Below are 115,343 nucleotides of genomic sequence, written 5' to 3' on the forward strand. Positions count from 1 at the left end.
TGCGACCTCCGGGTTATGAGCCCGACGAGCTACCTACTGCTCTACCTCGCGGTGCAAAGATACAGCTTTTTCATTACGAGGCAAGTGAATTGGGAATTTTTATTTTTTCTGTGAAAAGTGAATAAAAAAATAGTGAGACGAATCTTTGTAAAAAAGTAAATTTCGTCTACCAAAATTTCAAACGGTAGACAAATATGTCAATAAAGTATAACAAAAAAAGAGAATCACACTGTGATTCTCTTAGTTTGGTTGCGAGGACACGACTCGAACGTGCGACCTCCGGGTTATGAGCCCGACGAGCTACCTACTGCTCTACCTCGCGGTGCAAAGATACAGCTTTTTCATTACAAGGCAAAGATTATCTATCTAATTTATTTAAAAATCAAATTTTTTAGTTTTTGTAATTGAAAATCAATTGATTAAACTTTTTAACGTCTTTTAACTATAAAAATAGTTGTAGAATTGAATATTAATTCTAAATTTGTATTACTAAGTTTTTAGTGATATAAGATTGATTGTTTTTAAAAGTAAAGATTATGAATAAGTTAACGAAGGCAGAAGAGCAGGTGATGCAGTATCTTTGGCAGATAGAGAAAGGGTTTCTAAAAGACGTTTTAGAATTGTTTCCAGAGCCAAAACCGCACACCAATACCATTTCTACAATTCTTAAGATTCTGATGGAAAAAGGCTTTGTAAGTCACAAGACCTTTGGCAGACAACACGAATATTTTCCTTTGATAAGTAAAGAAAACTACAGCGGAAAATCAATTAAAAGTCTGGTGAAAAACTATTTCGAAGGTTCTTATACGAATGCTGTTTCGTTTTTGGTAGAAAAAAATGAGATCAGTGTCAAAGATCTGGAACTTTTGTTGGATGAACTTAAAAATAAGGACTAATGGAAGCTTTTATGTTTTATTTGGGCAAAATGTTCCTGTGTTCAGGAGTGATGTTTGCTTACTATTTATTATTCTTAAAGGATAAAACATTTCATCATTACAATCGTTTTTACCTTTTACTGACGGTCATTATCAGCTTGGTTCTGCCACTGATAAAGGTATCTTATTTTACGATAGAGACCAATCAGAACTTGTATCTGTTGCTAAGTCAACTCAATCAAAACCAATTACAAAACTCAACCAATGATCTCACTATTTATTCAGTTTTTTATGCAATTATTGGAGTGGTTTCAATCATTCTTTTAATTAGATTAATATTAGGAATTGCAAGAATCCAGTCTATTAAAAATCAGTTTCCAAACGAAACTATTGAAGGCATAAAATTTTATCAGACTAACTTAAACAATGCGCCTTTTTCATTTTTCAGAAACCTGTTCTGGAAGCAGTCGATTCAGTTGGATTCGGCAGTCGGACAGCAGATTTTGAAGCACGAGATGGTTCATATCCAGCAAAAACACAGTTGGGACAAACTCCTGATGCAGACTGTAAAATCTGTTTTCTGGTTCAATCCCGTGTTTTATTTTATCAACAAAGAAATCAATCTTATTCACGAATACTTGGCGGACAACAAAGCAGTGAAGAAATCCGATACGAGAGCGTTTGCGCAGATGCTTTTGGAAAGTCATTTCTCCGGATCGGTCATTCCTGTTACGAGTCCTTTTTTATCATCTAACCTCAAAAAAAGACTTAAAATGCTTACAAAAAACCAAACCAAGTACAGCTATGCACGCAAACTTTTTGCGCTACCAATTTTATTCTTTATGGTGTTTGCCTATATGGTAAATGCGAAAAATAAAGAGATCAAAGAAACTAATAAAGCTATAGAAATAGCGGTAAATGAACTGAAGCAAGATACTATTAAACCTAAAAAATCTGAGTTTGACAGTTTAGCAACGGAACACCAAAGACAGACAAAGGTTTATTCCGAAGCTCTGCAGGAAGATCATTTGAAAATGTCGGCAATCAGTAAAAAAATGGCAGATAAAAGCAAAGAATTATCTGCGCTTAAAAAAGCTAAAAAAGAGGAAACACCCGAATACAAAGCTTTAGAAAGTGATATGGAAATGCTTGCCAGCCAAATGGAAAGAATCGTAAGTTCCGATAACTATCAGAAAAATCTGAAAGGTTTGGAAGAAAGTTCAGAAGCCATTGCAAAACTTTACGATTCTCCGGCATTCAAAAAGAGAATTGCCGATGCAGAGAAAAAAGCTGCTGAAGCTGACAAATTTGTGAATTCAGCAGCCTTCAAAAAGAAAATAGCTGATGCAGAAAAACGTGCTGCTACGGCTGATAAATTAGTCAATTCTCCTGCCTTCAAAAAAAGAATTGCTGATGCAGAAAAAAGAGCTGCAGAAGCTGATAAAATGGTCAATTCTCCTGAGTTCAAAAAGAGAATTGCTGATGCAGAGAAAAGTGCTAATGAAGCTGTAGCAAAAGTTTATGATTCTCCTGAATTCAAAAAAAGACTCGAGTTTGCTCAAAAATTAGCCAAAGAAACTTCTGATAATTTTGGAAAAATCTACAGCGATGCAGATTTTCAGAAAATGATTAAAGATAGTTTTGGGAAAGACGCTTTTACGGATGGAACTGTAGCATTTGGAATCGATGGTGACAGTTTTCCTAAACTCGAAAAATTCTCTGAAAACTTTAGCTTCAATTTTTCAGATGGTGATTTTAATTCAGTCAAGTCAAATTTATCTCCAAAAGAGTTGAAAAAGCTGGAGAAAAAAAGAAAAGAACTTCAAAAGAAACAGAATGAATTGTTGGAGGAACAAAAGAAGCTTCGTAAGAAACAACAAGAGCTTAATAAAGAACTTAAAATCAGTTTTAATACAACATCTGATAATCCTAAATTCATCTATCTTAATAGTAATAAGCTAGCATCAAACGAATTCGATGCAACGATTTATATCAATGGTAAAAAAGTAGATCGATCAGAAATTCAGAAGATTAACCCTAATGATATTTCATCAATGAATGTTACCAAGACGAATGATATAAACTCCATTAGAATCATCACAAAATAACACTATTATTCATAACAATTTAGCCGGTTCGCCGGCTTTTTTATTACATTATACTATGAAAAAAACATTTTTACTATTTATTCTTTTCGGAGTTTTGGGAATGGCTCAAAACAAACGTTTCATCTACGAATATAAATTTATTCCGGATTCCACCAATGTCTCAGATGTAAAAACCGAAATGATGTTTCTGGACACTTCAAAAGATGGCTCCAAATATTACAGTTACACCGTTTTCAACTCCGATTCTACAATGAAAGTAGATTTGCAGAAACAATTAGCAGCTACTGGCTCTATTAATGTCAGATCTGATATGAGAAAAGGAGATGTAAGATATTCAGTTACCAAAACCTATCCCGATTATAAAACCAATATTCACAGAAGGCTTTCTATGGATGCTTACAGCATTTCGGAAGACCGAAAAATCAATTGGAAAATCTCATCAGAAAAAGAAAAAATAGGCGAGTGGAGTGCCCAGAAAGCTGAAGCTGATTTTGCCGGAAGACATTGGACGGCTTGGTTTTCTACAGAAATTCCAATTCAGGATGGACCTTACAAATTCCAGGGTTTGCCGGGATTGATCGTAAAAATCGAAGATAAAACAGGGTCGCATAAAATGGAACTGAGAGGCATCAAGAATATCACAGGTAATATTGATATCAATGTTTTTGAGGCAAAAGAAATTGCTGTCAATTCGAAACAATTTCAAAAAGTGATGAAGGAATACGAAAACGATCCTACAAAAGGAATCAAGCAAATGCAAATGGGCGGCGCAGTGATTGTAATGACGGGAAAAGATGGAAATACATCAAAAATTGCAAAGGAACAGGAAGAGTTGCTGAAAAATCAGATTAAAAAAGATAATAACAGGATAGAATTGGACCTTGTAAAATAAAAAAACGCCACTGAAAAGTGGCATTTTACATTTATAGAAAATTATTGTTTTTTCTTCAGTTCATCGCGGATTTCCGTTAGCAAAATATCTGTGGAAGAAGGTCCGGCTGGTGCAGCTTCTGGTTTTTTATTCACTTTGTTAGCAACTTTGATCAGCCAAAACAAAACAAATGCAATAACCAAGAAACTGATAACAGAGGAAAGAAAATTTCCATAAGTTACGCCATTCCAAGCCAAATCTTTAATGTTTTCTGCGCCAGCAGCTTTCAAAGCTGGTGTCAGCAAAAGCGGGGTGATCACATCATCAACCAATGATTTTACAATTCCGCCAAATGCACCGCCGATAATCACACCGACCGCAAGATCCACAACATTGCCTTTAAAAGCAAATTCTCTAAATTCTTTTACAAATCCCATAGTTGTATTTTTTATAGTTAGTTATAAACAAAAATATAATTTTTTTATCAAAAAACACTTCGGTTTTCATATTGTGTGGTCTATTATTGGTTAAATTTGGTCATATCTTATAATGATTAATATGAAAATCCTCACATCAAAACAAATCAAAGACTGCGACCTTACAACCATAGAGAAAGGGATTTCTTCCATCAATCTTATGGAAAAAGCAGCTAAATCATGTGTGGATTGGATCGAAATTAATTTTAAATCAACTCAGAAATTTCTGATTTTTTGCGGAACAGGAAATAATGGGGGCGATGGTTTTGCAATAGCAAGGATGCTTTATGAAAAAGGTTTTGATGTCGAAGTTTTTATTGATGATGCAAATGAGAAATATGCTTCAGATGCGAAAATTAATTTTGAAAAAATAAAAAATATTTCGGGAATTGATGTCAAGGATTTTTCTGATTTTTCAGCCATTAAAAATGAAAAAACAATTATCATAGATGCAATTTTCGGTTATGGTTTGAACATGCAGTTATCCGGAAAAGTCAAAGATATTATTGAAGAATTAAATCAACAAAGCATTCCAAAGATCTCAATTGATATTCCGACAGGATTATTTGCCGATAAATTGATTGATGAAAATTCAACAGTTTTGAAAGCAGATTTCACATTGACTTTTCAGTTTTACAAAAGAAGTTTTCTCCATCCGGAAACTGGGAAGTTTTGTGGGAAAATAACAATTTTGAATATCGGTCTAGATGAAGATTTTATAAATGAAATCGAGACGGATTATTTCATTATTGATGAAGAGTTAATCAAGGGAATTTATAATCCCAGAGAAGAATTCAGCAATAAAGGGACTTTTGGGAAAAGTATTTTGGTTGGCGGTAGCTATGGAAAAATTGGCGCCATCATGATGTCAACTTTGTCCGCTTTAAAAACCGGAAGCGGATTGACTTTTACCATCGCTCCCGAATGTGGAAATTTAATTCTTCAATCACAAGTTCCCGAAGCCATGTTCATCAATTCTGGCAAAAAATATATTGATAAAATTGAGATTCATGAAAAAGCCGTTTATGGAATTGGACCAGGTTTAGGGAAAGAAAAACAAACAATAAAAGCATTATTTGATTTCCTCGAGGTTTATAAAAATCCCATTGTTCTGGATGCTGACGCGCTTAATATTTTATCAGAAAATCATAAGGTGAATCTGATTCCGAAAAACTCTGTGATCACGCCGCATCCTTTGGAATTCGAAAGGTTATTTGGTAAAACAGATAATTCCTTTGAAAGACTGGAATTAGCAAAACAAAAAGCAGAAGAACTGCAGATATTTATCATTTTAAAGGATCATCACACTGCCATTATCACGCCTGATAAAAAAGTTTTCTACAACATCACAGGGAATTCTGGAATGGCAAAAGGCGGCAGCGGCGACGTTCTGACCGGGATTTTAACATCGTTGATTTCTCAAAAATATGACATAAAAAAAGCCTGCATTTTCGGTGTTTGGCTTCACGGAAAAGCAGGCGATTTTGCGGCTGAAGAATTCTCTAAAGAAGCAATGCTCCCAACTGATTTGATCGGGAAAATATCAGAAGTCTTTAAATATCTATCAAGCTGAAACCTTTCTACTTCGCTTCGGTGCGGTACTTTTAGCTTTCTCGGCATTCGGCTGCGAAGTTTTCATTTTCGATTTCAGCATATACAACACGCCAACTTCGGTTTCAGAAAGATTTTCGTTTTTCTTCAGAAGTTTTTTGATCTCTTTCTGAAAGTAGTTTACCGTGTGGCCATTTTTATAATGCTCAAAAATCCTGGGATCGATGTAAGAATCTCGTGCGACAGAAGGCGTGTTTCCCAATTTTTCTGATACACCAACGATGGCATTTCGGATTCGTTTTTTAAGTTCCTTTTGCTGTTTTTCTTCGCAGATTCCCAATTCGTCTAGGATTCCGGCAGCAATCATTGTTCCAGCCCAGGTGCGGAAATCTTTGGCGGAAAATTCAGCACCCATTATTTCCCGGATGTAATCGTTCAGATCCTGACTTTCTACCGTGATCAGATTATTATCTTTGTCGTAATATTTGAAAAGTCTGTAACCCGGTAATTCTTCCAGATCAGAAATTACTTTTGTCAATTTTGAATTGATAATGTGTTTTTCCTGAAATTTTCCTGATTTTCCTTTGTATGAAAAAACCATTTCGTCACCATCTATTGTCAGGTGTTTTTTTCGGATCGTCGTCAATCCGTAACTTTGATTCTGCTGTGTATATTTTGGACTTCCAGGACGGAAATATGCTGAATCCAAAAGTCTTACCATTGCTGCCAGAACTTTTTCACGTGTCATTTTTTTCTTTCTGAGATGTTGTCCGGTCACACGTCTCATGTGTTCCAGATTTTCAGCAAAGTGTAGAATTCTGTCAAACTTATCAGCATCTTTTTTTGCCCGGAATTTCGGGTTGTAGATGTACTGTTTTCTGCCTTTCTGATCCCGGCCTACTGCCAGTATTTTAGCGCTTTTATTAGTTGTGATTTCCACATCTGTCCAGGCCGGTGGAATAACCAGCGAGTTGATATAATTAATTTTTTCTTTGTCTCTCAGTTTTTCTTTTTTGCTGTCAACATAGGTAAAATTCTTTCCGGAAACTTGTCGTGTTAATTTCATGATTAAGATTTGGTAATTTGCCTAAACAATAAAAATGCCGATTTGAAATTCATAATTGATAAAAACTGAATCAAAATAACTTCTGAAATGTGGTTTTATGATTTTATTAACAATGGTTTGAACTGCTTTCTAAGTGAAAATTTCTATTTTAGCAAAAATTTTATTGATGCCAAAGACAGTTGACGATTTTAATAAAAGCAGACTCAGATCCAGTAATATTACTGTGGTCATCAGTATTTCACTGGTTTTATTCCTTGTAGGATTATTTGGATTAATATTAATCAATGCTCAGAAATATTCAGATTATATCAAGGAGCAATTGGTTGTAGAAGCTTACTTTGATGAATATCTTGATCCTCGTGATTCTGCAAAGACACTTAAGTTCCAGGAAGAAACTTTTGCAAAAATCAAAGAACAGAATTATGTGAAACAGGCACGGTATATTTCCAAAAAGCACGCAACTGTGATTGCAAAAAAGCAATTGGGTATAGACGCGGACGCACTGTTTGAAGAAGATATTTTTCCAGCTTCTGTAGAGGTTACTTTGAAGCCGGAATTTGTTGATCCTGCAAAAATTGATGGTGTGGTAACACAGCTGAAAGCTATCAATGGCGTGAAAGATGTCGCCAATGACAATCAATTAACGATTGATGTTTACAATAATCTGAATAGAATTCTAACCTGGATTCTGGCATTTTCCATCTTATTCCTAATTGTTGCAATTGTCTTAATTAATAATTCAATCAGGTTGAAAATATTCTCCAAAAGATTTATTATCAAAACCATGCAGCTCGTGGGGGCAAAAAGGAGATTCATATTAATGCCTTTTATAAAAGAAGCACTTGTTCTCGGACTGATAGGTTCACTAATTGGAATTCTGGCGCTGGGTGGACTCTGGTATTACTTTACCAGCCAGATCGGGACACCATTTGTCCAGGACACCAACCAATACGTTTTTTTGATTATCATCATTTTACTAACAGGTATTTTCATTACCGTTGCAAGTACTATCTTTGCAACCTGGAGATTCCTGCGAAGCAACGTGGATGACCTATATTATTCATAACAATGGCAAAAAAAATAAACAAATATTCTGCAGATCAGTACGGTAAAACAACTGAAACTGTTGAGAAGAAAGCTTTCTATTTCGGGAACAAAAACTTTAAATTGATGCTGATAGGGCTGGCACTTATTGTATTGGGATTTGTCCTGATGATGGGAGCAGATGCCAATACTACGCCGGATGGAAAATTCGATCCTAATTACTGGAACGAAGATATTTTCTCATTCCGAAGAATCAGATTAGCACCTATATTGGTTATTGCAGGATTTGTGATTCAGGTTTTTGCAATACTGAAAAGAAATAAATAATTTTTACACTCAAAGATTAAATGATTAAAAGATTTGAATATTAATTTGAATCTTTTAATTTTTTAGTCTTTTAATTTTTTTATCAATAAAATGGATTTAATTAAAGCGATTATTATCGCAATCATAGAAGGACTTACCGAATATTTGCCAATTTCATCCACAGCTCATATGGGATTTGCTGCAAGTCTGATGGGACTAGAAGAAACCGAATTTCTTAAAATGTTTCAGGTTTCTATTCAATTCGGGGCAATACTTTCTGTGGTGGTCGCTTATGGTAAAAAATTCTTTGATTTCAGCAATCTTCAGTTTTATTACAAACTAGCTTTTGCGGTTTTACCAGCTTTGATCATTGGTTTTTTTCTTGATGATGCTATCGAATCCGTTCTCGGAAACCAGATTGCTATTTCAGCAGTTTTGGTTTTAGGCGGAGTTGTTTTGTTGTTTGCAGACAATTGGTTCAAGAATCCTGTGATCCACGATGAGAAAGAAATCACCATCAAAAAAGCATTGACAATCGGTTTCTGGCAGTGTCTGGCAATGATGCCGGGAACGAGTAGAAGTGCGGCTTCCATCATTGGCGGAATGACGCAGGGATTATCCAGAAGGGCAGCAGCAGAATTCTCATTTTTCCTTGCAGTTCCTACAATGCTTGCGGTGACGCTTTATTCTGTTTTTGTAAAAACCTGGGGCAAAGAAACTCCAAATCCTCAGAAAGGTTATGAGATGATCTTGGAATCTCAGGATCATATTTTGATTTTCATAGTTGGGAACATTGTAGCATTTGTAGTAGCTTGGATTGCAATCAAATCGTTTATCAGCCTATTAAATAAATACGGTTTCAAACCTTGGGGGTGGTATAGAATCGTTGTTGGAATTGGATTGTTAATTTATTTTTATTATTTCAAATAAAATAATTTGGGCAGCTGTTTCCGTCTTCCGTTCCCAAACCTAGCGAAGTGGTTCGACGAAGTCAATCTTTTTTGCCTTTGCTTTCCAACTGCAAAAAAGGATTTCCACTCAAGCCGGGCTGCATAAGATTCTCTGTTTTAAAAATGAGAATCGATTTCTGAAAACTAACAATTAAAATAAAAATGACAGCAGAAGAATTACAATCCGGAAAAATATTTCTACTAGACAAACCTTTGGATTGGACATCGTTTCAGGCTGTCAATAAGTTGAAATACAAACTCAAAAGAGAATTCAAAGAATTACCGAAGAAATTTAAAATTGGCCACGCAGGAACTTTGGATCCGAGAGCAACAGGATTGTTAATCGTTTGTACCGGAAAATTCACAAAGAGAATTCCTGAGATTCAGGATGCTCCAAAGGAATATTGGACAGAAATAAAAATCGGTGTCCAGACAGAATCTTACGATACAGAAAAACCTGAAATCCTTCAAACGGACTATTCGCACATTACAGAAGAATTAATTCAAGAGACTTTAGCAAAATTCATTGGAGAGATTGACCAGAAACCACCCGTTTTTTCAGCCTTGAAAGTAGATGGAAAACGCGCTTACGATCTCGCAAGAGCAGGAACCGAAGTGGAAATGAAATCCAGAAAAACAACCATTCATTATCTGAATAATATAGAAATTAATTTGCCTTTCGTTTCTTTTACGGTTGGCTGCAGCAAAGGAACTTATATTAGAAGTCTGGCGCACGACATTGGTCAAGATCTTAGTGTTGGCGCCTATCTTACGCAATTGCGCAGGACAAAAATTGGTGATTATTCTGTGCTGGATGCAAAGCCGGAATATCTGGAAAATGAATTTAGTTTCGAAGACTATAAAAGTATTTAAAATTGGAAAAAATTAGAATCAATAAATATTTATCAGAAGTCGGGTTTTGCTCCAGAAGAGCAGCAGATAAGCTGTTGGAAGAAGGCAGAATTACCATCAATGGCGTGGTTCCGGAAATGGGGACCAAAGTTTCTGATGATGATGAAATTTTCGTGGATGGTAAAACAATCAGAAAACCAAAAGATGAAGACTTTGTTTACATTGCTTTCAACAAACCTGTCGGAATCGTGTGCACAACGGATATAAAACGCGAAAAGAATAATATTATAGAATACATTAACCATCCAAAACGTATTTTTCCAATCGGAAGATTGGACAAGCCTAGTGAAGGATTGATTCTGCTGACATCTGATGGTGACATTGTTAACAAAATACTTAGAGCGAGAAATAACCACGAGAAAGAATATTTCGTGAGAGTCAACAAACCGATTACCGAAAAATTTCTTGATAAAATGAGAAATGGTGTTCCGATACTTGACACTATCACAAAAAAATGTGAAGTTGAAAAAATAGATACAATGAATTTCCGGATCGTATTGACACAGGGTCTCAACCGCCAAATCCGAAGAATGTGCGAGCATCTGGATTACGAAGTAAAGAAACTGAAAAGGGTGCGTATCATGAACATCAAACTCGATCTGCCTGTCGGGAAATGGCGAGATTTAACCATCGAAGAAATGACTGAACTTAACGGTTTGTTGGAAGACTCCAGCAAAACTTTTGATTAATAAATAAAAAGACCTGCTAATAAATCAACAGGTCTTTCTTATTATCAATTATTAAATTTAGGGTAATAAAACTTGGTCTATGAAATGAACGACACCATTTGTTGCCATAATATCTGTGGCAATGATATTGGAAGCAGTTGTGTTGCTGTTACCTTTTACTTTAGCACCTCCGGAAAGTGTTACAGTTACTTTTCCGCCATTTAAAGTTGTTGGCATTGCACCTTCAGTAAGATCGGATGAAAATACTCTTGCTGCAATCACGTGATATGTCAGGATACCTGCCAAAGTATTTGGATTAGCAGCCTGAATAGATGCTATTGAAGTAAAGCCTGCATTGATGAAAGCCTGATTGGTTGGAGCAAATACAGTCAAACCGGTGGTAGTAGACAATACAGATGCCACATTGGTGCTTCCTTCGCTCGCTCTCACTACGGCAGCAACCAGAAAAGTAAGATTAGCATTACCTTGTGCAACCTGTACAATATTGCCTGCAGGCGGCATAAGAACTTTGTTGATCACATGTACCACACCATTGGAAGCGTTTACATCCGCAGTAGTTACCATTGCACCGTTGACATAAACACCTTTCGTGTTTTTTGTAACATAAGCTTTTGAATTGCTGGCTGTGCTAAGTTCGGTGGTTCCGGTCGGGATGTTGGCCGCCGGATATCTTTGAGAAAACAGGTGATAAAGAAGAATGTTTTTCAAGGTTTCCACCGGTACTGCATTGATTGCAGCCTCTGTTCCCAATCCTGCGGAAGCAAAAGCCTCATTTGTAGGAGCGAAAACAGTAAAAGTCCCATTAGCGGAAAGTGTTTCGGCAAGTCCAGCCCTTATTACAGCTGTTTTTAATAAGGAAAGATTTGCATTTTCGCTCACAAGTGTTGTGATGGTTTTGCTGCTTTCCACTGGCATGTCATCATTATTGTCGTCGCACGAGAATACAATGAACGAAAGGACAAAAAGTCCAAGAAGTAATTTTAAATAATTTTTCATAAGTATAAATTTTGAATAGGTTAAATTAGTACTTAAATGTATTAAATAATTTAAATTGGTACACAAATATACTAATTCAAAAATTTTGCCAATTTTGATAACTTATACTAATTTTAGTTATTTATAAAATTTTTGTAGAGCTTGATTTAATTTAAATACATTTTTAATTAATGTATAGTCTCATTTTTTCTTTATACTCAGGTTTTAGTTTCAGGAACTTCCAAATCTTTTTATCTTCCGGGTTTGTGATTCTATAATATATAATTTTGTCTGCAGAAAATCGGAAATATGGATGTTTTTTCAGCCAATCTTCGGGTGCATTTGCAAGCGAGTATTTTGCAACACTAGAATTGTCCAATTTGGCAATATAAATTAGTTTTTCTCCCAGACTTCTGTCTATCTCGTAAGTTTCCAACAGTTGATTTTTATTAATAAAACCACCGAGCTTTTTCCTGAAAGCTAATATTCCTGCTGCATCTTTTTCCGTAAATCCAAATTCTCTCAGTTGTTTGAAATTAATTTCATTAAGATTGATTTTTGCATAATCTGTTTTCTCTACAGCATCATATTTGTCTTCTGTCGATTTTGATTTTTCCGGAGCTTTCAATCTGATCCAAGGTTTCATTTCCTGGAATTTTTCTTCAGAAATCACAAAACATTTTTCAATATCCTGTAAAGATTTGAAACTGCCTCGAAGATTTTTGTCCCGATAATTGACGATCACGTTCGCCTGTTTTTCAGAAAACCCCAAAGCTTGCCATTGCTCAGGATTCAATTCATTCGGATCAAAATATTGGCTGATTTTTACGACTTCTTTTTCTTTCTTTTTCTCAAATTTATTAGCCAGATTTTCCGGTGTTTTGGCTGGTAATATTAAGAAAGGTGACATCTGATCAAATTGCTCATCGTTGATCATAAAACATTCTTTCAGTTTTTCTTTGCTAATGAAACTTCCGCCGAGATAATTTTTGTATTTCAATATAGCAGCAGCTTGTTTTTCAGAAAAACCAAGATTTTCCCAATCTTTTTGAGAATACAAATCAGGATTGAATTTTCCTTTGATATTCAGCTTTTTCTTTTCAAAACTGCTATAGGTAAAGTTCTGCTTTTTGGCTTGTGCCTTGGTTTCGGGAAGCAGAATGTACTTCTCCAAAGATTGGAATTTCTCATCGGAAATTGCGTAGCATTTTTTGATTTGCTCTTTGGAAGAGAAATTCCCGCCAACTATTTTTTTATATTTTAAAATTGTTTTGACCTGCTTTTCCGAGAAACCAAGATTTTTCCATTGGCTTGCGTCAAGGTCATTAGGATTAAATTCAGTAAGAATAATGTCTGGTTTTGATTCCGAAACAAAAGTGATGACAGGTCTTTCGTAATGCTGATTTTTCTTGTAGAGCGAAAATGCAAATTGTGAAAAAATAATAAGAATTCCGAAAATAACGAGGCTGAAAATCTGCCTTTTCCGCATCTGGAAAGGTAATTTATGATTCATCTTTGTGTTTTAACCAAAGTTAAATAAAATGAATCAAATAACTAATAATAGGATAAAAAAAATTTTTACTAGTCGTTAAGCGAATTTTTCAGCTTCAGAAGTTCTGCTTTTATGAATTCTAATCTGTCAATAATGGTTATGGTTTCGGAGATTTTTGAGTTGGTTGTCAATGCAACTCTAGCGCCGTCCAGCGTGTAACCTTTTTCTTTTACAAGGTGATAGATGATTTTCAGATTCTCAATATCAGAAGGTGTGAAGTATCGGTTTCCCTTCTTGTTTTTCTTCGGTTTGATGATAGGGAATTCCTGCTCCCAATACCGGATAAGTGAAGTGTTCACGTCGAATGCTTTCGCAACTTCGCCAATAGAATAATAGAGTTTGTCCGGAAGATTGAGTTTCATTTATCAATTAATTAGTAAAAAACAAAGTTATGTAAATTAAATAAAAACAAATAATGAACATTACATTTTGCGGTATTACAAATCATAATTGGTAAATGCTATAAAATCATTTAACAATATTTGTTTATTGGTATTTATTTTATGTTTAAAATTTATTATAATTCAGTTTATTAAGAAAAAAATATTTTAATAATGCGTTTTTATTTTATATTTGTCAATTATTTTTGAATATTGATTAATTTTTATGGAAACGTATGAATATCTCTGAAGCAAAAGAAATGATTCTGTCAGCTGTAGAAAATAATTTGGAAATCTGGGCAGATTTAGGATGCGGAGTTGGGCTTTTTACTCTTGCCTTGGCGGAGATTCTTAAGGAAGGAAGTTCGGTTTATGCGGTAGACAAGTCTGTGCAGAGCTTTCCTGCAAAAAATTCGGAAGTTCGCTTGTTTTTTAAGGAAGGAGATTTTTCTGAATCTTTGGAATTGCCATTATTAGATGGGATTTTGATGGCCAATTCTTTTCATTTTATTAAAAATAAAAAACAACTTATCCGGCACTTGGAAGCCTATTTCAAAAATACTAAGAAATGGATAATTGTGGAGTATGATAATTCTGTAGCCAATCAATGGGAACCATATCCAATTCCTTTTGAAGAATTGAAACTCTTATTTATCGAAATGGGATATTCAAATATCGAAAAAATTGGTGAAAGAAAATCAAAGTTTGGCGGAATGATGTATGCTGCAAAAATATCATAGCACAATTGGATAGAAGATACATTGATTTGATTAAAATATTATTGGTTTTTGAGTACAACAGATCATATGAAAAGCAACTACAATAAAATTGCCGGACACGATACAGGGAGGATTATAGCCATAAGCGATGCTGTTTTTGGAGTCGCAATGACGCTTTTGGTTCTGGAAATAAAAGTTCCTGAACTGGAAGGAAATGAGAAGGAACTCGCTTTAGCTTTTTTAGGGCTGCTACCGAAATTTCTGGTTTACTTCCTAAGCTTTATGACGGCCGGGATCTTTTGGATGGGGCAAGCCGCTCAATTTGAATACATTAAAAAAAGTGACCGAAACCTGAACTGGATCAATCTGATTTTTCTACTGTTTGTTTCTGTTTTGCCTTTTACGACTGCCTTTTTAGGAGATTACATCAACTATAATTTTGCAATTGGAATTTATTGGCTGAATCTTTTTTTACTGGGTATTATGCTTTACATCAATTGGAATTATGTTACCAAGCACAATTTTGTTTCGGATGAAGACAAAGAAGAAGTATCAGATGGCATCAAAAGAAGAATTATTAATTCTCAAACTCTCTATTTCATAGGAGCATTGCTTTGCTTCATCAATTCCTATTTGGCAATATCTGTAATAATTGCCATCCAGCTCAATTATGCTTTTGCATTTTTCAGAGGTAGGCAAAAATAAAGTTGATTTCATCAAAGAAATTCATGAGACACTGAACGAGTTATTTCAAAAATTTTAAAAAAAACATTGATTATGAATAAATATCAAAACCTACTGGATACCCAGAAAGAATTTTTCTACACAGACAACACCAAGACTTTTGAGTGGCGGATGGACCAGCTGGACCGAATGGAAAAAATGCTGAAAGAAAATCAGGACGATTTTTGTCAAGCTTTAAAAATTGATTTTAACAAGCCTCCTTTTGAACAATTATTTGAAATAACGGTTCCGCTAGGGAATGTAAAATATTACAAGGAAAACCTGAAAAAATTGATGACACCTGAACCGGTAGAAATACCGAAAGGATTGGAAGCTACCGGAAACTCAGGTATGATTTACAAAGAACCATTTGGTCCAACTTTAGTAATCGGACCTTTCAATGCACCTATTTTGTTGTTGCTAGATCCTGCAATTGCAGCTTTGGCTGCAGGAAATCCGGTTATCTTGAAGCCTGCAAACACAACTACGTCTGTCGCTGCTCTTTTCCAAAAACTGATTCCTCAATACTTTGAGCCGGAAGCGGTTAACATCGTTACGGGTGGAAGAGAAGAAATTTCAGCCTTGCTTGAGTTGCCTTTTGATTTCATATTTTTTACAGGAAGTTCAAATGTTGGAAAGGTTGTGATGCGTGCTGCAGCAGAAAATCTAACGCCTGTAATTTTAGAATTGGGAGGACAAAATCCTACTGTAGTAGATGAAACGGCAAACTTGGATATAGCGGTTGACAGAATCGCCTGGGGGCATAATGCCATTTCAGGTCAATGGTGTATCGCTCCGGGATATGTTTATGTCCACGAAAGTATTGCCGATGAATTTATTGAAAAACTAAAAACTTCCATCAAAAAGATGTATGGCGAAGATCCACAGCAAAGTACGGACTTGGCAAGGATGATTAGCGAGCACGATGCTGAACGCGTGGCTTCCTACATCATTCCTGAAAAAGTAGTTATCGGAGGAAGATATGATATTAAGGCCCGATATGTAGAGCCAACTGTTTTATATCCAAGTACTTGGGAAGATCCAGCTTTGCAACAGGAAATTTTTGGTCCTGTACTACCTGTAATGGTTTATTCAGATTTAAAAGAAATCGCAAATACCATTAAAAGGAAACCCAAATCCCTTGCAGCCTACATCTTCAGTAAAAATCAAGAAAACATTGATTATTTCCTGAATTCAGTTTCATTTGGTGGAGGTTGTGTCAATCAAACCAATCTTCATTGCTGGATAGACAGCCTTCCTTTTGGCGGTGTTGGCTATGCTGGAATGGGAAAATATTATGGCAAGGCCGGCTTCGATGCATTAAGCAATACGAAAGCAATGCTTATCGGGAATCCCGATTTGGAATTGGATGTTTTTCCGCCTTATGAAGGAAAAGATATTGGTAAAGCACTAAGTCTATTTAATTAAAACAAAAAATATCAATTATGCTTATAACAAACGTAATCAGAATTAAACCTTTTAAAAACAAAGAAGAGGAAACCCTGGATTGGATGCAAAAGATGGCTGTAAAAGCATCCGAAATGAACGGCTATATTAAAACCGAGATTGTAGAAACCAACAGACGAGTGGCTGAAAAAGAGTTTTTAACAATCTTACAGTTCGACAAAAAGGAAAACCTTGAAGCTTGGGAAAATAATCCCAACAGAAAAGAACAGATGGAATGGGTAATCAATAACCTTGCGGAAATCAATAATGTTGACTTTTTTGAAGATATGGGCTTCTGGGAAGAAAACAAAGCTGAACAGCATCCTAATAGATTTAAAGTATATCTTCTTGCTGTGACTGTAATATTTACATTGATAAGTACGCTTGCGCAACACGTTCTAATGCCGTTGGGGAAATTCCTGGGAACACCACCTACGTTGATCGTACTTTTGAATGTCGCAACATTGGTAGCGCTAGTCAGCTTTGTAATTATGCCCTTTTTGGTTAAGAAATTATTCAAATATTTAGTGTAAAAAAACTTCACGAAAAAAAAGATGAAAAAAATACTATTTTTTGCATTGATGATTTTTGGGGGAATCATTTCTATAAATGCACAAGAACAAGATGCAACACCTGCTCCGCCACCACCGCCACCAGCCATTCCTATAGAATTTTTGCCGGGATCTGACAGGTTTTATTTCCAGGCTATAATTTCGAGGGATATTCCTCAAACGAATGGCAAGCTTCGATTTATATCTGTAACCAATTATGCAACAGAATATAAAAATGAAAATGCAAAAGACAATGATTTTACTTCAGTAAATATCATCAGCTATAAGATTGGAAAACACATTGGAGTCGGACCTTCAGCTGCAAATGTAGCTGGATTAGGCTGGATACCGAGTGTAGGATTTCAGTTTGGATGGAGGAAACCTTCGTGGTCTTTGATTTTCAACCCGGCAATCAGTATTAATAAAAATACCAATACGAATAATGTATTGGTTGCCGAATACTTCCCGGCAATTTCAAAGAATCACAACTGGCGACTGTATACACGTTTTCAGGCACTTTATATCCACGATATGAAAAATGATGCACATTCACGCAGTCAGTACTTTGGAAGGTTAGGCATTTCTTATAAGCAATTTACAATTGGTGGCGCCGTGAACTATGATTACTATGGAGCGACCAAGAGGGAGAAGCGCAACTTTGGACCTTTTGTAAGAGTGACCTTGTAATAATAGACGAGGCAAATTTCAATTGAAAAAATATTTAGAAAACAAAAATGGTCAGAATTTATTTTAAGAAAACAAAAATTTACACTTTTATGGTAGTCATTATTTTATTAATGACTTCTTGTTCACACAGAATGGTTGGAACCTGGACTGTACAACGTTACGAAACCACAACACCGGGTCAGCAGACTGTATCTTTATATAATATCGGAACAATACAGTTCGAAGAAAAAGGAAAAGGAGAGAAAAATCTTAACTACACCGTTTTAGGAGTTACTCGTGATGATAAATTACCATTCCAATGGAGCTGGAGCGAAGGAAAGTTCATCTCCATAGAAAGTCAAAATTCTGATATTTCTAAAACCTGGATCCTTATGGAAAATAAAAAACGTTTTCAAAAATGGAAATCTACAGATGGAACAAATAACGTTCAGATTTTAGAGCTCAAAAAAATAATTCATTTGTAAAAGTATTCAAAGTCAGCCAAATCATTGATATTTTGCTGCTAGTATTTTAGAAAGTATGCATTATCATCATAATTTCAGAACCACATTAATAAACAGAAAGGATAGACTATTGATATTGATTATCAAAACTGTTCTATTTCTTTATGTTTTTTTGAATACCGGAAAAGCTTATTCTCAGGAAATTGCTGATAAACAACTGAAAATAAGTGGTTTTGCAGAGATATACTATCAATGTGATTTCAATAACCCGGAGAATAATTCCCGACCCGGATTCATTTACAGTCATAACCGAAACAACGAAGTCGATGTCAATCTAGCTTTTATCAAAGCGAGTTATGAAACTGATGTAATCAGAGCAAATATTGCACTTGCTACAGGAACTTATATGAATGCGAACTACGCAGCAGAGTCGGGTGTTCTGAAGAATATTTATGAAGCCAATGTTGGTTTTAAAATTTCAAAGAGTAAAAATCTGTGGATTGATGCAGGTATTTTCCCATCTCATATCGGATTTGAAAGTGCTGTAGGAAAGGATAATTGGACACTTACCAGGAGCATTGCTGCTGAAAATTCACCCTATTTTGAAACAGGGGCTAAGATAACATACACCAGTAAAAACAAAAAATGGTTTATGAGTGGCTTATTTTTAAATGGCTGGCAAAGAATCCAACGTCCTGACGGAAATAGCACGCCAGCTTTTGGGCATCAAATCATTTTTACTCCGAATGAAAAGCTGACAATTAACAGCAGTTCGTTTATTGGAAATGACAAAGCCGACAGCATTCGTCAAATGCGTTATTTCCATAATTTATATGCTATATATCAAATAAGTAATAAGATTGGAGTTCGGGTAGGCTTTGATATTGGAGCAGAACAAAAACAAAAAGAAAGCAGCAACTATAACACCTGGTTTACTCCAGTTGTGATTGCAAAATATTCTATTTCTGAAAAGTTCAGTATGGCGGTTCGTGGAGAATATTATCAGGACAAAAAAGGAGTAATAATTGCTACGGAAACCGAAAATGGCTTCAGAACTTTCGGATATTCTTTAAACGCAGATTATCATATACTTCCCAATTTGGTCTGGAGAACTGAAGTGCGGAATTTAAATAGTAAAGACCCTATTTTTATAAATCGAAATAGTGATTTAAGGCAAAATAGTTTTACGGCAACTACGTCTCTTGCGGTAGATTTTTGATGGTAAATATTTTAGAATACAAAATTTAAAAGAATGAAAAAATTATATGAATTAGCGAAACGAAATAAATATGAAATATTATTGATTGCGCTGCTGCAGCATCTTTTTATAGGTGTTTTCGTGGTTGATATTGGTTTTTACACAGAGGTTTTATGGCCCATCAATATGGTAATCTTGGGCTTGGCAAGTGTGGGTATTTTTATCGAAAAAGGAAAAATGAAGAATATTGTTAAAAATTTTTTGACGCTTTTAGTGATTACGCTTCCGATAATGCTTCCTTTTTTTAAAGGAAATCCTGAATTTATGGCTTTCTTAAATATCAGCTATGTTATCTTTTTTAGTTTCATATTTATAGAATTATTCAAATTTTTGATAAAACCAAGTTACATCAATACAGATATTATTTCCGCTTCTATGTGCGGTCTGTTTTTATTGATTGAGGTTTTTGTGTTTCTATTTCAAGCCTGGGTGTATTCGGAACCTAATTGTTTCAAAGGTCTGGATTATACCAGTCCTGCACATACCTTTATGGATTTGGTTTATTTTTGTTCAATTACCTTAACTACGATAGGTTATGGCGACATCACACCAAATGCTTATTATACAAAGCTCGTCACGTCTCTTATAGGAATTGCAGGACAGTTTTATTCGGTGGTTATTGTGGGTATACTTATAAGTAAATTCACCAGTTTTGAATCAGCGCCGAAGGATTAAAGTTAATCTTAATAAGCGATTTCTATTTTTACTTTCTTGCCTTTCAACTTTTCGTTGGTTAGTTTTTTAAGAAGTTCGATGGTTTTTTTGCGGTTGACAGCAACATAAGAGGTTGTGTCTTTCACTTCGATCAAACCAATGTCATCTTTTTCGAGTTCTCCCTTTTTGATAAGATAACCTACGATGTCAACCTTATTAACTTTATCTTTTTTTCCTGCGCTGATGTAGATTGTCTGATTTGGTGTTCTATCAGGAACACGGTTGCTTTCCGATACGTTTTCTTCCGGTGTATTGCTTTTGATGAATGGGAAATTATCGTCCTCGGTCATAATTAAGAAAGCAAAGCCTTTGGCATTCATTCTCGCCGTACGTCCGTTTCTGTGGATGAAAGCGTCTTCTTTTGGAGGCAATTGATAATGAACGATGGATTCTACTTCAGGTACGTCTAAACCTCTTGAGGCCAAATCTGTTGTGATTAATATTCTCGCAGAATCATTTCTGAATTTCAGAAGCGCGCGTTCTCTCTCGTCCTGTTCCATTCCGCCGTGGAAGGTTTCTCTTTGGATTCCTTTTTCTCGTAATAATTCAGAGATCCTATCGACTGCATCCCGGTGATTGCAGAAGATCAAGGTTCTTTTGTTTCCGATTTTGCAGATCAATTGGAACAGGGTGTTCAGTTTATCTTCTGAAGTTGTCATCACTTTGCGAAGCTGGATGTTTGGTTTTGACTCGTTTTCTTTGAGGAAATTGATTTTCTTTTCGTTGTCCAGTTCAACAAATTTCGGGATGTTGTCCATCACCGTTGCAGAAGTCAGGATTCTTTGAGAAAGACCAGTGAGAGAACCGATGATATATTCCATATCTTCCTGGAAGCCGAGTTCCAAAGCTTTGTCGAACTCGTCCAAAACCAAAGTCCTGATCGTTTCAGGATCGAAGTTTTCGTTTTTCAAATGATAAGCAATTCTTCCAGGCGTTCCAATGAGAACTGCCGGTGCCTCTATCAGATTATTCACCTCGATTTTTTTATCGTGACCACCGTAAGCAATAGAAACTTTGAAATCTGTTCCCATTGATTTGAAAACCTGCTCGATCTGCAAAGCCAATTCTCTTGCAGGAACCAATATTAAAGCCTGAATTCCTTTTACATCTGTTTTCAAATTTCTAAGAACCGGAAACAGGAAAGCCAAAGTTTTTCCGGAACCTGTTGGCGACAACAGGATGATGTCGGTTTCGTTTTCGGAAGCAGTGTATGTAGATTTCTGCATTTGATTCATATCCTGAATCTGCAGTTTTTCAAAAATCGGTTGTAATTCCATTTTGCAAAGATAATTTTTTTGGAATTCAATTATTGCAAAGAAATATTTGATTTAAACTAATTCCTGCAATTCTTTTTTTGAAATTTGAGTATTTTCCAAAATCAAAATCTCATCAGCAATTTTCCTGACATCTTCGGAATGATGGCTGATTATGAAAATGATTTTTTCTGATTTTAATTTCTGAATCAAATTATAAATAAAAACTCTACTAATTTCATCAAGTGAAGAAGTTGGTTCATCTAGGATAAGGAATTTTGGATCATGATATAAGGCGCGCATCCATCCTAATAATTGCTTCTGACCTCCGGAAAGATTTATTCCTTCTTCTCCAACCAAAGTCATAAAACCTTGTGGTAAAGAATTGATAAACTTATCAAAACCTAAAGAAATAAGTTGCTGTAATTTTTCTTCATTCACTTTCTCATCCAGAATTATATTTTCAAGAATATTACCATTGAAAAGCTGAATTTTTTGCGGAACGATACTAACTGCATTTCTCCAACTATCAATCGCAATGTTTTTCAAATCCAAATTTTTATTAATAGTAATTTTGCCGTTTTCCGGAGCATAATTTTTTTGTAAAATTTCTGTCAATGTAGTTTTTCCGCTACCACTTTCTCCTAAAAGACAGGTGATTTTACCTTTTTTTAGTTCGACAGAAACGTCGTTTAGTAATCTGCTTCTTCCGTTGAACCTAAAATTAATATTCTGTATGTCAATGGAATTCAATTCTGTAATTTCTTCTCCTTCGGATTTTTCTTTTTCTAAAGATGAATACTCAAACATTCTATCAAAAGCGACTCGTGCTTCTTGTATAGGAATGCTTGCCAATGCTAGATTTGTAATTGCCGAAAGCAACGAGCTGGAGATCCCTATTATGGCCATTAATTCTCCAATTTTGATTTCATTAATCAAAACATTATAGGAAGAGAAGCTCAAAATTCCTAACATAACAAATACCAAAGCAATTCCTGAATAGATAGAAATCTGGAGATTAAGCTTGCCCAATTCAAAAATTGATTTTTGAAAATTTCCGAAAATAAATTGGTTCTTCTTTAAAAATAAATTCTGTTTGGAAAAACCTTTTACAACATCAATTCCTCTGATGCTGTCAATATAATTGGCTTCGTTGCTGCTGTAAGCCTGCATTACATTTTTCTGAGACTCGATTATTTTCTTGTTAAATCTGAATATCATAAAGAAAATAACCGGCGAAACGACTAAGCAAAATGCAGCTAGTTTCCACGAGTAATAGAACAGAAAACCAATGCTGATGATAACAGACATGACTTCGGTTGCTGTATTTGTAATCAAAAGTTTGATGACGTTTTGGATTCTTTGCGTGTCATTCAGTCTGGCAACAAAATCTCCAATTTTTCGGGTATCAAAAAATAATTTCGGAAGATGAATCAAAGACGAGTAAAATTTCCCATTAATTCTTTCATTGAATGCTTTGCTCTGTTTAATAATGTAAAGTTCTCTCAATGCCTGAATAATAACTCTTCCAAAAAGTAAAAAACCAAGAAAACTAATACTTAAAAAAAGTATATTAATTTTTCTTTTAGGGAGAATATCATCTATCAGTTTTTGTGAAAAGATAGACATAGACATCCCAAGCAAAGTGAAAATAACGCCAAGAAAAATGATTGTAAAAACAGCTTCTTTATCCTCAGAAATAAGGTTTGTCAGCCAGTTGATTTTTTCTTTGTTGGTTTGAGAAACTTTCCGAAAATTTTCGTTTGGTTTAAGCGTAAGGCAGGTTTTTGAAACCCAGACTTTTTCCAGTTCGTCTTTTGTCCAATATTCTATGCCTTTGGCAGGATCTCCAATACAAAATTTAGAATCTCCAAGAGAATCATAAGAATAGCAGATAACATAATGTTCGTATTTTTGGTCTATGACAACGTGTAATATGGTGGGTTCGCCATGCTCTATCAAAGAATTGGTGTCAGCTTCGCAGCCTTCAGCTTCAAAACCGATTTCTTTTGCACATTGGTACAATCCGAGTAGAGTAGTGCCGGTTTTGGAAGTTCCGCTTTTTTCTCTTAGTTTTTCTAATGAAATTTCGCCTCCATAATATCTTACTAACGATTGCAGGCATCCAACGCCGCAATCCGTCTCGTCTTTTTGCAGGGAAAAGGTTTTTTGAATAAGTTTATTATTTTTCATTAAAATCCGATAAAACTTTTTCGATCTTTATAGCTCCTGTACTTCTGTGTACTAATTTGTTTTCAGTATTATAACCAAGAAAGTAAGGGATTCCTGTCATTGCGAATTTCAGATACACTTCGGATTTTGGATCATTGCACCACTTGAGGTTTTCGGCTTTGTCAAGTTTATATTTTTCCGCGAACTTTTTGATTTCAATTAATGGTTTATCGGTGAACATAATCCAATTGATGTTCTTATGATTTTCATTGATTTTTGAAAGCTCATCCATTTCTGCCTGACAGTAATCACAATCTGGATTGAAGTAAACAAAGATTTTGTTGCCTTGCGGTAAAGTATTATTGGTTACGGAATTTCCGTTGATATCTTTTACTGAAAAAGCGGGAATGTTTTTTAAAGCTTCTACTTTGGACTTTTTCTTTTGGAAATTAGAAAACAGATAGAAAAGAATTCCTATTGCAAGGACGGGAATCAGAACTGCAAAAATTTTAAGCGGTTTTTTGGTTTTCATCAATACTGAGAATTAAGAATTAAGAAACAAACAATCCCTGTCCAAAATATTAATCCAATCCCATAAGTCATCGATACCAATCCGAAAGATTTGACAGGTTTTACTTTTTGGTCGGATAGTTCATAAATGCCCCAAGCCAGAATTCCCCAATAAAACAATTCAAAAAGATTTACAAGTTGTAGCGGATAAGCCAGCCATTTTTCTGTAGAGATATGCTCCCGAAGATTGATAAGCGAAATAGGATAATAGGTTTGCAGATCTTCCAGCGTGTAATCTGTATCGATCCAATGAAAATTGACAAACTTATAAAATCCGGCAATCACAAAAACAAATTCTGCGATGAGAGCCAGAAAAACAAAATCCGAAAACTTTACTTTTTCTAATCCTAACAAATCAAAAAGCTTAATGAAATTAAGACAAAAAGCAACCAGTAAAAATTTGATGCCGATCAATAACGGCGTAACTGCGTAAGAAACCCACCACCATTTTTTCTGGCTTTCCATGTAGTTTTGTACAACATCACTTGGGTAATCTTTAGAAAGAAAATCTAGAATTTTTGAGTTTGTGGAGATGTAGGTTTTGTCTAAAAAAGTGAGCAAAAGATAGCAAAAGATTATGCCAATGAAAATTAGAAAATTCTTCATTTATGAATTAAAATAGTAAAAGAATGGATTTTTATTACGAATTAAAAACAAGAGAGGCTTTCTACCTCTCTTGTTTAATTGTGAATTATATCTTATATAGAAATATACCGAAAGAATATAATACAATTATGCAAAAAATACAAAATGCAATATTTTTAAATTATTATTTATATTCAAGTGGTTAACCACCATACAAATTGAACTTAAAACACCAATTAATGAATAAAAAGAATTGGAAAAAAATCCATACAAATAAACAGTAAGTGAGAAAAGCATAAAAAATACAATTATTATATTTCTTTTATCAATTGCAAGTATTTTGGTCAACATAATTTCTATAATTATTAGGAAATGTTATAAAGATGATATAAAACAAGTTGCCCCTATAGATACCTAGGACTTCCACCTTGCAAATTTTCCATTTGCGAAATTTCTAACTTTTTCATTTTTATAATCTTAATTTTTCGGTATAATATAAGAAATGGAGTTTAAAATTTAAAAATTTTTATTAAATTTATTTCTCGCTAATACAATAAATATAAATATTCCTATAGAAAATACTGCAGCTATTTTTTTTGCAAATAAGGGGAATATTTTAAAATAAATATCCGTTAACAACAAAATTGTTGCTACTAAAACATACGATATTAAAATTTTTCTATACAAAAATTTCTCTTTAAAAGTTTAAGAATTCCAACAGTTATAAGCCGCTAAAGCCCAGCCAGGTAAACCTTGCCAAGGATTTGGATTGTATCCTAACCCAACAAAAAAACAATTAGGTTTTTGAGAGCCTCCATTTATATCTGCAAGTTGGTTTACTTCAATTTTTTTCATAATTTTTATTTATCAAAACATCCATTTGAGTTACCGGCAAAAAAACCACCAATTCCCGCAGCTATTCCCCCTAGTGGTCCTCCTGCTGCTGACCCAATAATAACAGCGCCAACTGTTAATAACCCATCAATAAGACACTGTCTGCCTGTGCCACCTTGCAAATTTTCCATTTGCGAAATTTCTAATTTTTTCATTTGTAATAAAATTTTAGTTTGTTTTTAAGTTTTCCTCGTGAAAACCTTTAGCAAATTTGTGAGGAAAATGTTTTATTTCCTATTCCATTTTGGAATAATCGTATTATTTAAGGTTTTTTAAGTTTTTAGTGAAAAATAATTTTTAATTTTGTTATTCACAAATGAAAAACTAATGACCGAAAAAGATCTTGGCTTTATGATAAAAAAGCTGCGTGAAGAAAAAAATATGTCTCAGGAAGAGTTAGCGATTCAGCTTAATATCTCTCAAAGCAAACTTTCCAAAATAGAAAACGGTAGATTAAAGGCAAGTATGATTCTATTGCTAAAGATTTGTAATTGCTTTCACATTGAAGTCATAGAAATTCTTGGCCAAACTAGTTAATATTATTTTAAATAGCCCCGATAGAAACGGTTACCCCACAGCAAGGGATGGGGAAAGCTTTGGCGCGAGGAGTAATAGTGGATAGCGGGAATTGCTCCAAAGCAATCGACGGAGTCAAATAGCTCCTTAAAATTTCCGTTTTATTAGTTTGATTATCAATCGTTTATAATTAGATTCAACTTCTTTGAAAATATTGTTCATTTCAAATATTTTTCTTAATTTTGCACCACTTTTGTGAACGCACTTTCGGGCGAAGTAAAACATTAACAATTAACATCTTCCATATTTTTCAGGATTCACAGCAAAGCCAAAGTCTGAAGTAATTAGGAATACAAATTTTTTTAGAAAATGTCAAAAGAGACAAATTCAGCAGAGGTTCTATTGAACCAAAACGTAACACCAGAACAATTTGATTGGGATTCTTTCGAGTCAGGTCTTAACGCAGAAGACAGAAGCGAGAAGAAAGAATTGGAAGAAATCTACAACGGTTCTCTTAACAATCTTGCAGATAACGATGTGATCATCGGGAAAGTTGTAAGATTGACTGATAAAGAAGCCATCGTAGATATCAACTTCAAATCTGAAGGTGTAATCTCTCTAAACGAATTCCGTTACAACCAAGGCCTCAAAGTAGGCGATGAAGTTGAAGTAATGGTTGACAGAAGAGAGGACAAAACAGGACAATTACAATTATCTCACAGAAAAGCTAGAACGCTTAAAGCTTGGGATAGAGTAAACGAGCTTCACGAAACTGGAGAGATCGTAAACGGTTTTGTAAAATCCAGAACTAAAGGAGGTATGATCGTTGATGTTCACGGAATCGAGGCGTTCTTGCCAGGTTCTCAGATCGACGTGAAACCAATCAAAGATTACGATCAGTTTGTAGGTAAAACTATGGAGTTCAAAGTTGTGAAAATCAACCCTGAGTTCAAAAACGTAGTTGTATCTCACAAAGCGCTTATCGAAGCGGATCTTGAAGGACAGAAGAGAGAGATCATCGGTCAATTAGAAAAAGGACAGGTTCTTGAAGGAACTGTTAAAAATATTACTTCTTACGGTGTATTCGTAGATCTAGGAGGTGTTGACGGATTGATCCACATTACAGACCTTTCTTGGTCTAGAGTGAACCACCCATCTGAAATCCTGGAAGACGGGCAAACTGTAAAAGTTGTTATCCTTGATTTTGATGATGAGAAAACCAGAATCCAATTGGGTATGAAGCAATTAGAAGCTCATCCTTGGGATGCTCTTTCTGCTGACCTGAAAGTTGGTGACAAAGTAAAAGGAAAAGTAGTAGTTCTTGCTGACTATGGTGCATTCGTAGAGATCGCTCCAGGTGTAGAAGGATTGATCCACGTTTCTGAAATGTCTTGGTCTACTCACTTGAGAAGCGCAGGAGATTTCGTAAAAGTAGGTGATGAGGTAGAAGCAGAAGTATTGACTTTGGATAGAGAAGACAGAAAAATCTCTCTAGGTATCAAGCAATTGAACAAAGATCCTTGGGAAAATATCGAAGCTAAATATCCAGTAGGTTCTCAACACGTTGGAACTGTAAGAAACTTCACAAACTTTGGAGTATTCGTAGAATTGGAAGAAGGAATCGATGGATTGATCTATATCTCAGACCTTTCTTGGACTAAGAAAATCAAGCACCCATCTGAGTTCTGTGCAGTTGGAGATAAGTTAGACGTGATCGTATTAGAATTGGATACGCAAGCAAGAAGATTGTCTCTAGGTCACAAACAATTGACTGAAAACCCTTGGGATAAATTCGAAACTAAATACGCTGAAGGAACTGTACACGCTGGAAAAGCGACTGAAGTACACGACAAAGGTGCATCTATCCAGTTCGAAGACGTAGAGGTTGAAGCTTTCTGCCCATCAAGATTATTAGAGAAGGAAGACGGATCTAAAATCAAAAAAGGTGACGAAGCTCAATTCAAAGTGATCGAATTCAACAAAGAATTCAAAAGAGTAGTGGTTTCTCACACAGGAATCTTCAGAGACGAAGAGAAAAAGAATGTAAGAGATAACTCTAACAGATCTAACAACAATAATAACAATACATCATCTTCTTCTAATAACGAAGAAAAATCAACTCTTGGTGATATCGATGTATTGGCAGAATTGAAAAGAAAAATGGAAGAAGGAAACTAATATTCCTGATTCTTAATTTTTTAATAAATTAGCCACCCGAAAAATATTTTGGGTGGCTTTTTAATTTAACATATATATGAAAAAAAAATTATTATTTGTAGGCTTAATGGCTTCAATCTTTTCCTCAGCTCAGATCAGCGTAAACCAGGGTTTTGAGAATACAACTTATCCTGGTTTTACCAATGTTTCGTTTTTCAGAAGCGCTGTGATTTCGCCTTGCGTAGGATCTTACGGATTAACAAGAAATTTCTGGAACGGCGGAATAGTTGGGTCCACAACTTATGCGTCAACTTCTTCAACAGGTGGAAAATTGGATATTTCTTTCCGGTACAAAACACATATCTATAGCGGTGGTTCGGTAAATGGAACTTTAAAAGTGGAATATTCAATTGATGGCGGAACAAACTATCAGACGATTCAAACAATCAATTTGACTTCTGTTGTTTCTTGTACGACTTTCACAACTTCACTTCCTCCAGGTGCGGTTCCTTCGGGATCAGATTTCAGATTCAGAGTTTCGGGACAATGGATGTCTGGAGACTACAATGTGATTTTGGATGAGTTTGTAATGTCGCAAGCTACTTTGGCAACTTCGGACGTAACTAAGAAAGAAACAAAGATTTATCCAAATCCTTTCAAAGATGTGATTCATTTTGATAATGCTGAAGCGATAAAGTCTGTATCAATTTCAGATTTCTCCGGTAGAAAAATCAAAACAATCAATGAAGTTTCAAAAGAGTTAAGATTGTCAGAACTCAAAAAAGGAAATTACATTCTTACTATCGATTATAAAGATGGCAGCAAAAATAGCAGTAAGCTGATCAAAGAGTAAAATTTAAAACCGTTTCGCAATTTCGAGACGGTTTTTTTTTGATTTAAATATCATTACAGACAATTTCTTATCTATTCCAAAATTTATCAGTAAAAATTTAAATTGTAAATTCGCCGGCTGAAAAATAGTTATGGAGAAAAAAAATATATTAAAAGGCGTCCTGTTTGTCGGAATCGGAGCGAGCATTTACGGAATGCTGGCAACGTTTGTGAAATTATCTTACAAAGATGGATTTACAACTTCTGAAGTAACGACGGCACAGTTTGTATTAGGATTTATAGGATTATCGATTTTAAATTTAATTCAAACTAAAACTTCCCAAAAACCTTTATCAAAACCAAATTCCAAAGAGATCAGAATGCTGATGTTGGCAGGAACTTCTATGGGATTTACAAGTTTGTTCTATTACATTGCGGTTCAATATATCAATGTTTCAATAGCTATAGTTTTGTTGATGCAGTCCGTTTGGTTCAGTGTGGTTGTAGAAAGTTTCATCGCCAAAAAATTCCCAAATATTAGAAAAGTAATAGCTGTAATTATCGTTTTGACAGGAACAGTTTTAGCAACAAACCTGATCAATATGGAAGTTGAAATCGACTGGCACGGCATCTTCTGGGGCGTTCTGGCAGCAGCATCTTTTACGATGACAATGTTCACATCCAACACTTTGGCAACGCATTTGCCGGTTTTGAGAAAAAGTATGACAATGTTGACTGGTGGTTTGGTAGTCGTACTTTTGTTCTTGTTCTTCGCTCAAATTGGACCCTTGCATTTCGAAGGATTGAGATCTTTCTATCTTAATTTTACAGAAAACACCCAACACATTCGCCCATTTGATTATTCCATCTTTTGGACTTACGGATTTGTTCTGGCGTTGTTTGGGACAATCATTCCACCGATTTTATTTAATATTGGATTCCCGAAAGCAGGTTTGGGATTGGGAAGCATCATTTCGTCTTTGGAACTTCCGGTTTCTGTGACAATGGCTTTTGTACTGTTGAAAGAAGAAGTGATTATGATTCAATGGCTTGGGATTGCATTAATATTATTCGCCATAGTTCTAATGAATTTACCTTCCAAGAATGATGAGCAGTTGGTAAAAGCTTATCATTAAAATAAAAAAAACTGCTTTCTAAAAAGCAGTTTATAATTTACGTAAAAAACGTCTCATTTTACTGAGACGTTTTTATTTTTTATTGTGCAGCGTTCTGAACGTCTGTTTTCACTTCTTCAGCTTTATTTTTGAACTGATCCGCTGTTTCGTTAGCTTTTTCTTTCAATTGTTCAGCTGTTTGATTGGCTTTATCTTTCAAATCGTTTCCGAATTTTGTCAGATTTTCCTTCGCACTATTGATGGTGTCTTTTACTTTTTGCTGATCTTCCGGAGAAGATTTTTTGTATTTCCACCAAGCCAAAGCTCCTACTCCTAACAATGCCAAAAGGCCATTTGTTTTATTTCCCATGATATAATTTTTTATAGTTAATATTAATTACCAAGTCAGTAGAAAATTTTGTGCCAACATTTTAATATTCAGAATATTTTGGGCGTGCCCCTCTCCAAAGCTTTCCCAAGGCTCGGGCCACGTTGCCCGTTCCTATCTTTTTATTTTTTCAGAACGTTGGGTTTTCGAATTTTGGTTTCAGACAAAAAAAATAAAAAGGATATCCACTACCATCTCTCACGCGCTGCGCAGAGTTGAACCTTTTGACAAAATTACATTATTTCAGATCCGAAAGAAGTTCAGCCAATTTCTTCGTCAATTCTCTTCGGCTGAATTCATTAATATTCGCCGAATTCTGAATCGATTTTCCACTTTTCCAATCTTCGTAAAGTGAAAAAATAAATTCCTGAATTTCTAGATTCTCCGAATAATCAAAATGTTTTCCGGCTTTGGTTTTATTAAGGATTGTTTCAACATCTGCATCTTTTGGTCCGAATGAGATGATCTGTCTTCCGGTCGCCAGATATTCAAACAATTTTCCAGGAATAATGCCTTTAGAACTTTCACTAGGAAAATTAGTAATCAACAGCAGATTCGAATTTTCCATTTCTTTTACAGATTCGTTGTGCGCCAAATAACCAATATTTCGAATGTTATTTTTCAAAACAGAATTCTCAATCTCATTCAGAATTTTATCATCAACTCGTCCAACAAATTTCAATTCAAAATCCTTAGCAAAATCCTGATCTTTTCCGCAAAGTTCTTGCAAAGCTTTCCAAAGATTCTCCGGATTTCTCAATTGTTCCAAAACGCCAACATAACTCAAAGTAAATTTCACTTCTTCATTTTCATTTGTCACACTGAGCGGAGTCGAAGTGTTTTTATTGTCAAAACCATTAGTCACGCAAAAAGCATTCGCTCCATTTTTTTTGAAATTTTCAGCGTCCGTATAACTTGTTGCAAGCGTCAAATCTGCATTTTCAAAAACCGATTTCTCAAGTTGTCTGTGTTTTCTGTCGGAACCTGAAGTCAGTTTCAAATGTTTGTAATAGGATATCTCTGTCCAGGGATCGCGGAAATCTGCTATCCATTTTAGATTTGGTATTTCCTTTTCTAATCCAAGCCCAATCAAATGTAAACTGTGTGGCGGACCAGTTGTGACAATTGTATCAATATGATGTTCTTCCAAATATTTTTTCAAAAATTGAATTGAAGGTTTTACCCAAAATTTCCTCGCATCCGGAATAAAAAAATTTCCTCGGATGAAAATCGAAAGCTTCGAAACAAAAGACTGATTCTTCCCGACATCAAACTGCCCGCCTTTGAATTTCTTATTACTCTTACTGAATTTCTCCGCAATCTGATAAGGTTCCCAAATATTGGTCTTTACAATTTTCAGATCTTTCGGAACTTCTTTCGTTAAAGTCTCATCCATTAAAGGATAACTCGGATTTTCCGGTGTGTAGATGATTGGTTCCCAGCCAAATTCCGGAAGATATTTTGCAAACTTCAACCAACGCTGAACTCCCGGTCCACCAGCTGGCGGCCAATAATATGTGATAATTAAAACTTTTTTAGAATTTTCCATTTAAGAATTTCGGCTTCATCAAACTATTCAGTAAATTTATATGTTTTTTGAAAGGTCTAAAATAGGGCTTTTTATAATTTATTTTACAATGATCATTAGAGAAAGAACCAATTGGTTGAAAATGCTGTTTATCTGGAAAGGTTCTGTTCTGCTCAAGATCATTCCACAATTATTGATCATCACACTTTTCTCAGTGGTTGTTCTTTATTTCAAAGGTACTATTTACGATTACAAAGTTCATCTCAATCCGGCAATCTTCACTTTGCTTGGTTTGTCTCTGGCCATTTTTATGGGATTTTGTAACTCTGCCAGCTACGATCGTTTCTGGGAAGGCCGCAAAATTTGGGGATCTTTGGTTATAGAAACCAGATCTTTGACGCGTCAGGTTTTGACTTTAATTAATGATACTTCTGAAAATTCCAAAATCAAAAAACAGGAATTTATAAAAATCATTGCAGCGTTTTGCTGGGCACTTAATTTTCAACTCAGAAACAAAGACGCGAATGGTAAAATCCAAGAATTATTATCTCCTGAAAATTTTAATAAAGTAAAAGATAAAAAATTCAAACCCGTTATTCTGCTGGATATAATGGGAGAGTGGATCAATGTTCAGAATAGTGAAAAGAATATCGACACAATCGTTTTGACTTCATTAGATCATCAGCTGAATCAATTATCAAGTATTGTCGGTGGTTGTGAAAGAATTGCGAACACACCTTTGCCTTTTGCTTACAGCGTTTTGCTCCACAGAACCGTTTATCTATATTGCTTCTGGCTTCCGTTTGGTTTGGTGGATGTTGTAGGGTGGATGATGCCGGTTATTGTTCTATTTATCAGCTACACATTTATCGCCTTGGATGCTATTATTCAGGAAATTGGCGAACCTTTTGGTGAAGAAGAGAATGATCTTGCACTCAATACGCTTTGCAAAACGATTGAATTCTCAATATTTGAACAGGTGCAGATTCCGCAACCAGAACTAGAAATTCCCACTTCATATTTTATAGATTAGATGAATTATTTCTCCGAACAAAAATTTACAAAAACCGATTTTACAGAACTTGAAAAAGCAGATTACGACAATTGTGTTTTCACAGATGTGAATTTTTCGGGTCAGTACCTTTCGGATTTCAAATTCTCAGATTGCGACTTCAGAGATTGTGATCTCAGCAATGCGAAGATTCATCAGACTGCTTTTCGGGATATCGTTTTCAAGAATTGTAAGATGATCGGACTTAATTTCGAGGATGCGCATTCATTCAATATCTCTTTCAAATTTGAGGATTGTATATTGGATCATTCCTCATTTTATCAATTAGATATTAGAAAAACAAGCTTCAAAAACTGCAGCTTAAAAGAAGCAGATTTCACAGAAGCTAACCTTTCGAATTCATTTTTCGATCATTCAAATTTGACAGACGCTGTTTTCGATCGAACAATCTTAGACAACGCCAATCTTAAAAATGCCATTAATTTTTCCATCGATCCAATTAAAAATCAACTCAAAAAAACCAAATTTGCAAAAGATAATCTCGCAGGATTACTAGACAGATTACAAATTATTATCGAATGATATTCAGACGCTTATCTTTTATAAGTTTTACGCCTTTGTGAAACTTAAAACAGATTAATAATTAAAATCTTTGTGGACTTTGTGTTCAAATAAATAAATATCCAAATGAAAAAAATACTCTACGCAGCTTTCCTTTTATCCATAACAGTTTCTGCACAATATACTGATATTAATATCATAAAAGAAGTCAAGGTGAAGAACAAAGGTGTCGTAGTTTCTGCGCATCCATTGGCAAGTGAAGCAGGAGCAAAAATCCTTAAACAAGGCGGAAATGCTTTCGATGCAGTTGTTGCAACTCAGTTAGCTTTGGCCGTTGTTTATCCTCAAGCCGGAAATATTGGTGGTGGTGGATTTTTGGTCGCTACAACTTCAGAGGGAAAAAAAATCGCTTTAGATTATCGCGAAACTGCACCTTCCAAGGCTTCTTTCGATATGTATTGGGACAAGCAGGGAAATGCGAATACGGATCTTTCTCAATACGGAAGATTGGCGGTCGGAGTTCCGGGAAGTATTTCCGGAATGTTTGAAACTTTGAAATATGCGAAACTTCCATTTGCTAAATTAATTGAACCAGCAATCGATCTTGCAGAAAAAGGTTTTGCTATTACAGAACAAGAAGCGGGATTACTGAATTCCCACAAAGCAGATTTCCTTAAAAACAACAAGAACAAAACTGTTTTCGTAAAAGATCAGGACTGGAAAATCGGAGACTTGCTTATCCAGAAAGAATTGGCGGAAACTCTAAAAAGAATCCAGAAATCGGGCGAGAAAGAATTCTACCAGGGCAAAACCGCAGATTTAATTCTTGCCGAAATGAAATTAGGAAATGGAATAGTACAATCTCAGGATCTTAAAGATTATAAAACAAAAGAAAGAAAACCGTTGGTCTTCGATTATAAAGGTCATCAGATCGTCTCAATGCCTTTGCCTTCAAGTGGTGGAACTTTGCTTGCTCAAATGCTGAAAATGGCATCTTTCGAAGATCTTTCCAAGTACCAGCAGAATTCTACGGAAGCGGTTCAGATTATGGTGGAAGCAGAAAGAAGAGCTTATGCCGACAGAGCAGAATATATGGGTGATCCGGATTTCATCCAGGACAAAACGCAGATGCTGATCTCCGATGAATATCTGAAAAACCGTTGGAAATCTTATAATCCAAAATTAGCGACACCAAGTAAAGATGTAGGAAATATCATCAATCCAAATCAAAAAGAAAGTACTGAAACAACTCAGGTTTCCATCCTGGACAAATTCGGTAATGCAGTTTCTGTAACCACAACACTGAACGGACTTTACGGAAGCAAAACTGTAGTTTCCGGTGCAGGATTCTTCCTGAATAATGAAATGGACGATTTCTCAATCAAACCAGGTGTCCCGAATATGTTTGGTGCTGTTGGTGGAGAAGCTAATAAAATAGAACCCGGAAAAAGAATGCTCTCATCTATGACGCCAACTTTGGTTTTGAAAGACAACAAAGTAAAGATTGTGGTTGGAACTCCAGGCGGAACTACAATTCCAACCTCAGTTTTCCAGGCAATTGTGGGTGTGATTGATTTTAAACAAAATGCGAACTTTTCAGTAAATGCACCGAAATTCCATCATCAATGGTTGCCGGAATTGGTGATGACAGAAAAGAATTTTCCGGAAACTACGATCAAATCTCTGGAACAAATGAATTACAAAATCCAAAGAATCCCACAAATCGGAAGAACAGAAATGATTCTGGTAGATGATAATAAAACGATTCATGCCGTTGCAGACGGTCGAGGCGATGATTCGGTAGGAGTGGAATAGGAAATTTATCCAAGGCATAATGTAATACAATACGGTCTGAAGTTGTCTTTTTATGATAAGAAGCTTATGAAAAAAACTATTATTCTATTGTGCTTTATTTTGGTCAAATTTATTATTCAATATTCTTTAATTGGATCAGAATACGACTTGCAGAGAGATGAATATCTCCATCTCGATCAGGCAAACCATCTTGCTTGGGGTTATTTATCCGTTCCGCCAGTCACTTCTTGGATATCTTATATGATTAATCTGTTAGGAAATTCTATGTTTTGGATCCGGTTTTTCCCTGCTCTTTTCTGCGCATTGACAATCTATGTTGTCTGGAAAACCATAGAAGAACTGAAGGGAAATCTATTCGCATTGATCTTTGGTGCAACTTGCATCACATTTTCGGTTTTGTTCAGACTGAATATGCTTTATCAGCCAAATTCGCTGGATGTCCTTTGCTGGATCATGGTGTTTTATCTGATCATAAAATACTTGAACACCAGCAAAACCAAGTGGCTTTACTGGCTGGCAATCACATTCGCAATCGGTTTCCTGAACAAGTACAATATCATTTTCCTTATTTTTGGTCTTCTTCCCGCAATATTGCTGACGCCCGAAAGAAAAATCCTCCTCAACAAGCACCTTTACTTTGCAGTTTTATTAGTGTTAATACTCATTTCTCCCAATATAATCTGGCAGTATGACAATGACTTCCCAGTCATTCATCACATGGAACTACTATCTAAAACCCAGCTTGCAAACGTCAACCGCTGGAGTTTTATCAGGTCACAATTGTTATTTTTCCCCGGCACATTTATAGTTTTTATCTTCGGGTTGTATGCCTTGATTAGATTTCAGGAATTCAAAAAATACAGACTGTTTTTCTGGATGTTCTTCTTCACAATCGGGATTTTCCTTTTCTTCAAAGCCAAAGATTATTACGCCATTGGTTTGTATCCCATTTACTTTGCATTCGGATCGGTCTATATTTCGTCGTTGTTAGAAAACAAGGTTGGAAAATTTTTAAAGCCTTTGATTGTATTATCAGCCATCGCCTTATTTCTTCCGGTTTTTAATATCGCTTTTCCGAACAAAACGCCGGACTATTTCGCTAGCCATCCCGAAAAATATAAAAAGTACGGTATGGTGACCTGGGAAGATGGGAAAGACCATGGGTTGCCTCAGGATTTCGCAGATATGCTGGGCTGGAAAGAGTTGGCAAGAAAGGTAGACAGCACTTACGCAAAGATGCCTTCACCAAAAAACACCTTGGTTCTAGGTGACAATTACGGACAGGCAGGTGCCATCAATTACTATTCGAAACTGGGAATTCATGCCGTATCATTCAATGCCGACTATATCAATTGGTTTGATTTGAAGACAAAATACCAACATCTGATAAGGGTTAAAGAATTCGACAGCAACAACAGTGAATTGAAAGAAACAGCACCTTATTTCCAAAAATCATCCACAGGTTCCGTGACAAACCAATACGCCAGAGAATTTGGTACCACGATATTTTCCTTCATCAATATCAAAATTGATATCAATGAAAGGATAAAGAAGGAGATAGAGGAAAATAGTTTTTGATAACTTTTGAAAAATTATTGTAGGTTCTGACAACCTATATTAGAATTTTTTTAAAGAATTATAATTGAGAGTATTTAGAGATAGTTGAAATCATATTACTAACAATAATTGAAATAAAAAAGGCTTCCAAAATCTGAAAGCCTTTCATTTTATATTGAACTGTTAATTATCTCGCGATATTCACAGATCTTGTTTCTCTAATTACGGTAACTCTTACTTGTCCCGGATAAGTCAACTCATTCTGGATTTTTTCTGAGATGTCATAAGATAATTGATGAGCATTCTCATCATTCACTTTTCCACTTTCTACCATTACTCTAAGTTCTCTACCAGCCTGGATTGCATAAGCGCTGGAAACACCGTCAAAACTCAAAGCTGCAGCTTCAAGATCTTTCAGCCTTTGGATGTAAGATTCCAAAACCTGTCTTCTTGCGCCTGGTCTTGCTCCGGAGATTGCATCGGCAACCTGGATGATTGGCGATAGGAGAGAAGTCATTTCGATCTCGTCATGGTGAGCACCGATAGCGTTGATTACTTCTGCATTTTCGCCGTATTTCTCTGCCCACTGCATTCCAAGAAGTGCATGTGGCAATTCAGATTCTTGCTCAGGAACTTTCCCGATATCGTGTAGTAAACCTGCTCTTTTAGCTAGTTTTACGTTTAATCCTAATTCTGCTGCCATAGTTGCTGCAATGTTTGCAACTTCTCTGGAGTGCTGTAGTAAGTTTTGACCATAAGAAGAACGGAATTTCATTCTACCAACCACTTTTACCAATTCGGGGTGCAGACCGTGGATTCCAAGATCGATGATGGTTCTTTTACCAACTTCAATAATTTCTTCCTCGATTTGTTTTCTGGTCTTCTCAACCACTTCCTCGATTCTCGCAGGGTGGATTCTACCGTCTGTAACCAATCTGTGTAATGATAATCTCGCGATCTCTCTTCTCACAGGATCGAAACAGGAAAGAAGGATAGCTTCCGGCGTATCATCTACAATGATTTCTACACCTGTTGCAGCTTCCAAAGCACGGATGTTTCTACCTTCACGTCCGATGATTCTACCTTTGATTTCGTCAGATTCGATGTTAAAAACAGAAACCGAATTTTCAACCGCTTGTTCTGTTCCAATTCTTTGAATCGTTTGGATAACGATTTTTCTCGCTTCACTTTTTGCATTCAGCTGAGCTTCCTCCATAATGCTTTGAACGTGTGCTGATGCTTTTGTTTTCGCTTCAGCTTTCAAAGATTCTATCAATTCAGATTTCGCTTCTTCTGCAGAATAATTGGATATTTTTTCCAGCATTTCTACTTTTTGAGCTGTCGCAACTTCCAGATCCTGTTGCTTTTTCTTAAGAGTTTCCAGTTTTTTGTTGTAATCGCCAACCTGTCTTTCAAGGTCTTTTTCTAGTTTTCCTGCTTTGCTAAGCTCGTCATTCAGTTTGTTTTCCTTGTCTTTGGTACGCTTTTCAGCCTCCTGCATTTTTCTCTCGCGGGATTGAATGTCCGCATCGTGCTGGGATTTCAGCTCCAGGAATTTTTCTTTGGCCTGCAGGTGTTTTTCCTTTCTTACAGCTTCTGCTTGTACATTGGCTTTTTCTATAATGTTTTCGGCTGTCTTTTTAGCATCTTCTACTACGTACTGTGCTTTTGTATTTAAAGAACTCTTTCCGAAGAAAAGTCCTGCAACCGCTCCTACGATAAGTGCAACGACACCGATAATAATGGTAATTGTGTCCATAAAATTTATATATATGTTGAGTTTATTTACTTTAAAGTACAAAGTAAAAAGTACATTGTACAAAGACTTCTCAGATCTTTTTTAATTTTTCTAATTTTTTAATCTTAATACTTTGTACTAAGTTCATAAAAAAAACCTACAACAGTTCAGATATAGAGTAAACTCCATAAAAACACGATTTGAACTGATTTTCATCCTCTGTAATCTGCGCAAGGCAGCACGCCATCGAATGAACTTTCGTCCGGTAATTTTTAATTGTTGAGTTTACTTCTTTGTGTTAGAACTATTGTAGGCAGCTTGTAATTTGAAAAATTTTACTTTTCCAATTGCTCAAGGAGTGCATTGATTTTGGTCACGCGCTCGTTTGTATTTTTAATATTTTTCTCATTATTTAAAGAATAAACTTCTGCATTGGTACCGAGTTTCAAAACGCACATAGCGAGTGCATCCTGCTTATCTCTCACATCGAAACTGGCTTCGAAGTCCTTTATCATACTTTCTATCTGCTTACCAACTTTTCTGAGGGTTTCTTCCTCGGCGGCTGGTACATTCAGCGGATAGTTCCGTCCGGCAATGGTTATAGTAATTCTTCTGAAATCCATAGTTATAAGCCGGTGTTTTGTAATTCAGAAACGCACATATCTATTTCTTTTACCAGTCTGTTGATGTGATTTTTCATCAGTCGGTTGTGTTCTGCGTTTCCTGATATTGCTGAATAAAGTTTTAATTCTTTGTTTTCTTCTGCTAAGATCTGGTTTCTGCGTTTCTCCTCCATGTATTCTTCCCTCAATTTTTGAAGCTCCTCAGACGTTTCTGCGTGTTTATCCGAAAGATTCTTAAACTTTTTATAAAGATTGAGAATCTTTTTTTCCAATACAGAAAAGTTGTTTTCTAATTCGCTTAACATTACCAGAATTAAATTCTAACTTTTACAAAAATAGGAAAAATTAATGATGATTTAATACGATATTTCTCTTTTGTTAATTCGGCTTTGTTTCTGTTTGATTTATAGCAATTTATCTTTAAGTAGATCATCAAAATAATTAAGAATGAAAGCTTTGTTTAGAAAATTGATCCAAAAAAAAGAGCTTTGAAAAAGCTCGATTTATATGATTTATTCAAATTTTAGAACCAGCATAAAAGCTCTGGTCTGCATAGTGGAAATTGCTGGTGTCCAGTATGGTGGCGTCTCAGGTTTGTCGGAAACCAATTCATTATTTGTAAAGAAGGTTCCGCGAATCGCCGGTGTTAGTTTAAATCTACTGAAGTATAATTGAATCCCTATCTCAGCACTCCAGCCAAAGTTGTGTGTGGTGGTGCGAAACGTATTCAATAAATTGTCATCTGTGGAAGTTTGATTAGATTGCAGATTCATCATATAATTGATACCTGCTGCTGCGTAGGGACGGGAATTGTACCAACGGTCGCCGTGTATTTCCAGCAAAATAGGAATGTCGACATACGTAGATTTTACGATTCTCTTTGTATATGTCTCATTCAAATCCGTTATAACCTGAGTATTAGTTCCGTCGGGTAGCAGTATGCCACTCGGAAACAATTCGTTGATGTGATCAAATGTATTAAAAGTTAAATCTCTCTGGACAAAGTGCAAACCTGGTTCTATTCTCAGATCAAGAAATTCATTAAGCCTCATTTTGCCAATCAATCCGGCTCCGAAACTATACGTAGCTTTTGATTCTACAAGATTCTGATTGCCATCCATTCCATAAATAGGACTCAAAACCATTTTGTAATCAAAGTTATTGGCAGCAAGATAAAATCCGTAGCTGAATTTCTTTAAATCAAACTCTTCAAGATTGTCTGGTCTGTCTTTGGTTCTGAAAAAATTGTTAAAAGTCTGAGCATTAAAATTAGTGCTCATAAGTACTGCAAATGATAAAATCTTGATAAGTCGCTGCTTCATTCTATTTCGTAGCTTTATAAATGGTGGCTATTCCTAAACTCAATTTGGTGTATTCTACTTTTTTGAAACCTGTGTTCAACAAGATGGTTTTCATCTTTTCTCCGAAAGGAAATGCATTTACAGAATCCGGAAGATAGGTGTAAGCACGATTGTCTTTGGAAACCAGACGCCCGATTGCCGGCAGTATATTTTTGAAATAAAACATATAAAATGGTCCAAGAAATCCTTCCACTTTTGAAAACTCTAATATATAAATACTTTTGTTTTCTTTTACAACTCTTCTTAATTCTGATAATCCTTTTTCCAGATTTTCAAAATTTCTTACTCCAAATGCAACGGTGACGCCATCAAATTTATTGTCCTGAAACGGAAGTTGTTCCGCATCACCTTTCTGCATAGAGATTTTTCCGTCCAGATTTTGCTTTCTGATTTTCTCGATTCCAACATTCAACATTTGCTGAGAAAGATCAAGTCCAACAACTTCTGCATTGGTTCCTTTTTGAACACTAATTGCCAGATCTCCTGTTCCTGTTGCCACATCCAGAACCAATTTAGGATCATCATTTTTCAGCATATTCACCAGTTTGTTTCTCCAAAGCACATCTATTTTCATTGATAAAACGTGATTCAGAAGATCGTATTTTGGTGCAATATTGTCAAACATATCTTCTACCTGACTTTTTTTGCTGTATTCTGAGTTGTATGGTGTTACGTTGTTGTGTTCCATTTTTATAATTGATGAGTGATAAATGATTATTAATTAATTTTTAATCATTTAATTCTTTAATTTTTGAATCTACTTTAAGTGGTAATAATTGTTGTAGTAATTAATAAAATCCTGCTTTCTAAAGATCTTTGAGCGACTTTCCACCTTTGCTACATTTTTCACAATGCGGTCATATTCCTCATCCAGATTATAATAGAAATCTTCGGTGTAAAGCTTATTAATTTTTTTGACGTCGCCTAAATAATGCTTCTTGTCAATCTCGATTCCGGCTTTTGCAGCAATCAGAGAATCTTTGTTCAGACCATAACCGTAATATTGATTATTGACATAATAGTCTTTATTTGTAATGTTTAACAATCCTCTTACTTTGTTAACTGTAAAGGAAGAATCATAAAGCATCTTTTTGTTTTGGTCAAAAACTGCAATTTTATTTTGTCCTTTATTAAGGTTAACTTTCAGATATTGTCCGGCGGAAAGAATATTTTCCTCGCCGTTATTGATTTTGAAATAAAATGTTTCCGGCGTAGGATTGTCCACCAGATAATAGTTCCTTTTCGCCAAAAACAAAAAGTAAATAGCGAACGCAAGTCCCATTGCCAACAAAGAAAAAATCAAACCTTTTGTAGAGGCGCTCAGATTTTTCATAAGTAATTTTTATTGTTTTCCAAAAGTCTTATGCAATCGCCAGCCTTTTTTTGTCTTTTTTAATTTTATATTATTAATAGCGATTTCATATCTTGAAAATCAATATTAAGATTGCGAATTTACGGATTTTTTTCTGTGTCGTAATTTTTATAATTGTGATATTAATCAAGGCTTTGATTCCTGAAAAACAAAACCTGATTATCCCTTATATTTTCTATTTTTTCAGGATTGAAACTCAAATCGGGTGCTTTTGTTCCGTTTTCGAGATTCAGATTTTGGTTTTTAAAAATAATGGTTTCATCCCAAAGATTCTGATCTATGAATTGCTGCAAAGTAAATCTTCCGCCTTCAATAATGACAGACTGAATTTGCAATTCATATAATTTTTCTAAAATTTGATTGAGAGAATTCTCTTTTTCTATCTTGATGAATTTCAAATGTTTGTCCTCAGAATTTTTGATCGAATTAAAGATAATCGTCTCCGCTTCATCATTATAAATAGTGAAATTTTCCGGAATATCCAAATTGTGATCGATGAGAATTCTGATAGGATTTCGACCCTCAATTTCCCTTACTGTTAAACTCGGATTATCGTGAAGTGCGGTGTTTTTTCCAATCAAAATTGCATGTTCCTCACTTCTCATTTGATGAACAAATTGCTTCGAAAGTGAATTACTGATTTGAGTTGGTTTGAAATCCTGATCCATAAATCCATCCGCAGATTCTGCCCATTTCAAAATAATGAACGGACGTTTCTTCTCGTGATAGGTAAAAAAACGTTTATTAAGTTCTCTGCATTCGTTTTCTAAAACACTGGAAACAACCTCAATGCCTGCATCGGTAATGATTTTTTTTCCTTTTCCGTTTACTTTATCGTGGCTGTCCATAGCACCAACGACCACTTTTTTGAAACCCAATTCAACGATTTTCAAAGCGCAAGGCGGTGTTTTTCCAAAATGAGCACACGGTTCCAGAGAAACATAAATCGTGGATTCAGGAATCAAATGTTTGTCTTCTTCTCTTATCGAATTAATCGCATTGATTTCTGCGTGTGGTTCTCCTGCTTTTTTGTGAAAACCTTCGCCAATAATTTTACCGTTATTAATAATCACTGATCCTACCAAAGGATTTGGGTAAGTATTTCCAAGCGCTTTTTGAGCTAGCTCGATACATCTTCTGATGTAAATTTCGTCATTCATTAATGATGATTTCTGACTTGTAAAAAATTATTTTTTCTTTTTATCAACTTCTGTTGGCTTGTAAGTCACTGGTGGAATAGCAGTTGTAATTGCAGCTTCCATCAACCTGTTTCTTTCTTTTGATAAAGATTTGGCAGCATATTTCAGATCTCCTTCAAGCCTTTTGGAATAGGAAAAAATGATGAATGATTTCTTCCCGTTCACATCAAAATTTTTGAATCTGTCAAGGTTGTATTCCGCATAAGGTTCACCTTCTTTGGGAGTTTCTGTTGTAAGATAATCTACGATAATCTCTTTACCATCAGGACTTTCTGTTACATTTACGAAAGAATATTTATCCTTCGATCTTCTTTTGTCAACAAATTCCACTTTTTGTTTGATGGCAGTTTCCATATCAATTTCTTTATCGAAATAAGAAATGTTGATCAGTTCTTTGTAGTTGCTGAGGACATCATCTCTCATTATATACTGCTGCTGAGCCCAGGTTGCCGAATTTTGTTTGCTAAATGCCAAGAGAAATTCATTTTCATTGAAAGTTAAAGGCCCGGGAATATTCAGTCTTTCGATGACTTCAACTGGAGCAGAAACCACTGTTTCTTCAGTTTTTGTTTCCTGAGAATGAAATGCCGAAGCGAATGTAAATAGACTTAAAGCAGAAAGTAGAATTTTATTTTTCATAATTATTTTTTTAGATTTTTAAGTTCTCTAATTCTTGATTTGAATAGTAACAAAGCAAATATGATAAGAATACAGCCTACTATGTTGAATACTAATTGATTTAATTCCTCGCCTTTTGGTGCAATTACCAGTGCTAAACCTAGAATCAGTAAAAAAATGCCAAAGCCAATTTTGGTTTCAAAAGATATTGTTAGAACTTCTATAATTCCTAATAAAAATTCTCCTCCGATTTTCTTAAAAATTTTTTTGCTTTTCAACGCTTTTTTTTTGGAAAAACAATTTTATGCTTTCAATTCTTCAGGAATTTCACAAACAGGAATAGGATTCATCTTATGCTGCGTCGCTCTGTTGAATTTTAAATAAATCTGCATCACTTCTTTTTCTCGTCCATCAAAATCAGCTTCTGTTTTTCCGGCTTTTTGTTGCTCCATTGCCCATTCCAATTCAGGATAAGTGGCTCCAATTTGATCTTCGTCTGATCTTTCAACTTCCCAAAGTCCGTCCGTTGGTTTTGCAACTTGAATACTTTCCAAAATTCCTAATTCTTTAGCGATGTCGTAAACCTGAGTTTTATAAAGATCAGCAATAGGAGAGATGTCCACGCCGCCGTCGCCATATTTCGTAAAAAATCCGACGCCGAAATCTTCTACTTTGTTTCCGGTTCCAGTTACCAAAAGTCCATTGATTTGTCCATAATAATAAAGCGTAACCATTCTCAATCTTGATCTTGTATTGGCTTCAGCCAGATTTTTATTTGGCGAATCATCTTTGTAGCCTTCCGTTGTTTTTTCAAAGCTTTCAAACGTTGGTGTCAGATCAACTCGGAAACCATCAACATTTGAGAAATTGGCCTTCAAAAAATCAATATGATCCTGAGCTCTGTCTACCTGATCAGCTTTTTGACGGATTGGCATTTCCAGAACCAAAGTTTGCAATCCTGTTTTCGCTGCCAAAGTAGAGACCACTGCAGAATCTATTCCGCCGGAAACACCTACCACAAAACCTTTTGAATTCGCTTTGATTGCATAATCCTTTAGCCAGTTGACGATATGATCGATTACTTTTTGTGTCTGCATTGTTTTTATTTTCTGTTATTTTTTTTCTAATTCGTACCAATTGCAAAGATCGCCATTGTCGATAAAAGTGCCTTTGTTTTCGAAGCCTAATTTTGTGAGAATATAATTGGAAGTTTGATTTTCTACATCAGCATAAGCATAAATTTTATCAGCATTCATCTGATTGAAACCCAATTCCAAAGAAGCTTTCGCAGATTCTGTCGCATAACCTTTTCCCCAGAATTCGGGAAGGAATCTGTAACCTAACTCGTAAACATTTTTGAATCCATTGACTTCATCTGTCAGAAGTTTGATGCCGCTCCAGCCTATAAATTTATTGGTGCTTTTTTCGATAACGGCTAATCTTCCGGTTCCGTTTTTTTTGTATTGATTGATAATGTTTTCAATCATTTTTGCAGATTCTTCTTTCTTTGTCAAAGGTTGAATGCCAACATATTTTACAACTTCCGGATTACTATCCAATAGGAACATATCGTCCAGATCTTCACGAACTAATTTTCTTAAAATCAATCTTTCGGTAATAATTGGAAGCTTCATCCTTTAAAATTCTTATTTTTGCTTTTCGAAAATCTTAATGTAAAAATAATGAAGTTTTTCCGATATATCTCTTTTTCGGCTATAATTGTTTTCAGTTTATCCGCCTGCAAAAAGGAAAACGAAAATAGATGGGATGTTGAAATCAAAAATCCGGTCAAAAATGTACAGGTAACAGACTTGTCTGGTGAATTCTATAATTCATCGGTTAGTTTGGACGACTTCAAGAAAAAATATCCCTGGTTTCAGGGCTCTGTGCCAGATGCAGATTATGGTGACCGAAGAAAAGATACGATGGAAGTCCGAATTTACAAAGAAGCGATTTCCAAGATCAATAAAGCGAAACTAGATAAAGATTTACTTGATCTTTTTTCACACATCAAAAATTATTTCCCAAAGTTTCAGCCGCCACATATTTATCTTTACTCATCCGTTGTCGATCCGCAAAATGTCACTGATCCGATCTTCCTGAGAGAAGATGAAAACATGCTTTTCGTAGATATTACAGGATTTATGGGTGACGGAAACAAGAATTACAAAGGTCTGGATCTGTATTTTCAAAAATCGATGAATCCAGAAAATCTCGTTCCGAAAATCTCTGCTTTTTTTGCTGCAAGACTAGTTCCGGTTCAATTGGAGCAGCAGAAGTTTTTGGATCAAATGGTTTATCAGGGGAAAATCCAAATTCTGCAGGATGCTTTCCTGCCAAATTTTCCCGAACATCTGAAAATCAATTATTCCAAAGAGCAGTACGATTGGGCGGTTGCGAATGAAGTTAATATCTGGAATTATTTTGTGGAGAACGATTTGCTTTTCAGTGCAGATCCGGATCTTTCTGAGCGCTTCATCACGCCCGGACCTTTCTCAAAATTTTATACAGAAGTAGATCGTGAAAGTTCGCCGCAAATTGCAATCTGGACAAGCTGGCAAATTTGCAAACATTATCTGAAAGCCAACCCGGAAGAAAAATTGCAAATATTTTTGAAAAAGAATGCTACGGAAATTTTCAACGGATCAGAATACAGACCGAAATAGAGTTGGAGAGATTCGGGTTAATAGCATTTAGGGTGGAATTTTCTTTGATGAGTTTTACGCCTTTGCGAACCTTAAAGTATTTCAATAAATTCAAAAAAGCTTAGCGGACTTTGCGTTAAAATTTCAGTCTCAAAAAAAATAATAGTTAATTTAATCAATAAAACAATGCGTAAAACAAAAATTACAATAGATATACAACTGGACGAAAATCACGTTCCGGAAAAAATGACGTGGAATGCACAAGACGGCGGCGTAGAGAACCAGGAAACCAAGGCGGTGATGATCTCCGTTTGGGACGAGAAAACTTCCGAAGCTTTAAGAATTGATCTTTGGACAAAAGATATGCCTGTAGATCATATGAAGCGTTTTTATCACCAAATTATTGTTTCTTTGGGACAGACTTATCTGCGAGCAACCGGCGAAGAAGATGTTGCAGGTTGGCTGGAAGAAGTAGCGGAAGATTTTGCAGTGAAGTCGGCAATAAAAATGTAAAAAAAAGTAAGATGTTGGAAGTTGGAAGATGGATGTTAAAAAACTTCCAGCATCCAACTTTTAACATCTAACAAAATATTAAAAATATGAAATTCAATACAAAAGTTATTCACGGAGGACAACAGCACGAGCCAGCAACTGGCGCAGTCAACGTTCCCGTATTTTTAACATCTACATTTGCACAGAAAAGTCCGGGACAATTGATCTCCGGCTACGAATATTCCAGAGGCGCAAACCCAACTAGACAAGCTCTGGAAGACAGTTTAGCAAGCATCGAAAACGGCGCAAGAGGATTAGCCTTTGGTTCAGGTTTGGCCGCAATCGATTGTGTTTTGAAATTACTGAATCCTGGTGATGAAGTCATTGCTGTTGATGATCTTTACGGTGGATCTTACAGAATGTTTACCAGATTATTCGAAAAGTATCAACTGAAATTTACATTCATCGGTTTTGATAATGTTGAACAACTGGAAAATGTTATTACTCATAAAACAAAACTGATTTGGCTGGAAACTCCTACTAATCCATTGATGAAATTAGTAGACATCAAAATGGTAGCTGATACTGTAAAAGGTAAAGATATTTTGGTAGCTGTAGATAATACATTTGCAACACCTTACATTCAAAAACCTTTGGATTTGGGCGCGGACATTGTGATGCATTCTGCAACGAAATATCTTGGCGGACATTCTGATGTTATTGCCGGAGCTTTGATCGCAAAAGATGCAGAATTGGGTGAGAAATTACATTTCATCCAGTTTGCAAGCGGTGGAATCTTGGGTCCTCACGATTCTTATTTGGTTTTGAGAGGAATCAAAACTTTGGCGCTTAGAATGCAAAGACATTCTGACAACGGTTTCGAAGTGGCAAAATATCTTGAGAATCATTCTTTGGTTGATAAAATATTTTATCCGGGATTATCATCTCATCCGCAATATGCTTTGGCAACTCAACAAATGACTGAGTTTGGTGGAATGGTTTCTTTCACTTTCAAATCCGGGAAGAAAGAAGATGCCGTGAAATTCTTGGAAAATATCAAAGTTTTCACCTTAGCAGAATCTTTGGGTGGCGTAGAATCGTTGGCAAATCTCCCGGCTTTGATGACGCACGCATCAATCCCGGAAGATAAAAGAGCTATTCTCGGAATCACTGACGATTTAGTAAGATTAAGCGTCGGAATCGAAGATGCGGAAGACTTGATTGCTGATCTGGAACATGCCTTTAATTCAATTAGTAATTAATAATTAAGATTATAATTTTTAATCATTTAATCATTTAATTCTTTAATATAAATAAAATGACTTTTCGAAATGCCACTTTAGAAGACCTCCCAAAAATTGTAGAAATTTATAATTCTACGGTGGCGTCACGATTGGTTACTGCTGATCTGGAAACGGTTTCTGTTGAAAGTAAAGTCAGTTGGTTTAATGAACACAATTCTGAAACGCGTCCGCTCTGGATGGTTCAGGATTCTCAGGAAAACACGATTGGCTGGGTTAGTTTTCAGGATTTTTACGGACGTCCGGCTTATCAGAAAACCGCTGAAATCAGTATTTATATTGATGAAAAATTTCGGGACAAAGGTTTCGGTAAACAGATTTTAGAATTGTCAATCGACAGATGTCCAGGTTTGGGAATCGAAAATCTTCTCGCATTCATCTTTGCTCATAATCTTCCAAGTCTGACTTTGTTCGAAAAATTCGGATTTGAACTTTGGGCAAATCTCAAGAATATCGCCGAACTGGACAGCGAAAAAAGGAGTTTAATTATTTTAGGTAAGACCATTAAGCATTAGAAATATCTATGGAAAGTTACACGTATTGTTTGTATTGGATTCTTTCCATTTTGGCGATTCTGTCGGTGTTTATTCCTTCAATCAAGAATAATTTTTGGACTTTCAGGATTTTTGATTATCCAAGATTTCAAAAATTCATTATTCTGATAATTCTTGCACTTTTATGGAATTTCGCCATCGAAAATCCGTCCATTTACGATAAAATCCTTTTGATTACGGAGGTCGTTGTTGCTCTTTATCTGTTTTACATCATCATTCCGTACACCAAATTTGGGAAAACAATGATTGATAAAACCGAACCAAATCCGGATGAAAAAGTTCTGGATATTTTGGTTTGCAACGTTTATCAGCACAATCGGAATTATGAAAAATTAGTTGATCTTATCAAAGAAAAAGATCCGTCCGTTTTGTTTTTTCTGGAAACTGATGAAGAGTGGAAAAACGCTTTGGAAACGGTCACAAAAGATTATCAATACAAGATAGAAGTTCCGTTGGCAAACACTTACGGTTTGTTATTTTACAGTCATTTTCCGGTCAAGAATTACGAAGTCAATTATTTGATTGATGATGATATTCCGTCTATTGTTGCGGATGTGGAATATAACAATCACGTTGTCCGATTGTTCGGAATCCATCCAACGCCGCCAGTTCCTCAGGAAAATCCGGAAAGCACAGAACGCGATGCGGAGATTCTGATGGTTGGCGAAAAAGCAGAGGAATACGGAAAACCTGCAATTGTTTTTGGCGATTTGAATGATGTCGCCTGGTCTCAGACCACCAAATTATTTCTAAAATCCAGCGGAATGCTCGATCCACGAAGAGGACGCGGAATGTTCAATACATTTCACGCCAAATATTGGTTTTTGCGTTGGCCATTGGATCATTTTTTTGTGAGCCCGCATTTTCGTCTGGTTGACATGAAAGTTCTGAAAACCGTGGATTCTGACCATTTTCCAATTTGGATTTCCTTGGTAATTCGCAGTGAAGATACTGAAGATCAACTGGATATTTCGCACGAAGAAAAGCAGGAAGTGGCAGAAAAAATAGAAGAAGGTATTGAAAAAGGTGATGCCAATTAAATTTCTTATATTGAAGATTAAAATTTAAAATAATGAAAAAGATAATATTTAGTCTCATATTTTCGCTTGGTTTGATCTTCATTTCTGCGCAAAAAACAACGCCAAAACCTATTGTCATTGTAGAAAATGTGGTGATGGGAACTTTGACTTTAAATAGCCTGGATCCCAATAAGATTGAAAGCGTTCAGGTTTACAAAACGCCTTCAAAAGAAACAACAAGTTTTGATGATCTCATTAAAAATGGTTTGATTAATGTCAAGCTTAAAGAAAAAATGCCCATCGAAAGTCTGACGATTTCTGAAGCAAAAAGCAGATTCAAACTGCCTGCGAATGCTTTGGTTTTTCTCAATGATATCCCGGTTCATAATGACAAAATTCTGATTGCAGAAGATCTTTTGAGGACAACAAGTATCATCAATCCTGATAAAAAGTCAAACAACTTCACTGCTCCGGTTTTGAGTATTAAAGCAGACTAAACTTGTTTTTACATTTCCGAATCCCTATTTTTGCTGGAATCCCTATTTTTAAAAATATGATTTTCACGAAGGCAAAATTATTTTTCAGCGCCCTTTTTCTAATTTCAATTTCAGCATCTTTTTCCGCGCAAAACCGAATCAGCGATCGCAACAATATCGGCTGGTACGCTTACAACGGAACTTTCAAACTTGATTCTAAATTCTCCATTCACACAGAATATCAGTGGCGAAGAAATGATTATATCACGACCTGGCAACAAAGTCTGTTGCGATTGGGAATCAATTATCAGGCGAATCCAAATGTTCAATTACGAGTTGGTTATGCCTGGGCAGAGACTTTTCCTTATGGTGAAATTCCGATCAACGGAATGGGAAAAGATTTCACGGAACACAGGATTTACGAAATGGCAACTGTCACAGATAAGATTGGTAAGATTGACTTATCGCATCGTTTTATGCTGGAACAGCGTTGGGTCGGTCGATATTCTAATGCCAGTCTGACTTCCGAAGATCAATATCCGTTTATGAACCGGGCGCGATATATGATCCGTTTGCAAATGCCTTTGAAAGGAAATTCGATTGGTGACAAAACACCTTACGTTGCGGTATATGACGAATTTATGATTGGATTTGGAAAGAATGTTGGCGAAAATATCTTTGACCAAAACCGAATAGGCGTTTTGTTGGGTTATAAATTCAATAATCTAATTAGAATAGAAGGCGGTTATCTGAATCAGATCGTGCAGTTGGGAAGGGAAGTGGAAGGTAAAAATGTGTTCCAATACAACAATGGATTTATTGTAAGTGCAAATTTCAATTTCGATCTTTCCAAAAAATCAAAAGAATAATTTAATTTCGCAAAATGAAAATAGCATTTCTCGGACCCGAGGCTTCCTTTACGCAGTTGACCGCAACGCAGTTATTCCCCAATGACGAACTGATTCCGAAAGCCAATATTTTGGATTGTTTTTTAGCTGTTCAGAATAATGAAGTGGATAAAGCCGTCGTTCCTTTGGAAAACTCGATAGAAGGAACGGTTTCTATGACCTTGGATTATCTTTATCAAACGCCGGAAATCAAGATTGAAGCAGAAGCGGTAATGCCTATTGCACATCATTTGATGATCCATCCAAGTCAGGATAATCCGGATGCCATTGAGAAAATCTATTCTCATCCGCAGGCTTTAGCCCAGAGTTTTCATTCTCTTAATAAAAATTATCCCGACGTTCCGAAACAGGAATTCGCTTCCACCGCTGCGGCTGCAAAACGAGTTTCCGAAAATCCGGACAGAAAAATTGCTGCCGTTGCGAATAAATTTGCTGCTGAGTTGTATGGTTTGAAAATCCTTAATGAAAACATTCACGACGTGGAGGAGAATCACACCAGATTTATCATCATTTCCAAAACCGAGAATTCTTACGAGAATCATTTGGAAAATATCGGAAAGAAAACCGCGATGCTCATCACTTTGCCACAAGATCACGCCGGAGGATTGCATCAGGTTTTGTCGGTTTTTGCATGGCGAAATATGAACCTTAGCAAGATAGAATCCCGAACTCTGAAAACCAAATTGGGAAATTATTTCTTCTTCGTCACCGTTGTTGGTGGTTGGGATGATGTGCTTTACATTAATTCTGTGGACGAGCTGAAAGCGATTGGTGCTGATGTTAAGTTTTTGGGGAATTACAAAGAGTTTTTGCTGGAAGGATAATCAATCACAACATTGAAATTTCCCGCTGAATATTTTCTCTTGCAATTTTCTCATATTTCCCTTCGAAGTGATCCGTTTTGAAAATCTCATCGAACTCGAGGAAATGAGTTAGAACTTTTTTTCGACCAGGATTGTAAAGGAAATCCGGATAGATTGAATATTCCTTTCTAATTTGATGAATGTAATTTTCATACACTTGCCAATCGTTCCCAAGAATTGCTAAGTCGGCATCGAGTAGAAAATTGGTGTCAGAATCCTCAATTCTTTTGTGAGATTTAGTCGCGAGAATCTGATTGTAAATTTTGGTTATTTTCTCGCTTGGAGTATTGATTTTTTCTAAGCGTTTCTTTGCAATTTCTGCACTTTTTTCCTCGTTGTCTTTCGATGTTACTTTATAAATAATGTCGTGGTAGAAAACTGAAAACAGCAACGCATCAAAATCTGAGATTTCTTCTTTCACACTTTCCAATTCCAAAATCATATTTTCAAGATGGGTCAGATTGTGGTATTTTCTGTTTTTTTTGAGAATAGTTTTTTTCGATTTCTTGCCAGTAATTAAGTTTCAATTTTTCGTTGTCGGAGAACTTTGAGATTAATTTTGAGAAAGTTGATTTTAAATTTTCCAGTAATAACATCTTTTTATAAGGAAATTTTATTAAAGTATTTATCGAAATACTATCTGATTAAGCCTGAAAATCTATTTTTAAAAACTTTAGCTTCCGGATTATATTTTTCAATCAGTGACTCAACTATTAATTCTTGAGCCACAGTGCATTTTGGACCTAAAGTTATTTCCATTTTTTCAAATGATTCCTTTAATATTGGTAAGTAATATGACTCAATTGGGCATTGGATATTTTCGTGTAAAATTTTCAGAAAATCATCTAATGGATTTATTTTGTTCTTCTTTGCGTCAATAGTAGGTAGAATTAATATTTTAAAGCGAACTTCATTCTGAAATTCCCAGATTGTAGATTTGTATTTTCCAATAATTCCAGAACTAAATGTATATTTATTATTATCTAAGTTAAATAATCTAGGCTTTAATAAATCCTCGTTTTCAGTATATTCTACAGGGAAAAAATTATCACCTGATGGTAGTATCCAATAATTATCATTAAAACATTCCTTCTCGGGAACTAATGAGTTGGTAATAGTTTGATTTCTTTTAACATAAACATCATTTGAAGTTTTAAAGTCATAGATTTTAAATAGTTTCTTTGGAAGTTTAATTCTTACACCCTGCATTTTTGGTGTATACATATTCCAAAATGCGAGATTTTCATTATCATTTGTCGTCCAACAAGATATTAAAGTATGAGATGACAAATTGTTTATTTCTTTATCCAAAAATTCTGTTTCATTTATATCATCAACATTTTTTAAACTATTAAAACGAATATTTTTATTTGCTAAAATTAAGGCAAGCGTTTCTATTGATGTATAGTGATACAAATATTCAGACATAATTTATAAGATTAAATTATATTTAGTAATTAATTTTCTTTTTATTAATAAAAAAGTAAACCGGCAACCCAAGCAAGATCAATCCCAATCCTGGCAAAGTATAATCTGGTTTATAGATCAAAAGCAGAATACAAAACGCGGTTCCAATCAAAAGGTAAAGCACTGGTGTGAATGGATAAAGAAAAGTTTTGTAACCTCTTTCCATTTCAGGTTTTTTGATTCGTAGGTAAATCACACCAAAAACAGTCAGCATATAAAACAGAACGATTACGAAGGAAACCATATCCAGTAGATTTCCGTATTGTCCGCTCAGACAAAGCAAACTTGCCCAGATTCCCTGCATCCAAAGAGATTTTTCTGGAACGCCATTTTTATTATTTTCAACAGCAGATTTCAGGAATAATCCGTCTTTTGCCATCGTCTGGAAAACTCTTGCTCCGGCGAGAACAATTCCGTTCACACAGCCAAATGTCGAGATCATTACCAAAACTGCAATGATGATTGTTCCTGCATTTCCAAACATTTTCTCCGCCGCAGCAACAGCAACTCTGTCATTCGCCGCAAAAGCGATAGAATCTCTGTCAAGCGCATTCAGATAAACAAAATTGACCAAAAGATAAAGCAACATTACCGCCGAAGTTCCCAGTATCATTGCTTTCACAACGTTCTTTTTAGGATTCTCGATCTCGCCGGAAATGAAGGTTACATTTTCCCAGGCCACAGAACTAAACACCGAACCAACCATTGCCGCCGCAATTCCGCCAAGGATTGTTGCGCCGGAAATTCCCGTCCATTCCGTTTGTTTCAGGTTTTGGAATGCATCCCAACCTAAACTCATATTGGAACTCCAATTGGATTTATCGATCAAAATAAAACCTAAAATAATCAATCCAAGAAGTGCAATAATCTTTGAAGAAGTAAAAACATTCTGCAAGATTTTCCCAAACTGTACCCCTTTCGTATTCACAAATGTCAGGAAAAGAATCACGACAATCGCCAGAATTTGAATCCATGTAATTTTAAATTCGCCACTTTGAAAGATTGGAGCTGCATCATTCAGAGAAGGAACGAGATATGCCGTAAACTTCCCGAAAGCCACAGCAACCGCTGCAATTGTTCCGGTTTGGATTACGGTAAACATTCCCCAACCGTAGAGAAATCCCATCGGCTTTCCAAAAATTTCTGTGATGTATGTGTATTGTCCGCCCGCTTTTGGGAACATTGCTGAGAGTTCGCCGTAGCTTATCGCTGCTGCAACGGTCATCATGGTTGTTATCAGCCAGACCACGATCAGCCAATATCCGGAACCCAGATTCCGCATAATATCGGCGCTCACGATAAAAATACCGCTCCCGATCATCGATCCCATCACAATCATCACGGCGTCCCAAAGTTTGAGTTTCTTTTCCATAGTTTTTATTAATAATCAAATATAATAATATTAAAGACATTAAAATTTTTATATTTAAGGTTATAAAAATTATTTGAGCAATGAAAATCAGTCTGTGCTTAATCGTTAAAAACGAAGAAAAAGTTTTGGGAAGATGCCTGGAAAGCGCAAAGGATTTTGCGGACGAAATTATCATCGTAGATACTGGTTCAGACGACAAAACCAAGGAGATTGCACGTAAGTATACGGACAAGATATTTGATTTTGAATGGGTGAATGATTTTTCTTCCGCTCGTAATTTTGCATTTTCCAAAGCTACTCAAGATTTTCAGATGTGGCTGGATGCGGATGATGTGGTGCCGCAGCAATCGGTTCAAAAAATCAATGAACTGAAAAAAACGCTGAAAGATGATATCGATATTGTGACGATGCGATATGTTTTATCCTTTGATAAGGATGGGAATGCGTTGTATTATTCAACCCGCGAAAGATTGTTTAATCGGCGTAAAAAGTACGAGTGGATCGATCCTGTTCACGAATGTATTCCGCTCATTGGCAATCTGCATTATACCGATATTGAAATCTGGCATAAAAAAACAGATTATGAAACCACTTCTACACGGAATATTGATATTTATAAAGCTTTAGAAAACTCAGGAAAGCATTTTACACCAAGACAATTGTACTATTATGCCAGAGAATTGAAAGATCATGGCGAAATAGAGAAGGCGATAATTTATTACGAAAAATTTTTAGACTCAGAAGCGGGCTGGCTAGAAGACGTGATAGCGTGCTGTCATACTTTAGCTGTTTGTTATAAAAGTATTGGTAAAACAGAGAAAATAAGACCCACATTGCTTAAAAGTTTTGAATATGATACGCCACGAGCAGAAATTTGTTGTGAATTGGGGTATTATTACAAAGAAGAAGGAAAGTACGACCAGGCATTCAAATGGTTTGACCTTGCGACAAGACTTCCGGAATCCACTTCTATAGGATTTGTTTCCACCGACTACTCCGGGTATATACCAAATATTGAAGCTTGTGTATGTCTGTCATTTTTGGGAGATTTTACCAAGGCAATAAAATACAATGAGAAAGCGGCTGCGTACAGACCGAATTGCCCTTCTGTAAAACAAAATAGAGAATACTTAAAGTCGATGTCTGGCATTTGAAATTGATTTTTTGAGAATTTTTTTGATTGCTGAATCAATTTCGTATGACCTTCTTTTCAGTTTAGTTTTTTTGGTTTATCTCTGTTTTTATCGTTTATTTTCTCACTTACTTAATCGTTTAATTATTAATTATTCGCCTGAATTTTTTATTGAGAAATAGCTCTGTGTATTGATATTAATAATATTTTAGTAATAATATAATATGGTTTGGAATATTTTTTTAAATTAGCAAAATAGCTGTGAATCAATTAAAATAAAAAAATTAATACAATGAAATCGATAATTATGTTGTCCTGTTGTGTGTTTTCAGGAGGATCTCTGATCTTTGCACAATCATCCCAAAATAGCGGAGGAAACAATATTTCTAATTCTTCCGGGAGTGCAAGTTATTCTATTGGGCAGAACTTTTATGAGTCTGTTTCTTCATCCGCTGGAAGTGTACTTCCCGGTGTACAGCAGTCCTATGAAATAACGGAAACACTAGGTTCGGAAATTGCGGAGATCAACCTAAGTCTCAACATTTATCCAAACCCGACATCTGATGTTCTTTATCTGAAAGTTGGTTTTAAGGATTATAAAAGATACCATTTTGAACTTTATGACAATACGGGCAAATTGTTAATGGGCAAATCTATTAATGAAGCGCAGACTTCCATCGTAATTTCCTCTTACCCTGCCGCTGTGTATCTGCTCAAAGTCATGAAAAATGGCAAAGTCCTGAAGGTCTTCAAAGTTTTAAAGAAGGATAATTAAAATACTAATAAAATTAAAAATTAATACACTATGAAAAAGCTCTCTTTTTTAGCAGCTTCTCTGGTTTCGACTTTTGCATTTTCTCAATCACAGGATGCAATGAGTTATCAGGCCATCATCAGAAACTCAAGCAATGAACTGGTTAAGAATCAAAATGTAGGAATGAGATTTTCTATATTGAAAGGTTCTGCAACAGGAACAGTTGTCTATTCAGAAACACAGACGCAATCTACCAATTCCAACGGACTCGTAACAGTAAAAATAGGAGCGGGCACTTTGGTAAGCGGTTCTTATTCAACCATCAATTGGGGAGCGGATACTTATTTTATTAAAGTGGAGACAGATCCTAATGGCTCTGCAAATTATACTATAACAGGAACGTCACAACTGTTGAGTGTTCCTTATGCACTTTATGCAAAAACTTCTGGAAGTTCTCTTCCCGGTCCTGCAGGTGCTATAGGAGCCACAGGTCCAGCCGGTCTGCAGGGTGCTACAGGAGCCACCGGCGCACAAGGAATTGCAGGAATACAAGGTGCAACCGGTGCAACCGGTCCAACTGGTTCTGCTGGGATGAATGGCGTTACCGGAGCAACTGGTCCACAAGGTGTTCAAGGTGTAACAGGTCCGACAGGTTCTAGTGGAGCCAATGGTGTAACCGGAGCAACTGGTCCGCAAGGGATTGCAGGAATACAAGGTGTAACCGGCTCAACTGGCCCACAAGGGATTCAGGGTGTTCAAGGTGTAACTGGTCCGACTGGATCAGCAGGAGCGAATGGTGTAACCGGCGCAACTGGTCCACAGGGTATTCAGGGCGTTACCGGTCCGACTGGATCAGCCGGAGCGAATGGTGTAACCGGTGCAACTGGCCCAGTAGGGCCTCAAGGCGTAATGGGGTCTGTCGGTGCAACAGGTGCCACAGGTCCTATGGGATTTGGTGTGCCGGCTGGTGGTAGTGCCGGACAGGTGTTGCAGAAAGTCAATGCCACTGATTTTAATACAACTTGGGTTACACCAGCCAGTGGAGGAAGCAGCGCTGCAATTGTTTCTACGCAACTCATTACTTCATCAGTTACAATTAATAGTACGCCATCTACTGTATTTACCTATGTTTTGCCTTCATCAGGGATATTTCTGATAAATGTTAGTTTGGCTGGTACAACAAGTAGTGCACTTCTTTTTAGTGCAATAAAACAGAATGGAAATGTTGTTGCATATGGAAGTGGCCCAGTCAATAACCTTATTCCATCACCAACCACCAGGTGCTCTATGTCTATGGTAGTGCAAGGTGCTGTCGGAGATGTTATTACAGTTGAGTCGGTAAGTAATACAACAACTAATACTCTAACAGTAGATGGTTCCACAAGAATGGTTACAACTAAACTGAACTAATTAACTTACTAAGCAACTAATTAATATTAACGGAGACTTTTGTAAAGAAGTCTCCGTTTTTACAGTATGGATTAAAAATATCCGTTGCAAATATTATTTTGATCAATATAAGTGAATAATATTCAGAATATTATTCTATAAAATTAAGATTTTATTAAGCATTTGATAATAGTTTGTGAGTTTACAGAGAAAAGCCTAATTTTGCAACTTCAATTTTACACACATTATGGAACTAGAATACGTAGAACATCTGAGCCCAATGCTGAAAGGCGATATCAAGAATTATCTGATCGATATCGACGGCACGATTACAGAAGATGTGCCTAATGAAGAGCCAGAAAGAATGGTAACTTGTGAACCTTTTCCAGATGCTTTGGTAACGATCAACAAATGGTATGACGAGGGTCACCAGATTTGTTTTTTCACATCCAGAACAGAGGATCTGAGAGAAATTACAGAAACGTGGCTGAACAAACACGGATTCAAATACCACAGTGTTTTACTTGGAAAACCAAGAGGCGGAAACTACCACTGGATAGACAACCACCTTGTAAAAGCAACAAGATACAAAGGGAAATTTACAGATATGGTTGAAAAACAGGTAACCATACAAGTTTTCCGTGACTAATCACATAAATGATAATTGATGAGTGATAAATGATTTTAAATTCAGATTATTTATCACTCTTCTTTTTATCATTCATCATTTATCAACTATCAATTATACAGAATGAAAGTACTTGCAAATGACGGACTCACACAGTCTGGAATAGATGCTCTGAAAGAAAACGGATTTGAGGTAATCACGGATAAAGTGGCTCAGGAAAATCTGATTACTTATATTAATGAAAATAATGTAACGGTTCTTCTTGTAAGAAGTGCAACCAAGGTGACGAAGGAAATGGTGGACAATTGTCCGAGCCTGGAAATCATCGGCAGAGGCGGAGTCGGGATGGATAATATAGAAGTGGCTTACGCAAGAGAAAAAGGAAAACACGTGATCAATACGCCGGCAGCTTCATCGGAATCTGTAGCGGAATTGGTTTTTGCTCATTTGTTCTCCGGTTGTAGATTTCTTCAGGATTCTAACAGAGAAATGCCTGTAAAAGGAAACACAGAGTTTGCAAAACTTAAGAAAAAATACGAAGCCGGAATCGAGCTGAGAGGTAAAACCATCGGAATCGTTGGGATCGGAAGGATTGGACAAGAAGTAGCAAGAATCGCGCTCGGTTTGGGAATGAAAGTGATTGCTTCTGATACAAGAATTGGAAAAGCAAGCGTAAGGGTAGATTTCTACAACAGCCAATATATCAATGTGGAGATCGAAACTGAACCATTGGAGCAATTGATCCAGCATTCAGATTTCATCACGCTTCACGTTCCAGCGCAGAATGGACCAATTATCGGAAAAGCGGAGTTGGATAAAATGAAATCAGGTGCAGCCATTGTAAACTGTGCAAGAGGTGGTGTGATCGATGAAAATGCTTTGATCGAAGCTTTGGATTCAGGAAAATTAGCGTTTGCAGGTCTTGATGTTTTCGAAAATGAACCAACACCTTCTGACAAGATTTTAACTCATCCGAAAATCTCTTTGACACCTCACACAGGTGCAGCAACAGAGGAAGCTCAGGACAGAATAGGAACTGAGCTTGCAAATCAGATTGCCAGTATCCTTTTGGTTAAATAAATTAACTTAAACATAAAAAAATGCCTGTCTTTTTGACGGGCATTTTTTATTTTCACCATTCATATTAAAATTTTACTTTTGTGGCTATGAAAAGAAAAGTACTTCTTATCTACACCGGCGGGACAATCGGGATGGAAAAAGATTATGAAACAGGGAGTCTTGTTCCGTTTGATTTCTCAACGATATTCAAAAGAATTCCGGAAATGAATCTTTTGGAATGTGAGGTTTCCGTCCATCCATTTGCAAAACCTGTAGACTCTTCCGATATGGGTCCACAGGAATGGCGAATGATTGCAGACTGGATCTACAAAAACTACGAAAATTTTGATGGTTTTCTGATTCTCCATGGAACGGATACAATGTCTTATACAGCCTCAGCACTTAGTTTTATGCTGAAGAATCTTGGCAAGCCGGTCATTCTCACAGGCTCTCAGTTACCAATCGGAGATTTGCGTACCGATGCAAAGGAAAATCTGCTGACAAGTCTCTATTACGCCAGTCTTTATGAAAATGAAGAAGCGGTCATAAAAGAAGTGGCTGTCTATTTCGAATATAAATTATTAAGAGGAAACCGAAGTCTAAAATATTCTGCGGAATTCTTCGATGCTTACCAAAGCCCGAATTATCCGATTCTAGGACAATCCGGCGTTCATCTCAATGTCGATAAAAATGTACTTTGGAAACCAAAGGGCGAATTCCGACTGGATGATTACCTGAATGAAAATGTATTGTTCTGCAGGATCTTTCCAGGTATGAAATTCGAGTCTCTTCTGGAACTCAAAACTTCTGAAGCCATCATTTTACAGGTTTTCGGATCCGGAACGATCTTTAATAATGAGAAAACGCAGAAAGTTTTGCAGGAACTGAGAAACCGGGGAATTGAGATTGTTGTCATCAGCCAATGTATTTCAGGCGGAATCAGTTTCGGGAAGTACAACAATAGTAATATCTTCACCAAAATTGGCGCTATCAGCGGAAAAGATATGACGGCAGAATCCGCCATCACAAAAGCGATGCATATTTTAAAAAACCCAAAGTATAACAGAAGCTTCTCAGAACTATTCATTGAAAATATTTGTGGAGAAATCACAGAAGACTTTTAATATTCTTTTGAAGTTTCAGATATTTCATTATATTTGCAACCTCAAATAGAGAGGTGTCCGAGTGGTTGAAGGAGCTAGCCTGGAAAGCTAGTGTGCGGGTAACTGTACCGAGGGTTCGAATCCCTTCCTCTCTGCAAAAACCCCTATAAACTGTCTGTTTATAGGGGTTTTATTTTTAAGGTGCTAGATTAGGTGCTAATTTTTCTAACGTGTTAATGATATTTTGCTGGAATTTAATAGCGCTTCTTTCAGAAATAATATCCTAAACAGTAATACAATGAATTTTATTAAATAAAATCAGAGTGTTTTTAGCATCTTTAATAAGTAAAAAATTTATATACTCAGCAATTCCTCTCTGTACAATATTAATTTCTTTTCTCAAGACTCAAATTTGATTCTGTTATATATCGCAAAAAATCTTGTCCAAAATTTGTTATAGTTAAAGAGTTATCTCCTTCTGTATAATTAACTAATTTATTTGTTGTTAGAAACTTTAAATAATCAATAAAATTATAGTTTTTATATGTTTCAGGATAATATTTCACTGCGTTTTCATAGTAGAGCTTTAAATCCTCAATATTTTCTGTGATTGTATAATTTAATCGTTGTAAAATTCTTATTTGACTTCCAAAAATTATAGAATAAATCCTTTCAAAATTTTTGAGTAAAACTAACAGTTTTGCGTAATCATATAGTTGATTTACTTTATTTTGCAAATCTGTAATTTCTTCTATTTTAGTTTCATTATTAACGATTTGGATTAATTCAGCATTAGTTTCAGCAGAAAATTTGTCGAGGAAAGTAACGAAGTTGCTACTATTAACACTATTATCACTCTTCTCTAATTCATTGATTTGCTCTTTTTGCGAAGATTCTGGGTTAGTTTCTAAAGAAGTTCCTCCATAACTTATTTTTTTTAAATTTGATATCAGAGCTGATAATGGGGATTTTAAAATTAAAAAAATAATTAAAACAATTATAGGCCAAGCTATCGAACTTAAAAATTTAAGAATAATTTCAGTAAAATGGTAAATCATATTGTATCGAAGTTTTTTAATTATCCAACTTATTTTTATATCATCATTCAAAAATAAAGCGCGGCTATCCAAAATTTTGAGAGATGCCCAGTGTAAACATTATTCTATATGTAAATCATTAGATAAGTGTTTTTACTCTATTGTTTGTTTTATTTACTTTTATCTAAAGTACTTTATATAGAAGCTATCAAACAGTTTTAATAAAAGTTTTATAGATGTACTCAGTATTTTAATTGTTTATTTGTTACTTTTCTTAATGCGTATAATTCTTTCTCTTATAAGATCTGGGAATGCTTCTCCGTTTAAGAAACAAATCCTGAAAGTAATTTTTTATCACGTTTCTTAAATGCTTCTTCGCCCCCTTCTAGTTTTAATAAACTTTTTCTGTTTGCTAAATTCTCAATTGTCGTAGAAATAATTTCGGTATATACTTTTTCTTTAGGGATTTCTAAAATATGAATAAGTTCGGCATCCCCATTGACAACGAAGTTGGCATTGTGGGTTGCAAAAACAATTTGTCTTTCATTTTTCTTCTCCTTAATCAAGTCAACAAGATATTCTGCAATTAACCGATTATCTAAATGTGCTTCCGGCTCATCAATCAGTAAAGGTTTTACACCTGTCATAAGTAGCGTAACTACTACAGCTGTACATCTTTGACCAAATGAGCAAGATGTAAGCGGAGATTTGCCATAGAAACCTATAATTTGAACATTCTCCGATACATTATAAATATTCTTTCTGACTAATGATTTGTAGATATAGAAATTATAAGAACTATCGAAGATTTCATAAAACACTTTTACATAAAGTAGGTTTCTATCAAATGATTTTTTCTCGACTTGCTCAAGAAACTGTTCATAGTTTAAATCTAAAAAAGTACCATCAGGTTTTATTTGGTCCAAACACCAAAAAATATTATCCCAAGACATTCCAGATTTATGATAACGTTGGAAATACTCTCTAAAGCTTTGGTGTAATCTGCTTTTGTATTTATCCCAAAAGAAATCATACTTAAAGCTAATTTTCTCTACGTTATCATTTGTAATATCTAAATCTTTATTTATTGCTTCTAAACGTGTAGTAATAATTTGCTCGCATTCTTCAGCAATCTGTTTTAAGTCCGAAGTTTGGTCGCTTAGTTTTTTAATCTGTTCCCCTTTCTGTTGTGTTTTTTTGTCAATCTCTTCAATTTCTTTAGTAATTGTTGCAATATTTGAAGTTGCTCTATCGACATCAGCTATACTATCGGGAGTACTACCTATAGAAGTAAAATAATCTACTATCTGTTGTTTAATAGCTACTAATTCAGCTTGCTTGTCTTCCAGAAGCTTATCGGTATCAGGAAATACTTTCAATGAAGTTATATAACCTTTTTTATCTTCTTCTTTAAATCTTGTGATTTCTTCAATGTTATCAATATGATTTACAACCTCAATCAACCTACGACCATATTCATCTGAAGTGTTTTCCATATCGACAGCTAAGGTTAATTCGACTAAGCCTTCAAAAAATTCGTTGTACCGATTTTTATTATGAACTATCGCCTCAATTTCTGCTGTAATTTCATTTACTTTTTTAGATAAATCTTTATAGTTATCATTTTCAATTGATGCAACTATTTTTTTATCATTTTCTAATGATGTCTTTTTACCAGATAGGTTTGCTTTCAAGGTTTCAAGTTCTGCAATAGCCTTAATCATCTCATCTATCAGCAATAATTTGGTATTGAGTAACCTTTCCTTTTCAATGTAATCATTGCCCACAGCTTTTATCCTCTCGTTAAAGATTAAATCCGTTAGTCTGTTTCCAGAAGATAGTTCTTCAACTTTTCCTTGGCTGATAAATTCTATTTCATTAGTTCCTGTAATGGTTACATAATTTTGGTCGTTGGCTTTAAATGCATCTTTATTATCAACCATTATTTTGTTTTCCTGAAAAAAATCAGACTGTTCGCCTAACTGCTGAGCGATTAGATTTATGATTGTACTTTTACCCGAACCTCTTCCGCCAATTATGCAAGTAAAATAAGGACTGAAGAAAATTTCTCCTTTTAGTTCTGATAAACAAAATAGCTGTTCTGAGTTTGTCTGTAAATTCTTTAGCATAGTGTTTTCCGGGAAACTGAATTTTATGCTATCGATTGTTCTATGAGGTTTTCTTATTACATCGCCACAATCTATTCTGTGTTTTGGTTCAAACAAAATCTGCTTTAAGCCCTCAAATTGAGGTTGGCTTTTTATCCAAGTTGTTTTACTTCCAATATCGCCAATTGAATGAGCATCGCTACATACTAAATTAGGTTTAGGTGGAAGTCCGAGTTGAGCTCTACCATTATCCGTACTCAAAAAGAATTCTGTATCTTCTTTTCGCCCAAACATAACGTGAGATAATTCATCTAATTTTTTTGCTAATTCAAGACTTCGGGGTTTGCTATTTGGATGAAAACCTCCATAGCCATTAGGAACGCCAATAATCAAATAATCCGAAGGATTAAAATCGCTTTTTAATTGAGCTATCAAACTATCAACAGAAATGGTAACCTTGTCAAAACCAATAGAATTTATACTTTCATAACTACAATATACCGCTGTGGCAGAAGCAATATTGTTTAATCTTATTCTTGCTAGTGTGTCGTTAATAGCTTTAATTGAGATATTGTCCGGATTGAATAAGACGTGGATATTTATATATTCGCCACCACCATTAATATCATTGGTTCTAAACTCAATATTAGGAATAACGTAAACATCGTTACCTAATTCTGCTACAACTTCATTGTACTCGTTTTCCTGAATAATGAAGTAATTTGTAAGACCTATTACTTTTATGTCTTTATCCTTAATTGTTTGACAGAACAAGTCAATACCACAATTGTATCTATTGTTCATATTTGTATAAGGACTATGAATATGCAAATCCCACTTATTCCAAAAAGAACCTATATTATTACTCATCTTTATTTCTAAAATTAGTCCTCTAACTTTTGCACTTTTATGAAAATTAAATTGTTTGGTTTGCAAACAATATCAAAAAGTGACAATGAGAAGGTTATTCAAATGCTAAGATAATAAATCAAAATCACTAAGGATTGTTTTTTCTTTTACCATATGAACTAATTATAAGTATAATAAAGGAAGAAAACGTTTGTTTCGATTGGCATATTCCGTGCATAGTATTTTGTTTGTTTATTAGAGACAATGAATAAACTTTTCTTGCTAAAATAGAAGTCTAAATTATCTTATTTCTAAACAAATGTCATAAAGTGAGATATAGATTCTAAGTTCATTTTATATCGATATAATATTTTTGTCAAATAATCACACAATAAATAACTATAAAATCTAATTTACTTTAGGTTTAATCAGTTCTAAAGTTTAATAAATCTTTAGGAGTTATGTTTAAGCCTTTCGCTAAGTCTATTAATGTTGTAAATGCGAAATTTCTTTTCCCATTTTCTATGTCGCTTACAGTACCTTTAGTAATTTTGTTGCTATTCAATACAACATCATCTTGCGTTAGTCCAGATTTCATTCTTAAATCTTTAACGTGTTCTCCAAATTTCTTTAAAATTTCATCTTTTAAAATGTCCATTTTTAGCACTTTATACAAAGTGCGGAATTTTTCTCACATATTTTGTTACAAGAACTTGTAACAATCTAAAAAATTCTTATATTTGGATAGAATTACTTATTAAAGTAATTTTGCGATAGTTCAAAGAAATAAAGAAGCTATTGCTTAGATTCTCGCATTAGAAAACTGGTAATTTTATGTGTACGAGAAGATAAGTAAATGTGCCCACGACTTCGGCGTGGGCTCACTTATCGTACACGGGTATACCAGTGCCTCTAATGCTGTAAGTTGAGTTCCACGCCTTTCTTTTGGGTTAAATGTAGTGAGTAAGTATTTCCAAATGATGTAGAGAATTCATCTTATTAATCGAAGCAGTTCTTCAAGCAATAATCAGCTCAAATACACTGCTTATGAAGATAAAAAACTCACAACTCCGAAAGCTGACTGATTTTCAGCTATACGAACTGTTGAAAAAAGGTAATCCAGCCTCATTAGAACATATTCATTTAAGGTACAAAAGACTTCTTTTCTGGATCGGAAAACAAATGCTTGATGATGATTTTGTCGTGGAAACACTTGTGCAGGATACATTTCTAAAATTATGGCTACATCGTGATTCCATCGAAACTCCAAATCATATTCTAGGATTTCTGCGATTTGTTTTAAAAAGAGACTGTATATCTTATTATACTGCTCCGAAAAATAAACTCGCTCGCCTAACAGCTTCCCTTGAAAGTTTTGAGAATTATCAGGATTATCTTGTCGGATACGATCCTCTGCAAGACAAAGAAAATCTTGTTCAGCAGGAGTCCGATCAAAAAGATTTTGATGAAGTCAATAAGGTCTTAAACGTAATAAACCCAAAAAGAAAGCATCTGATTGAGCTATGCCTTCAATATGGCTTTACATACAAACCTATTGCAGAAGCAATGGGGAGCAGTATCAAAGATATAAGCAATGAGGTAAATAGAGCAATAGATGATCTAAGGAAAATCTTGAAGAGAGACCCTAAGGAAGAGCTATCTGTAAAATCTCAGAAAAACGATGTTCAGCAAGATGAACTCAGCAGTCAACAAATTGAAATTATGAGCAGAAGATGTGAGAAGAAATCCTCATTTGCAGTCATTGCACGAGAACTCAAACTTTCTGAAAAAGAAGTCCATAAGGAGTTTCTTTATGCCTATCAATATTTACAGAACCGAAACAATTCTGAAATAACAACTTAATATGGAAAAATCCACAATAACACTGACCCGAAAAATTCAATTGCTGATTGATGTTCCGTCTGATCAAAAAAATGAAATATGGGAAAAACTCTATCGATATCAGAACCGATGTTTCCGAGCGGCAAACTTAATCTCATCCCATCTGTATGTTCAGGAAATGATTAAAGATTTCTTTTATCTTACAGAAGAAATACAATATAAGTTAGCTGATGAAAAAAAAGATCAGATGGGAATGTTTGACCGTTCGAAAACAAATAGCACAGCAAGAATGGTCTTTGACCGATTCAAAGGTGAAATCCCAACAGATATTCTAGGAAGCCTTAACAATACAATTCAATCAACTTTCACTAAAAACAAAGCCGATTATTGGCAAGGAACAAAATCATTGAGAAATTATAAAAGGGACATTCCAATCCCGCTTCCGGTTAAATGCATCAGCAAAATGAGATATGACGAAGAAACGAAAGCCTTTTGTTTCAATATGTTTGCTATACCTGTTAAAACATATTTAGGAAAAGACTACACTGATAAGCGAGTGATTATGGAACGCCTGCTAAAAAAAGAGATCAAGCTTTGCAACTCACAGATCCAATTAAAAGACAGGAAGATATTCTGGCTTGCAGTTTTTGAATTTGAAAAGGAAGAACATCTTTTAAAACCCGAAATTATTGCGGAAGCATCCTTATCTCTGGAACATCCAATAGTTGCAAAAGCCAACAATGTGCGAATCAATATTGGCTCAAAAGAAGAATTTTTGTATCGCAGACTTGCAATTCAGGCACGTCAAAAAAGAATTCAAGATGGTGTAGCCTATGCCCGTTCAGGAAATGGAGCTAAACGCAGACAGAAGGCATTGTATAAAACAGAGAATGTGGAAAGCAGATATGTAAGTCATCGCCTTCACCTATATAGCCGAAAACTGATCGATTTCTGTATCAAGCAACAGGCAGGCACACTTGTTCTAAAAAATCAGGAGGACAAAATTGGGATTGCGAAAGAACAGGAATTTGTGCTTCGTAATTGGAGTTATTACGAGTTGCAAACCAAAATAAAATACAAGGCTGAAAAGGCCGGAATTGAATTGATTATTGGATAGAAAAAATACGAGGGTGCTTGTACACCCGTAGGGTGAGGTCTTGATATACTCACTAAGTACTATCAGTAGTACATACAACGGCGTGGGTTCTTTTTTTCCTCAGAAATAGCGTGAGCTCTTAATTATAAAAATTATCTACGAGCTTAACGAATACTTGTAGATAATTTTTATTTTCTGAGATTATCTAAAATTTAGGGTGAAGCGCAATTTTAAAATAATCATAAATTTTCAGCCTTTTTTGTCTTCCACCATTGTCTAAGTTCTATTATTTTAGGTTCTCCGATGTTTATTAATCCTTTTCCAGAATCTAATTTTTTGATTTCCGTTTCAAGTTTATATTTACTGCTTGGTGTTCCTACGAAATTACTGATTGCCTTATAATCTTTGTTTTGAATATTCAAGCAAATTGGCAACTTAACTTGTGAGGCAAAATCAAAATCTTTTGTTTTGTAATCTTCAACACCTTGTGACAACATAACCACAATTACTCCTTTTGATCTTAAAAGTCTTAAAATTTCTACTAACGCTTTTCTTGCATTTTTATTTCCCAGATAAATATGTGCTTCATCAACAACAATTACATACCTCAAAGGCATAATTATTTCATTAATCGGTTCACAATCGTTTGTGCTTGAAAAATATGTATAAAAGTATTTAAGTAAAAGAAAAACCACTAATTGTCTTAAAGTATCCGATAAGGAAGGTGGTAAATTCAAATATAGACTTTTGCTTAAAATCTCTGGATTGTTTGGGTCACAATTAAAAATATTAGTTGATAAATCTCTTATAACAGAATATAAAGTATCTTGTCTTATTCCGTTTTCTTCGTAATAGCTTTCTAAGTCTTCAAATAATTCAGCTATTGTTGGATAGGAACCATTTTTTCTATCAAGCAAATCATTGATTAAACTTATCAGAATATTTTCTTGACTAACTCCCATTCTTGGAACGAATGTAGAAATAGTATCTACAAATGCTCGAATACTAAAAGGTCTTTGTCTTTCTTCTAAATTTATGGATAAGAAAGGATTAAAATCAACACCCCCATCATTGACTACATCGACAAATTCAGCTTTTGTTGCTTCTAAAAATGGTTTTAGTTGTTCCGGATTCCCTTCTCCTTTGTAATCAAAAAATATAAACTTCAATTCATTGTTTGAATTTTTAGAAATTTGATAAAGAATATCTTTTATTAGTTGGGTTTTCCCCGAACCTGCCATTCCTGCAACTGCAATATTTCTATTGTCAAATTCTCGAAGATCATTGATTTTAATTACAATTAGCTCATCATTTTCTGATTTCCCAATTTCAAATGATAACAATTCTTGAAACTCTTTAACTTCTGATTTTTTAGTATTAGTAGAAATTTGAGTGGTATTTGACCTTAAAGTCAATCCCTTTTTTATTTGTTTTAATAGAACATCTATATGATTCCCTTTCGTGATGTCTCCATTTTCTACACTTTCATTCCATATCTTTAAACCGTGATTAAGATGAAGTTTAAAAAGTTTTACAAACTCATCTTCGAAAGTGCTGTTGTTATAATGTTGATCCAATATTGATTTGTAAATAACAACATTTGACGCATCATTTATGAGGGTTCCAAAAAGAGCTTTATCGTCCCTAAATTCCTTTCCATCAGATTTCGGAATATTTTCATTTTCTAAATCAAAATATTTGCCTGTTTGCAAGCTTAATGCAAAGGCAATACGTGGAGCAATTCCCTCGTTTTTGAAACCATATAAACTTTTTAGATTATACAGAACTTCATCGTTTTCTTTACTTAATATTATTCTCATAATTGTGGAAATAGCCGTTTTTTAAATTGGTATTTGCTCCATCGTTTACCAAAAGATATGACTTCGCAATATTTTCTGAAATATCTCTAAATCGTTTAGGTGTAATCTCGCTATTGGTTGAAAAAAGTACCACTTGTTCTGATAGAGCAGGATAGTATTTTTTAGTTATATTATCTCTGTGTTCTTCATCAAGTCTTCCTAATGGTGTATCAATGAAAATTGGTAAACTTTGAATGGATTCATTTAGGATAGCTTTAATTAAACACGAAATGTAAATTTGCTTTTCTCCTGATGATAAACTTTCTTTTCTGATTTCGTTATCGTCTTGGTCAAGTAAAGTAATTTTCATTCCTTGTCCGGAAGCCAATATAGTAACTTTGACATCTTCAATAAATTTGCTCTCGTTTTCTTCATTTGAAAGTTTATGCATCAATAATCTCAATTCGAAAAGAATTGTTTTTTCTAAACCGTCTTTATGTCTATTCTTTTGTTCTTCTAAAAAAGTATTGAGTGTATCAATATATTTTTCAGTTTGTTTGATTTTCAATTTGTTTTGAGCGTTAATTTCAACTCTACTTCTGAGTGTTACAAGTTCTTGATTAAATCGGGTTATATCTTTCTTTATTTTATTTATTTGTTGAGTATTTTCACCGATTTTTCTATTATACTCAGTGGTTTTGTTTTCGGCAGTTTCTTTTTTAGCCAAATAATCTAAAACTATATCATCAACTAGATCTGCATCTACTTGACTAAGGATTTTCATAAATTCAGATTTTCTTGAATTAATTACATTAAAGTCCTCAATAGTGCTTTGAAATAAGTCGCTCGATTGAGAATGGACAAGATTGATTGCGTCAGAAATTAAATTCTTTTCAGCGTTATTCAGATCGTGTTCAAATTCCAATTCTTGATAATCACTTTCTATATTATATAACTCACTTCCTAAACGTTTTGCCTTTTCGTAATAAAAACTTTTGTCCTTGAAAGACAATGTTGAATTTTCAGGATCAGGAGGTCTATTGAAAAGCAATTCAATGAAGTTTTCTATTTTTTCAGAATTCTCTAGTGATGAATTTTGAGAAATTTCGTTTACCTCTTGAATAGAAATATGCTGTCTTACTTCTTCAAGTTTTCCAGCCAAAATTGTCAAAGGAATAATCTCGCTTAATTCAGTGAATCGTTCGCTGAGTTCTATTTCTTTTGTCTTTAGCTTCTCAATTTCAAAGACTATTGTTTCTCTGTCAAAATTAGAAGTGCCTTGTTTGCTATTTTGTGAAATTAGATTGTCGAACTTTCTAATTTCTTTTTTTAACCCATCTATTTCTTTGAGTGTTTCAGCGTTTTCTTCTTCAAATTTTTCGATTTCCAAATTTGATAAATCAATAGCTTTTTCTTTATCAATTATTTGCTCTTGAAGATTTCTTGTTGCGCCTTCCTTTTTTAAAGTATTGATATAAAAATCAAAATCATCAACTAGTGTTTCGTAATTGTCTAATCCTAATATTTTTCCTAGAGCATCATTTATAAAACTTCCTTCCTCTTTTATTGATAGATTGGCTATTTCAGCAATTTTCTCCGCATCAAAAAACACAAACTTTGCCGCATCTATCGGAATAATATAATCATTAATGAAATTAAACTTGTCGTCCTCATTATCAAATATTTCTATGTTTGATATTGGGTCAACAATGGACAGTTTTTCTGCTGTTGTTGATGTATTTCTTGACCGAATTATCAATACTTTATCTGCATTTAATGACAGTTTAGAGATTTCGGGTAATTCGATTTCTTCAACCAAAATACTAACTGAAAAAGTATCAATTCCCTCTTTTTGTGCAGACCAGTTTATTGATTGTTGCATAAAGGAAGAATAGTTTTTCTCTTTCTGAATTTCCTTTTTGAAATTATCATCTATTTGAGAAATTTTTTCTCCATACAAACACCAAACAATTGATAGTAAAAAGTTAGTTTTACCATACCCGTTTTTGCCACCAATTAATACAATATTCTTGTCCTCATTAGTAGATAAATCAAAATCAACAGTTTGATAATACTGTCTGAAATTATTGATTTTTACATTGGAAAATTTCATTTTATAGATTTTTCGATTACATCAACAATTTTTTGCTGATGGTAGTTAATACGTTTTATTTTTTTTGCTTTTACAGAATCCAACAAAGATTCTAAAGATTTGTAATCAACTCCTTTGCTGGAACAAATCTCCCTTAGTCTTTCATTTTGGAATATTTTGTTATCTTTTATTTTCATTATTGTTTTATTATTTCATTAATTAATTTCTTTTGATTTTGAGATAATTTTTTAGAGTGCTTTTGATTATTTAGCCATCTAAATAATGTCTTTTCTTCTGGATCAGAACTATTGTAGTAAGGTAGGGAGTTATTTATTTTGATAAAGTTAATCAAATCATTATAACGTTCTTTCCACGTTTTTTTTACAATATCAGCTGAATCTTTTAAAACATCAAAATTATCGGAATAGCTTTTTGAAACTAGCCCAACATAAGAATTTTTAAAAAAACTAAAAGTTTCAGATTCATCTATTCGAAGGTTATAGTAGATGCTTTTTTCATTGGAGTTTGGTCTGTATTTCAATACATATTCTGTGATTTCTGAAATATGTTTTGGATTATCTGATTGCTCAAGAAATTCAACTGTGATACTTCTTATAGTCCCACCTTTAAAATCATCTAACTCTTTTTCCCATTTTTTCAAGCCAAAAACACTTTCTCTTCCAACTGGTACAAACCCGTCTTTTCTTCTCATTGAAATACGAACTTTATGCTCATCTGTTATGTAATTGGGGTGTAGTTCATTTATCTTTTGGGTAATTTCTTCAACTTTAGATGGTTTTCCTAGTTTTTCAAGTGCTTCAAAAGAGTATTCAAATGCTTGTTTAATAGTATTCTTTTTGAAAACGATATTATCATCTAAATCAAGATATAGAGCAAATTCATCAATAAGTATTTTTTCAGCTATTGGAAAAGCCAAATCAAAAATTTCTATGTCAAGACTATTGATAAATCTTGACATATAACTTTTGACATTGAATGAATAAGTTTCCTCGATTCTTTCATTAAGCCTTTTATTAATATCATCAGCAAATGATATAAAATCAACTCTTGCCAAGTCTTTCTTTACAATTAAAAAATTTTTCCAATTATGTCGATTTCGGCTGTTCGAATATTTCGGCAATAATATATCTTCAATATTCCCAACCATACAAAAATTGTCACTTAAGTAAACAGCAAGAATATATGAGATAAATTCAGTTGAAAAATTTGTTGTACTTTTAGTATTAATATTATTCGTTAAGTTTTTATCAATATCTATAATATTTCTTGAAATATCTAAGCCATAATTTTGAAACAAATCATCGTTGAAATTTTTGATAAATGATAGTTTTTCAAATAATATATCTAAACAATCTTTTCTTATTTGTCTTACACGTTCTCTACTTAAGTTATGTAAATTTGCGATTTCTTCAACTGAAAATTCTTTTACATATTTTACACCTTCTTCCACAATGGTATTGTTGATGATTTCATAATCTGAACGTTTATAAATTTTTAAAGCCTTCTGAATAATTGAATTATGGGTTTCATTAAAAAAGGCACTACCATTCAATAGAAAGTCAGTTAACTGAAAAATAGATTCAGATTGTAAAATTTCAGATGGAATCTTAGAAATGGAAAAAGTCCGCTGAATTAAAAAATTATTTTTTAAAGTAATTAGTTGTTTTTCATCACTAGTTTCGTGTACATCAAATATAAAATCTTTTATAATAGAAATATAAATCTCTAACTCTGGAATAGATTTTTTTCCAATATTATCAATTGTAGCGACAATAAATTTTTTGTTTAATAAAATTTTTTCAGCAAAGTTTCTGACACTGAAATTTCCATCTAAAAATTGTGAAATAGCATTTTTACTTCTTACAGAAAGGCTACTCGTATTTACCAAAATAAAGCTATTAATTACCTCTCTTTGTATTCTTGTTAAGTTTTTAAATATCTCGTCTATTTGGAGCTTTTTACTGTTTGCATCTTCAATAGAGTAGCCACTTGCAAGAAACTTTTCACAAACTTCAATTAATTGTATATTAGATTTGCGTCCACAATTACGAAGCTTCTCAAATGATTTATTATTATTATAATACTCTAATAATGCATCTAATGAGTTGATATTATTATACATACAAAGATTATAAGAGCGAACACTTATATCTGTATTCTTATAAATCTCATCTATTGTCATTTAGGGTATTATTAGTTAAAGTTTTAAGCAGTTAAATTAAGGATTTCTTTCCTAATAAAAATATGGTTTTCCTCATCTGTGTTTGTTTAAAAATTCATAGTGCTTCTTGTTGTCATATCATTTGATGTTCCTGAACATATTAATTCGCAGATACAAGTTCAGGAATAGTTGTTACTTATTATTTTTATTCGCAACAAATCCAGCTCTAAATTTCAGAAAATCTTCCGCTTCTTGAGGATTATTCTTGATCCATAATTGCATTATTTGAGTGTTTTCTCTCAAAATCGTTATCTTATTTTCATCGTAGATTTTTTTTCCTTTATCAGCAATTTCATTTAAAATATCTTGGCGTAGTTCACTTTTAGCTTTGATACTTTCTTTGTACCAATTGGTTGAGAAATTAATGGAGGCGATCAGTATTAAAACCGCAAACACAAAAACTCCAATTCCGCTCCAAATAAATTTCTTCTTCCATTTTATATCCTTTCCAAAACCCTTCAAATCATCTTTAGTTTCTTGTGAAAGAACTGTCTCTACTTGAGTAGGAATACTGGCAAGAAATTCAGTTCTCTTGGCTTCCTCTAGTTTTGAAAATCTAACTGCATCATCATAGATCGAATGCATCTCTAGTAAACTCATTTGTACATCGTTCAGCAGATTCGTATGGTCTTCGATATCAGACTGAAGTTTAGTGTTTTGTTCAATATTTTCCATATTCGATTTGATCACATTTTCTAATAGTTCCATTCCATTACTTTTAGATTCTTTATTTTCATTTTCCATATTTATTTTTTTTATTATTAATTATCTTCTAAATTTTCGCTTCTCCTTCCAGAGTTCATCTTCGTCCTGAGAGACATAGGTTGGTTTAAGGAAGTCACCTAGTAATCCACCTGCAATTTCTATTAGGCTTTCATTTGTTTCTGATTTTAGATAATTACTTGGATCATTTATAACACTATTTTGATTCAATGATTTTACAGCATCACCAAGATCAGAATCTATTGCCGAAAGAGAGAACCCAACATTTTTCCGAAAAAAGAATCCGTTTTTATCTTGAGTACTATCAATCTTATTTATCCATATATTTTGAATTTCATTTTTTTGACCGGCCTTAAATTCTCCGTTATATTGAATCTTTACAGAAAATCCTTTTTGTTGTAGACTTTCCCCAAATTCCTTTAAATTACCAGAGTGCTTCTGCGATTCCCTGACCTCTTTTTTCACTTCAAATACAGATTTTATTTCAGAGATTTTCAATCGGTTTGAAATTTCAGACAATTTGTAACCCGATTTATAAATTCTTTCTGTTTGATTATTTTTGTCTTTTTCCATCACAATCCGCATTCCCGAAATCCCATCCTTGACATTTGAAGACAATTGAATTTCAAAACCTCTATTCTTCATTGCTACAATCAGATCATCAAAATTTTCTTCTGACCTAATAACTTCGATTAAGCTTTTCAGCATTTTTTCTTTTTTCTGAATTCCAATTTCAACATCGGTCAATAATCCTTTTTCTTTACAGACTTCTCGAACGGCTTCACCAAATCTCTTTCCGATATCGTGTGCTTTCACAGTGCACTTTCCCGAAATATCAATCCTGTTTACGACAAAATGAATATGCTTATGTTTTGTACTGTTGTGAATATCCAATCGGTACTGATTTTTGTTTGTCACACCTACTTCTGCAAGAGCTTCCGTTGCAATTTGTTTAAATTCTTCATCTTTCAGTTTTCTGCCAATTTCATCTGGTTGAGAAATGTAACCTGTCAATGCCCATTTCTTTACTTTGGGATTTCGGTCGGCTACTGTTTTCATTTCTAAATACTGACCTTCTGCTGTGTCACTCAATAGATAATTCGAATCCACCATCTCCGCTGTTCCTTTGTCGTTTCCATTATATTCCAAAGCGATTTTTGATATCGCTCTTGTAGTTGCGGAATTATTCATTTTTCTGAGTTTTAGAATATAAATATTGATGAATAAATTCGATGAGATTTTCAATTCTCGATAAAATTTCTTTCTTGTTTTCAAAAGCATTCCATTCCCGATTTCGTAAAAGATTGGTGATTTTTTTGAAATGATTACCATATTGGAGTAAGACTTCATCTGTTTGAAATTCATTGATCTTCAATTCTTTTTCAAACAAAATATTCCGGATATAAGTTGATAATTTCAGCGGATATTTTTCTTGTTTTTGAAGTAAAATTTCATATTCATAATTGGTCATTCTAATCGAAATCACCTTATCTAGTTTTTTATTTTGCTTGGTTTTCAAACCACCTTTCCGACCTAGTTCCTGAAAATGTTTTTTTCTTTTTTCCTGAGCAATCTTTTCTGCTTTTTCTTTGGCAGCTTGCTGTACAAATTCCTGTAAAAAGTCTTTTTCCATTGTGTTTTATTTAAGTGTATTTCAAAACATTTCTGACGATAGGAAGAAATCAAAAATCCCAATTTTGCAATCGGCGGTCACGCTAATTGTAAACTTTGGGTACTTTTTGCACTAACTACCCACCGTATTGTACCTATGCTTATTTTACCAAGGTTATTCTTTTACTACCTTTATCTATTTTACTCAGGTATTTCAAAGACAACCTTGTGTTATTTCACTCACCTTCTTCTAAGCTTTACCTGTCTTTCATTTGATGGATTTTTATGAATCAACCAATCATTCAGGTCTTTAAAATCTGAATACATAACCCGACAATCTTCTGCGTTTTTATTTTCACTTTTAATAATTTCAACTGCACGATTTCCAGCTTCATCATTGTCAAAATAAAGTTCAATATTCTCGTAATCTTTGAGTGAATTTTTAATATTAGAAATCATCGAAACTGAATTCAAAATGATGTAATCGGAAGGTCTTTTTTTAAAAAATATTTCTACATTTTTAAAGGAAAGAAAATCGAAAAAGCCTTCGAAAATTCGAAGTGAATTTGAGTCGCTTTCTATACTAGTGATGTCTTTTTTACCTAGGCAAATCTTAGAATATTTATTACGAATTTCATAACCGCCTGAATCGTTCTTGAAACCAATTCCGAAGTAGTTTTTATCATTCATCTGATAATGAATCTCTTTTAAAAATTCGATTTCGTTATCTACTTTTCTTTCATTCAAATATTCCAGAAGTGCAGGATGCTGAACGTTCTTAATTTCAATGATCTCATAATTTGCAGAGAGATTTTCTACTTTCCGATCTGAGATATTTTGCTGTTGAAAAGAAGATAAATTCTGCTTCTCTGCCCAAATCAAAACTTCATTGACCGAAGCATTCAGGTATTTCTTCATAAAGTCGGTATTGGTTCCACCGATTCCTTCTGAAAACAGATACCAATAGTTTAGGCTTTTATTGATTTTAAAAGAGGCTTGGGATTCGCTGGCAAAGGGGTTGAGATACCAAGCTTCTTTTTCATTTTGTTTCGTTGGAAGGTGTCCGAGAGAAAGGAGGACTTCTTCCAACGATATGCTGTTGAATTGTTTGCAGTTCATTTTTGTAATTTTAAATGTTTTTTTAGCAGTAAATAGTAGGTGTCCTATCAGTTCAGGCGACGAGTTTAGTTTTGACTTATTATTGATGAATTGATGAGAAAGCCTTATAAGAAACTAATTGATAATATCTTACACTCTCATCAAAGTCTCATCATCTCATCAAAGTGGAAATATTATTTTCATCATCCTCTCATCAAAAATCAAGGCTGAAAAGTTTGATGAGGCTTTTGATGAGATGTAACTAATTGATTTTATTTTCATTATCAATTAATTCATCATTTCATCAAATTTTTGAAGAATAAAATTCCTTTCTATTGTAAAATACCGTCCTGTTTTGTTCTGTTGAAAAAAACTTAAACCATAATCTAGGTCGTATTTGATATAGGACAAAGAATTACTTTGAGGTTCAAGTTTCCAGTTTTCTTTCAGTATTTTCCGGACATCATTAACTGTCCAATATTGCTTGCTAAACATCTTACCAAGCATATTGAAAATATCCTGAGGAATACAATTGAGCTTGCTGTCTTCTGTACTTTCAAAAAACTCATATAAAAGCTCGATGATTTTCGATTCAAGTTTGTTATTATTTTTCCAAACCAGTTTCTGAAGAGCTTTTGTTCTGATCTGTGATTCTGTAAACCACATCCTTGTCTCCTTACGACTGTGGAAGGGTCTTTGAATTAAGTATCGAAGAAAATACGGGATCTCTTTGTTGAGATTTTTTAAAAATTCAGTGTTTTCGCTTTTAATTGATTTTACTTTGATAATCCAAAATCTGATCTCATTCTCATCGATCTGAATAAAGTTATCTTCATTATTGGAACAGAGAATAAATTTGCCAAAGAATTCGACTTCTTCACGGTCTTTTCCCTTTGCCTCCTTTTTGTCTTTGTCCGTCGTCGAAAGATATTTTAAGCGTTCCGTTATCTCTTTTTTGTCAAAGAAAACTTCGTCGATAGCCACTATCAACATCGAAGTCCAATCTGAATTAAATTGACTGCTGAATGAATCTCCTTTGATGTATGTCATATTTAATCCAAAGATGGATTTAAGCCATTTGATGAAAGTTGATTTTCCAGTAGCTCTTTCTTTACTTACCAAGCAAAGAATTGGAAGTATCTGCGTTGGATATTCAAGCAATATTTTTATGTAATCTAAACCTAACTCCAATTGCTCTCCGAAAATATGTTCCATAAATTTTAGTGAGAATGGAATTTTGTTTTCTAAGGCTTCAAAACTTGTATATTCATTGATTGGTTGATAAGGAATCTCATTGTACATATTGTAGAATCCGTCTATGATCTGCTTATAGTCAAGATGAGAAGGAATACAGCAGAAACCATCATACTTTGAAACTTTTGAAACATAAATTTTTCCGTGGTCGCTAATAATAGTTTCACGGTTCCAACGTACTAAAATTGATATCTTGTCTCCTGAGATCAATGGTTTTTCGATTGTCTTATAATAGGTTATGCCTACTCTTAGATATGGGATTTTTTCGCTCATATTTTAAAGGTTTGATTCCGAACAGGAAATACGGAAGGGTGAATTGGAATATTTGATAAATAAAATCTCTATCTATCTTCTATACTTAAGCGATTTAACTTCGTTTAAAGCATCCATCAGATCAAAATGATTGACCCTGTAGAATCTTCCGATTTGTTCCGCTTTGATGTTACCTTTTAAAATGTGTGAGCGTACGGTTTGATAATCGAGCTTAAGAATTTCTGAACACTCTTTGATAGAGTATAGTTTCTTTTTCAACTCAATTTCAGGTTCTTTTTTGAGAGAATAGAGTAAGTCTTTTACTTCCCCTAATTCGTCGAGAATGGTTTGGAATGGGTTTGTTGTCTGCATAATCTGTGATATTTATTTGCAGACAAAATTGTAAGATTGGAATAACTAATGATGCAATTCTACTCAATTGCGTATAGTTTAATACTTGATATCAAACAGCTTAGATAATTCTTTGTAGATACTTTCCTCAAAATCACTAGGTTTTACTGTTATTGCTCTTGAAAATGTTCCTTTATCAAAATTTGTATTATACTCATTTTCCATAGCCTCGATTATTGTAGTGTCTTGAAAATCTGGATTGATTATGTGATTGTCTTTTAGAAAACGGTGAATTCTTATAAATGAAGATTTCTGATCTACCAGCAGGTTGTGATTTTCATCGATGAATTTTTTTTCTTTTAAAAAAGTGTGGAAAATTTTTGAACTGTTATCACCAACCATAATATCTGATAAAGCAATTTTTCTATTTGTTTTGTGTTTTAGGGCGAAATATAAAAAAAGAGTAGTTTCTGCACCATTTAAAAAATTGCCCTGCAACTTCATCAAATTACTTGAACTTAACAGGCTATTCGATTCTTTTTTATATTGATCCAAACAGTATAGAATCTTTTCTTCAAAATTGTGATTTCTTGATTGATCAATATCTTTGAAATGAAAACTGAAGAAATTATCTAACTTCTCATATCTAATCAAAAATTCATTTCTCAACTTTTCATCGAGAACAATTTTAGAGGATTTTTGTTGTGCTTTTTCGATTGTACTTCGCAGACGGTCGTGAATTTTTGGCTTTCTAATCCATAAATATATCATCATTGGATAGCCTGCAAATTCTTCCCAAAAATTCCAACGTCCATAAAGTTTTTTTTGATCCATATTGTAAAGTAATAATTATTTGAAAACTTCATTCATATAGTTGATTTTATCATCTTCACTTGGTCTGTAATAAGCATTAAAGACCTCCAAGCTAGTATGACCAGTATAACTCATAATTACTTTATCCGGAACTCGTTTGTTCTTCATTATAGTGATAAAACTTCTCCTTGCAGTATGTGAGGAAATTCTTGTCCAAAACTCAGCTTTTTGGTCTACCAGTTCATCACCATACTTCATAGTCTTCTTTATTTCATCAGTAAATTCCAGCTTTTTAAAAACCTCCTTAATATACTCATTCATCTTTTGATTTGTAATAGTAGGTAGATTATAATCATACTTTTCGAGTATTGATTTAGAAATACTGTTTAAAGGAATTGCTAAGTTTTTAGATTTACTTTTTAAATCAATAACTCGGATAAAATTACCGTCAATATCACTTCTTGAAATTGTGCTGTAATTGCCGAACCTCATCCCTGTCGTACATCCAAAAACAAAAAGGTCACGTACTCTTTCCAACCTTTTATTGTCACTGAAGTCATAATTATAGATAAGCTCGACTTGTTCGTAATTTAAAGCTACTTCATCTGTACGAAATTTAGGAGGTTTTTTGAAGCTTATAAAATCGTTATTATAGCTGTACTTTTTGTTTAATGCCCAATAAAGGAATGTCTTCAACAAGCCAACATCACGATGAATGGTATTAGCAGAATGGTCTTTTATCTCAATACAATATTTAAGGAATTTGTTATAAGTTTTTTCGTTAAAGCTCCCTAAAGTGATTTTTATTTTAGAGTAGTTTTGGAATTCGAGAAGTAAGTTTTTATTATGTTCATATCTTGTCTTGGTTGATTTTGATATGCCTTTTCCAGTATAATCATTAGCTTTCTCATCAATAAATTGCTCATAAAGTCTAAAAAAATCTTCTTTCACCTTAATTTTTTTGAATTCTTCATCAAATCTTTGCCTTAGAATATCAGTAGTTAGATGTTCACCGATATTTTTGTAACGATTTACGATTTCAGTGAAATAACCAACGTATCTATCTAATTGTTTTTTTATACCTCTCTGGATTTCAGCTCGTTTAGTCCTACCATTAATGTCATTTGGTTGCCTGTGTTCAAAATCCCATTCAGAGGGTTTAATCTTTTCACCAGTAGAGTAGACGAAATTCTTATTCTCATTGCTAAAAAATGATCGGAAATAGATCAAAGTTTCCTTTTCACTATTAGGATCCTTAAGTTTAAAAGTCGAATTCATTAGGTGCCAGTTTAGGTGCTAGTTCTTTTATATTTAGACATAAAATCTAAATATATTAATTTATACAAATATATGTAAAATATTGAAATATAGCAGCTTTATATAAAATAGGCTATGTTAAACAAAATAAGGTTCATTTCCCTTCCTCTCTGCAAAACAAAAGCGGCTTATTTTTAAAATAAGCCGCTTTTTTATATTAAAAAATGCAATAATTAGTAAAGAACAGCCAGACTCTCAGCCGAGAAATCTGATATTGCTTCGAAGTTTCCTTCTTTTACTTTTTTTACCCATTCGTGGTCACTTAATAATGCTCTTCCAACGGCTACAAGGTCAAAATCCTGACGGTCCAATCTTTTTAGTAATTCTGAAAGATCACTTTTCTCAGAACCTTGCCCTGCAAATGCACTCATAAAATCTCCTTTCAGTCCAACAGAACCAACTGTGATTGTCGGTTGTCCTGTGATTTTCTTTGCCCAGCCTGCAAAATTAAGATCGGAACCTTCAAATTCAGGTTCCCAGAATCTACGCTGTGAGCAGTGGAAAATATCCACACCAGCTTCTTTCATCAGTAGAAGCCATTCTTCCATTTCAGCTGGAGTAGCAGCCAATCGGCTTTTGTAATCCTGCTGTTTCCATTGCGAAAGTCGGATGATGATCGTAAAGTCTGGTCCGACTGCCGCTCTCATCGCTTTGATGATGTCAACGGCAAATTTGCTTCTTTCCTTCAATGTTTTACCGCCGTATTCATCAGTTCTCGTATTGGTTACTTCCCAGAAAAACTGATCGATAAGATAACCGTGAGCACCATGAATTTCCAAAACATCAAATCCAAGATCTTTAGCAGATTTGGCAGAGGCTGCAAATTGCGCAATGGTATCCTGAATGTCTTCCAGAGTCATCGTAGATGCTTTTTCCATCTCAATGATTGGGTAATCCGGAGAACTTCTCGTGTCACCAACGTGCCAGATTTGAGGTCCCATTTTTCCACCATTTTTGTGCACAGAATCGATGACGTTTTTCCATCCGTTCAGTGCTTCGGTTCCATAAAAATCTGGGATGTTCTGGATGTTTTTAGAAGCCGGCCTGTTGATCACAGTTCCTTCAGAAAGAATCAATCCTACTTCCGAAGCAGCTCTTCTTGCATAGTAGTCTGCTATTTGCTGCGTTGGAACGCCATTGTCAGATTGTGCCCTCGTCATTGGTGCCATGACGATTCTATTTTTTAGTTGTAAGTTTTTGTATGTAAACGGTGTAAATAATGCGTCTAGACTCATTGTTAATTTTGTTGTTTAATTAATTGTTACACAAAGTAACTAATAATAGTTCGTATTTGTGCATTTTACCAGAAGAAACTAGTAACTTTGCGGTAACTAATGAAAATAACTAAATCTAAAATAGATGAGACAACAAAAAATACTTGGATGCAGCTGCCCTTTGGGAAAAGCCATGTCTGCTTTGGGAAGCAAATGGAAACCGATTATTGTAATGGTAATCAATAACAGAACACTTCGTTTTGGAGAGATTGCAGCCCGCATTTCTGTGATTTCCAGAAAGGTATTGACGGATCAATTAAGGGAAATGGAAGCCGACAATTTGTTGTCCAGACAAGAGTTCAAAGAAATTCCGCCTAGGGTAGAGTATTGCCTTACAGAAAAGGGTTTGGCGCTTTTACCAATTCTTAATTTGCTGGAAGAATGGGAAGCCGAATTTGATCATAAGGCGGAAAATGCACCGTTAGAGATACTTTAAATTAATATAACTCATTACCAGCTGATCAAGCCGTTTTCCAGCGCCTTGTTGTAGACTTCTGCATCAAAGGAATAGAGATCCGGAGCTTTGTGAGCACCGCCTTTTCTCTGTTCATCTAGTTTTTTCAGAATTCCCAGATTTTTAATCTTTCTATAAAAATTTCCTCTGTTGAGCTTTTTTCCAAGGATTGCTTCATATAGTTTTTGAAGTTCCGACAACGTAAATTTTTCCGGCAGCAAGTTGATGCCAATAGGTTTAATGGATATTTTTTCCCTCAGTGTCAGCAATGCTTTTTCCACTATTTCTTTATGATCCATTCCCATTTCTATATCAGGAAGTTGGCTGAGGTAGATCCACTCGCAACTCTCACTATACACATCCGCAGTCAGATCAATTTTTGAAGGATTGTATAGCGCGTAATACCCTATGGTGATGAATCTCTGTTTGTGGAACAAGGTCTCATCAAAGTCTTCAAAATAAGCCTCGCTTCTGTTCTTTTTTCCAAATACACCAAACTCCTCAAGATAAGAAACGGCATTCACGCCAGCTCTTTCTTTCAGGATTCGGACAACTGCATCATCCAGATCTTCATCTTTTTTCACATATCCTCCCGGCAAAAACCATAGCTTTTTATAGTTCATCTTCAGCAGGAGAACTTTCAATTCGTTTTGGTCAAATCCAAAGATGACAGGATCTGCAGAAAGATGAGGCAGGAAAATCTCTTTGGCCTCGTTGGATCGGTTTACAATTAGTTTTTTATAATCCATTACTCATTATCTGGTCTCGATGTTACAAAAATATCAATAAGTCAATAATATCAAATTTAGAGAACTCAAATTTCTTTCCAAAAAAATAATAATTCAAATTTCAATTTTATTGATGATGACAAAAATATGATAAGTAAGGATAATTTATTGTCCCGGGATCAGATTTTATCAACAAAAGAGGTTATCTTTAGGCTCTTTTTTAAATTAAACAATATGATAAATAATGAAGTTGGGTCCAAAAGGAATTACACTATCCCACTGATCACGATTACCCTTTTGTTCTTTATGTGGGGATTCATCACATGTATGAATGACATTCTCATCCCTTACCTCAAAGAGCTTTTCAGCCTTACATTTTTCCAGTCGATGCTGGTGCAGTTCTGTTTCTTTGGTGCTTATTTTATAGGCTCTTTGATTTACTTTTTAATTTCCACCACGCAAGGCGACCCGATCGATAAAGTAGGTTACAAAAAAGGAATTCTTTTCGGGATTTTCCTGGCGGCTTTTGGTTGTGTGTTGTTTTATCCTGCTGCGAGTTTGTCTTCTTATCCTTTGTTCTTAGGCGCTTTGTTTATTTTGGGACTTGGATTTACTGTCTTACAAATTACTGCCAATGCTTATGTTTCACTGTTGGGCCCGGAAGATTCAGCATCCAGCCGACTGAATATGACGCAGGCTTTCAACGCATTCGGGACAACCATTGCACCGGTTTTGGGCGGACATCTTATCTTCGAATTGTTTTCTGAGGCGGACGGCTCTTTCTCTGCAGCAGCCACTAAAATTCCTTACTTAATTTTTGCCGGAATCCTGTTATTAGTTGCTTTATTAATTTCAAGAGTGAAGCTTCCTGACTTTCAGGTGAAAGGCGAAGAGATCGTAAAAGGTTACGGCGCATTGCAATACAACCACCTGAAGTTCGGCGTTTTCGCTATGTTCTGCTATGTGGGTGGGGAAGTAGCGGTTGGAAGTTTCATCATCAGTTTCCTCGAGCAGCCACAGGTCATGAACCTTTCCGAATCTGTGAGCAAAAACTACCTGTCGCTTTATTGGGGCGGTGCGATGATTGGGCGTTTCTTAGGTGCAATTTCCTTGAATCATTCTATCAGCCAGGGCAAAAAAGCCATCTATATGTTGGGTGCGGCGATTGCTGTTTTCCTGGTGATCTTCAGTATTGTGGATCTGACGTTTGCACAGATCAGTTTCTTCCTGGTTTTCATTGCACTGAATTTCATTGCATTCTTCATCGGGAAATCTGCTCCGGCAAGAACACTTTCTATCTTTGCAGGGATCAACGTTGTGTTACTAATCTCAGCGATGCTGAACCATGGCGAACTGGCAATGTACAGCATTTTGGGAATCGGGATTTTCAACTCGATTATGTTCTCTAATATCTATACGTTAGCGATTTCCGGCTTAGGAAAATACACAAGCCAAGGTTCTTCTTTGGTCGTCATGGCCATCTTGGGAGGTGCAATCGTTCCGATTTTCCAGGGCTTCCTGGCAGATCAGTTTGGCGTGCAGCATTCCTTTGTGATTCCTGTGTTCTGCTACTTGGCCATCCTGATCTTCGGAGCATATTGCACCAAATATCTGGGTCACGTGAAACAGGATGTAAATGCAAAATCCGGACATTAAGATCTTTGAACTTTAAAATATAAAACCTGCTGAAATAGCAGGTTTTTTTGTGTGAATAATTCTATCATTTATGGTTTTCCGTATTTTTCTATTCTGGGCTTATTTTATTTTTGATGAATATTAAATGATTAAAATTAAACCCATGAAAAAATTATTATCAATGTTTTTATTAGCTATGACAATTAGCTCTTGTGATAGAAACAGCAGTTCAGAATCTTGTAGCTACAACGGACATACACTTTACACAGGAGAGAAAGGAGGATGTTATTACTTATCATCTGGAGGCAACAAAGAGTATGTTGATAGAAGTTATTGTAGTGGATGTAACTAAGATCTTTGAATTTTAAAATATAAAACCTGCTTTTAGCAGGTTTTTGTGTTTAATATAAATTTTTACACTTCTTCAATTATTTCATCATATGTTACAGGATCTGCTACCTCTTGGAAACGTTCCCACTCAGCTTCTATTGCTCTGTTTGTCTTCATTTCTTCTTCTAGTTTCAAAGTTTCACGATATTGTTTTGCTTCGGCAAGAAGTGTCCATTTACAATTGATTCCAATTCTTTCAATATGACTTTTCAAATCATTGAGTTCAAGTCTAAAAAATTCTTTTCGTGGATTAATTTTATTAAGCTGATTTTTAAGAAACTTCTTGTGAAGTTGTCTTTCCAGAGCAGGTGCATCATCACAATAAATCATTGCATGAACATCAAATTCAAACGGAACACTTGCATCCCCTAACTCACGAACTCTATCTAAAGGTTCCAAACGTCTCGTCATTCCAATCTTATAAACATCTTCGCCAAACGAACCAACATTTGAAATTATATAAACATTCCCTGTTTTAGTTTGTTGAGCCATCGAAATTGCTCGTTGATTTTTTTCTTCAGCCGCAACAAGTTTTCCCTGAAGTTCTTCCAACTTTTGCTGGAAAAGTGCTTTCTGCTCTTCATTTGCTCGTGAAACCTGTGCTTCAGCTTTCTCAATCAATCTTTTTAAAGTCTGTTCTTCTTTTTCAGCGTCTTTCATCGCTTTTTCAAATTCTCTACGGGCTTTTTCTTCTTCCCGGATCTGTTCCCGGATTTCCCTTTGCTCCTCAAGTTCCATTGCTCTCAATTCCTGCGCAACAACTGCCCATTTAAGTTCTTCCAGTCTTGCCTGGTGATAAATTTCTGATATCCTTGCATTCCTGAAAGCTTTCCCATTAAAGTTAACCAATTGAAAAGCATCTTCAATTTTCTGTTTTAAAATTCCATAGTTATCTTTTCTTACTGTCGCCAGAATAGAGTCAACTTTTCCATTATAAGCATCAATTACAAAATCGACAGCCGTTAGTTGTCGCTCTCTATCCACATAATCACAGATTCCAGCCTGTCTGTTGACAATCATCATCTTATTATTCTGACGAAGTTTTTTGAGATTTTCTCCTGCCTCTTTATGACTGAAATCTTCTGCAAGCTGATCTAGTAGTGTGTAATTGGGAACTAAGTATTCATTTCCATAGCCTTTGATTACATTTTTCATTGCCTGAATTCTGTTTGCAATCTCATTGGCTTCCTTGAGGCTTCGGTAGGCATCACCACCAATCGTCTCTGCTTTGTTTTCTGCGTTATCAATAATTCTTTTTGATTCTCTTACAGCATTTTCATATAACAATTCGATTTCTCGTTGCTTCTTTTCTGTAAGTTCTTTGATGGTTTTTCTTGATTCTTTTGCATTTTCCTGAGCTTCAAATAATTCTTGACTTCCCTGTTCTCTCAGTTTTTCATAATCTTTTTGAGCTTTTTTCAGAAGATATTCGCATTCAATTTTTACATCGATGATGCTCTGATATTTACTTAATTCAGCAATTTTATCTTTCATCTCACGATTTGCAGTCTGAAGATTTAAATTTTCTCTATTAGAAGATTGAATTTTAGTTTCAAGAAGATTGTTTTTAATAACTAATTCATTGACTTTTAGATCTTTTGTTTTGATTTCATTTTTAAGTTTATTTACCTTAGTATAAAAGTAAATTGCAAAAAAAGATAAAATCAAGATTAAAATAATTTCCATGGTAATTTGTTTATTTTTGGTAAAAGTACTTATAAAACTTGAAGACTATTTACGGAAAACCGTAACCTCAAAAATAAACCAATCCAAATTCTCATCCTTCCGTATTTCTACTGAAATTAATAAAACAAAAACTACCAAAACCCCAAACACCCCAATTAAACCAAACCACAACTGTCATTTTCTCTAACCAACTCAATTAAACTAAAACACAAAGTGTTTTTTGCCAAAACAACTCAATTAAACAAAACCTCAACTTGTTTTTTCTCTAAACACATTGGTTAAACTAAAACACAAAATGTTTTTAGTCTAAACAGATTGTTTTGCCAGAAATCAAAAAAATAATATATTTAAAAACGGAATTCATTAAATAAATTATTAACAAAAAGCACATTTGATTTATGAAAATCACATTAAGAAAGCTAAGCACAAAAGACTTAGCAACGCTCGCGCAGAGAACAATCAACACTTCTGAGTCAGGAAATTATCCAGTTATCAACAGTCATCCGCTTCTGGCAGAACTTAAGCTGATGTATGCAGATTACGATGCTGTTTATACAAAAATGACATTCAGCGGAAAAGGAAATGACGTTGCAAATAGCGATAATGATAGGGATCTTGCTTTCACAACTCTGAAAGCCTTCCTCAACAGCTACCGCAAAATGCTAACCTTACCAGGCTACCAATCCGCAGAAGACCTTTACCAAATCTTCAGACAATTTGGTCTTAATCTGGACAGGATGAGCTACTCCTCCCAAACCGCCCAAATGAAAAAACTGATCGAGGAACTGGAAAAACCGGAGAATGCCCAAAAGCTGAAAGACCTGAAAGTGGAAACAGCCTTCAATGAGATGAAGGACAAGCAGACGGCTTTCGAAGCCATCTTTGCAGAACAGGCGGGTGCCAACGCCGACCTTCGTAACCAGAAAAGTGCCTCCGGAATCCGAAAAGACCTGGAGAAAACCCTGAAATCTTTCTTCGGACTTCTCACCGCTATGAAAGACGTAACAGACTGGAAACTCTTCTACAACGATGTGAACGAACTGGTAAAGGCAGCTAAGAATTCGAACCAGCAGCCTGTTGTAAACTAAGGGAAAAATTACCCTTATTAAATAACAGCCTTACTAAAATGCCGGACAAATCGCAGTCCGGCATTTATTTTTTTATGGTTGCCGGTGCTGCAGTCTAGCTTTATCATCGGGAATAATCGTCCGGAAAGCAGTGGTTTTACTTTCAGTATTCTTAAATTTGTTTTTCAGATACTAAATTATGATAGACGACTACAAGACCAAACCAATAGATAAGATTGTTTATCCCGTGCAGCGGTTCATCCAGCAGGAAAAATCGGGCGGACTGCTTCTCGGGATCAGTGTTGTGATCGCTTTGATCCTGGCAAATTCGCCACTGGCAAAGGGTTATCATCATTTTCTGGAGCATACGTTTGGTTTCCGCTGGGACGGTAAAAGTTTTTTTAATTTCAGCATCCACCATTGGATCAATGATGGATTGATGTCGGTTTTCTTCTTCGTAGTAGGCCTGGAACTGAAGCGTGAAATCATAGGCGGAGAACTGTCGAACCCGAGAAAAGCAATGTTGCCAATTGTAGCGGCCGTAGGCGGAATGCTGATGCCGGCTCTTATCTTCCTGCTGCTCAATCCTTCCGGAGAGATGCACAAGGGCTGGGGAATCCCGATGGCAACCGACATTGCTTTTGCTTTGGGCGTTCTGTTTCTGCTGGGGAGCAAGATACCTCTTTCTTTGAAGGTTTTTCTCACGGCACTGGCTATTGTAGATGATCTGGGAGCGGTTTTGGTGATTGCATTCTTCTACACTTCCAATATAGAAATGACGTACCTGATGGGCGGTTTAATAATCCTCGGCTTTATGTATCTGGGGAACAGGCTAGGGGCGAGATCTGTATTTTTCTATGCCTTTCTGGGAATTGCAGGTGTCTGGACTTGCTTCGTGATTTCCGGAGTTCATGCGACTATAGCAGCAGTTTTGGCAGCATTCACGATTCCGGCGGATGTCAAAATTAACGAAACTGTTTTCATTTCGAAAATTACAACTTACCTGGAACAGTTCAAAAATATCGACCCAACGGAAAATACGCCCACGCTCACAAACGATCAGCTGCACGTTCTGGAAAAAATAAACGAAGCCACAATTGCCGCAACACCGCCACTGCAAAGACTGGAACATGCGATGCATCCTCTTGTGACCTTTGTCATCATCCCGGTTTTTGCAATTGCCAATGCGGGAGTAGATCTGGATATAGATTTTGAAAGCCTCTTCGATACCAATGTTGCCGTGGGAGTGGCATTGGGATTATTATTGGGGAAAGTTTTGGGCGTGGTGGGATTCACGGCAGTATTCATCAAACTGAAGATTGCAAAAGTTCCGGAAGGGATGAATATTCATAATCTTTTCGGAATTGGCTTTCTGGCATCTATCGGGTTTACAATGTCATTGTTCATTACGTCTCTGGCGTTTACCCACGAGGAGTATCAGACGCAGGCAAAAATTGGGATTTTCGTTGCCTCTATTATTGGCGGGATTATCGGGTATTTGATTCTTAATAAAAATTCAAAACCAAAAGATGAATAGTATATTTTAGTTTTTAATGATATAGAAAAAATAATCCGCCTACAATTGTGAGGCGGATAATTTTTTGATTTTACTGATAACGCTGATGTTCTTTCGGTTTGGAAAATCTATCAATAAGCGGTTTGAAGAGGGCTTTGTACTTCTCAATATCAAACAACTGAGAGTCTGTCAGCGCTTTATATGTAATCCATACACTGAATGGGAACAGGACCATATTCGGAATCCACGCTGCGAGGTAAGGATTAAGTTTTCCTTTCCAGGAGATGTTTTCTACAGTCAGATTCAGGACGTAGAAAATGATAAAGATGACGATTGCAATGATCACGGGAAGTCCCATCCCACCTTTTCTGATAATAGATCCAAGACTGGCACCTATCAGGAAGAAAATGATACAGGTGAAAGAGTAGGAAACGATCCGCTGCTGGTACATCACGATTTTATTATGGCTTTTCACGATGTCCGCAATGGCAGTTTCATTAGAATCTGTGGAGGCCTTCAGGGTTTCAATTTTGTTGTAAGCGCCCCAGAGCACTTCCATTTTTTTGTCTTTCTTGAGCGTATCGATTTTAAAAGGTTCTTTTATAATCTTGTCTGTCGGCTTCGTTTTATCGATGTATTGTACGTAATTGTTGGTTTGGGAAATAACTAATGATGCTATAGAATTCACAGATGTCATATTGCTTTTTCTGTTTTTCACCAGCGTTTCATTCACTTCCGTGTAGGTCTGGAAACGGTAATCGTCTGTTATTTTTTCTTTTTCGATTGCATTGTTGATCAACTCACTGATGTCGAAATGGTAAACAAGGCTGTCAAACTTGACAGACTGATTCGGTTGCTTTTTTCTTTCTTCATAAGGTTTTCCGGAGATGTTGTCTTCGTAGACATATCCATCATACAGAATTAGCTTTAGGTAATTGCGGTCTTCTGCGTTGGCAAACTTTCCTTTTTTGGCAATGATGGTCTGCTGATTGTCATAAGGACTTGCATTTTTGTGAAGGAAAACGCCTTCCAGTTTTTCGCCGCCTGCGCCATAGATTTTATCAAACTTCACTGAATATCCGGAAATCTGATCAATGAAAACGCCTGGTGTAAAGTTGAGCGCAGGCTTGGAAGATACGATGTTGAACAACATATTTTTCGCCTTCCGCTGGAAATCCGGAATGATATTATTTGAAAAGAGAAAAAGAATCCCGGCGAGAAAAGAAACCGTAATCAATAAAGGCATCATTACCCGAAGCAGAGAAATTCCCGCAGCCTTCATCGCCGCCAACTCGTACCGTTCCCCGAAATCTCCAAATGTCATAATTGATGAGAGGAGAATCGTCAATGGTAAAACCATACTCACAACGCTCATTCCAAGGTAGAAAAGCAGTTTTGATATTTCGCCGTAAGTCAGTCCTTTTCCTGTCAGCTGGGACATTTGCGTCCAGATGATATTTACAATGAAGATGAAAAACAGCACACTGAAAATAAATAGAAACGGTCCGAAAAAGGTTTTGACAATATATTGATCTAATTTTTTCAATTCAGAAATTTAAACCTCAAAAATACTGCAAAAAAAGCAATACTGAAATGGGTTGTAATATTAAATACAATTTTACAGTTTGATTGTCATTCCGTAGGAATCTCGACTGCAGGGTTTAGATTGACTTTTGTCGAACCACTTCGTTAGGTTTCCTTCGGAAGGACAATATTATTTTTAATTCATTAATAAATAAATCCGCAATTATACATTACGGATTTATTTTAACGACAATAAAGTCTATTATCTTTTATCTATCATCTCTGAGTCTTCTTAAAAAATATAATCCGTACTCAGGAAGTTAGAATCGTGGTCTCTTACGATGGAATTCAAAAGCGTCTTGTTAGATTCCGTGATTTTCGCAGCCACCAAAGATCTGATGGAGAATGATCTCAACGCATCAAAAACGGAAAGGGTTCCTTCTGCACTGTCTTTTCTTCCTGTGAATGGGAAAACGTCCGGACCTCTTTGCGCCTGACAATTGATATTCACACGGCTAACAAGATTCACAAAAGCATCAATCAGTTTTGAAGTTTCCATCGGATCCTCGCTGAAAATACTAACCTGCATTCCGTGGTCTGCATTCACCTGATAATCGATGGGTTCATCAATATCATCAAAAGGAACCACAGGAATCACCGGGCCGAATTGCTCTTCATGATACAATTTCATTTGGTCATTTACCGGATAAACTACAGCAGGAAAAACGAAGGAAGCTTCGTTGTAACCGCCGTTTTCGTTAAGGACTTTTGCACCTTTTGATATCGCATCCTGAATACATTCTTCAAGATAAGGTGGTTTGTTGACTTCCGGAAGCGGTGTAATCTTTACATCTTTTTCCCAAGGCAAACCCGGTTTCAAAGCGGAGACGGCTGCTGTTAATTTCTTTGTAAATTCCTCAGCCACTTCTTTCTGAACAAAGATCAGTTTCAAAGCGGTACATCTTTGCCCGTTGAAGGAAAGTGATCCTAAGATAATCTCGCTCACTGCAATATCGAGGTTGGCATGTTTTGTAACGATCGCGGCGTTTTTAGCATCAAGACTTAAGATGGCTCTCAGTCTGTTGACTTTTGGATGAAGTTTTTTCAGACCATTCGCCACTTTACTAGATCCGATGAAGGCGAGAACATTCACTTTTCCGCTTTCCATAATTGGGGTGATGATCTCTGCGCCTTTTCCGTAAAGTGTGTTGACAGTTCCTGCCGGGAAGGCTTTCTGGAAAGCTTTTAATAATGGATAATGTGCAAGAACGCCGTGTTTTGGGAGTTTGAAGAGAATCGTATTTCCCATAATCAAAGCGGGAATCAATGTTGTGAAGATCTCATTCAAAGGGTAATTGAATGGTCCCATACTCAACACAACGCCAAGCGGTGCTCTACGGATTTGGGCAATGGTTCCTTCTGCTTGTTGGAATCTGGATGATTCTCTGTCGAGATCCTTTAAAGCGTCAATGGTTTGGTTGATGTAATCTACAGTTCTGTCGAATTCTTTGGTAGAATCAGGAAGTGTTTTTCCGATTTCCCACATCAATAGTTTGATGACCAGGTCACGCTGCTGAATCATCAGATAAACAAACTTCTGCATACATTTGATTCTGCCTTCTACAGACATTGTTGGCCATTCTCCCAGTCCATTGTCATAGGCTTTTACCGAGGCTTCCAAAACATCTAATGCATCTTGCGGACTGATGTTTGGGATGCTTCCCAATAGCTTTCTTTCCAGTCCGTTTTCTGTAGGGATGCAGATGGGGGAGTAGATTTCTGTCACGTCGCCGTTCCATTGTACCAGTTCGCCGTTTAGGAGATATTCTCTCTGGTGGATGACGGGAACTTTGTATTCTTCGGGGATTTCGTTTTCGCTTTTGAATATGTCTTTGAAGCTTGGATTTTCTGAACTCATAGTTTGTTAATTGTTATTGATTAGGTTTTGAATTTGATGACAATAAATTTAGAGATAAAGATTGATTCTCGGAAACTGTTAACATAGATTTATTCTATGCGAGAATCAAAAAAACTCAACTGAAAAGTTGAGTGATGATTTGTTTGTTTTCTCGCAGATTGGGCAGATTTACATTGATAAGATCTGTCCAATCTGCTAACTCTGCGTGCTCTAATTTGATTACTTATTATCCGTAGACTTAAGCGCCCAAGCGATGAGTGCTGGCTGCATAAACAATCTTGCGAATCTTTTGTTGTCTGAGTTGAGTCCGAAAGCGTTTCTTCTTTCTTTGTACTGTGCGTAGTTTCCAGGGAAAACGGCGGTGAACAGTCCTGCAGCGAGTTGGCCTACGAGTGATTCATATTTCTTTGGTGCGGCGATGATGGCGGCTCCCATTGCGATTTCTACGATTCCGGAATAAATGACGGTGTCGTCTTTTTCCAATGGCACCCACTCCGGAACCTGAGCCTGGAATTCTTTTCTAGCGAACGTTAAATGTCCTATTCCGGCTGAGATCAGCATAGCGCCTAAGCCGTATTTTGCGATGGTTTTGATTGTACTTGTTTCCATAATAGGGGATTTTCCGGGAGTAGGTTCAAGAATGATTCCAAAGCTTGGGATGATGTGTTAAAAGATTTCATAAATATTGTGTTTTTGAGAAGGGGATTTTGTCATTTTGACATATTATTTTGAGAGTAGATTTCCGTTAGATCGCTGTTACCTTTCTGTTACCTAAGTGTGTTTTTTTGGCATAGTGTTTCTTGTGTTTTTAGATTTCAATTATAACACCTACCTCACTTTACTTTTCCATTCTTTAGTTTCTTTTCATAGTAATAATAACAGCACCACCTTTCGCTTTTGCCCCGTATTTGGAAATAGCGTCTTTGCCTTTTAAAACTTTAATATCCTCAATACTATTGGCATCAATCTGTTGAAATTGTTTATTCGTAATAATTTTTCCTTCTACAACATATAATGGTTGATTGTTTTCGTTAATGGATAATGGAGCTCCAATTCTGAACTGTTGCCTGTTTACATTCGGTTTGTCAGCATCTGATATTGCAATCTTATCAAAACTTAAAGGTGTACGTTTATCTATTTGAACAGGTTGTGTTTTAGGTGGCTGAACTTGTGATACTTCGCCTTTGATCTGTAGCGGAACATCGGTTTTTGTGGTAGGATTTACTTTATGCTGCGTTTGTGCCGAAACAATGCCTCCGGACGTGAGTACAAAACCCACCGCAAACTTCGCAAACAAAGAATTGATGAAAGAATGGCTGAGGTTTCTGTCCAATTGATCTGCACGGAAATTCCCGCAGATGTTTGAAGTGCCGGAAAGATCATTCATAATTTCCAGGTCAGATGCCCGGGTAAAATCTCGCACGCTCTTGGAACAGACCTGGCAGAATCTGCCTTTTTCTTCGGGCGTCATAGCTGCCCAGTTTTCGTGACAGGGTTTTGGGATGGTAACTTTCATAATTGGATCTTATTTGTTTTTGGTGATATGCAATCGTTCAGTCTTTATTGGTGGTTCAGTTAAGATGATGACGATTTCATAGGAATGCCTTTTACTGATTAAGATGCACTATTCTGAAAAAGTTTGGAAACCAGCTTTTTTTCACAAATGAAAATATCTCGGATCCGGATACTGGAATTCAAAATCCAATTCTGAAATCAGTTTTGCGGGTGAGATGGTTCTGCCTGTGGTGGCACGTTCACCATTGTAAGGCAAATCTTTCTGAGCATTGATGACTTCTTCTTTATTCGGATGGATGGGTGCGACAATGTTGTAAACTTTGGATCGAGATTGACTCTCCAGCATTTTTTCCACCGCGGCACAAATGTCAATGTAATGAATATGATTGACCAACTGATCCAGGTTGGAAATATTGTAATTCTTGAGAAGCCTTTGATCGCCCATCAATCCTGCCAATCTCAGAATATTGGTCTGAGGAAATCGTTCCAAAATGAAACTTTCACTTTCTACTTCCTGAGCCGGTTTGTCGTCTTCTGTGAAATCTTTGTCAATCTGTGGATAAACGCCAGTGGAGCTGAGTAGGAAAATCTGACCTTTGTAATCGCCGAGGAAATTGAGAAGGTTTTGACGTTTGTCATTCATCGGAATCTGCGCCCCTCGAAGTCCTGAAAAAGGAACGCTGATGATGATGACATCCAAGTCTTTTGCCACTTCCCACGGTTTCATCTCGGAATCTAGTTCGTCTGGAAAACTGACTAGGGTAGCGTGGTAGCCTTTTGCGTTGAGGTCTTGTGCTTTGGAAGGTGTGGTAGTGGTCGCGAAGATGTTGTATTGGCTTGATAGTCTCTCTGCGATGTGATTTCCGAGCCAGCCGTAGCCGACGATTCCTAGGTTTTGCATTAAGTTTATTTATGATTAATTCTGAATGTGTGATTGATTACGAATCTTAAAAATATCATTTGATACTGCTACTCCTTAATCTTCAATAAGAGATTCGGATCCGGGCAATTTTCTTTATAAAAACCGAGATCTTCTGAACTGCAGACGCCGGGATAATCGCCTTTTTTATTTTCTAAATCTTTGATGATCTGAAAATGCAGATGTGGCGCATAATCGCCATTCACAGGCGGTTTTCCAAGTTCGGCAATTTTTCCTCCTTTTTTTACGGGTTGACCTTCAATTTTTCCATCGAGACTTTCCAGGCTGAGATGACCGTACAGCGTATAAAAAGTAACGCCTTCTATTTGGTGCTGAAGAATAACCGTCGGACCATAATCGCCCAGGAAAGTATTGTTTTGAAAACTGTGAACGGTGCCATCCAGAGCACTTAACACAGAAGTTCCTGCTTTGATCCACAAATCCAGACCGAGATGAATGTTTCTCTCTTCCGTATTTTCGGCATTAAAATTTTCGCTTCTTTTATACAGATTTCGCCTTTCCAGATAACCGCCAAATGCTACTTTCGCCTTATTTTCTAATAGATGATGCTCTTCAATAAATTCTTCAAATTTTTCTGCATTGGTAAGATCCAGATTTAAAGTATCCGTATGCAGAGCCGAGAGATCAATCGCCACATAATCTTTGGTGTCGATGGAAGCGTCAATCACTTTTACGTCGGTTTGCTTTTGGAGTATATCTTCTAATGTGTTCATTATATTTATAAAAAACCAAAGATAGAAAATGTGATTATAATATTTGTAATAGTGATAGAAGTAACAAGTTTTACTGAGGTTTCCCGCAACTAGTTGGAGACTTCCTGCAATTGCAGGAGGCTACAAACATGGTTTTTTTAAACAAAATGAGGTGTGGGAGGTTTGTTTTAGGATTGTTTGGAAGGTTTTTGCGGTTGCGGGAGGTTTTGATTTGAAATGGTCTGGGAATGAAATTTTAATTTTTTTTCTCGTTTTAAGGAAACCCTCCGCTAGCACGAGCTTTAAGGTCGTATCTCAAGTTAAATAATGGGTACGAGCAAGATGCTCGCACCAGCGGGAGAGCGGAAATTTTTACAATTTTTGATTTTATTCTATTTTCAAAAAAAATATTCTTTTAACAAATACTATATGATCTGACTTTGTAACCGCTCAATCAACATCGCAATTATTCTCCGGTTCAATTCTCTGCTATCCGAAACATAGATTTCCATTTCTTCTTCTGTAAACATTCCGATAGTCATTCCAATAAAAATGTTTTTCATTCCTACGTCTTTTTGTAAACTCTGTTGCAGGAAAGTTTTTTTATTTGCTATTGACAGCGTGTCAAAATCTGTTTTTTGACGCTTCGTATAATGCATAAAAAGAGTTAGATACAAATCGTTTTGCAATTTTAAAACAGGCCTTAGTGTTTGATTTTGAAAAGTTTCCGAAGGAGTCATAGCATCGGAATTAGTAGTGGTGAGAAGTGTTCTTAAATCGATTTTAGTGTTCATTGGTGGCTAATAAAAATAAGTTGTTTTAAATGTAGGAAAATATTTCCATTATTATCCTCCGCTAGCGCAAGCTTAAGTTGGTTTCTTGAGCTAAATAATGGGTACGAGCAAGATGCTCGCACCAGTGAGGGGATTTTGGAATAATTATTTTTTCGATTTATTTTTTATATGTAGAGATATGACTTTAGATTATTATATTTGAAATATGTAATGAGTATTTATGATTGTAATAAATGCCGACATTATAAAAAAAATGAGTAGATATAGTCCAACTGAAAGAATAGGAATTAATGAAACTGAAAAAATTGTAATCCAAAATTTTGGATGGATATTTCGTGAACAACCAATTGTTGATGTAGGATTAGATGCTATAATTGAACAGGTGGAAAATGGTGAACCAACAGGACGATTTATAGCCGTTCAAATTAAAAGTGGTTCAGGAAATTTCTATAAAACTCAAAAAGGATTATCTCATTATGTAACTAATATACATTATAATTATTGGTTAAATCTGAATATACCTATTATTCTTATAGCACATATTCCAGAAGAAAGAAAAACATATTGGCAAGAAATAACAGAGACTAATTTAAAAAAGAATAAAAAAAGTTGGAAGATTGAAATTCCTTTTAATCAAGAATTCAACGAAAAATCAGAAAGGAGACTTTCTAAAATTGTATCCGAAAAAAATGATAAGAGATTTGATATATATCGCGGTAGAGTAGATTCTAATGATATCAAAGACATAATCGAAGATTTAAAATCACTTGGTAATGCAGTAGACTGCCTAAACAATATTACAGCAATAATTGAAAAGCAAACTGACGAAACAATCAATATGGGTAGTAAATTAAAGGAACTCAGCCAAAAAAACCTACCGAATGTTATAACTGAAGTTTCAATTTTATACAAAGGTATATCAAGAACAATGAATATAACTTCAAAAAGAATAGAAACTGAAGTTGATTTATTTTCACAATTATATTCAGTAGGAATTAATTCTTTTGAAAATTTTTTAATTACTCAATATATTTCTATTTCAACATTAGAAAAATCTATTGGTGGTAATATAGGACAAATGCCTAACCAAATTTATTCCGTATTATCAGAATATCTAGATTTGAAGGAAATTCTCAAAGACAATTTTAGGCAACTCCCAAACCAGATTGAATCTGCATTGTCGGAATATATTAACTTGAAAGAAACTCTTAAAAGTACACCTACATATAATTTCTCATTTTTTAAAGAAGCAAAAAATCAACATATTGAAGTGTTAAACTTTTTGATTAATGAATTTGAAGATGCCAAAGAATTGACAAAAAAAATCTTAGAAAAATTATGACCAGGATATCATTAATTTTAAAAACGATCTGACGGTTTTACAATGCATCAACGTACATTAAAAAATAATATAAAGATGCAAAACCCAATCTTGCGGATTTACAATCCGTGAACATTTAAAAGCTACGGCTCGGATTTTATATTCGAGCCATCTACGTAAAAAAACAAAAAACCTGCTGTGAGGCAGGTTTTTATTTTCTTAAATTTGCTTGCGTCAGTTTGAGTTTCCGGATGCAATTGCGATGTACTGAGAACCTTTAGCAAAAACTTCTTGATTTTTTCAAAAGCTATCTAAGTGACGGGATGTTATCGTTTTCAAATTAAAACAAACTCTCATCCACAAAATTCGGCAACGTCACTTTCAAATTCGGATCGGCTTCCATTGCTCTTTTAATCGCAAAAACAGCCCCTTCATTTCTTGCCCAGCTTCTTCGTGAAATTCCGTTGTTCACGTCCCAGAAAAGCATTGATTTTAATCTTCTGTCGGCATCATCGCTTCCATCGAGCAACATCCCGAAACCACCGTTGATCACTTCGCCCCAGCCAACGCCACCACCGTTGTGGATGCTCACCCAAGTTGCCCCACGGAAACTGTCGCCAATCACATTGTGAATAGCCATATCTGCCGTAAATCTCGAACCATCATAAATATTGGAAGTCTCTCTGTACGGCGAATCCGTACCCGAAACATCGTGATGATCTCTACCTAAAACCACCGCCCCGATTTCTCCGTTGGCTATGGCTTTGTTGAAGGCTTCTGCGATTTTCATTCTTCCTTCTGCATCGGCGTACAGAATTCTCGCCTGCGAACCAACGACAAGATTGTTTTTTTGAGCGCCTTTAATCCACGTGATATTGTCTTTCATCTGTTGCTGGATTTCTTCGGGAGATGTTTTAATCATTTCCTCTAAAACCTGACAGGCAATATCATCCGTTTTCTGCAGATCTTCCGGTTTTCCGCTGGTACAAACCCAACGGAACGGCCCGAAACCGTAATCAAAACACATCGGTCCCATAATATCCTGAACGTAAGATGGATATTTGAACTCCCTTCCAATCGTAGGATTTTCCGACATTACATCGGCTCCGGCTCTGGAAGCTTCGAGTAAAAAGGCATTTCCGTAATCGAAGAAATAGGTTCCTTTTGCTGTATGTTTATTGATGGCAGCAGCGTGTCTTCTCAATGTTTCCTGAACTTTTTCTTTGAATAATTCAGGGTTTTCTGCCATCATCGTGTTGGATTCCTCGAAAGTTTGACCGACAGGATAATAACCTCCCGCCCAAGGATTGTGAAGCGAAGTCTGGTCTGAACCAATATCAATTCTTAAATTTTCTTCATCAAATTTCTCCCAGATATCGACGATATTTCCAAGATAAGCCAAAGAAACTGTTTCTTTATTTTCCTGAGCTTTTCTAACTCTTGCCACCAATTTATCCAGATTTTCGTGGATTTCATTCACCCATTTCTGTTCGTGACGGATTTTGGTAATCTTTGGATTCACTTCTGCAATCACCGTAATACAACCTGCGATATTTCCGGCTTTTGGCTGAGCTCCGGACATTCCGCCTAAACCTGAAGTAACGAACAATCCGCCTTTTTTTGGTTCTTTGTTTATTTTTCTGAAAGCATTTAAAACAGTAATCGTTGTTCCGTGCACAATTCCCTGCGGACCGATGTACATATAAGATCCTGCCGTCATTTGTCCGTACTGCGAAACACCCAGCGCATTGAACTTTTCCCAATCATCCGGCTTGGAATAATTTGGAATCATCATTCCGTTCGTTACAACGACTCTCGGTGCGTCTTTATGTGAAGGAAATAATCCCATCGGATGACCGGAATACATCGTCAACGTCTGTTCGTCCGTCATTTCAGACAGATATTTCATCGTCAGAAGATACTGCGCCCAGTTGCTGAACACCGCACCATTTCCACCGTACGTAATCAGTTCGTGGGGATGTTGCGCCACAGCATAATCCAGATTGTTCTGAATCATCAGCATAATGGCTTTCGCCTGCTCAGATTTTCCGGGATATTCGGCAATATCTCTAGCTTTCATCTCGTAATCGGGACGGAAGCGGTACATGTAAATCCTGCCGTATTTTTCCAGTTCTTCCCTGAATTCCGGCAACAATTCTGCGTGAAATTTAGGTTCGAAATAGCGCAAAGCATTTTTCAGAGCGAGTTTTTTCTCTTCGTCCGAAAGGATTTCTTTACGTTTCGGAGCATGGTTGATGTGGGTTTCGTATGGTTTTGGCTGAGGTAATTCTGTTGGAATTCCTTGTTGGATTTGTTGTTGGAAAGTCATTATATCGTTGATGGTTGTTTGTTGATAGTTGATGGTTTTTTTGTCGTTTTAAAGATATTTAAAATGAAAAATATAAAACCAATGATTGCTAATGGAATTAGAATTCTATTTTCCGGATTACTACTAAGCAATATGTAGTTTAAAATAAATATTATGAAATGAAGTATAGAATAAAATAAATCTGTAAATCTTCGAATTATAAAAATTATAAAATAGGCTACAAGATATATTGGATATGTAAAAATTAAAAAAGAGGAATTATAAATTGGGTTCTTCAAAATTCCATTAATATCAATTCCTCGGAAATTAATAGTTCGATTAACGCCATATGTTCCAATTGCATTTTCCGTCGAAAAAGAATAAAGTGCAATTAATAATAAAATTGGAAAGGCGAATACGAAAAACAGATATTTTGTAAAAAGTTTTTTCATAATGAAGTTTCGATTTTCAAAGTTTTAAAGATATTCAATTTGAAAAATATATAGTAATGAATTACGAAAAAATTCCCCTCCTCTGGAGGGGAGAAATTTGAAATTGTAAATTTCAAATTTCGGGGGTGGTCAATTATGCTGGACCACCCCATCTTCTCCCTTTGGTCGAATCCACCCCTCTGGAGGATGGGAATTTTAGCATCGGTAATTTTCGATGATGTAATTTTCTAATTCTTTCATTACCAAAACCAAATTATTCTTTACATCAAAATCTGTAATTCTGAATATTTTCAAATTCAAGGATTCCAAATAAGTTTGCCTTATGCCATCATAAACTTCTTTTTCGTCGTGGCTTGAACCATCGATTTCTACTATTAATCCAAGAATCTTGACATAAAAATCAACAATGTAATTTCCAATAATTCTTTGTCTGTCAAAATCGATGTTATGAAAGGTTCTTGCCCGAACTTGCTTCCAGAAAAGAACTTCGCTTAGAATTCCGGCTTTGCGTTTTCCGCTTAATAATTTTTTTAGGTGAGGATTATAGGGTAGGTGTTCAACGAAATTCCTGCGGATGGTAATTCCGTGGATTTGAGTTAGGATTTCATTCATTTGTATGTGTTTTTGAGTGACCACCCCGTCAAAAATTCTTTGAATTTTAGTCGCCCCTCCAGAGGAGGGGAATTTTCAATTCATTAAATTCAATTTTGGAAGAGCGGTTTATTAGAACTAATTTATGAAATTTCTTAGAACAGTTTCTATCACTTATATTTGCACCTTCACAAAACGATTCCAGTACACATCCTTAAAGCTATCAAGAAATGAATTACGAAGATAAAATCCAACAATCGGAAACACGCGTTTTCAAAGTGGTTTTCCCGAATACAACCAATCATCACAATACGATGTTTGGTGGGAAAGTGATGGAGATGATGGATGAAGTAGCTTTTATGACGGCAACAAGATTTGCAAGAAAGTCTTTTGTTACCGTAAGTTGTGACCGAATCGATTTTAAGAAACCAATTCCAGCCGATACGATTGTAGAGCTTGTAGGGAGAATAAAATACGTCGGAAATACAAGTGTGAAAGTGAATGTGGAAATTTTTGTGGAGGAAATGTACAACGATGTTCGAGAAAAAGCTGTCTCAGGCGATTTCACGTTAGTTGCGATTGATGAGAATAAGAAGCCACTGAAAATATTTAAAGACATCAACTAAAGAATAAAAGCTTACCGATTTGGTAAGCTTTGTTTTTATTCAATAATGTCCTCGTTTTCTTCTTCGTGGTCATCTTCATTGTCGCTCGTGCTGTAGTAATTGTTTTCTTCGTCCGGAAGTTGGTTGGTTACCTGGTCAAAGTTGTCATCATCTTCAGCGCCCGGAACGTCTAGTCCGAATGGCATTTCGTCGTTTACCTGACTTGGATTTCTGATTGGATTTCCGTCGCCGTCAATTGGAATGTGTTCTTCTCTGTTGAAAATGTCCTCACCTGGATTATAATCCAAATCTTCTAAATTTTTTTCGATGTTATCTTCTGGTGTCATAATATTTATTTTTTGGTTGATTGAAGATAGACAAATATGATTCCAAGCTTTGTTTTTGAAAGATTTATTTTGATGAAATTTAATCTTCGTAAACTTCAGGATTCACGCAAGTCGGCATTTTTTCGCCTTTACTGAATGCGACAACGTTCTCAGCTGCCAATCTTGCCATTCCGCTTCTGGCTTCCAAAGTTGCAGAACCAATGTGTGGCAGAACACAAACATTTGGAAGTTCCAGCAATGGACTGTCTTTTTGCATCGGTTCAGGATTGGTTACATCCAAACCTGCGCCCCAGATTTGACCCGAAATCAACGCTTCGAATAAATCTTTCTCATTATGAAAACCACCTCTTGCGGTGTTGATGAAAATCAGATTCTCTTTCATTTTTTCGAAAACCGATGTGTTGAAAAGGTCAGCTTGTTCTGGTGTGTAATTGGCATGGATGCTGATGATGTCTGAGTTTTCCACTAATTCGTCAAAAGAAACATATTTTGCGTCGAGTTCTTTTTCAGCTTCTTCGTTGTGGCTTCGGTTGTGATAAATGATGTTCATTCCGAAAGCGGCTTTGCACTTTTCAGCCATTTCGAAACCGATTCTTCCAAGTCCTAGAACGCCTAAAGTTTTTCCGTAAAGTTCCTGTCCGAGTTCTTCCAAAGGGTCGAAGTCTTTCCAGTTGCCGGATTTTACCTTTGCGGTGTTGTAGTTTACTTTTCTGGAAACCATTTGCATTAGTAGAAATGCAACGTCGGAAGTGGCGCGGCTCAAAACGTAAGGCGTGTTTCCAACTGCAACTTTTCTTTTCGTCGCTTCCTCGATATCCACCTGGTCGAATCCTACGGAAAATAGAGCAATTGCTTTTACATTGGGGCAAGCATCGAAGAATTCTTTGTCATATTTGTTCTTTCCGCCGACACTTAGGATGATGTCTGCTTGTTGGCAGCTTTCCAGCCATTCTTCGTGGGTTGGGTTTTCTGTTTCCGGGAAAATGATATCTAAATTTCCGTCTTTCAAAATCTGAATCCCATTGTCCGGAATTCTTTTGTTTACAAATACTTTCATTTTATTTAGATTTTTAAATTTTAATAAATACTCTCTTTACCACCCCGTCAATTTGCCTTTGGCAATTTGTCGCCCCTCCACAGGAGGGGAATTTTTTAACAGCGAATCAGCAGCCCGACTTGAACGGAAATCCTTTTTTGCGTGTACTCTCGTTCTATTTAATGTCAAATCGTCGAGCAAAAAAGATTGGGAGTGGAAGGCGGAAAAGCTGCCATAAAAATTTTTAAATGCAAAAAACCGGAAAGTGACTCCGGTTTTATATGTTTTGCTGATATTTCAATGTTGATTAATCAATTTTCGTTGGTCTTTCTTTATCCTTAGTGAAAAAGAACTTGATAACGATAGGCAAAGTTGTGACCAAAACGATGACCAAAACGATGATTTCTAATTTTTTCTTCAAATCGATGCCGAACTGGTCCATAAATAATTTGTCCAGATAATGTCCCGCGAAAATCATTGTGAATGACCACGCAAACGCTCCGATGATATTATAATAGAAGAATTTCTTTTTATCCATTTTCACAATTCCGGCAACGATTGGTGCAAATGTTCTTACGATTGGAAGAAATCTCGCCAAAATAACCGCAACAGTTCCGTGGTCTTCGAAGAAATCGTGTGCTTTGAAAAGGTATTTTTTCTTGAATAGGAAAGTGTCTTTTCGCTCATACAACAATGGTCCGCTTTTATAACCAAACCAATAGCCGATCTCGTTTCCAATGATTGCAGCAACTGCAACTGCGGTCGCCAAAATCGTGGTATCCAGAAAATCTGAACCAGTAGTTCCGAAAGTGGTGTCGATGATTTTAACGGCGTAAATCCCTGAAATAAACAGTAAACTGTCGCCCGGCAAAAAGAAACCTACAAAAAGTCCTGTCTCTGCGAAAATGATAAATAAAATGAGCCAAAAACCACCCATTTTGATGTAAAATTCGGGGTTGAGTAAGTCTTTCCAGCTTTCGAAATGTTCCATAGTTTTCTGTCTCCCGCAAAGATATTAAAAGGAAATCGAATTAGTTAACATAAAGTGAAAATTAGGAATATTTAACTCAAAGGTCATATTTGTCTTTCCATTTATCCTTCAGCTGTTCGCGGATTTTCTTCTCCGTTGAGTTGTTGGCAGGATTGTAGAAAGTGGTTCCGGTAATTTCGTCGGGAAGAAATTCCAAATCCACAAAATTGCCTTCGTAGGAATGAGCGTATTGATAATCTTTTCCGTAATCCAGATTTTTCATCAGTTTAGTCGGCGCATTTCTGAGGTGGAGTGGAACTGGTAGATTTCCGGTCTTCTTCACAAAAGCCATTGCTTCATTAATAGCATTGTACGTGGAATTACTTTTCGGGGAAACCGCGAGATAAACGGCAGTTTCACTAAGGATAATTCTGGCTTCTGGATTTCCGATGACGTTGATGGCTTGAAAACAATTGTTTGCCATCACCAAAGCGTTTGGATTCGCTAAGCCAATATCTTCTGCTGCGAGAATCATCATTCTGCGGGCAATGAATTTGATATCTTCGCCACCAACCAACATTCTGGCGAGCCAATAGACAGCGCCATTTGGGTCGGAACCACGCATTGATTTGATGAAGGCTGAGATGATGTCGTAATGTTGTTCTCCATTTTTATCGTACAACGCCATATTTTCCTGCAAAACGGAAAGGACGTCTTTGTTGAAAATCTTATTTTTCTTGGCAGATTTGAATTGATTCAGAACCAATTCTATTGAGTTAATCAGCTTTCTGGCGTCGCCTCCGGAATATTGGATGAAGGCTTCTTTTTCCTCGAGGAAGAATTTGGTTTGATTAAGTTCATTGTATTTTGAAACAGAAATATCTGCGAGTTCTTCCAACTTTTCAAACGTTAAAGCTTTGAGAATGTAAACCTGAGTTCTGGAAAGCAAAGCGGAAACCACTTCGAAGCTCGGATTTTCCGTAGTAGCGCCGATTAAAGTTATCCAACCTTTTTCAACCGCGTGAAGTAAAGAATCCTGCTGAGACTTGTTGAACCTATGAATCTCATCAATGAAGAGAATTGGACTTCTTCCGGAAAAGAGGTTTTGTTTTTTAGCTTCATCGATGATATCCCGAACGTCTTTTACGCCTGCAGAAACTGCTGATAACTTGTAGAATTTCCGTCCTGAACTTTCGGAGATGATTTCCGCTAAAGTCGTTTTTCCTGTTCCCGGAGGTCCCCAAAAAATCAGTGAATTGATGGTGTCATTCTCCATCATTCTTTTGATAGTTCCAGATTTTCCAGTGAGATGTTCTTGGCCCAAAACTTCATCAAGGGACTTCGGACGTAGAATTTCGGCTAAAGGACTATTCAGATTCATCTATCAAAAATATAGTATTTATGCATATTTATGAAAATTTTATAAAAAAATAACATAATTAAGTTTTTTTTGTATTTTTACAATAAATAATTCATACTAATTATAAATATATTCCTTAATAAATAAATATATCAATCAAATGTTACATTACAATTTAAAAAACACACATTATGAAAACAACAAAAAAAACTCTGCTTCTGGTGCAAATCTGCATTATTGCCGTATCTTATGCCCAAATCGGGATTAACACACCATCACCATTAGCGGCACTGGACGTTAATGGAAACCTTAAGGTCCGCACGGTTCCCGAAATATCAGAACTTACCGGGCAACATCTTTTAACGGTAAAACTGAGTGATAACGAAGTAAACCGTGTAGATCCTAATATCTTTGCGTCCAGCACAAATGCTTCGCTTTCTAAAGTAAGGTCTACAACAGGGCTTTACCTGTTGGCTGTTGGTCTCTCATTATTTGATACTTCCTGGTATATGATCAAGTTCGACAGTATGCCAATAAATCCTTCTAATTTCACAACATCCGCGTCCGATTTTTATTACACAGTTCCCTCTACAGGAAAATATGTCATAGATCTCAATTTCAAAAACAGCACAGTTCTTTCTTTGGGACTGGCGACCAACGCTCAAATTGCAGTACTAAGAACCCCAACTACGGGCTCATCGGTTTTAATTGACAATAAATATCTAAACGTAGTAGGAATCGCACTTGTTGGTAATTATTATTTCGAAACAATAAACTCTGTTTATGAGTTGCAGGCAGGCGACAAAATCAGGTTTCTTTACAACAAAGGCGCATTGAGTTTGGGTCTGGGACTACTTTCTAATTCTTCAGGAAGCGCTTATATTTATAAAATTTCCAATTAAAAAAAATATTGAGATTACAGTTTTCTGTTAATAACGTAATCCAACATCAGTATCAACGATTCTTTCGCTTCATTATCAGGGAATTCGGCTAAGATGGCAAGTGCTTTTTGCTGGTAATCTTTCATTGTCTGGATGGCGTAATCCAGTCCGCCGGAGGATTTTACAAATTCTACCAATTCGCGCACTTTTTTGGAATCGTTATTATAACGTTTTATGGTTGCGAAATATTTTTTGTAATTCTCAGGACTTGCATTCTTCAAAGTGTAGATCAACGGTAATGTCATCTTTTGTTCTTTGATGTCAATTCCAACAGGTTTTCCGATGATATTGCTGGACTGATAATCAAAAAGGTCATCTTTGATCTGGAAAGCCATCCCTGTGTAAGTCCCGAATTCCTGCATTTTTTTTGCAGTTGCTTCATCAACGTTATTAGACAAAACGCCAACTTCACAGCAAGCGGCGATTAAAGTTGCCGTTTTCTGACGGATGATTTCGTAATAAATATCCTCCGTAATATCCAGTTTTCGGGCTTTTTCAAGCTGAAGAAGTTCACCCTCAGACATTTCGCGGATGGTCCTCGCAATCACAGAAAGCAAATCAAAATCCTTGTTGTCCGTAGAAAGCAAAACCGATTTGGAAAGCAGATAATCGCCCACCAAAACCGCAATTTTATTCTTCCAAAGCGCATTGATAGAAAAGAAATTCCTGCGCTTAAAACTCTCATCCACAACATCATCGTGAACCAAAGTCGCCGTGTGAATCAGCTCAATCATACTTGCGCCACGGAAGGTCTTTTCGTTCACATTTCCTACGAGTTTTGCACAAAGAAAGACGAACATAGGACGCATCTGTTTCCCTTTTGTAGTAACGATAAAGCGCGTAACTTTATCCAGCAGAGCAACATTACTTTTCATAGATTCGTAAAACTTTTGCTCGAAAAGTTTCATTTCATCAGAGATCGGAGCTTTGATTAATTCTACAGTATTTGCCACTTTTTGCCTTTAAAGATTATGTTTTTGGAGCAAGACATTTTGTATTTCTATTCACAATTCCAACCCGCTGTCCGCTATATTTTTTTTTGTTGCCTTCGCTCAGGCTCAGCCAACAAAAAAAGGATGCTGCTACCATCGGGGCTATGTTGAGGATTTGTCTATCGATTGACCAAAAAAATTATTAATAAAAATTTTGACAGAACATATTAGTCTAAATTCTAATTTCTCACGTCAATATCTATTAATTATTCTACAAATATAATTATTCTAAATCTTTAAAAGGAATAAAATAAAGACTTTGAGGCACATTTTTGATTTTTATATTGAAACGTTCGCCGGAAATATAGATTCCTTTTTCCGTGGCTGCAATTCCTTCGATTTGTCCAACATTGTAAGCTCTTCCAAGAGCGTATTTTTTTGCAGGTTTGCTAAAGAAAAGATTTCCAGTCTCATCTTTCTCAAAAATCATCAGGAAAACGGATGCGTTTTTTGTGTAACCAACAACATACAATTGATTACCAAAAACCGAAGCATCCGTCACAACAAAGCCTGTCTCGTAGCTTTCCAGTTTCTGAGCTGGCTGATTTTCAGTCAGATTTTTATCAATCATATAATGAGAAACTGTATTTGTCACCCATTCTTTCGTGAAAATGTGAATATTTCCATCCAAAAAAATCATTGCTTCCGCATCAAAATTATTACTGATGTTTTTTGGAGTAAAGTCGGTTTGTTCAGGATAAAAAAACGGGATCATTTTAATAGAGTCAACAATCAGAGAATCATTTCTGAAAGGAACTTGATAAACTTTCAAATCTTTTCTCGTTCCCAGATTATTTCCAAATTCTCCGATGTAGAAATTCTCGTCATCATTCGTAATTGCTTCCCAATCAATATTTTTCAGACCTGTTTTAAAAGTCTTTTCGATGTAAGAACTTCCGGGTTTTATCTCAAAAATTTCGCTTGTATTTCCGCTGTCATTGAAGGAAAATATTCTTCCATCAATATTCGTCAAACCAGAACTTTCTCTTAAGGAATCACTTAAAACAGCAATCTTATATTTTTTGAGATTTAAAGATTGCATTTTCTGTGCAGCAATTTGAAAACTTAAAAAAATCAGTAATAAGTAGAAAATCCTTTTCATATTTGTAAAAATAAGAATTGATTCTTGGAAGGAAAAACTAAGTGGATTAAAATATTGTTAAAGAAAATTACTCCGCAGATTTGTTAGCCAACTGTCCACACGCTGCATCAATATCACCGCCACGGCTTTTTCTGACCATAATTGTGATGCCTGCTTTTTCCAGTTCGCGCACGTATTTTTCTTCTGCCTCAATACTTCTGTGGTCAAATTTTCCTTCACCAATCGGATTGTATTGAATTAGATTGACTTTGCTTGGAACTTGTCGGCAATACCTAATTAGAGCTTTTATATCTTCATCGCCATCATTAATACCTTTCCAAACACAGTATTCAAATGTAATAGGTGAACCGGTTTTTTGATACCAATATTGCAAAGAGTCCATAATATCTGTCAACGGAAATTTCTCGGAAAAAGGCATAATGTCGTTTCGTTTATGCTCGATTGCGGAATGTAAAGACAAAGCTAGTTTCACTTTGATCTCCTCATCAGCCAGCATTTTTATCATCTTCGGGATTCCGGATGTGGAAACTGTAATTCTTCTGGGTGACATTCCCAAACCTTCCGGCTGCGTAATTTTATGGATGGCTTCTACGACGTTTTTGTAATTCATCATTGGTTCGCCCATTCCCATAAACACAATGTTCGTGAGTGGTCTGTCGAAATATTCTTTACTTTGACGATCAATCAACGCCACTTGATCCACGATTTCTGCAACTTCCAGATTTCGCATTCTTTTCAGTTTAGCAGTTGCGCAGAATTCGCAGTTTAATGAGCAGCCAACTTGCGAAGAAACACAGGCTGTACTTCTGGATTCTGTAGGAATCAAAACAGATTCTACCATCAATCCGTCGTGAAGTTTTACGCCGTTTTTGATAGTGCCGTCAGTAGATTTTTGTAAGAGATCAACAGAAATTGGATTGATAAAAAAATCGCGGGAAAGATTTTCTCTCAATTCTTTTGAAAGATTGGTCATCTCATCAAAGGAATGCATATTCTTGCTCCAAAGCCAATCATAAACTTGTTTCGCACGAAATGGTTTTTCGCCAATTGTGCCAAAATAGTCTTTGATCTGATCCAGGTTAAGTGTTCTGATGTCCTTCAATGTTCCGAAATTTTTTGCAAAGATACGCTTAATGAAACAATTTAAAAATCTACTAATGCACTGATAGATTAAACAAATAATAACACGTTCAACATTTTAAAATAAAATTAAAAATTGCTAAATAATACATTGTTAGAATTTTACATTTTTCAAATAAGACTCTAAAATATTAGTTTGAAGTATTTTTGTTTTTGAATCGACTTTATTAGTAATTCGATAATTCTTATATTTGTACTGATTTTTACCCCATGGAATTCCAAGCCTTTTACGAAAGCCCTTTCACTCTCAAGTTTTCTTTTGAAAAATTGATTAAGAAAATGGAAGCTGAAGCTTCTCAAAACCAAGATTATGCCCATTCTCACAAAAGAATTCTTGATGAGATAAAACATTTCCCGGAACTTAGAGAAGGCATCACACATCTTGATTTTTTTGAAAAGAATGAAGCTCTGATGAAGGATCTTCTGAAAGATCTCTTCCCGCCGATGCTCACCAAAAATGAGATCAAAGCCATTGGTTTTCCTTTTTATAATTTCTTTTTTAATCCGACAGAACGTTTCCAGACTATACTCCAAAAAGCGGGAGAGAATTTTGATATGTTCATCAAGGATTTTGATCCACACCGTTTCTACGTGATGTGCTGTACCATCATTCTAAGAGATTTTTACAAAGTCAATCTCAATTTGACAATGCCTTTTATCTTCGATATTCCTAATGATGAAGGCATTATGAATCATTACCGTTTTCTTAATAATGTCGATTTCATAGAAGTAAATCCAAAAGAAAATTTCCAAAGACTGACAGAAGATGAGATTGCGGAACTGATGGATAATTTTGAAGATCACGAACTGTGGAAATCCAAATTTCCGCCCGCAAGTTGGGAACTGAAAGGTTTTGCAATTATTAATTTATTTGATGCAACTACTGAAAATGCCATTTCAAATCTCAAAAGCAAGCTGATTAATATTGAGGACGACAAAAATCTGAAAGCAGAAATGAATACTATTTTCCGTTCCATCTTTCAGGTGGCTGATTTGGAGATTGGCTACACCGCGATTGATCTGGAAGAAAATAAATTCGTGAGAAGTCCGATCAACGGCGCCATTGAAAGTTTTATACTGGCATCTACGCCGAGAAATTTCAGGAATGAGATGATTTGCGAGAAGAGTTTCAATACGCTGGTGGAATCGAAAAAGTTTTTCAGTGTTTCTGATGTGGAGAGAAGTTTTCAGGAATTTCCCGAAAGCATTATGGCAAAACAGTTGTACGAGGCCGGCATCAAAAGTGCTATTTTTGCACCTATTGTTAAAGACAAAAAAATCCTCGGAATCATAGAATTGGTTTCCAGAAAAAAAATGCTTAACAGCATCAATGCCAACAAGATGGAAATTGTAATGCCATATCTGGTAGATACGATGGACAGGCTTTATACGGGAATCGAAACCAGGATTCAGGCAATTATCCAACGTGAATATACATCCATCCATCCAAGTGTTTACTGGAAGTTCCGTCAGGAAGCCGAGCGCCACATCGGATTTTACAGGGAAGAATTTGACTTGCCTTACCGGAATATCAGTTTCCAGAATCTGACGCCGCTTTTCGGACAAACCGATATCAGAAATTCTTCGGTTTCCAGAAATCTGGTCATCAAGCAGGATCTTGAAATACAGTTGGGATTGATTTATGATTTGCTGTCACATTTCAGTTCTGATAATGATCTCGAAATCGTAAGCAAGAAACTTTCTACATCTCAAAAATTATTAGCCGGCGATCTGAAAGCCGATACGGAAAATCAGGTCCAAACCTTTATTCTGACGGAGATTCATCCACTTTTGGATTCTGTAAAACTTCAAAATATTGATTATAATCAACTGATTACAGATTATTATAAAAAACTGGATCCGCGAACCAATATGGTTTATGATTTCAGAAGAAAGTTTGATGAAAGTCTGTCTTCCATTAATAAAAATCTGGCTGATATTCTAGACAAAAGACAGGAAGAACAACAGGTGCGTTTTCCGTTCTATTACGAGCGTTTCAAAACTGATGGTGTAGAACATAATATGTACATTGGTTCATCTATTGCGCCTGATTTGACCTACGATCCGGTTTTCCTAAAGAACCTGAGATTGTGGCAATTGCGTGTTCTTTGCGAAAGTGAATTGCAGTACAACCAATTCCGAAAAAATCTCGAATTTTCATTAGATGTTTCATCCTTGATTTTGGTTTACAGCACGCCAATCAGCATTAGATTCAGAATGGATGAAAAACGTTTCGACGTAGATGGAAGCTACAATGCACGCTATGAAATGATCAAAAAACGCATCGACAAGTCCATGATTAAAAATTCATCTGAACGCATCACGCAACCTGGAAAGATCAGTATTATTTTTTCTCAGGAAAGAGAAAGACAAGATTATTTACAATTAATAAAAATCCTACAGAATCAGAACATTCTGGAACCAACTGTTGAAGAACTGGAAGTTGAAGATTTACAAGGAATTAATGGTTTGAAGGCGTTACGGGTTGGCGTGAATTATGAGGCGAAGGAAGTGGATTATGAGTTTGTAGAAGTGGTTTGATTTAATAGATTAATCACTATTCAATTTTATAGACGTAATCATCTTTTATTTTAATTGATTTGGCTTGAATATCTTTGATATTTACTTCCTGATCATCAATTTTAATGTTATCAATTGACCAGTTTGACCAACCGAAGTTATGCGTTTTCTCAATTCTTGTAGTGGAAGATGCAGGCAAAACAATTTTAATTTTATAATCGCCAATAATTGTTTTATTTAGTGACAGCAGATTTTTATTTCTTTTAAATTCTTTTGGGTTGACTATCCCATTTTTATAATTAAAGCTAAATGTACCATAACTATCATTTTCTATTTGATTTTTAATATTGCCTTGATATTTAATAGTTATGATTTTACTTTCTTCACTGTGATTTTGAATATAAAAATCAGTTGGAATTGAACATCCGTAGATTGTGAATAAGAAAACAAACCCCAATAAAATTTTATACTTTTCAAATCTCATAGTTTACATAAAATTTTTTTATTCTAAACCGTCACATTCCTAAAAGCCACCACAAAAGCCACCACAGAAGCGATAATCCCAATTGTGAAAACCGTATAAGTCAGTCGCAATAATTTATATTTTCTGTTCAGCACAATTCCGAGATAATAAAGATCCTTGATCATAGTGTCGTACAAATATTGTCTGTCGGCCATCATTTCCTTCATCGCCCAGAGATATTCTTCCATTGGCATTTTGTAAAAATTTCCAAAGAATAGAAGATTTACTTTTTTCTCCTCAATTTCCTTTCTGGTAAACGTTCCACTGGATACTTTCGGTCGCGTAGACATAATTGCCAGAATAATACAAGCAACACTGAACATCACCATAATGAAAGTCGGAATGATCAGATGAGAATTATTTGGCGCATCCAGTTTGGGAATCAATGTTGACAGAGCAACAGATATAATAATGGCGTTTACAGAAAGTAGTATATTCGCTTTGCTGTCAGCTATTTGGCTTAGTTTTGTGTGGTTGTTTAGGGTGATTCTGAACATCGTTTCAATGCCTCGTTCCGGAGAATCTAGTTTTTCAAGTTTCTTTTTGTTCAGAAGCACCTTATCTTTTTCCTGACTGTCTTTTTCTTTTTTCTCTGCTTTCAGAGATTTGATATGAGAGACTATTTTCTCTACATTTTTTTCTTTTTCAATCTGCCATTTTTCTTTAGCAAATTTGGTGTAAAACTGGTGTTTCGCAAAGAATCCCAAGTTCAGCTCAGCCCATTTCAACTTACTGAATTTCTGCTGATGCACTTCCTTGATTTCATTTCGCAAATCCTCAGAAATCTTAAAATAGTCATTCGACGCCAGATGAGCCATATCCGCATCTTTTATGATCTCTTCCAAATGTGTTTTTGGGGTGTAAAATTTTTCAGTCGCCAAAATCAATTGGCCGATTTTAGCGATTCTTTCATCATCAAAATCGTGTTTTTTTAGAAAATTTTCGATGGTTTTCTTACCTTCTGCCTCGTGGTTGTTGCAGTCTGTAATGTAACCAAGATCGTGAAACCAGCCGGCCAGAAGTAGATTTTCTGTATTTTCGGGATCTATGTTTTCCTCTTTTGCCAGGATTCTTATGTTGTCCACAACCTGGATTGTATGATCCAGATTATGGTAAGTGTAAGCAGAAGATAATCTATCTTTGAATAAATTTTTAACATAATCCTCCGAAATTTTCAAAATATCCATAAAATCCA

At 35.4% G+C, this 115,343-nt stretch carries 113 protein-coding genes and 2 tRNA genes; 51 read left to right on the top strand and 64 right to left on the bottom strand.

Going from position 1 to position 115,343, the window contains the following annotated elements; translation table 11 throughout:
* Positions 1-246: 246 nt before the first annotated feature.
* Positions 247-322: transfer RNA gene (locus OPU68_RS02255), tRNA-Met, on the bottom strand.
* Positions 323-536: 214 nt separating this feature from the next.
* Here OPU68_RS02255 and OPU68_RS02260 point away from each other — a divergent pair.
* From OPU68_RS02260 to OPU68_RS02270, 3 genes are read left to right on the top strand one after another with little or no spacing between them, the layout of a single operon-like run.
* Positions 537-896, top strand: coding sequence for a BlaI/MecI/CopY family transcriptional regulator (locus tag OPU68_RS02260; RefSeq protein ID WP_498472341.1), 360 nt, complete (start codon positions 537-539; stop codon positions 894-896).
* Positions 896-2,983: a M56 family metallopeptidase gene (locus OPU68_RS02265; protein ID WP_498472342.1), complete on the top strand. Its 2,088-nt coding sequence runs from the start codon at positions 896-898 to the stop codon at positions 2,981-2,983. The genes OPU68_RS02260 and OPU68_RS02265 overlap by 1 nt, the downstream gene beginning before the upstream one ends.
* Before the next feature lie 55 nt (positions 2,984-3,038).
* Positions 3,039-3,875, top strand: a complete 837-nt coding sequence (locus OPU68_RS02270) for a GLPGLI family protein (RefSeq protein ID WP_498472343.1) — start codon at positions 3,039-3,041, stop codon at positions 3,873-3,875.
* Positions 3,876-3,916: 41 nt separating this feature from the next.
* Here OPU68_RS02270 and mscL read toward each other — a convergent pair whose 3' ends face one another.
* Complete coding sequence (gene mscL, locus OPU68_RS02275; RefSeq protein WP_498472344.1) at positions 3,917-4,291, bottom strand: large conductance mechanosensitive channel protein MscL; 375 nt, start codon at positions 4,289-4,291, stop codon at positions 3,917-3,919.
* Positions 4,292-4,412: 121 nt separating this feature from the next.
* Here mscL and OPU68_RS02280 point away from each other — a divergent pair, with 121 nt between their 5' ends.
* Positions 4,413-5,903: an NAD(P)H-hydrate dehydratase gene (locus OPU68_RS02280; RefSeq protein ID WP_498472345.1), complete on the top strand. Its 1,491-nt coding sequence runs from the start codon at positions 4,413-4,415 to the stop codon at positions 5,901-5,903.
* Here OPU68_RS02280 and OPU68_RS02285 read toward each other — a convergent pair.
* Positions 5,895-6,947 carry a DNA topoisomerase IB gene (locus tag OPU68_RS02285; protein WP_498472346.1) on the bottom strand — a complete coding sequence of 351 codons (1,053 nt, stop codon included), beginning with the start codon at positions 6,945-6,947 and terminating at the stop codon, positions 5,895-5,897. The two genes, OPU68_RS02280 and OPU68_RS02285, sit on opposite strands and share 9 nt — an antisense overlap.
* Positions 6,948-7,113: 166 nt before the next feature.
* On the opposite strand from OPU68_RS02285, the gene OPU68_RS02290 reads away from it, so the two are divergent.
* From OPU68_RS02290 to rluF, 5 genes are all read left to right on the top strand, one after another.
* Complete coding sequence (locus OPU68_RS02290) at positions 7,114-8,013, top strand: cell division protein FtsX (RefSeq protein WP_498472347.1); 900 nt, start codon at positions 7,114-7,116, stop codon at positions 8,011-8,013.
* A 2-nt stretch (positions 8,014-8,015) separates the two neighbouring features.
* Entirely contained in the window at positions 8,016-8,318 is a 303-nt protein-coding gene (locus tag OPU68_RS02295) for a DUF3098 domain-containing protein (RefSeq protein WP_498472348.1), read from the top strand.
* Between the two features lie 90 nt (positions 8,319-8,408).
* Positions 8,409-9,227 (top strand): undecaprenyl-diphosphate phosphatase, encoded by an 819-nt coding sequence (locus tag OPU68_RS02300; protein ID WP_498472349.1) that lies wholly within the window; start codon positions 8,409-8,411, stop codon positions 9,225-9,227.
* A 182-nt stretch (positions 9,228-9,409) separates the two neighbouring features.
* The gene (truB, locus tag OPU68_RS02305; protein WP_498472350.1) at positions 9,410-10,120 is read left to right on the top strand and encodes a tRNA pseudouridine(55) synthase TruB; all 711 of its coding nucleotides are present in this window, start codon (positions 9,410-9,412) and stop codon (positions 10,118-10,120) included.
* 2 nt (positions 10,121-10,122) lie between these two features.
* A complete protein-coding gene (gene rluF, locus OPU68_RS02310) occupies positions 10,123-10,848 on the top strand; it encodes a 23S rRNA pseudouridine(2604) synthase RluF (protein WP_498472351.1) in 726 nt (241 codons plus the stop codon).
* 57 nt (positions 10,849-10,905) lie between these two features.
* On the opposite strand, the gene OPU68_RS02315 is transcribed toward rluF, so the two are convergent.
* The 3 genes from OPU68_RS02315 to OPU68_RS02325 all read right to left on the bottom strand — a co-directional run bounded on the left by OPU68_RS02315 (position 10,906) and on the right by OPU68_RS02325 (position 13,737).
* A complete protein-coding gene (locus tag OPU68_RS02315; RefSeq protein WP_498472352.1) occupies positions 10,906-11,844 on the bottom strand; it encodes a fasciclin domain-containing protein in 939 nt (312 codons plus the stop codon).
* A gap of 163 nt (positions 11,845-12,007) precedes the next feature.
* Positions 12,008-13,336: a helix-hairpin-helix domain-containing protein gene (locus tag OPU68_RS02320; protein WP_498472353.1), complete on the bottom strand. Its 1,329-nt coding sequence runs from the start codon at positions 13,334-13,336 to the stop codon at positions 12,008-12,010.
* Positions 13,337-13,404: 68 nt separating this feature from the next.
* Positions 13,405-13,737: a MerR family transcriptional regulator gene (locus tag OPU68_RS02325; protein WP_063970903.1), complete on the bottom strand. Its 333-nt coding sequence runs from the start codon at positions 13,735-13,737 to the stop codon at positions 13,405-13,407.
* Positions 13,738-13,991: 254 nt separating this feature from the next.
* Between OPU68_RS02325 and OPU68_RS02330 the strand changes: the two genes are divergently transcribed.
* The 8 genes from OPU68_RS02330 to OPU68_RS02365 all read left to right on the top strand — a co-directional run bounded on the left by OPU68_RS02330 (position 13,992) and on the right by OPU68_RS02365 (position 20,257).
* Positions 13,992-14,495, top strand: a complete 504-nt coding sequence (locus OPU68_RS02330) for a class I SAM-dependent methyltransferase (RefSeq protein ID WP_498472354.1) — start codon at positions 13,992-13,994, stop codon at positions 14,493-14,495.
* A 66-nt stretch (positions 14,496-14,561) separates the two neighbouring features.
* The gene (locus OPU68_RS02335) at positions 14,562-15,179 is read left to right on the top strand and encodes a TMEM175 family protein (protein WP_498472355.1); all 618 of its coding nucleotides are present in this window, start codon (positions 14,562-14,564) and stop codon (positions 15,177-15,179) included.
* Between the two features lie 72 nt (positions 15,180-15,251).
* The gene (locus OPU68_RS02340; RefSeq protein ID WP_498472356.1) at positions 15,252-16,625 is read left to right on the top strand and encodes an aldehyde dehydrogenase family protein; all 1,374 of its coding nucleotides are present in this window, start codon (positions 15,252-15,254) and stop codon (positions 16,623-16,625) included.
* A gap of 17 nt (positions 16,626-16,642) precedes the next feature.
* Positions 16,643-17,176: a putative antibiotic biosynthesis monooxygenase gene (locus OPU68_RS02345; protein WP_498472357.1), complete on the top strand. Its 534-nt coding sequence runs from the start codon at positions 16,643-16,645 to the stop codon at positions 17,174-17,176.
* 21 nt (positions 17,177-17,197) lie between these two features.
* Entirely contained in the window at positions 17,198-17,881 is a 684-nt protein-coding gene (locus tag OPU68_RS02350) for a hypothetical protein (RefSeq protein ID WP_498472358.1), read from the top strand.
* Positions 17,882-17,970: 89 nt separating this feature from the next.
* On the top strand, positions 17,971-18,345 hold the full coding sequence (locus tag OPU68_RS02355; protein ID WP_498472359.1) for a hypothetical protein: 375 nt from the start codon (positions 17,971-17,973) through the stop codon (positions 18,343-18,345).
* 55 nt (positions 18,346-18,400) lie between these two features.
* On the top strand, positions 18,401-19,543 hold the full coding sequence (locus tag OPU68_RS02360) for a porin (RefSeq protein ID WP_498472360.1): 1,143 nt from the start codon (positions 18,401-18,403) through the stop codon (positions 19,541-19,543).
* Between the two features lie 33 nt (positions 19,544-19,576).
* On the top strand, positions 19,577-20,257 hold the full coding sequence (locus tag OPU68_RS02365; RefSeq protein WP_498472361.1) for a potassium channel family protein: 681 nt from the start codon (positions 19,577-19,579) through the stop codon (positions 20,255-20,257).
* A gap of 8 nt (positions 20,258-20,265) precedes the next feature.
* Here the strand turns inward: OPU68_RS02365 and OPU68_RS02370 are convergent, their stop codons facing one another.
* From OPU68_RS02370 to OPU68_RS02395, 6 genes are all read right to left on the bottom strand, one after another.
* Positions 20,266-21,573 carry a DEAD/DEAH box helicase gene (locus OPU68_RS02370; protein ID WP_498472362.1) on the bottom strand — a complete coding sequence of 436 codons (1,308 nt, stop codon included), beginning with the start codon at positions 21,571-21,573 and terminating at the stop codon, positions 20,266-20,268.
* A gap of 51 nt (positions 21,574-21,624) precedes the next feature.
* On the bottom strand, positions 21,625-23,742 hold the full coding sequence (locus OPU68_RS02375; protein ID WP_498472363.1) for a peptidase domain-containing ABC transporter: 2,118 nt from the start codon (positions 23,740-23,742) through the stop codon (positions 21,625-21,627).
* Complete coding sequence (locus tag OPU68_RS02380; RefSeq protein ID WP_498472364.1) at positions 23,732-24,253, bottom strand: TlpA family protein disulfide reductase; 522 nt, start codon at positions 24,251-24,253, stop codon at positions 23,732-23,734. The genes OPU68_RS02375 and OPU68_RS02380 overlap by 11 nt, the downstream gene beginning before the upstream one ends.
* Positions 24,253-24,897 carry a hypothetical protein gene (locus OPU68_RS02385; protein WP_498472366.1) on the bottom strand — a complete coding sequence of 215 codons (645 nt, stop codon included), beginning with the start codon at positions 24,895-24,897 and terminating at the stop codon, positions 24,253-24,255. Before OPU68_RS02385 ends, OPU68_RS02380 begins: the two co-directional genes overlap by 1 nt.
* Positions 24,898-25,581: 684 nt before the next feature.
* On the bottom strand, positions 25,582-25,731 hold the full coding sequence (locus OPU68_RS02390) for a hypothetical protein (protein WP_498472367.1): 150 nt from the start codon (positions 25,729-25,731) through the stop codon (positions 25,582-25,584).
* Positions 25,732-25,736: 5 nt separating this feature from the next.
* Positions 25,737-25,925 (bottom strand): hypothetical protein, encoded by a 189-nt coding sequence (locus OPU68_RS02395; protein ID WP_498472368.1) that lies wholly within the window; start codon positions 25,923-25,925, stop codon positions 25,737-25,739.
* Positions 25,926-26,097: 172 nt separating this feature from the next.
* On the opposite strand from OPU68_RS02395, the gene OPU68_RS02400 reads away from it, so the two are divergent.
* The 4 genes from OPU68_RS02400 (at position 26,098) to OPU68_RS02415 (ending at position 30,410) form a co-directional block, all read left to right on the top strand.
* On the top strand, positions 26,098-26,307 hold the full coding sequence (locus OPU68_RS02400; protein ID WP_498472369.1) for a helix-turn-helix domain-containing protein: 210 nt from the start codon (positions 26,098-26,100) through the stop codon (positions 26,305-26,307).
* 348 nt (positions 26,308-26,655) lie between these two features.
* Positions 26,656-28,464 (top strand): 30S ribosomal protein S1, encoded by a 1,809-nt coding sequence (gene rpsA, locus OPU68_RS02405; protein WP_498472370.1) that lies wholly within the window; start codon positions 26,656-26,658, stop codon positions 28,462-28,464.
* A gap of 76 nt (positions 28,465-28,540) precedes the next feature.
* Positions 28,541-29,296 carry a T9SS type A sorting domain-containing protein gene (locus tag OPU68_RS02410; protein WP_498472371.1) on the top strand — a complete coding sequence of 252 codons (756 nt, stop codon included), beginning with the start codon at positions 28,541-28,543 and terminating at the stop codon, positions 29,294-29,296.
* Positions 29,297-29,426: 130 nt separating this feature from the next.
* Positions 29,427-30,410, top strand: coding sequence for an EamA family transporter (locus OPU68_RS02415; RefSeq protein ID WP_498472373.1), 984 nt, complete (start codon positions 29,427-29,429; stop codon positions 30,408-30,410).
* Between the two features lie 79 nt (positions 30,411-30,489).
* Here the strand turns inward: OPU68_RS02415 and OPU68_RS02420 are convergent, their stop codons facing one another.
* Together OPU68_RS02420 and OPU68_RS02425 are read right to left on the bottom strand one after the other, a co-directional pair.
* A complete protein-coding gene (locus OPU68_RS02420) occupies positions 30,490-30,759 on the bottom strand; it encodes a YtxH domain-containing protein (protein WP_498472374.1) in 270 nt (89 codons plus the stop codon).
* A gap of 256 nt (positions 30,760-31,015) precedes the next feature.
* Positions 31,016-32,326: a glycosyltransferase family protein gene (locus tag OPU68_RS02425; RefSeq protein WP_498472375.1), complete on the bottom strand. Its 1,311-nt coding sequence runs from the start codon at positions 32,324-32,326 to the stop codon at positions 31,016-31,018.
* An 88-nt stretch (positions 32,327-32,414) separates the two neighbouring features.
* On the opposite strand from OPU68_RS02425, the gene OPU68_RS02430 reads away from it, so the two are divergent.
* The 4 genes from OPU68_RS02430 (at position 32,415) to OPU68_RS02445 (ending at position 37,271) form a co-directional block, all read left to right on the top strand.
* A complete protein-coding gene (locus tag OPU68_RS02430) occupies positions 32,415-33,338 on the top strand; it encodes a bestrophin family protein (RefSeq protein ID WP_498472376.1) in 924 nt (307 codons plus the stop codon).
* Entirely contained in the window at positions 33,339-33,899 is a 561-nt protein-coding gene (locus tag OPU68_RS02435) for a pentapeptide repeat-containing protein (RefSeq protein WP_498472377.1), read from the top strand. It begins immediately after the preceding gene.
* A gap of 105 nt (positions 33,900-34,004) precedes the next feature.
* Positions 34,005-35,693: a gamma-glutamyltransferase gene (gene ggt, locus OPU68_RS02440; RefSeq protein ID WP_498472378.1), complete on the top strand. Its 1,689-nt coding sequence runs from the start codon at positions 34,005-34,007 to the stop codon at positions 35,691-35,693.
* A 66-nt stretch (positions 35,694-35,759) separates the two neighbouring features.
* Positions 35,760-37,271: a glycosyltransferase family 39 protein gene (locus tag OPU68_RS02445; RefSeq protein WP_498472379.1), complete on the top strand. Its 1,512-nt coding sequence runs from the start codon at positions 35,760-35,762 to the stop codon at positions 37,269-37,271.
* 166 nt (positions 37,272-37,437) lie between these two features.
* On the opposite strand, the gene rny is transcribed toward OPU68_RS02445, so the two are convergent.
* From rny to OPU68_RS02500, 11 genes are all read right to left on the bottom strand, one after another.
* Complete coding sequence (gene rny / locus OPU68_RS02450; protein WP_498472380.1) at positions 37,438-39,009, bottom strand: ribonuclease Y; 1,572 nt, start codon at positions 39,007-39,009, stop codon at positions 37,438-37,440.
* 314 nt (positions 39,010-39,323) lie between these two features.
* Positions 39,324-39,611, bottom strand: coding sequence for a cell division protein ZapA (locus OPU68_RS02455; protein ID WP_498472381.1), 288 nt, complete (start codon positions 39,609-39,611; stop codon positions 39,324-39,326).
* 2 nt (positions 39,612-39,613) lie between these two features.
* Positions 39,614-39,916 (bottom strand): hypothetical protein, encoded by a 303-nt coding sequence (locus OPU68_RS02460; protein WP_498472383.1) that lies wholly within the window; start codon positions 39,914-39,916, stop codon positions 39,614-39,616.
* A gap of 207 nt (positions 39,917-40,123) precedes the next feature.
* Positions 40,124-40,933, bottom strand: coding sequence for a type IX secretion/gliding motility protein PorT/SprT (gene porT, locus OPU68_RS02465; RefSeq protein WP_498472384.1), 810 nt, complete (start codon positions 40,931-40,933; stop codon positions 40,124-40,126).
* A gap of 1 nt (position 40,934) precedes the next feature.
* The gene (ubiE, locus tag OPU68_RS02470) at positions 40,935-41,660 is read right to left on the bottom strand and encodes a bifunctional demethylmenaquinone methyltransferase/2-methoxy-6-polyprenyl-1,4-benzoquinol methylase UbiE (protein ID WP_498472385.1); all 726 of its coding nucleotides are present in this window, start codon (positions 41,658-41,660) and stop codon (positions 40,935-40,937) included.
* Positions 41,661-41,729: 69 nt separating this feature from the next.
* On the bottom strand, positions 41,730-42,305 hold the full coding sequence (locus OPU68_RS02475; RefSeq protein WP_498472386.1) for a hypothetical protein: 576 nt from the start codon (positions 42,303-42,305) through the stop codon (positions 41,730-41,732).
* Between the two features lie 161 nt (positions 42,306-42,466).
* On the bottom strand, positions 42,467-43,504 hold the full coding sequence (ribD, locus tag OPU68_RS02480; RefSeq protein ID WP_498472387.1) for a bifunctional diaminohydroxyphosphoribosylaminopyrimidine deaminase/5-amino-6-(5-phosphoribosylamino)uracil reductase RibD: 1,038 nt from the start codon (positions 43,502-43,504) through the stop codon (positions 42,467-42,469).
* A 27-nt stretch (positions 43,505-43,531) separates the two neighbouring features.
* Positions 43,532-44,182: an HI_0983 family protein gene (locus OPU68_RS02485; protein ID WP_498472388.1), complete on the bottom strand. Its 651-nt coding sequence runs from the start codon at positions 44,180-44,182 to the stop codon at positions 43,532-43,534.
* 2 nt (positions 44,183-44,184) lie between these two features.
* The gene (locus OPU68_RS02490) at positions 44,185-44,439 is read right to left on the bottom strand and encodes a hypothetical protein (RefSeq protein ID WP_498472389.1); all 255 of its coding nucleotides are present in this window, start codon (positions 44,437-44,439) and stop codon (positions 44,185-44,187) included.
* Between the two features lie 24 nt (positions 44,440-44,463).
* Positions 44,464-45,258, bottom strand: a complete 795-nt coding sequence (nadE, locus tag OPU68_RS02495) for an NAD(+) synthase (protein ID WP_498472390.1) — start codon at positions 45,256-45,258, stop codon at positions 44,464-44,466.
* Positions 45,259-45,273: 15 nt separating this feature from the next.
* A complete protein-coding gene (locus OPU68_RS02500) occupies positions 45,274-45,795 on the bottom strand; it encodes a GNAT family N-acetyltransferase (protein ID WP_498472391.1) in 522 nt (173 codons plus the stop codon).
* 48 nt (positions 45,796-45,843) lie between these two features.
* Here OPU68_RS02500 and gldB point away from each other — a divergent pair, with 48 nt between their 5' ends.
* The 8 genes from gldB (at position 45,844) to pheA (ending at position 52,380) form a co-directional block, all read left to right on the top strand.
* On the top strand, positions 45,844-46,827 hold the full coding sequence (gldB, locus tag OPU68_RS02505; protein ID WP_498472392.1) for a gliding motility lipoprotein GldB: 984 nt from the start codon (positions 45,844-45,846) through the stop codon (positions 46,825-46,827).
* Between the two features lie 165 nt (positions 46,828-46,992).
* Positions 46,993-47,319 (top strand): gliding motility protein GldC, encoded by a 327-nt coding sequence (gene gldC / locus OPU68_RS02510; protein ID WP_498472393.1) that lies wholly within the window; start codon positions 46,993-46,995, stop codon positions 47,317-47,319.
* A gap of 86 nt (positions 47,320-47,405) precedes the next feature.
* On the top strand, positions 47,406-48,560 hold the full coding sequence (locus OPU68_RS02515) for a cystathionine gamma-synthase (protein ID WP_498472395.1): 1,155 nt from the start codon (positions 47,406-47,408) through the stop codon (positions 48,558-48,560).
* 56 nt (positions 48,561-48,616) lie between these two features.
* Complete coding sequence (locus tag OPU68_RS02520; protein WP_498472397.1) at positions 48,617-49,114, top strand: GNAT family N-acetyltransferase; 498 nt, start codon at positions 48,617-48,619, stop codon at positions 49,112-49,114.
* 8 nt (positions 49,115-49,122) lie between these two features.
* Positions 49,123-50,193 (top strand): endonuclease/exonuclease/phosphatase family protein, encoded by a 1,071-nt coding sequence (locus tag OPU68_RS02525; protein WP_498472398.1) that lies wholly within the window; start codon positions 49,123-49,125, stop codon positions 50,191-50,193.
* Positions 50,194-50,225: 32 nt separating this feature from the next.
* Entirely contained in the window at positions 50,226-50,669 is a 444-nt protein-coding gene (locus OPU68_RS02530; protein WP_498472399.1) for a hypothetical protein, read from the top strand.
* 56 nt (positions 50,670-50,725) lie between these two features.
* Positions 50,726-51,517, top strand: a complete 792-nt coding sequence (locus OPU68_RS02535; protein ID WP_498472400.1) for a DUF2490 domain-containing protein — start codon at positions 50,726-50,728, stop codon at positions 51,515-51,517.
* 14 nt (positions 51,518-51,531) lie between these two features.
* Positions 51,532-52,380, top strand: a complete 849-nt coding sequence (gene pheA / locus OPU68_RS02540; protein ID WP_498472401.1) for a prephenate dehydratase — start codon at positions 51,532-51,534, stop codon at positions 52,378-52,380.
* A gap of 4 nt (positions 52,381-52,384) precedes the next feature.
* On the opposite strand, the gene OPU68_RS02545 is transcribed toward pheA, so the two are convergent.
* From OPU68_RS02545 to OPU68_RS02555, 3 genes are all read right to left on the bottom strand, one after another.
* A complete protein-coding gene (locus OPU68_RS02545) occupies positions 52,385-52,861 on the bottom strand; it encodes an HD domain-containing protein (protein ID WP_498472402.1) in 477 nt (158 codons plus the stop codon).
* Between the two features lie 194 nt (positions 52,862-53,055).
* Positions 53,056-53,847, bottom strand: coding sequence for a hypothetical protein (locus tag OPU68_RS02550; protein WP_498472403.1), 792 nt, complete (start codon positions 53,845-53,847; stop codon positions 53,056-53,058).
* Between the two features lie 22 nt (positions 53,848-53,869).
* Positions 53,870-55,258, bottom strand: coding sequence for an APC family permease (locus OPU68_RS02555; RefSeq protein ID WP_498472404.1), 1,389 nt, complete (start codon positions 55,256-55,258; stop codon positions 53,870-53,872).
* Between the two features lie 80 nt (positions 55,259-55,338).
* Here OPU68_RS02555 and OPU68_RS02560 point away from each other — a divergent pair, with 80 nt between their 5' ends.
* The 7 genes from OPU68_RS02560 to OPU68_RS02590 all read left to right on the top strand — a co-directional run bounded on the left by OPU68_RS02560 (position 55,339) and on the right by OPU68_RS02590 (position 61,478).
* On the top strand, positions 55,339-56,412 hold the full coding sequence (locus tag OPU68_RS02560) for a glycosyltransferase (RefSeq protein ID WP_498472405.1): 1,074 nt from the start codon (positions 55,339-55,341) through the stop codon (positions 56,410-56,412).
* Positions 56,413-56,682: 270 nt separating this feature from the next.
* The gene (locus tag OPU68_RS02565) at positions 56,683-57,165 is read left to right on the top strand and encodes a T9SS type A sorting domain-containing protein (RefSeq protein ID WP_498472406.1); all 483 of its coding nucleotides are present in this window, start codon (positions 56,683-56,685) and stop codon (positions 57,163-57,165) included.
* 30 nt (positions 57,166-57,195) lie between these two features.
* Positions 57,196-58,554 (top strand): DUF8740 domain-containing protein, encoded by a 1,359-nt coding sequence (locus tag OPU68_RS02570; protein ID WP_498472408.1) that lies wholly within the window; start codon positions 57,196-57,198, stop codon positions 58,552-58,554.
* 226 nt (positions 58,555-58,780) lie between these two features.
* Positions 58,781-59,182: an LNS2 domain-containing protein gene (locus OPU68_RS02575; RefSeq protein WP_498472409.1), complete on the top strand. Its 402-nt coding sequence runs from the start codon at positions 58,781-58,783 to the stop codon at positions 59,180-59,182.
* A gap of 102 nt (positions 59,183-59,284) precedes the next feature.
* Positions 59,285-60,241 carry a D-2-hydroxyacid dehydrogenase gene (locus OPU68_RS02580; RefSeq protein ID WP_498472410.1) on the top strand — a complete coding sequence of 319 codons (957 nt, stop codon included), beginning with the start codon at positions 59,285-59,287 and terminating at the stop codon, positions 60,239-60,241.
* Between the two features lie 86 nt (positions 60,242-60,327).
* Positions 60,328-61,344, top strand: coding sequence for an asparaginase (locus tag OPU68_RS02585; protein WP_498472411.1), 1,017 nt, complete (start codon positions 60,328-60,330; stop codon positions 61,342-61,344).
* A 47-nt stretch (positions 61,345-61,391) separates the two neighbouring features.
* Positions 61,392-61,478: transfer RNA gene (locus OPU68_RS02590), tRNA-Ser, on the top strand.
* Between the two features lie 231 nt (positions 61,479-61,709).
* Here the strand turns inward: OPU68_RS02590 and OPU68_RS02595 are convergent.
* The 3 genes from OPU68_RS02595 to OPU68_RS02605 form a co-directional block, all read right to left on the bottom strand.
* On the bottom strand, positions 61,710-62,381 hold the full coding sequence (locus OPU68_RS02595; protein WP_498472413.1) for a hypothetical protein: 672 nt from the start codon (positions 62,379-62,381) through the stop codon (positions 61,710-61,712).
* Between the two features lie 302 nt (positions 62,382-62,683).
* Positions 62,684-65,404 (bottom strand): TrlF family AAA-like ATPase, encoded by a 2,721-nt coding sequence (locus tag OPU68_RS02600; RefSeq protein WP_498472414.1) that lies wholly within the window; start codon positions 65,402-65,404, stop codon positions 62,684-62,686.
* Between the two features lie 337 nt (positions 65,405-65,741).
* Positions 65,742-65,975 carry a helix-turn-helix domain-containing protein gene (locus OPU68_RS02605; RefSeq protein ID WP_498472416.1) on the bottom strand — a complete coding sequence of 78 codons (234 nt, stop codon included), beginning with the start codon at positions 65,973-65,975 and terminating at the stop codon, positions 65,742-65,744.
* Positions 65,976-66,364: 389 nt separating this feature from the next.
* On the opposite strand from OPU68_RS02605, the gene OPU68_RS02610 reads away from it, so the two are divergent.
* Both OPU68_RS02610 and OPU68_RS02615 read left to right on the top strand, forming a co-directional pair.
* Positions 66,365-67,180 (top strand): RNA polymerase sigma factor, encoded by an 816-nt coding sequence (locus OPU68_RS02610; RefSeq protein WP_498472418.1) that lies wholly within the window; start codon positions 66,365-66,367, stop codon positions 67,178-67,180.
* Between the two features lies 1 nt (position 67,181).
* Positions 67,182-68,276 (top strand): nuclease/transposase family protein, encoded by a 1,095-nt coding sequence (locus OPU68_RS02615; protein ID WP_498472419.1) that lies wholly within the window; start codon positions 67,182-67,184, stop codon positions 68,274-68,276.
* 218 nt (positions 68,277-68,494) lie between these two features.
* Here OPU68_RS02615 and OPU68_RS02620 read toward each other — a convergent pair whose 3' ends face one another.
* The 13 genes from OPU68_RS02620 to OPU68_RS02680 form a co-directional block, all read right to left on the bottom strand.
* On the bottom strand, positions 68,495-70,075 hold the full coding sequence (locus OPU68_RS02620) for a DndE family protein (protein WP_498472420.1): 1,581 nt from the start codon (positions 70,073-70,075) through the stop codon (positions 68,495-68,497).
* A complete protein-coding gene (dndD, locus tag OPU68_RS02625) occupies positions 70,056-72,167 on the bottom strand; it encodes a DNA sulfur modification protein DndD (protein WP_498472421.1) in 2,112 nt (703 codons plus the stop codon). The genes OPU68_RS02620 and dndD overlap by 20 nt, the downstream gene beginning before the upstream one ends.
* Positions 72,164-72,343 carry a DNA modification system-associated small protein gene (locus OPU68_RS02630; protein WP_498472422.1) on the bottom strand — a complete coding sequence of 60 codons (180 nt, stop codon included), beginning with the start codon at positions 72,341-72,343 and terminating at the stop codon, positions 72,164-72,166. The genes dndD and OPU68_RS02630 overlap by 4 nt, the downstream gene beginning before the upstream one ends.
* Positions 72,343-74,349, bottom strand: a complete 2,007-nt coding sequence (locus OPU68_RS02635) for a sigma factor-like helix-turn-helix DNA-binding protein (protein ID WP_498472423.1) — start codon at positions 74,347-74,349, stop codon at positions 72,343-72,345. Before OPU68_RS02635 ends, OPU68_RS02630 begins: the two co-directional genes overlap by 1 nt.
* 171 nt (positions 74,350-74,520) lie before the next feature.
* Positions 74,521-75,132: a hypothetical protein gene (locus OPU68_RS02640; protein ID WP_498472424.1), complete on the bottom strand. Its 612-nt coding sequence runs from the start codon at positions 75,130-75,132 to the stop codon at positions 74,521-74,523.
* Positions 75,133-75,153: 21 nt separating this feature from the next.
* Positions 75,154-76,302 carry a relaxase/mobilization nuclease domain-containing protein gene (locus tag OPU68_RS02645; RefSeq protein WP_498472425.1) on the bottom strand — a complete coding sequence of 383 codons (1,149 nt, stop codon included), beginning with the start codon at positions 76,300-76,302 and terminating at the stop codon, positions 75,154-75,156.
* Complete coding sequence (locus OPU68_RS02650) at positions 76,295-76,744, bottom strand: plasmid mobilization protein (RefSeq protein ID WP_498472426.1); 450 nt, start codon at positions 76,742-76,744, stop codon at positions 76,295-76,297. Before OPU68_RS02650 ends, OPU68_RS02645 begins: the two co-directional genes overlap by 8 nt.
* Before the next feature lie 218 nt (positions 76,745-76,962).
* Positions 76,963-77,841 (bottom strand): DUF8464 domain-containing protein, encoded by an 879-nt coding sequence (locus OPU68_RS02655; protein WP_498472427.1) that lies wholly within the window; start codon positions 77,839-77,841, stop codon positions 76,963-76,965.
* A gap of 267 nt (positions 77,842-78,108) precedes the next feature.
* Positions 78,109-79,347, bottom strand: a complete 1,239-nt coding sequence (locus OPU68_RS02660; protein ID WP_498472428.1) for a primase-helicase family protein — start codon at positions 79,345-79,347, stop codon at positions 78,109-78,111.
* A gap of 72 nt (positions 79,348-79,419) precedes the next feature.
* Positions 79,420-79,698 carry a helix-turn-helix domain-containing protein gene (locus OPU68_RS02665; RefSeq protein WP_002976362.1) on the bottom strand — a complete coding sequence of 93 codons (279 nt, stop codon included), beginning with the start codon at positions 79,696-79,698 and terminating at the stop codon, positions 79,420-79,422.
* 78 nt (positions 79,699-79,776) lie between these two features.
* Positions 79,777-80,511 (bottom strand): hypothetical protein, encoded by a 735-nt coding sequence (locus tag OPU68_RS02670; protein WP_498472429.1) that lies wholly within the window; start codon positions 80,509-80,511, stop codon positions 79,777-79,779.
* Positions 80,512-80,526: 15 nt separating this feature from the next.
* Positions 80,527-81,768, bottom strand: coding sequence for a tyrosine-type recombinase/integrase (locus OPU68_RS02675; protein WP_498472430.1), 1,242 nt, complete (start codon positions 81,766-81,768; stop codon positions 80,527-80,529).
* A 212-nt stretch (positions 81,769-81,980) separates the two neighbouring features.
* Positions 81,981-83,042 carry an NADH:flavin oxidoreductase gene (locus OPU68_RS02680; RefSeq protein ID WP_498472431.1) on the bottom strand — a complete coding sequence of 354 codons (1,062 nt, stop codon included), beginning with the start codon at positions 83,040-83,042 and terminating at the stop codon, positions 81,981-81,983.
* A 124-nt stretch (positions 83,043-83,166) separates the two neighbouring features.
* On the opposite strand from OPU68_RS02680, the gene OPU68_RS02685 reads away from it, so the two are divergent.
* Complete coding sequence (locus tag OPU68_RS02685; RefSeq protein WP_498472433.1) at positions 83,167-83,517, top strand: winged helix-turn-helix transcriptional regulator; 351 nt, start codon at positions 83,167-83,169, stop codon at positions 83,515-83,517.
* Positions 83,518-83,531: 14 nt separating this feature from the next.
* On the opposite strand, the gene OPU68_RS02690 is transcribed toward OPU68_RS02685, so the two are convergent.
* On the bottom strand, positions 83,532-84,284 hold the full coding sequence (locus OPU68_RS02690; protein WP_498472434.1) for an NUDIX hydrolase: 753 nt from the start codon (positions 84,282-84,284) through the stop codon (positions 83,532-83,534).
* Positions 84,285-84,497: 213 nt separating this feature from the next.
* Between OPU68_RS02690 and OPU68_RS02695 the strand changes: the two genes are divergently transcribed.
* On the top strand, positions 84,498-85,919 hold the full coding sequence (locus OPU68_RS02695; RefSeq protein WP_498472435.1) for a sugar MFS transporter: 1,422 nt from the start codon (positions 84,498-84,500) through the stop codon (positions 85,917-85,919).
* Positions 85,920-86,094: 175 nt separating this feature from the next.
* Positions 86,095-86,250 (top strand): hypothetical protein, encoded by a 156-nt coding sequence (locus OPU68_RS02700; protein WP_498472436.1) that lies wholly within the window; start codon positions 86,095-86,097, stop codon positions 86,248-86,250.
* A 62-nt stretch (positions 86,251-86,312) separates the two neighbouring features.
* Here OPU68_RS02700 and OPU68_RS02705 read toward each other — a convergent pair whose 3' ends face one another.
* Entirely contained in the window at positions 86,313-87,974 is a 1,662-nt protein-coding gene (locus OPU68_RS02705) for an SNIPE associated domain-containing protein (RefSeq protein ID WP_498472437.1), read from the bottom strand.
* Positions 87,975-88,372: 398 nt separating this feature from the next.
* Between OPU68_RS02705 and OPU68_RS02710 the strand changes: the two genes are divergently transcribed.
* Complete coding sequence (locus tag OPU68_RS02710) at positions 88,373-89,062, top strand: DUF6261 family protein (protein WP_498472438.1); 690 nt, start codon at positions 88,373-88,375, stop codon at positions 89,060-89,062.
* Between the two features lie 178 nt (positions 89,063-89,240).
* On the top strand, positions 89,241-90,578 hold the full coding sequence (gene nhaA, locus OPU68_RS02715; protein ID WP_498472440.1) for a Na+/H+ antiporter NhaA: 1,338 nt from the start codon (positions 89,241-89,243) through the stop codon (positions 90,576-90,578).
* A gap of 70 nt (positions 90,579-90,648) precedes the next feature.
* Here nhaA and OPU68_RS02720 read toward each other — a convergent pair whose 3' ends face one another.
* The 7 genes from OPU68_RS02720 to OPU68_RS02750 form a co-directional block, all read right to left on the bottom strand.
* Positions 90,649-92,103 carry an LptF/LptG family permease gene (locus tag OPU68_RS02720; RefSeq protein ID WP_498472441.1) on the bottom strand — a complete coding sequence of 485 codons (1,455 nt, stop codon included), beginning with the start codon at positions 92,101-92,103 and terminating at the stop codon, positions 90,649-90,651.
* Between the two features lie 270 nt (positions 92,104-92,373).
* The gene (locus OPU68_RS02725) at positions 92,374-93,999 is read right to left on the bottom strand and encodes an NADP-dependent glyceraldehyde-3-phosphate dehydrogenase (protein ID WP_498472443.1); all 1,626 of its coding nucleotides are present in this window, start codon (positions 93,997-93,999) and stop codon (positions 92,374-92,376) included.
* 219 nt (positions 94,000-94,218) lie between these two features.
* On the bottom strand, positions 94,219-94,608 hold the full coding sequence (locus OPU68_RS02730; protein ID WP_498472444.1) for a DoxX family protein: 390 nt from the start codon (positions 94,606-94,608) through the stop codon (positions 94,219-94,221).
* Positions 94,609-94,852: 244 nt separating this feature from the next.
* Complete coding sequence (locus OPU68_RS02735) at positions 94,853-95,515, bottom strand: hypothetical protein (RefSeq protein WP_498472446.1); 663 nt, start codon at positions 95,513-95,515, stop codon at positions 94,853-94,855.
* Between the two features lie 141 nt (positions 95,516-95,656).
* Positions 95,657-96,415, bottom strand: a complete 759-nt coding sequence (locus tag OPU68_RS02740; RefSeq protein WP_498472448.1) for a Rossmann-fold NAD(P)-binding domain-containing protein — start codon at positions 96,413-96,415, stop codon at positions 95,657-95,659.
* 68 nt (positions 96,416-96,483) lie between these two features.
* Positions 96,484-97,167, bottom strand: coding sequence for a peptidoglycan DD-metalloendopeptidase family protein (locus OPU68_RS02745; RefSeq protein WP_498472449.1), 684 nt, complete (start codon positions 97,165-97,167; stop codon positions 96,484-96,486).
* 404 nt (positions 97,168-97,571) lie between these two features.
* Positions 97,572-97,940, bottom strand: a complete 369-nt coding sequence (locus OPU68_RS02750) for a glyoxalase (protein ID WP_498472450.1) — start codon at positions 97,938-97,940, stop codon at positions 97,572-97,574.
* 253 nt (positions 97,941-98,193) lie between these two features.
* Here OPU68_RS02750 and OPU68_RS02755 point away from each other — a divergent pair, with 253 nt between their 5' ends.
* Entirely contained in the window at positions 98,194-99,282 is a 1,089-nt protein-coding gene (locus tag OPU68_RS02755; protein WP_498472451.1) for a DUF4365 domain-containing protein, read from the top strand.
* 319 nt (positions 99,283-99,601) lie between these two features.
* Here OPU68_RS02755 and hutU read toward each other — a convergent pair whose 3' ends face one another.
* Both hutU and OPU68_RS02765 read right to left on the bottom strand, forming a co-directional pair.
* Entirely contained in the window at positions 99,602-101,590 is a 1,989-nt protein-coding gene (gene hutU / locus OPU68_RS02760; RefSeq protein WP_498472453.1) for a urocanate hydratase, read from the bottom strand.
* Positions 101,591-102,216: 626 nt separating this feature from the next.
* A complete protein-coding gene (locus tag OPU68_RS02765; protein ID WP_498472454.1) occupies positions 102,217-102,633 on the bottom strand; it encodes an endonuclease domain-containing protein in 417 nt (138 codons plus the stop codon).
* A gap of 209 nt (positions 102,634-102,842) precedes the next feature.
* Between OPU68_RS02765 and OPU68_RS02770 the strand changes: the two genes are divergently transcribed.
* Entirely contained in the window at positions 102,843-103,238 is a 396-nt protein-coding gene (locus OPU68_RS02770; RefSeq protein WP_498472455.1) for an acyl-CoA thioesterase, read from the top strand.
* 35 nt (positions 103,239-103,273) lie between these two features.
* Here OPU68_RS02770 and OPU68_RS02775 read toward each other — a convergent pair whose 3' ends face one another.
* The 4 genes from OPU68_RS02775 to OPU68_RS02790 form a co-directional block, all read right to left on the bottom strand.
* Complete coding sequence (locus OPU68_RS02775; RefSeq protein WP_498472456.1) at positions 103,274-103,564, bottom strand: hypothetical protein; 291 nt, start codon at positions 103,562-103,564, stop codon at positions 103,274-103,276.
* A 79-nt stretch (positions 103,565-103,643) separates the two neighbouring features.
* Entirely contained in the window at positions 103,644-104,621 is a 978-nt protein-coding gene (locus OPU68_RS02780) for a 2-hydroxyacid dehydrogenase (protein WP_498472457.1), read from the bottom strand.
* A 286-nt stretch (positions 104,622-104,907) separates the two neighbouring features.
* Positions 104,908-105,591: a DedA family protein gene (locus OPU68_RS02785; protein WP_498472458.1), complete on the bottom strand. Its 684-nt coding sequence runs from the start codon at positions 105,589-105,591 to the stop codon at positions 104,908-104,910.
* Positions 105,592-105,667: 76 nt separating this feature from the next.
* Entirely contained in the window at positions 105,668-106,951 is a 1,284-nt protein-coding gene (locus tag OPU68_RS02790) for a replication-associated recombination protein A (protein WP_498472459.1), read from the bottom strand.
* Positions 106,952-107,121: 170 nt separating this feature from the next.
* Here OPU68_RS02790 and OPU68_RS02795 point away from each other — a divergent pair, with 170 nt between their 5' ends.
* Positions 107,122-107,832: a hypothetical protein gene (locus tag OPU68_RS02795; protein ID WP_498472460.1), complete on the top strand. Its 711-nt coding sequence runs from the start codon at positions 107,122-107,124 to the stop codon at positions 107,830-107,832.
* Positions 107,833-107,846: 14 nt separating this feature from the next.
* Here OPU68_RS02795 and OPU68_RS02800 read toward each other — a convergent pair whose 3' ends face one another.
* From OPU68_RS02800 to rlmN, 3 genes are all read right to left on the bottom strand, one after another.
* A complete protein-coding gene (locus OPU68_RS02800; protein WP_498472462.1) occupies positions 107,847-108,824 on the bottom strand; it encodes a polyprenyl synthetase family protein in 978 nt (325 codons plus the stop codon).
* 262 nt (positions 108,825-109,086) lie between these two features.
* The gene (locus OPU68_RS02805; protein ID WP_498472464.1) at positions 109,087-109,905 is read right to left on the bottom strand and encodes a hypothetical protein; all 819 of its coding nucleotides are present in this window, start codon (positions 109,903-109,905) and stop codon (positions 109,087-109,089) included.
* A 127-nt stretch (positions 109,906-110,032) separates the two neighbouring features.
* Positions 110,033-111,067 carry a dual-specificity RNA methyltransferase RlmN gene (gene rlmN, locus OPU68_RS02810; protein ID WP_498472465.1) on the bottom strand — a complete coding sequence of 345 codons (1,035 nt, stop codon included), beginning with the start codon at positions 111,065-111,067 and terminating at the stop codon, positions 110,033-110,035.
* A gap of 248 nt (positions 111,068-111,315) precedes the next feature.
* Here rlmN and OPU68_RS02815 point away from each other — a divergent pair, with 248 nt between their 5' ends.
* Entirely contained in the window at positions 111,316-113,646 is a 2,331-nt protein-coding gene (locus tag OPU68_RS02815) for a GAF domain-containing protein (RefSeq protein ID WP_498472467.1), read from the top strand.
* Positions 113,647-113,662: 16 nt separating this feature from the next.
* On the opposite strand, the gene OPU68_RS02820 is transcribed toward OPU68_RS02815, so the two are convergent.
* On the bottom strand, positions 113,663-114,109 hold the full coding sequence (locus OPU68_RS02820) for a hypothetical protein (RefSeq protein WP_498472468.1): 447 nt from the start codon (positions 114,107-114,109) through the stop codon (positions 113,663-113,665).
* 23 nt (positions 114,110-114,132) lie between these two features.
* The gene (locus OPU68_RS02825) at positions 114,133-115,335 is read right to left on the bottom strand and encodes a Pycsar system effector family protein (RefSeq protein ID WP_498472469.1); all 1,203 of its coding nucleotides are present in this window, start codon (positions 115,333-115,335) and stop codon (positions 114,133-114,135) included.
* Between the last annotated feature and the right edge of the window lie 8 nt (positions 115,336-115,343).

The organism is Chryseobacterium sp. TB1-D10 (assembly GCF_059803555.1).

Excerpts from the sequence above, each read along its gene's own strand:
- ggt (WP_498472378.1), top strand. The coding sequence starts at position 34,005 with ATGAAAAAAATACTCTACGCAGCTTTCCTTTTATCCATAACAGTTTCT.
- OPU68_RS02710 (WP_498472438.1), top strand. The coding sequence starts at position 88,373 with ATGAAAATCACATTAAGAAAGCTAAGCACAAAAGACTTAGCAACGCTC.
- OPU68_RS02295 (WP_498472348.1), top strand. The coding sequence starts at position 8,016 with ATGGCAAAAAAAATAAACAAATATTCTGCAGATCAGTACGGTAAAACA.
- OPU68_RS02585 (WP_498472411.1), top strand. The coding sequence starts at position 60,328 with ATGAAAAGAAAAGTACTTCTTATCTACACCGGCGGGACAATCGGGATG.
- OPU68_RS02665 (WP_002976362.1), bottom strand. The coding sequence starts at position 79,698 with ATGCAGACAACAAACCCATTCCAAACCATTCTCGACGAATTAGGGGAA.
- OPU68_RS02630 (WP_498472422.1), bottom strand. The coding sequence starts at position 72,343 with ATGAAAATAAAAGATAACAAAATATTCCAAAATGAAAGACTAAGGGAG.
- OPU68_RS02620 (WP_498472420.1), bottom strand. The coding sequence starts at position 70,075 with ATGAGAATAATATTAAGTAAAGAAAACGATGAAGTTCTGTATAATCTA.
- OPU68_RS02570 (WP_498472408.1), top strand. The coding sequence starts at position 57,196 with ATGAAAAAGCTCTCTTTTTTAGCAGCTTCTCTGGTTTCGACTTTTGCA.
- OPU68_RS02645 (WP_498472425.1), bottom strand. The coding sequence starts at position 76,302 with ATGAATAATTCCGCAACTACAAGAGCGATATCAAAAATCGCTTTGGAA.
- OPU68_RS02270 (WP_498472343.1), top strand. The coding sequence starts at position 3,039 with ATGAAAAAAACATTTTTACTATTTATTCTTTTCGGAGTTTTGGGAATG.
- hutU (WP_498472453.1), bottom strand. The coding sequence starts at position 101,590 with ATGACTTTCCAACAACAAATCCAACAAGGAATTCCAACAGAATTACCT.
- OPU68_RS02430 (WP_498472376.1), top strand. The coding sequence starts at position 32,415 with ATGATCATTAGAGAAAGAACCAATTGGTTGAAAATGCTGTTTATCTGG.
- OPU68_RS02350 (WP_498472358.1), top strand. The coding sequence starts at position 17,198 with ATGAAAAAAATACTATTTTTTGCATTGATGATTTTTGGGGGAATCATT.
- OPU68_RS02690 (WP_498472434.1), bottom strand. The coding sequence starts at position 84,284 with ATGGATTATAAAAAACTAATTGTAAACCGATCCAACGAGGCCAAAGAG.
- OPU68_RS02610 (WP_498472418.1), top strand. The coding sequence starts at position 66,365 with ATGAAGATAAAAAACTCACAACTCCGAAAGCTGACTGATTTTCAGCTA.
- OPU68_RS02765 (WP_498472454.1), bottom strand. The coding sequence starts at position 102,633 with ATGAATGAAATCCTAACTCAAATCCACGGAATTACCATCCGCAGGAAT.
- OPU68_RS02640 (WP_498472424.1), bottom strand. The coding sequence starts at position 75,132 with ATGGAAAATGAAAATAAAGAATCTAAAAGTAATGGAATGGAACTATTA.
- OPU68_RS02550 (WP_498472403.1), bottom strand. The coding sequence starts at position 53,847 with ATGTCTGAATATTTGTATCACTATACATCAATAGAAACGCTTGCCTTA.
- OPU68_RS02365 (WP_498472361.1), top strand. The coding sequence starts at position 19,577 with ATGAAAAAATTATATGAATTAGCGAAACGAAATAAATATGAAATATTA.
- OPU68_RS02325 (WP_063970903.1), bottom strand. The coding sequence starts at position 13,737 with ATGAAACTCAATCTTCCGGACAAACTCTATTATTCTATTGGCGAAGTT.
- OPU68_RS02790 (WP_498472459.1), bottom strand. The coding sequence starts at position 106,951 with ATGAATCTGAATAGTCCTTTAGCCGAAATTCTACGTCCGAAGTCCCTT.
- OPU68_RS02415 (WP_498472373.1), top strand. The coding sequence starts at position 29,427 with ATGGAGAAAAAAAATATATTAAAAGGCGTCCTGTTTGTCGGAATCGGA.
- OPU68_RS02605 (WP_498472416.1), bottom strand. The coding sequence starts at position 65,975 with ATGGACATTTTAAAAGATGAAATTTTAAAGAAATTTGGAGAACACGTT.
- OPU68_RS02515 (WP_498472395.1), top strand. The coding sequence starts at position 47,406 with ATGAAATTCAATACAAAAGTTATTCACGGAGGACAACAGCACGAGCCA.
- OPU68_RS02400 (WP_498472369.1), top strand. The coding sequence starts at position 26,098 with ATGACCGAAAAAGATCTTGGCTTTATGATAAAAAAGCTGCGTGAAGAA.
- OPU68_RS02695 (WP_498472435.1), top strand. The coding sequence starts at position 84,498 with ATGATAAATAATGAAGTTGGGTCCAAAAGGAATTACACTATCCCACTG.
- OPU68_RS02330 (WP_498472354.1), top strand. The coding sequence starts at position 13,992 with ATGAATATCTCTGAAGCAAAAGAAATGATTCTGTCAGCTGTAGAAAAT.
- dndD (WP_498472421.1), bottom strand. The coding sequence starts at position 72,167 with ATGAAATTTTCCAATGTAAAAATCAATAATTTCAGACAGTATTATCAA.
- mscL (WP_498472344.1), bottom strand. The coding sequence starts at position 4,291 with ATGGGATTTGTAAAAGAATTTAGAGAATTTGCTTTTAAAGGCAATGTT.
- OPU68_RS02675 (WP_498472430.1), bottom strand. The coding sequence starts at position 81,768 with ATGAATTCGACTTTTAAACTTAAGGATCCTAATAGTGAAAAGGAAACT.
- rny (WP_498472380.1), bottom strand. The coding sequence starts at position 39,009 with ATGGACACAATTACCATTATTATCGGTGTCGTTGCACTTATCGTAGGA.
- OPU68_RS02390 (WP_498472367.1), bottom strand. The coding sequence starts at position 25,731 with ATGAAAAAAATTGAAGTAAACCAACTTGCAGATATAAATGGAGGCTCT.
- OPU68_RS02735 (WP_498472446.1), bottom strand. The coding sequence starts at position 95,515 with ATGAAAGTTACCATCCCAAAACCCTGTCACGAAAACTGGGCAGCTATG.
- OPU68_RS02650 (WP_498472426.1), bottom strand. The coding sequence starts at position 76,744 with ATGGAAAAAGACTTTTTACAGGAATTTGTACAGCAAGCTGCCAAAGAA.
- OPU68_RS02380 (WP_498472364.1), bottom strand. The coding sequence starts at position 24,253 with ATGAAAACCAAAAAACCGCTTAAAATTTTTGCAGTTCTGATTCCCGTC.
- OPU68_RS02560 (WP_498472405.1), top strand. The coding sequence starts at position 55,339 with ATGAAAATCAGTCTGTGCTTAATCGTTAAAAACGAAGAAAAAGTTTTG.
- gldB (WP_498472392.1), top strand. The coding sequence starts at position 45,844 with ATGAAGTTTTTCCGATATATCTCTTTTTCGGCTATAATTGTTTTCAGT.
- OPU68_RS02655 (WP_498472427.1), bottom strand. The coding sequence starts at position 77,841 with ATGAACTGCAAACAATTCAACAGCATATCGTTGGAAGAAGTCCTCCTT.
- OPU68_RS02565 (WP_498472406.1), top strand. The coding sequence starts at position 56,683 with ATGAAATCGATAATTATGTTGTCCTGTTGTGTGTTTTCAGGAGGATCT.
- OPU68_RS02485 (WP_498472388.1), bottom strand. The coding sequence starts at position 44,182 with ATGAAAAATAAAATTCTACTTTCTGCTTTAAGTCTATTTACATTCGCT.
- OPU68_RS02660 (WP_498472428.1), bottom strand. The coding sequence starts at position 79,347 with ATGAGCGAAAAAATCCCATATCTAAGAGTAGGCATAACCTATTATAAG.
- OPU68_RS02785 (WP_498472458.1), bottom strand. The coding sequence starts at position 105,591 with ATGGAACATTTCGAAAGCTGGAAAGACTTACTCAACCCCGAATTTTAC.
- OPU68_RS02290 (WP_498472347.1), top strand. The coding sequence starts at position 7,114 with ATGCCAAAGACAGTTGACGATTTTAATAAAAGCAGACTCAGATCCAGT.
- OPU68_RS02500 (WP_498472391.1), bottom strand. The coding sequence starts at position 45,795 with ATGAAGCTTCCAATTATTACCGAAAGATTGATTTTAAGAAAATTAGTT.
- OPU68_RS02575 (WP_498472409.1), top strand. The coding sequence starts at position 58,781 with ATGGAACTAGAATACGTAGAACATCTGAGCCCAATGCTGAAAGGCGAT.
- OPU68_RS02775 (WP_498472456.1), bottom strand. The coding sequence starts at position 103,564 with ATGACACCAGAAGATAACATCGAAAAAAATTTAGAAGATTTGGATTAT.
- OPU68_RS02725 (WP_498472443.1), bottom strand. The coding sequence starts at position 93,999 with ATGAGTTCAGAAAATCCAAGCTTCAAAGACATATTCAAAAGCGAAAAC.
- OPU68_RS02685 (WP_498472433.1), top strand. The coding sequence starts at position 83,167 with ATGAGACAACAAAAAATACTTGGATGCAGCTGCCCTTTGGGAAAAGCC.
- ubiE (WP_498472385.1), bottom strand. The coding sequence starts at position 41,660 with ATGGAACACAACAACGTAACACCATACAACTCAGAATACAGCAAAAAA.
- OPU68_RS02555 (WP_498472404.1), bottom strand. The coding sequence starts at position 55,258 with ATGGAAAAGAAACTCAAACTTTGGGACGCCGTGATGATTGTGATGGGA.
- OPU68_RS02345 (WP_498472357.1), top strand. The coding sequence starts at position 16,643 with ATGCTTATAACAAACGTAATCAGAATTAAACCTTTTAAAAACAAAGAA.
- OPU68_RS02750 (WP_498472450.1), bottom strand. The coding sequence starts at position 97,940 with ATGAACACTAAAATCGATTTAAGAACACTTCTCACCACTACTAATTCC.
- OPU68_RS02315 (WP_498472352.1), bottom strand. The coding sequence starts at position 11,844 with ATGAAAAATTATTTAAAATTACTTCTTGGACTTTTTGTCCTTTCGTTC.
- OPU68_RS02335 (WP_498472355.1), top strand. The coding sequence starts at position 14,562 with ATGAAAAGCAACTACAATAAAATTGCCGGACACGATACAGGGAGGATT.
- OPU68_RS02595 (WP_498472413.1), bottom strand. The coding sequence starts at position 62,381 with ATGATTTACCATTTTACTGAAATTATTCTTAAATTTTTAAGTTCGATA.
- OPU68_RS02700 (WP_498472436.1), top strand. The coding sequence starts at position 86,095 with ATGACAATTAGCTCTTGTGATAGAAACAGCAGTTCAGAATCTTGTAGC.
- OPU68_RS02260 (WP_498472341.1), top strand. The coding sequence starts at position 537 with ATGAATAAGTTAACGAAGGCAGAAGAGCAGGTGATGCAGTATCTTTGG.
- OPU68_RS02360 (WP_498472360.1), top strand. The coding sequence starts at position 18,401 with ATGCATTATCATCATAATTTCAGAACCACATTAATAAACAGAAAGGAT.
- OPU68_RS02420 (WP_498472374.1), bottom strand. The coding sequence starts at position 30,759 with ATGGGAAATAAAACAAATGGCCTTTTGGCATTGTTAGGAGTAGGAGCT.
- OPU68_RS02385 (WP_498472366.1), bottom strand. The coding sequence starts at position 24,897 with ATGAAGAATTTTCTAATTTTCATTGGCATAATCTTTTGCTATCTTTTG.
- OPU68_RS02755 (WP_498472451.1), top strand. The coding sequence starts at position 98,194 with ATGAGTAGATATAGTCCAACTGAAAGAATAGGAATTAATGAAACTGAA.
- OPU68_RS02525 (WP_498472398.1), top strand. The coding sequence starts at position 49,123 with ATGGAAAGTTACACGTATTGTTTGTATTGGATTCTTTCCATTTTGGCG.
- OPU68_RS02805 (WP_498472464.1), bottom strand. The coding sequence starts at position 109,905 with ATGCAATCTTTAAATCTCAAAAAATATAAGATTGCTGTTTTAAGTGAT.
- OPU68_RS02455 (WP_498472381.1), bottom strand. The coding sequence starts at position 39,611 with ATGGATTTCAGAAGAATTACTATAACCATTGCCGGACGGAACTATCCG.
- OPU68_RS02460 (WP_498472383.1), bottom strand. The coding sequence starts at position 39,916 with ATGTTAAGCGAATTAGAAAACAACTTTTCTGTATTGGAAAAAAAGATT.
- OPU68_RS02395 (WP_498472368.1), bottom strand. The coding sequence starts at position 25,925 with ATGAAAAAATTAGAAATTTCGCAAATGGAAAATTTGCAAGGTGGCACA.
- OPU68_RS02285 (WP_498472346.1), bottom strand. The coding sequence starts at position 6,947 with ATGAAATTAACACGACAAGTTTCCGGAAAGAATTTTACCTATGTTGAC.
- OPU68_RS02445 (WP_498472379.1), top strand. The coding sequence starts at position 35,760 with ATGAAAAAAACTATTATTCTATTGTGCTTTATTTTGGTCAAATTTATT.
- OPU68_RS02580 (WP_498472410.1), top strand. The coding sequence starts at position 59,285 with ATGAAAGTACTTGCAAATGACGGACTCACACAGTCTGGAATAGATGCT.
- OPU68_RS02375 (WP_498472363.1), bottom strand. The coding sequence starts at position 23,742 with ATGAAAAATAATAAACTTATTCAAAAAACCTTTTCCCTGCAAAAAGAC.
- OPU68_RS02475 (WP_498472386.1), bottom strand. The coding sequence starts at position 42,305 with ATGAAAAATCTGAGCGCCTCTACAAAAGGTTTGATTTTTTCTTTGTTG.
- OPU68_RS02320 (WP_498472353.1), bottom strand. The coding sequence starts at position 13,336 with ATGAATCATAAATTACCTTTCCAGATGCGGAAAAGGCAGATTTTCAGC.
- OPU68_RS02780 (WP_498472457.1), bottom strand. The coding sequence starts at position 104,621 with ATGAAAGTATTTGTAAACAAAAGAATTCCGGACAATGGGATTCAGATT.
- pheA (WP_498472401.1), top strand. The coding sequence starts at position 51,532 with ATGAAAATAGCATTTCTCGGACCCGAGGCTTCCTTTACGCAGTTGACC.
- OPU68_RS02280 (WP_498472345.1), top strand. The coding sequence starts at position 4,413 with ATGAAAATCCTCACATCAAAACAAATCAAAGACTGCGACCTTACAACC.
- OPU68_RS02265 (WP_498472342.1), top strand. The coding sequence starts at position 896 with ATGGAAGCTTTTATGTTTTATTTGGGCAAAATGTTCCTGTGTTCAGGA.
- OPU68_RS02520 (WP_498472397.1), top strand. The coding sequence starts at position 48,617 with ATGACTTTTCGAAATGCCACTTTAGAAGACCTCCCAAAAATTGTAGAA.
- OPU68_RS02410 (WP_498472371.1), top strand. The coding sequence starts at position 28,541 with ATGAAAAAAAAATTATTATTTGTAGGCTTAATGGCTTCAATCTTTTCC.
- OPU68_RS02530 (WP_498472399.1), top strand. The coding sequence starts at position 50,226 with ATGAAAAAGATAATATTTAGTCTCATATTTTCGCTTGGTTTGATCTTC.
- OPU68_RS02770 (WP_498472455.1), top strand. The coding sequence starts at position 102,843 with ATGAATTACGAAGATAAAATCCAACAATCGGAAACACGCGTTTTCAAA.
- OPU68_RS02370 (WP_498472362.1), bottom strand. The coding sequence starts at position 21,573 with ATGGAATTACAACCGATTTTTGAAAAACTGCAGATTCAGGATATGAAT.
- rpsA (WP_498472370.1), top strand. The coding sequence starts at position 26,656 with ATGTCAAAAGAGACAAATTCAGCAGAGGTTCTATTGAACCAAAACGTA.
- OPU68_RS02300 (WP_498472349.1), top strand. The coding sequence starts at position 8,409 with ATGGATTTAATTAAAGCGATTATTATCGCAATCATAGAAGGACTTACC.
- porT (WP_498472384.1), bottom strand. The coding sequence starts at position 40,933 with ATGAAGCAGCGACTTATCAAGATTTTATCATTTGCAGTACTTATGAGC.
- truB (WP_498472350.1), top strand. The coding sequence starts at position 9,410 with ATGACAGCAGAAGAATTACAATCCGGAAAAATATTTCTACTAGACAAA.
- OPU68_RS02730 (WP_498472444.1), bottom strand. The coding sequence starts at position 94,608 with ATGGAAACAAGTACAATCAAAACCATCGCAAAATACGGCTTAGGCGCT.
- OPU68_RS02425 (WP_498472375.1), bottom strand. The coding sequence starts at position 32,326 with ATGGAAAATTCTAAAAAAGTTTTAATTATCACATATTATTGGCCGCCA.
- OPU68_RS02825 (WP_498472469.1), bottom strand. The coding sequence starts at position 115,335 with ATGGATATTTTGAAAATTTCGGAGGATTATGTTAAAAATTTATTCAAA.
- OPU68_RS02815 (WP_498472467.1), top strand. The coding sequence starts at position 111,316 with ATGGAATTCCAAGCCTTTTACGAAAGCCCTTTCACTCTCAAGTTTTCT.
- ribD (WP_498472387.1), bottom strand. The coding sequence starts at position 43,504 with ATGAATGACGAAATTTACATCAGAAGATGTATCGAGCTAGCTCAAAAA.
- OPU68_RS02745 (WP_498472449.1), bottom strand. The coding sequence starts at position 97,167 with ATGAACACATTAGAAGATATACTCCAAAAGCAAACCGACGTAAAAGTG.
- OPU68_RS02355 (WP_498472359.1), top strand. The coding sequence starts at position 17,971 with ATGGTAGTCATTATTTTATTAATGACTTCTTGTTCACACAGAATGGTT.
- nadE (WP_498472390.1), bottom strand. The coding sequence starts at position 45,258 with ATGCAGACACAAAAAGTAATCGATCATATCGTCAACTGGCTAAAGGAT.
- OPU68_RS02535 (WP_498472400.1), top strand. The coding sequence starts at position 50,726 with ATGATTTTCACGAAGGCAAAATTATTTTTCAGCGCCCTTTTTCTAATT.
- OPU68_RS02615 (WP_498472419.1), top strand. The coding sequence starts at position 67,182 with ATGGAAAAATCCACAATAACACTGACCCGAAAAATTCAATTGCTGATT.
- OPU68_RS02635 (WP_498472423.1), bottom strand. The coding sequence starts at position 74,349 with ATGACAATAGATGAGATTTATAAGAATACAGATATAAGTGTTCGCTCT.
- OPU68_RS02705 (WP_498472437.1), bottom strand. The coding sequence starts at position 87,974 with ATGGAAATTATTTTAATCTTGATTTTATCTTTTTTTGCAATTTACTTT.
- OPU68_RS02795 (WP_498472460.1), top strand. The coding sequence starts at position 107,122 with ATGAAAACAACAAAAAAAACTCTGCTTCTGGTGCAAATCTGCATTATT.
- gldC (WP_498472393.1), top strand. The coding sequence starts at position 46,993 with ATGCGTAAAACAAAAATTACAATAGATATACAACTGGACGAAAATCAC.
- OPU68_RS02340 (WP_498472356.1), top strand. The coding sequence starts at position 15,252 with ATGAATAAATATCAAAACCTACTGGATACCCAGAAAGAATTTTTCTAC.
- nhaA (WP_498472440.1), top strand. The coding sequence starts at position 89,241 with ATGATAGACGACTACAAGACCAAACCAATAGATAAGATTGTTTATCCC.
- OPU68_RS02435 (WP_498472377.1), top strand. The coding sequence starts at position 33,339 with ATGAATTATTTCTCCGAACAAAAATTTACAAAAACCGATTTTACAGAA.
- OPU68_RS02670 (WP_498472429.1), bottom strand. The coding sequence starts at position 80,511 with ATGGATCAAAAAAAACTTTATGGACGTTGGAATTTTTGGGAAGAATTT.
- OPU68_RS02545 (WP_498472402.1), bottom strand. The coding sequence starts at position 52,861 with ATGATTTTGGAATTGGAAAGTGTGAAAGAAGAAATCTCAGATTTTGAT.
- OPU68_RS02820 (WP_498472468.1), bottom strand. The coding sequence starts at position 114,109 with ATGAGATTTGAAAAGTATAAAATTTTATTGGGGTTTGTTTTCTTATTC.
- OPU68_RS02740 (WP_498472448.1), bottom strand. The coding sequence starts at position 96,415 with ATGCAAAACCTAGGAATCGTCGGCTACGGCTGGCTCGGAAATCACATC.
- OPU68_RS02680 (WP_498472431.1), bottom strand. The coding sequence starts at position 83,042 with ATGAGTCTAGACGCATTATTTACACCGTTTACATACAAAAACTTACAA.